Source organism: Sphingomonas sp. PSPC2-2, assembly GCF_049897725.1.
Classification (GTDB): domain Bacteria; phylum Pseudomonadota; class Alphaproteobacteria; order Sphingomonadales; family Sphingomonadaceae; genus Sphingomonas.
On the sequence record NZ_JAFCWU010000012.1, the window covers coordinates 1 to 115,343 of the forward strand.

The window sequence follows — 115,343 nt, forward strand, 5'->3', positions numbered from 1 at the left end:
ATCTGGAGTGAAATCATGGAAAACCGAAGGAAACCTGCGTCTCTCGCCGCCACGCTCGACATAAACTGCGACTGCAAAGAAGCCGTGTAATGTGGAGCTCCACATTACACATATTCGCGCGGCGTGATGTCCACGGATACGTCGTCCCATTCGTCGGTCGGGATCTCGGCCAGGCGGCGCTCCTGCAGCGCCTCGCCGGTCGAGACGATCTGGATGACGGCGGCGTGTCCGGCGGCGAGATCGCGTTCGATGCTCGCAACGACGCTGGGCGTCTGCATCGCGGTGATGAGGTGGTTGAAGAAGCGCTGCTTGGCCTGCTCGAACGCTGATCGCGCCGCCGCCTTGGCCTGCCGGTTCAGCGTGCCATGCGCCGCGCTGGTGATGCCCGACGCCTGCATGGCCGCATCGAGATTGTTGTGGATGATCTGGAACGCGCCGGCATAGGCGTCATAGATCCGGATCTGCTCGGGGGTCAGCCGATGCTCCAGCATCTCATATTCCACGCCGTCGAACGACAGCGAACGCGCGGCATAGAGGCCGAGGGCCTTCAAGTCGCGGGCGAGCACTTCCATCGCGGCGACCCCGCCATTCTCGATGGCGGCGACGAATTCGCCGCGCGTCGCGAAGGGGAAATCCTCGCCGCCCCACAGGCCGAGCCGTTGGGCATAGGCGAGGTTCGGGACGGCGGTGGCGCCGGTCGCCGAGACATAGACGATGCGGGCATTAGGCAGCGCCTGTTGGAGGCGAAGGCCAGCGCGTCCCTGCTGCGAAGGCGCGACGTCGCCGCGCGCGCCCTTGCCGCCCGCGGCATTGGCCATGGCGTGCGCCTCGTCGAACACGATCACGCCGTCGAAATCACGACCGAGCCATTCGACGATCTGCTCGACGCGGCTCGCCTTGCCGCCGCGTTCCTGCGAGCGCAGCGTTGCGTAGGTCGTGAACAGCACGCCTTCGTCGAGCCGGATCGGCGTGCCCTGCCGATAGCGCGACAGCGGCGTCACCAACAGGCGCTCCTGGCCCAGCGCCGTCCAGTCGCGCTGGGCGTCCTCCAGCAGGCGATCCGAGACGGACATCCAGACCGCGCGGCGACGGCCTTTCAGCCAATTGTCGAGGATGATGCCGGCGACCTGACGGCCTTTGCCCGCACCGGTGCCGTCACCAAGAAACCAGCCGCGCCGGAAGCGGAAGGCATTATCGTCGTCCTCGGCCGCCGCCTTCACGACTTCCCAGGTCTCATCGACGCCCCAGGCGCCGGAGAGAAATCCCGAATGGGCCTCGCCGGCGTAGATGATCGATTCGAGCTGTGCGTCGGACAGGATGCCGATCGACGCGAGGATGGTGGGCAGATGGGGACGATAGCTTGGCTTCGGCGGCGCGACAGAGGCCATCGCCGCCGACTGAACCAGAGGTGTCGGATGCGGCTTTGCGCCTGGGATGCGCAACGATTGGAGCGTGTAAGGCTCGTAGATGCTGTCGCCGAGCCGACCGGTGGGCGGCGTCCAGTCGGCCGTCTCATAAATGAGTTCGGGCGCATCGGCATCGAGAGCGGAATCCGGCGTGACGATGGGCCGAGCAATCGCCGTCCATCGCGCTGGCGCGCGCCCGGCCGCGATCGGCAAGGCGGTCGCCGGAGCGGGCGTGGTGGGGTGACGCGGCGGCACCTGGGTCTGGACCCAGCGGAGCAGCGTTGCCGTGTCCGGCGCAAGACCGGCGCTGGCCGGGAAGATCGCCGGATCGTCGGCGGGCAGCTTGTCGATGACCGTCAGTCGCGTTTCGATGCTGGTGCCGTGCTTCGCATAGACATTGCCGGCGATCGCGGCGGTGAAAACGATTCGGCCGGTCTCCTGTATTGCGACGAAGGCATCGCGCCACGCGGGGACATCTGGCGAGCAGTTCGCGCCGGTGATCGCGACCAGCCGGCCACCGAGCTCGAGCCGTGCCAGCGCTGAGGCGATGTGGCGCAGCGCCGCGTCTTTTATCTTCTGGTCGACATGGGCGACCGCCGAGAATGGCGGGTTCATCAAGACGACAGTTGGACGGACGGTCTCAGGAAGCCGATCGTCGATCGTAGCAGCGTCGTGGCGGCTGACCGCGATCTCGGGAAATAGAAGGCTGAGTAGCACCGCACGCACTTCGGCCAGCTCGTTGAGCGCGAGGTCTGCGCCTGACAGCGCGGCATGGACGGCCAGCATGCCGGTGCCGGCAGACGGCTCCAGCACGCGATCGCCGCTGTGCGCCGAGGCAGCCGTCGCGGCAACAAATGCAAGCCCGGGGGGCGTCGAGAATTGTTGCAAGGCCTGCGCGGATTCGGATCGGCGGGTGTGGGTGGGAAAGAGCGCGGCAATGCGTTCGATCATCGCGAGCGCACTCGGTGCTGCACGCGAGATGATCGCGGCCCCATATCGGCGCAGGAACAGGATTTCTGCCGCCTCGCAGACATCATAGGCGGTTTTCCAGTCCCAGATCCCTTCGGCGTCTGTGCCACCGAAGGAGGCCGTCATCGCCTCGCGCAGCGCTGCGGTCTCGACCGGACGGCCGGCTTCCAGCATCGGAAGGAGATACCGCGCGGTGGCCAAGATTGCGGCGGCCCGCGCGGCGAAGCCCGCCGCGGCCGGGGCTGACGCGGCGCCTTGCGCCGCGTCGGATAGGATGTGAGGCACTGGGAGGGTCTCCGGGAGAGCGGGAAAGAGCCGAGCCCGCCGGACGCTCTCTCTAACCGCCAGGCTCACCCGTTCCCGGCACGCCTCTCCCTCTCACGGGATGTCGAAATCCTCAGCGAGACCGAGTTCCTTCAGCCTCGCGAAATCATCCTCGCGCACGATCTCATAGTCGTTCGACCGATTGCCGTAGTGGCCGTTCCAGACCGCGCCGAGGCTCGCCCACCAGCCGTCCGGCCAGACTGCAATATCGTCGACACTGTAAGGGGGCGCGTTACTCGTCATGGTCCTTCTCCGGTTCTTGCGCGGGGCCATTCCCGCCGATGCCCAGAGGAGGGTGCCGAGCGAGGCCTTCACCGAGGAACTGAGGGGAACCCGTTCACGGGTTGAAGGCACGAGGACGCGCACCTTATTGGGCATCGATCGGACGGGATGGGTCGCGTGAAGATAGTGGGTAGGTGCCCTAACCGCGTCCGCGTCAACTGCGCGCTCGTGACAAGGCGCAAGCCGTCACAAATATTTGGCGAGTTCTCCCAGCTTCGCCAGTTCACCCCGCATCGCTTGCGGTAGCGGACCGATGACATCTTCGAGATGATGCTCGATATGATCGGTCACCAACAAGGTCTTGGTCTTGTCGATCGCCGCGATCACCGCCTGCATCTGCTGGGCGATCTGAAGGCCGTCTCGCCCTTCGGCGACCATCTCGATGATCTTGGCCAAATGCCCTTGCGCGCGCTTGAGCCGGTTGAGGAGATCGGGGTTGGCGGCATGACTCATGGGAACCTCCTTCAGCGCGGCAACGCCATCCAACCATGAACGGCAACGTAGAGCCCGACCAGCAGGATCACACCGCCTGACAAGAAGGGCGCTTTGCGCACAAGCTCGCCAAAACCCGACCAGCGCTTCGAGACCTGCCGCACGCTGATCGCAGCAATAACGCCCGACACCACCATGGTGATCGCAAGTCCGATGCTGAAACACAGCACCAGCACGGCGCCCAGGGTCAGTCTTTTCAATTGTAGGCAGAGCAGCAGGACGGTGATCGCACCAGGGCAAGGGATGAGTCCGCCGGTAAGGCCGAACACGATGATCTGCCCTGTAGTGACGTTGCTGTCGGCGAACCTGCGCCGGATATCGTCGGCATGGGCAAGCTCGTGGGCATCGGCATAGCCTCCGGTCGAGACTTCGAGCCCGTGCCCGCCCAAATTCTGATCAAGATCGCCATGGGCATGGCTATGATCATGGTGATGCCCGTCATGGTTATGATGATGCCCATGATCGTGGTGATGCTCGGCCGCTAATTGTTCGCGGCGTGTCCGCCATAACATCCAGCCCGCGATGGCGATGATCATGACACCGGAGGCGAGCTGGAAATAGGGCTCTGTCGTCTCGGCGTTGAGATTGCCGAACAGCCACATGCCGCCTAGCGCGACGATCCAGACCACCGCTGTGTGGGATGCTGTCGCGGCAAGGCCGAGAAGGACGGCCTGGCGCACCGTACCCCGGACGGCGATGATGAACGCCGCCATCATGGTCTTGGAATGCCCCGGCTCTAGCCCGTGCAAAGCGCCAAGCAGAATGGCGGTGGGAATGAACAGCCAGGCGTGCGCGGTGCTTTGCTGAAGAAGATCGGTGAGGGATGTCATGCCGAGCCGCTAGCAGATCAACAGGCTTTATCCTATCCCCCCAGAGAGGATATGGTCTGAACTGGTTCAAGTCGCACGTTTGGGCACCGAAGCCCTGTGGATCTGCCGGCCGCCAAATCAAGACTGATTGCCGAAGCGTCACGCGATCGGCGCAGGTCTCTGCCTCACATCCGTGCGAGAATGCGCTTCATCTGATTGATCTCTTCGCGCTGCGACTTGATGATCTGTCCGCAAAGCGCGACGACCTCGGGATCCTTGACTGGTGCTTTGGTACACATCAGCACCGCGCCCGAATGGTGCGGAATCATTGAGCGTAGGAATGCGCGGTCGCCGATCGTGGCCTGTGTGCGGATCAGCGCGAAGCAGCCGAGAAAAATCACGGCCGATGCGGTCAGCAGCGCGGCATTGACGGCTTTGGAAGGAAACATGTGCTTCATCGCGAGGATCATCAGCACCACCATCGGCGCGACCATCATCAGCGTCATGTATAACATATTGAGATTGTTGTAGAAGCTGCCAAGATTGTCGATCATCACGAACATCACCAAGTACATGATGATCCCGCTGACGATCGTTTGCAGCGCGAGACTGGCATAGGCGTTCTTCTTCATCGCTCTTTCTCCGTTCGGGTTCGCCCACCCCTGTCGCGGTGCTCATTTCATGCCGGGCATATCCTTCATCATCTCGTCATGGTCCTCGGGCGCGCTGGCGACGAGGCGCTTATATTCCTCGGGCGACATGCCCGGCAGGCGGCGCACGAACGCGACCATGTCCCAGATCAACGGATCGGGATGGGTTTTGCCCCAGGCCGGCATGGCGCTCAGCTTGACCCCGTGCTTGATGATCCAGAATTGCTCGCCTGCGCTCAGGTCCTGCGGCTTGGCCAGTTCGGGGGCTTGCGGATAGAGACCCTGGCTCAGTTCCGATCGCTCAACGCCGGGGCCGAGATGGCAACTCGAACACATCTCGGCATAGAGGCCCGCGCCCGCGGCGATGCGCTGCGGTGCGTTCAAGTCGGCCGGCGGCGTGATGCCGTGGGCATGAACCGCAATCGAGCGATCGCGCAGGCTTTCGAGAAGCGAATAGACCGCCGGTGTGTGGGGCGCGTCGGCTGCGATGTTGTAGATACCGAAATAGACGAATGCAGCGGTGGCGAGCAGCAGCAGCGCGATCGACGCGCCTGTAAAGGAGAGGCTCGGTAAGTGATGCCGCATCTTCTCTCTGTCCATCCCCTTGTTCCTCAATTCGCCCGGGCACCGGAATGCGGATTCAGAACCAGAACCGCACGCCGGCGACGAAGCTCGTGGTTGTCGGATCCTTGCCGTCGGCGCGCGCGAAGTCGGCGGTACGGCCTGTCTTCGCTTGATAAGAAACGCCGACATAGGGCGCGAACTGTCGGCTGACCTCATAGCGCAGGCGCAAACCCAGCTCGGCATCGGTGAGACCGGAGCCGAGCCTGATTTCGGGCACGTCCTGCGCCGACAGATTGAATTCGACGCGCGGCTGCAGGATCAGCCGCTGCGTGAGGCGCTGGTCGTAATAGCCTTCGAGCCGCCCGAGCACCTCGCCCTTGTTGCTGAGAAACAGCGCACCTTCGACCTCGAACATATAGGGCGCGAGACCTTCGAACCCGACCGTCGCATAGGTCCGTGTCGGGCTGGGCTGAAAGTCGTGACGCACGCCCGCTTGTACGTTGAAATAGGGTCCGATCGCGCGGCTGTAGAGCGCTTGAACCTCGGCGCTCTCAACGCTTTCGCGGAACGCGCCTTCGCCCTCGGACTTCAACCATAGCCGGTTTATATCGCCGCCGACCCAAGCTTCGCCGTCCCAGCGATAGCCGTCACGGCCGGCACGCGCCTGAACCTCGGCGAGGTTGAACATCACCTGATAGAGCGTCTGGCCGCCCTGCTCGCGCATCATCGCGGCGCGCGATCGGCTCATGTCAGACGCCGGAAAAAAGCGATCGGCGTAATGATCCATCGGCGGCGGGGGTGCTGGCGCGTCGCCGGCGGGGAGCCCGGTTCCGGTCTGGACCATGCCGGGCGTCGTCATTCCCGGCATGGACGACATGTCGTGAGCGCGGTGATCGCTCGACATGTCCATCCCGGGCATCGACTGCGGACCTTCCGGCGGCGTGGCCTTGGCCCCAGCGGCGGGCTTGTCCCCCATGCCCGGCATTGCGGACATGGAGGTTGTCGAATCCGGTTTGGCCGCCGGCATGGCCATGCTTCGCATAGCATCCGCGGCGGGGGCCGGCGCGCGGCGCGGTGCGGGTCTGCGCGTGGCCTTTTTGGCGGCCTTCTTCTCGACCGGCTTTTTAGCGGCCGGCCTGGCAGCCGCAGCCTTTTTGGCCGGCGCGGGCATCTTCATGCCAGGCATGCCCGGCATGTCCTGTGCCGATGCGGGCATGCCGAGCGCAAGCGCGGTGGTGGCTGCGAACGCGGCGAGCAGCCGGTTCATGCCGCGTCTCCGCGCGGGCGCACGCTGACGGTGCGCATCATGCCCGCGTGCATGTGATAAAGGAGGTGGCAGTGGAACGCCCAATCGCCGACCGCGTCCGCCGTGAAATCCCAGGTCACCTTGCCGCCCGGCTGGACGATGACGGTATGCTTGCGGGGGGCATGATCGCCATGCCCGGTGACCAGCTCGAAGAAATGGCCGTGGATATGGATCGGGTGCGCCATCATGCTGTCGTTGATAAGGTTGATCCGGACGCGCTCGCCCTCGATGAAGGGGATCGGCTCCATGTGATCCGACATCTTCACCCCGTCGAACGACCACATGAACCGCTCCATGTTACCGGTCAGGTGAATGTCGAGGCTACGCCCCGGCGCGCGGACGTCGGGATTGCGGGTCAGCGCCATCAGATCCTTGTAGACGAGTACCTTGTGGCCGACATCCTCGAGCCCCTGGCCAGGCTCCCCGGTCCGGTCGATAGGCATCGGCGCGATCGTCTGCACGCCCGGGCCCTTCTTCACCTGGGGCGCGTTTGCGAAATCGCGCATCTTCATGGACCCCATGTCCATGGTCCCCATCGATCCCATGTCCATGCCGCCCGTCTTGGAATGGTCCATCCCGGCCATGTCGCTCGACGCCATGCCGGGCATCGAAGATGGCGCAGCCGGCATTGCCGTGGCGCCGGGCGTCGCGAGCTTCGCCGAGGGGTTCTGCTCGGCTGAAGGGTCGATGCCACGCGGCGGCGTCATCCCCCCGGACATGTTCATGCCCTCCATTCCGGGCATGCTCGACATGTCCATCCCCATATCCTTCATCGTCGCCAGCGGCCGCTTGCGTAAAGGTGGCACCTCGGCCGCCATGCCGGCACGCGGCGCCAGCGTACCCCGCGCCATCCCTGAGCGATCGACCGCCTCGCCGACCAAAGCATAGGCGCGATCATCAGGTGGGATCACGATGGCATCATAGGTTTCGGCGACGCCGATCTGGAACTCGTCGACCTCGACCGGCATCACATTCTGCCCGTCGGCCTGGATGATGCTGAGCTTGAGTCCCGGAATGCGGACGTTGAACGTGGTCATCGAAGACGCATTGATGAAGCGCAGCCGCACGCGCTGGCCGGGCGTGAAAAGCGCGGTCCAATTGTCTCGCGGGCCGTGGCCATTGACGAGATAGGTGTAGGCGGCGCCGGTCGTATCGGAGATGTCGGTGGGGTCCATTCGCATGCGGCCCCAGTCCATCCGGTCCTTGAGCGTCTGGTCTCGGCCGGCGAGCAGGCCGGCAAGCGTCTGCTTCTGGAAATTGAGGTTGCCGGGATCGACCTTCATGCGGCGAAAGATGGCCTCCGGGGAGATTGGGCTGTGATCCGAAAGCACGATGACATGCTCGCGGTCTGACGCGATCGGGTCGGTCCCGGTGGGATCGATAACGATCGGCCCGTAATGGCCGAGCTGCTCCTGGAGCCCCGAATGGCTGTGATACCAATAGGTGCCCGACTGGCGGATCGGGAATTCATAGGTGAAGGTGGAGCGCGGCTTGATGCCGGGAAAAGACAAGCCGGGGACGCCGTCGAACTGGGTGGGCACGAGCAGCCCGTGCCAGTGGATCGAGCTGTCCTCGTCGAGATCGTTGACGACGTGGAGCCGGACGTTCTGGCCTTCGCGCAAGCGGATAAGCGGCGCCGGTACGGTGCCGTTGATGCCGATCGCCTTGGATGCGCGCCCGTCGATCATCATCGTCTGGCGCGCGATCTTGAGCGTGATGTCCTCGCCCGAGACCATCGGCAGCGGCGCGGTGAGCCCCGGCGACACGCTTTGCGCCCAAGCGGGCATCCAGGCCGCGAGCGCAAGGCCGCCTCCCGTCAGCGTCGCGCCGCGCAATAGCTGACGGCGGTTCATCGGTTCGCTCATGGTCATTCCCGGTTTTCGGATCTGCGACAGCACGTTCGAAAGGCACTACGCAGCGCAAGCAGCCAGCCCTCGCGTCGTTTCAAAAAAGTCAGATGGGGTTTGACACCGTGTCAGGGTCAAGAGCGGGGATTCATTGATCCTTGAGGCGCTCGGTGAGCCTGGCCCGTGCCCGGCGCACGCGGGTTTCGACGGCTTTCTCGCTGATCGAAAGCGTCGCGGCGGTCTCGGCCTGGCTCATATCCTGGAGCGTGCGCAGCACTAGGGGCTCACGCAACGCGGCGGGCAAGTCGGCGATCTCGCGCGCGACCCGCGCCATTTCCTGGCGGCCGGCGACTTCGGCATCGGGCAGACTGCGGTCGTCGGCGACGCGGCTGGCGCTCTCCTCCAGCGGAAGCGCGAAGGCGAACAGGCGCCGCACTGCGCGCCGCCGCCGCCAGTCGCGGCATTTGTTGAGCGCGATGGTGGCGAGCCAGCGTCGCATCGGCCGGTCGGTGTCGTAGCGCGCGAGCGCCCGATGCGCGGAGACGAAGCTTTCCTGGACGAGGTCGAGCGCCTCGTCGGCATCGCCAATATTGCCGGCGATGATGCGATAGACGGGCTCGCGATAGCGGCGCATGATCTCGGCAAAGGCGGTGTCGCGTCCGGCGATACTGAGCGCAGCCAGTTCGCCGTCGCTCAAACTGGTGAGATCGAGCGTCACCGTGCGTCGACGGTCAGCGCCTTCACCACCGCCTGATCGAATTTGGCCGCCTGATCGGGGCGGAGAATCTGCCGCATCGCAAAGATATGCGCGAGCGTCTCCTTCTGAAGTTCGCCCATCGCCATGTGCGACGCGTCCACCGCAGCGGCAACCTGCGGGCCATTGCCATGCTCGGCCTGGATCGCGCCGGCGAGCCGTGCATTGGCAGCGCGTAGCTCGAGTTCGAGCGCGCGGCGCCGGAGCGCGAAGCGCTGCTCGAGGGCGTCGAGCCGGGCTTCCTGGCCTGCGTCGAGCTTGAGCTGATGGTGGAGCACCTCATGAAGCTCGGTACCCTCACCCCGAGGTGCCGGGATCAGCGTGCGGCCCAGATACACCCCGGCGATGCCGGCGAGGAACGCCGCCAGCGCGATCACGATCGTCCAGCGCAGCGGCTTCACCGGCTCGCCATCAGCAGCGTCGAGGGGGCGAGCGGGCTCGATGGTCCGAACGGCGATAGAGTATTCGGCGCTGCCGACGCCCCGGGGCTGCCGGTGGCAACGCCCAGCATCAGGGCGGCAAGGGCGACAGCCGCGCCCATGCCGATGCCCTGAAGCGGCGTGGCCGCCACGCGTTCGTGCAGCCGCTCCAGCACCGCGCCTTCGATCGACGCGAGTCCCGGATGTGCCGGCATGGCCGAAAGCCGCCGCAGGGCTGCATCCAAATCCTGTTCCATGGTCTTCTCCGCTCGCCCCTTTCTCGCTCTTACGCGCGAGGCGGCGCAATCCCTCAAAAAAAGCAGCCGCAGGGCCGGAGATTTCGTGGGGCTGTCGATGAGGGTTGCGCGCGAAAGATGCGTATTCCTGATTGCCGGCGCCTTGCCGGCCTCGGAGAATTGCTCATGCGTTTTGCACCTATCGTCGCCGCGGCGCTGCTTGTCGCGCCCGTCGCCGCCTATGCTCACCCCAAGCTCGTATCCGCCACGCCCGCGCCCAATGCGGTGGCCGCGCCGACTGCGCGCCTCCAACTGGTCTTTTCCGAAGGACTCGTTGCCCAATTTTCGGGCGCGGACCTCGTCATGACCGAAATGCCCGGCATGAAGATGAACGCGCCGATGAAGATGCCGGCCACGGCAGCGCTCGGCGCCGACGGCAAGACGCTCGTCGTTACGCTTCCCAAGGCGCTGCCGGCCGGCAGCTACACGCTCAGCTATCATGTCGTGTCGACCGACACACACCGCGTCGAGGGCAGCTACAGCTTCAAGGTCAAGTAAATGTTCGACGCGAGCGCGGTGATCCTCAGACTCGGGCTGTATCTCGACCTGATGGCGCTCTTCGGCATCGCCGCGTTCGCACTCTATGCACTGCGCGGCGACGAACGGCGCTTCGACGGCGCGATCGCCCTGGGTCCATGGCTTTGGGTCAGCACTGTCCTGGGAACGCTCTTGTCGCTTGGCGGCCTGCTCATGCTCGCCGCCGGGATGGCGGGCGTCTCGCTCGCGTCGGTCGATCTCGCGTCGGTCGAGTTGATCGTCGGCGCGACCAGCGTCGGCGCGGCCTGGATCGTGCGCATGGCCATGCTCCTGCTCGCGTTCGTCGCCGTTCTCGCGCTCCGCCGCCGGCCGGCACCCGCCTTGTCGCTCGTGGCGGGGGCCGGAGCGATCGCACTGGCCAGTCTAGCCTGGGGCGGCCACGGCGCCATGGACGAAGGTGCTGTGGGCTGGGTCCATCTGACTGCGGATATCGGCCATCTGCTTGCGGCCGGCATCTGGGTCGGCGCGCTACTCGCGCTGTTACTACTGGTGTTCCGGCGGCAAGATCTGGTCGATCGCGACCACCTCATCCTGTCGCACCGCGCGCTGGCCGGATTCTCGCTGGTCGGCACGCTCACAGTCGCGGCGATCATCCTCTCGGGGCTGGTCAATAGCTGGCTGCTGATCGGGCCTGCCAACATCCTCAAGCTGCCGTCGAGCCTGTACGGCCAGTTGCTCATTGCCAAGCTGCTCCTGTTCGGTGCGATGGCGGCGCTCGCAGCGACCAATCGTTTCAGATTGGTCCCGCAATTCGAACGGTCGCTCCCGTCGGCCGACCATAGAGCGGCGCTCCGCGCGCTCCGGCGCAGCCTGGCCATCGAAACCGGTTGCGCGGTCGCCGTGCTGGCGCTGGTCGCGTGGCTGGGAACGCTCGAACCACCCATGTCCGCAATGTGAACGCGGTACCGGAAGGAAAGACGAAGATGCCCGAACGCGACGCAAGCGCAGGCGCACAAGACCCGCCGACGTTCACACCTCCGCTCGGGACGGGCGACACCGAAGACTATGACCGCGCGATCCGTATCTGGACGCGCGAGCTGCGCTGGCGTGGCGCCATGCTCGACTTGCTCGCGCCCTGCGCGGGCGAGACGATCGCCGATGTCGGATGCGGAACCGGCAGCTTTGCGATTCTGCTCAAGAAGCAGCACCCCGAAGTGGAGGTCATCGCAATCGATCCCGATGCACAGGCGCTGGACATCGCGCGCAACAAGGCAAGCCGCGCGGGCGTCGAGATCGACTGGCGCCAAGGCTTCGCCGACACGCTTCCCCCGCAAGATGCCGATGCGGTCACATCCAGCCTCGTGTTCCACCAGGTCCCGCTTGCCGGCAAGCGAAGCGGCTTGGTGGCGATGTACCACGCGCTGAAACCGGGTGGGCGCCTCGTCCTTGCCGATTACGGGCGCCAAGGGGGCCTGATGCGGCTCCTGTTCCGGCTCACCGTCCAACGACTCGACGGCGTCAAAGACACCCAGCCCAACGCCGATGGCGTCCTTCCCGGCCTGATCGCCGACGTCGGCTTCGCCGGAGTGACCGAGCGCCAGCGCATTCATACGATGACCGGCACGATCGAAATTCTCACCGCGGACAAGCGCTGAACGGCACGCGTCAGTCCGACAGGCTGCCGAATCAATTAGGGTCTTGACCCTGACATGATGTCAAGCTCCACACAGACTCGCATCGGAGGACCGTCAGATGAACCATGCCGACCACCATGCGCATCCCGGAAGCGATTGCTGCGCCGGCGACGCCAGAAACGAAGGCAAGGTGAAGGACCTGGTCTGCGGCATGACCGTGGACCCTGAGACCACGCCGCATCAGGCGTCGCATGACGACCAGGACTATCATTTCTGCAGCGCGGGCTGCCGGACCAAATTCGTCGCGAACCCGCAAGCTTATCTAGGTGATCGGCGCCCTGCGCCCGCCGTCAATCCGGGAGCGATCTGGACCTGTCCGATGCACCCGCAGATCCGCCGCGAAGGGCCGGGCACTTGCCCGATCTGCGGCATGGCGCTCGAACCCGAAGAGCCCTCGCTCAACGACGCGCCCAACCCCGAGCTCATCGACTTCACGCGACGATTCTGGGTGTCTGCGGTTCTGTGCGCGCCGCTGCTTGGCGTTTCGATGGGCGCCGAGATGCTTGGCATCCATCTCGTGGATCCGATGTGGTCGCCCTGGGTGCAACTGCTGCTGACGGCGCCGATCGTGTTGTGGGGCGGATTGCCCTTCTTTGAGCGCGGCTGGGCATCGCTCAGGACCCGACACTACAATATGTTCACGCTGATCGCGATCGGCGTCGGCGCGGCATTCCTCTACAGCCTGGTCGCAACGGTCGCGCCCGGCCTCTTGCCGCCGAGCTTCCGTGAACATGGCGCGATGGTGCCGGTCTATTATGAAGCGGCCGGCGTGGTCGTGACACTGGTCCTGCTCGGCCAGCTGCTCGAGCTCCGCGCCCGCGCGGCGACCGGACGCGCGATCCGCGCGCTGCTCGACCTTGCGCCCAAGACGGCGCGGCGGCTCGATGCCGACGGTATCGAGCGCGAGGTGGCGCTGGCCGAAATTGCCGTCGGCGACAAGCTGCGCGTCCGGCCCGGCGAAGCCATTCCGGTTGACGGCGTGGTGATCGAGGGCCGCTCCTCGGTCGACGAATCGATGCTGACCGGCGAGCCCGCACCAGTGCTCAAGGAAGCGCAGGCCCAGGTCACCGGCGGCACGGTCAACGGCACCGGGAGCCTGGTGATCGACGCGCAGGCGATCGGTTCCGACACCGTACTCGCCCGGATCGTCAAGATGGTGGCGCAGGCGCAGCGCAGTCGTGCGCCGATCCAGACGGTGGCGGATCGCGTCTCGGGCTGGTTCGTGCCGCTGGTCGTCGTAGTCGCGCTGGCCGCTTTTACGGTGTGGAACTTGGTTGGCCCCGAGCCGCGCTTCGGCCATGCGCTGCTGAACGCGATCGCGGTGCTGATCATCGCTTGTCCCTGCGCGCTCGGACTCGCGACACCGATGTCGATTATGGTCGGCACCGGGCGCGGCGCGCATGCCGGCGTGCTGGTCAAGAATGCCGAGGCGCTGCAGGCGCTGGAAAAGGTCGACACGCTGGTGATCGACAAGACCGGGACGCTGACCGAGGGCAAGCCCAGGCTGATCGCCGCCGAGGCGCTCGGCGACCTAGGCGAAGACGCACTGATCGCCGCTGCGGCGGCGGTCGAGAGCCGTTCGGAGCATCCGCTGGCGCGTGCGATCGTCGAGGCGGCCGAAGCCAGGAAGCTCACGTTGGAGCCGCTCGAAAATTTCGAATCGCAGACCGGCCTCGGCATTAGCGGCCGCGTCGGCGGTCGTGCGGTGGTCGTCGGCAATGCCGCGCAGATGCGGCGTGTCGGCGTCGACCCGGCCGCGCTCGACAAGGCGGCGGAGGCGCATCGGGCAGAGGGCGCCGGCGTCATGCTGGTGGCGATCGATGGGCGCCTCGCCGGCCTCATCGCGGTTGCCGATCCGCTCAAGGAATCCGCGCGCGCCGCGATCGCGGAGCTGCACCGTGACGGGCTCAGGATCGTAATGCTGACCGGCGACAGCCGGGGAACGGCGGAGGCAATCGCGCGCCAGATCGGCGGGATCGATGAAGTCCATGCCGATCTCAAGCCCGACGACAAGGCGCAGATCGTCGGTGAGCTCAAGGCGAAGGGCGCGACAGTGGCGATGGCCGGCGACGGCATCAACGATGCGCCCGCGCTCGCCGCGGCCGATGTTGGCGTGGCGATGGGCACCGGCACGGATGTCGCGATCGAGAGCGCAGGCATGACGCTGACCAAGGGCGACCTGGCGGCGATGGTGCGCGCGCGGCGGCTCGCACACGCGACGATGGGCAATATCCGCCAGAATTTGTTCTTCTCGTTTCTGTTCAATGGGATCGGCGTGCCGGTCGCGGCGGGCGTGCTCTATCCGGTCGCAGGCATATTGATGTCACCGATGTTTGCGGGCGCGGCGATGGCGCTGTCGAGCTTCACGGTGGTATTGAACGCGCTCCGGCTAAATAGGGTCAAGCTGTGAACATCGGCCAGGCCTCGGAGGCGAGCGGCGTGTCGCAGCGGATGATCCGTCACTATGAAAAGATCGGGCTGATCCCGCACGCACCGCGTCGTGACAGCGGCTATCGCGACTATTCGCCGGCCGATCTCCACCGGCTGCACTTCATCGCCAATGCACGCGACCTGGGCTTTCCGATCGAGGAAATCCGCGTGCTGCTCGACTTGTGGAACGACCGGGGCCGATCAAGCGCGGAAGTGAAGGCGCTGGCGACCGCGCGAGCCGAGGAACTCCAGCGCAAGGCAGAAACACTAGAGGCGATGCGCCATACTTTGGTCGATCTGGCCGAGCGCTGCCATGGCGATGCACGGCCTGACTGCCCTATCATCGAAAGGCTCGCGCGCGATGGCTGATTCCGGCACCCGTAACCTTCTTCGCAGCCGCAACGAATTGACTCCCGTGGAAGGGAGGAGCATTTTCATACTGTGCTGAAGTTGCTGCGCCATCTCCTGTGCATTGGCATCCTGTTCGGCCTCGCCGGAAACGGGATAGCGGTCGCGGCGCCGTGCCTGTTGATGACGCAGGACCAGATCGCTTCCAATGCCGCCATGCCGGACTGCAAGATGGCAACCGGCTGCATGGACTGCGCGTCCAAAGCCGGTAAGACCGACAAGGGTTCCAAACCCGGCTGCATGGCAATGGCCGCGTGCAGCGCTGTGCTCGGCGTCAAAGATTCGGCCGCGCCGTCGACGGCCCAACTGACACCGATTGCCGGAGCGTTCTGGCCGACATCGGTCATCCTTACCGGCCACGACACCGGGCCTGAACCGGAACCACCCACCTTCCTTGCCTGACCTTCGCGCGCGGGTTCGCGCTTCCTGAAGCCCTGAGCGGCTGACGGAGCGCGCCGTAACCCGCGCCAGAGTGAATTTCAGACCAAGGATAGTATCATGAAAACGATCAACCTGTCGGCCGCGACGATCGCGGTCGCGCTTTCAACTCTCGCAATCACAGCACCCGCGTTCGCGCAGGGCGCCGCATCCAGCCAGGCCCAGGGTCACTATGAGTGGCAGCGGGCTCCGCAATATGGGCCGCGTGCGCCGTTGCAGGCACCGCGGCGTGTCTGGGTGCCAGATGCCACGCAGGTCGCAAGCTGCAACTGCGACATGATGAAGATGAGCAGCACTGCCGCCGCTAACTGCATGAAGGGAATGCCTGGCATGGCATCGCCTTCGGCCCCTTCGGCCGGCTAGGCACAGGTTCTGGCCGCTTCAGGTCGCATAGACGGCTAGGCCAGCAGTGGCGGCGGGATGCCCCCCATTCCGCCGCCACTGATGTGCCCGTCACTTGCGCGATGCCGGCCTGATCTCGCGATCAGGAGATTTCCATGCGATTGTTTCTATGTCTGCCGCTGCTCGCGGCGATTCCCGGCATTGCGTCCGCCGGGCCGCTCACCTTCGACGCTGCGCTCCAGCGCGCCCGGCAGGAAGCGCCGTCGCTCAAGGCCAAGGCGCTCGGCGCCGATGCCGCGCGTTCGGCACGCGGTGCGGCCGGTGCGCTGCCCGATCCGACGCTGGGCGTGAGTGTCGAGAGTTTCCCGATCTCGGGACCGCTCGCGTTTGAGCCGCAGCGGGACAATTTCACCATGGCGCGGGTCGGGGTATCCCAGGACATTCCCAATCTCGCCAAGCGCCATGCGCAACAGGCGCGCGCCGATAGCGACATCAAGGCGGCGGAGGCCGATACGGCAGTTGAGGCTCGCACCGTCGAAGTTGGCACCGCGCTCGCCTGGATCAACCTGGCCTATGCCGAGCGCAGGTTGGCCGCGCTCGACGACCTACTGTCACGGCTCCAGCGCGTGGTAGGGACCACGACCAGCGCGGTCGCTTCCGGCAACGCCCGGCCGGCGCAGACACTTGCCGGACAGCAGGCGGTCGCGGCGCTGCAGGATCGCCGCAGCGAACTGGTCTCGAACGTCGCGCGTGCGCGTGCGACATTGACCCGCTGGACGGGCGATCCGGCGCCTGAGATTGCCGGGCCGATTCCTGATTTTGCAGTCGATCCAGTTGCGCTTCGAGCGGGCCTGGATCGGCAACCAACCATCCGGATGATCGATGCCCAATCCGGCCAGGCGGATGCTGATGTTCGAATGGCCGATGCCGGCCGGCGCTCCGACTTCGGTGTCAACCTGGCCTACCAGCGCCGCGATCCCCGCTTCGGCGATTATGTCTCGGCAGGCGTGACCGTCAGTCTGCCCTTCTTCACCCGCAATCGTCAGAACGCCCAGATCGCCGAGGCCCAGGCTAATGCCGGGCGAATACTGGCCCAGCGCGAGGCGGCCCGACGGGCGCTCGCTGCCGACCTCGAAGCCGATCTTGCCGACCATGTCATGCATCACGAGCAATGGATGCGGGCACACGGCACGTTGCAACCGCTCGCCGAGCAGCGCGTCAAACTGGAAACCGCCAGTTACGCGGCAGGGCGCGCCAGCCTCGTGGATATCGCAGACGCCTACGCCGCGTTGGCGGACGCGACCCTGACCACCCTCGACCGCGAAGCTTTGGTTGCCGCCGATGGCGCCCGGCTGACTCTCACCTACCGGAGCGAAGAGCGATGAGCCTCATGATATCACCGCGCGCCCGACTGGGTCTTGCCGCCGCAGCGCTCGCCCTCGTCGCCGGTGGCGCAGGCTATGGCATCGCCCATCTCGGCGGACATGAAGGCGCACCCGAGCAAACAGCCGATGCCGGCCGCAAACCGCTCTACTGGTATGACCCGATGGTGCCGTCGCAGCACTTCGACAAGCCAGGCAAATCGCCGTTCATGGATATGCAGCTCGTCCCCAAATATGCCGACGAGGGCGGGAGCGAGGCACCCGGCGTGCGGATCGATCCGGCCACGGCGCAGACGCTGGGGCTGCGCACGGTCGTCGTGCGGCGCGGCGAGCTGGCGAGCAGCCTGACCGCCACCGGCACGATCGATTTCAACCAGCGCGATGTCGCCATCGTCCAGACACGCGCAGGCGGATTCGTCCAACGGGTCTATGCCCGCGCGCCCGGCGACATCATCGGCGCCGGTGCCCCGCTTGCCGACCTGCTGGTGCCGGAATGGGGCGGCGCACAGGCCGAGTTTCTCGCGGTCCGCCGCGCCGGCAACGCGGCGCTGACCCAGGCGGCACGGCAACGGCTCATGCTGCTCGGCATGCCGGCAGGCACGATCGCTTCGGTCGAGCGGACGGGGCGGCCGCACAATGTCATCACGATCTCCACGCCGACCGGGGGCGTGATCAAGACACTGGATGTACGCGCTGGCATGACGATGACGGCAGGGCAGACACTCGCCGAGGTCAACGGCCTCGGCACGGTCTGGCTCAATGCCGCGGTGCCCGAGGCGATCGCCGGTCCGCTCAAACCCGGACAGACCGTGCAGGCCACGCTCGCGGCGTTCCCCGGCGAAACCATCTCCGGCCGCGTGGCCGCGATCCTGCCAGAGACCCAGGCCGACAGCCGCACGCTGACCGTCCGGATCGAGTTGCCCAATCGTGGCGGGCGCCTGCGTCCCGGCATGTTCGCGACCGTGTCGTTCGGCGGAGCCACGCAACCGGCGCTGCTGGTGCCGTCCGAAGCGCTGATCCGTACCGGCAAGCGGACATTGGTGATGCTCGCGCTCGACAAGGGGCGCTACCGGCCGGCCGAGGTGCAAACCGGAAGGGAGTCCGGTGACGACACCGAGATCCTCGCGGGCCTCAACGAAGGCGAAAAGATCGTCGCCTCGGGCCAATTCCTGATCGATTCCGAGGCCAGCCTGTCGGGTCTGCAGGCGCGCCCGATCGGCGGGACGACTCCGGCAGCGGCTGCCAAGCCCGCAGCTACCGCGGCGCTCTACGAGACCGTCGGCAAGATCGAGCAGATCACCGCTAATACGGTAACGCTGAGCCACGAACCAGTGCCGGCGATCGGCTGGCCGGCAATGACGATGACCTTCCAGCTTCCCGATCCGAAGATCGCGCGCGGCCTCAAGACCGGCGATCGAGTCCGTTTCGGGTTCGATCAACCTCCGGCCGGACCGACGGTGCGCCGCATGGCGAAAGTAGCAGGCCAGTGATCGCCCATCTCATCCGCTGGTCGGTCAGGAACCGCTTCTTCGTCTTGATCGGCGTACTGGCGCTCATTGGCGTGGGCGTCTGGGCGGTGCGATCGACCGCGATCGACGCGCTCCCCGATCTCTCCGACACGCAGGTCATCATCCGCACCAGCTACCCCGGCCAAGCGCCGCAGATCGTCGAGAACCAGGTCACGTATCCGCTGACCACGACCATGTTGTCGGTGCCCGGCGCCAAGACGGTGCGCGGCTACTCCTTCTTCGGCGACAGTTTCGTCTATGTGATCTTCGAGGACGGCACCGACCTCTATTGGGCACGCAGCCGCGTGCTCGAATATCTCAACCAGGTGCAGGGACGGCTGCCGGCAAGCGCCCGCAGCGCGCTCGGACCGGACGCCACCGGGGTCGGCTGGGTCTATGAATATGCGCTGGTCGACCGCACCGGCCGCCACGACCTGTCGCAGCTCCGCGGGATTCAGGACTGGTTCCTGCGCTACGAGCTGAAGACGGTGACCGGCGTCGCCGAGGTCGCCAGCATCGGCGGCATGGTCAAGCAGTATCAGGTGCTGCTCGATCCAGTGAAGCTGGCCGCTTATGGGATCACCCATCAGCAAGCGGTCCAGGCGATCAGCCAAGCCAACCAGGAAGCGGGCGGCTCGGTGCTGGAGATGGCCGAGGCCGAATATATGGTCCGCGCCTCGGGCTATCTGAAGACGCTCGACGACTTCCGGGCGATTCCGCTCAGGACCGCCGCCGGTGGCGTGCCCGTGCGTCTGGGTGATGTCGCCACGATCCAGATCGGTCCCGAGATGCGGCGCGGCATCGCCGAGCTGAACGGCGCGGGCGAGGTCGCCGGTGGCGTGGTGATCCTGCGTTCGGGCAAGAACGCGCGAGAAACGATCGCTGCGATCAAGGACAAGCTCACCGACCTGAAAAAGAGCTTGCCACCCGGCGTCGAGGTGGTGACGGTCTATGATCGTTCGCAGCTCATTGATCGCGCAGTCGACAATCTCACTCACAAACTGATCGAGGAGTTCATCGTCGTCGCGATCGTCTGCGGCCTGTTCCTCTGGCACGTCCGCTCGGCGCTGGTCGCGATCCTCACCCTTCCGCTTGGGGTGCTGGCGGCGTTCGTCGTCATGCGGTTCCAGGGGGTCAATGCCAACATCATGTCGTTGGGCGGCATCGCCATCGCGATCGGCGCGATGGTCGATGCCGCTGTCGTCATGATCGAGAATGCCCACAAGAAGATCGAGCGCTGGGAGCAGGATCACCCGGACAAGCATCTCGAGGGCGAGATGCGCTGGATCGTCATCACCGAAGCCGCCGCGGAGGTCGGCCCGGCGCTGTTCTTCAGCCTGCTGATCATCACGCTCTCCTTCATTCCCGTGTTTACACTCGAAGGACAGGAAGGGCGGCTGTTTGCGCCGCTCGCTTTCACCAAGACCTATGCGATGGCGTCGGCGGCGATCCTGTCGGTGACGCTGGTGCCGATCCTGATGGGTTTGCTGATCCGAGGGAGGATCCCGCCCGAGCAATCCAACCCGGTCAACCGCTGGCTCACCAATATCTACCGGCCCGCGATCGACTGGACGATGCGGCGACCGAAGACAGTGCTCCTGATCGCGGCGCTGGTCTTTGCGACCACGGCCTGGCCGCTCACCCGTCTCGGCGGCGAGTTCATGCCGAATATGGACGAAGGCGACCTGCTCTACATGCCGTCGGCACTGCCCGGGTTGTCGGCGGCGAAAGCCTCGCAACTGCTCCAGCAAACCGACCGGCTGATCAAGACCGTGCCCGAGGTTGAGAGCGTATTCGGCAAAGCCGGCCGTGCCGAGACCGCCACCGATCCGGCACCGCTGGAGATGTTCGAGACTACCATCCAGTTCAAGCCGCGCGATCAATGGCGGCCGGGGATGACGCCCGACAAGCTCGTTGAAGAACTGGACCGCACGGTGAAGCTCCCCGGCCTCGCCAATGTCTGGGTGCCGCCGATCCGCAACCGCATCGACATGCTCGCGACCGGCATCAAGAGCCCGATCGGGGTCAAGGTGTCGGGTGCCGATCTCGTCCAGCTCGACCGTATCGCCCATGACGTCGAGACGGTGGCGAAGACCGTGCCCGGCGTCAGTTCGGCGCTCGCGGAGAGACTGACCGGTGGGCGCTATGTCGATGTCGACATCGATCGCGCTGCCGCCGCCCGGTTCGGGCTCAACATCACCGATGTGCAGGCGATCGTCTCGGGTGCGATCGGTGGCGAGACGATCGGCGAAACGGTCGAAGGTTTAGCCCGCTATCCAATCAGCGTGCGCTATCCGCGCGAGCTGCGCGACAGCCTAGAGGGTTTGCGGGCACTGCCGGTCCTCACCCCTTCAGGCCAGCAAATAACGCTCGGTACGGTAGCGAACATATCGATCGCTGAAGGGCCGCCCATGCTCAAGACTGAGAATGCGCGGCCCTCGACCTGGGTCTATGTCGATGTGCGCGGACGCGACCTCGCCTCAGTCGTGGGCGATCTCCAGCGCGCGGTGGCGAAACAGGTAAAGCTCTCGCCGGGCGTCAGCATCGCCTATTCCGGCCAGTTCGAATATCTTGAGCGCGCCGTCGCTAAATTGAAGCTGGTCGTGCCCGCGACGCTGCTGATCATCTTCGTGCTGCTCTACATGATCTTCGGTCGGTTCGACGAGGCGGCCCTGATCATGGGTACGCTGCCGTTCGCGCTCACCGGCGGGATCTGGACGCTCTATTTGCTCGGCTTCAACCAGTCGGTCGCGACCGGGGTCGGGTTCATCGCACTCGCCGGCGTTTCGGCGGAGTTCGGCGTGGTGATGCTGATCTATCTGAAGAACGCGCTTGAGGAGCGGGACGCCAATCCGGATGCAGCCGAGGTAAAAGCCGCGGTGCGCGAAGGCGCGCTGCTTCGCGTCCGGCCCAAGGCAATGACCGTCGCGGTGATCCTGGCCGGCCTGCTGCCGATCCTGCTCGGATCGGGGGCTGGCTCCGAGGTGATGAGCCGGATCGCCGCGCCGATGATCGGCGGGATGCTGACCGCGCCGCTGCTGTCGATGTTCGTCCTGCCCGCAGCCTATCTGCTGCTCCGCAAGCCGAAGACCAAGCCGACCCATCAACCCGTTTAATCTGCAAGGAGAAGACCATGCACTATGTACGACTGACCATTGCCCTCGGCTTCGTCGCCCTGACCGCTGCGTGCGGCAAGAAGGCGGAGACGCCCGTTGCGGCCGAGACCAACCAGGCGGCGCCTGCCGCAGCCATGAGCGGCGATATGGGCAATATGGCGATGGCAACCTCCACAACCTCGGCCATCAAGGCCAAGGGTCATGGCACGGTCACCGCGATCGACGAGACCGCAGGCACCATCACGCTCAACCATGGTCCGATCCCCGAAGCAAAATGGCCGGCGATGACGATGACGTTCAAGGCAGCACCCGCGATCACCGGTGCGGCAAAGGTAGGCGAGAAGGTCGATTTCGACGTCACACTTACCGGAAGCTCGGGAGAGGTTACCGGCGTTCACCCGCAATGACCGCTTCGGAGCCGGGATGGCTGACGCCATTCCGGCTCCGTGCTTTCAGGCCAGCGCGCCCCGCGCGATCATCGTGAGCAGGAGGATGCCGAGGGCGCCGCGATAGATGACGAAGGGCCACGCGGAGAAGCGCTCAAGGATTCGCATCAACGCCCAGATTGCCGCGAAGGCGGAGATTGAGGCCGTGAGCAAGCCCAGCCCCAGCACCGACCAGCCATGCAGGTCGAGCCCTGCCCGGTGGAGTTCCCACAGCTCCTTAAGCCCGGCAAGCGCGATCGCCGGGATACCCAGCAGGAAGGAGAAGCGCGCCGCCTCCTCGCGCTTGAAGCCGAGCGCCAAGGCAGCGGTGAGGGTCGAGCCCGACCGCGACACACCAGGAATCAAGGCACCTACCTGAGCAAGCCCGACCACAAGCGCATCGACAAGCGAGGAGTTCTCGACGGTACGCCGATGCCGTGCCGTGATCTCGGTCAGTGCCATCAGCAGCGCCATGCCAATACAGGCCCAGCCGATCACTGTGAGGCTGCGAAGCGGCGAAGCGCATTGGTTGAGGATGGTGCTGAGCGCGCCGCCGGCGATCACGATCGGAAGGGTGGCGAGCCCAATCCGCAGCGTCAGACGCAGGTCGGCGTCGTCAAAACGCCGCTGGGTGATAGCTGAGACGGAGCCACCTGCGAGCCGGATCACGTCCCTCCGAAAATAGCTGACTACCGCCACCAGGGCGGCAAGCTGCATCGCCGCCGAGAAAGCCGCGCCGGGGTCGCGCCAGCCCAGCAGTGCGGGAACGACGCGCATATGAGCTGTCGAGGATATCGGGAGCAGCTCGGTTATTCCCTGGACCAATCCCAGCCACGCGACCTTGGCATAACCAAGCGACACGAAGCCGGTATCGACGCCAGGCGAGCATGCGGCGGTCATAGGCTATCTTTCTCTGTATAGAGCGGACTGCCTCAGGACGCCCGCCGCCGATTGAACGAGAAACCGACGAATATCGCGGCGGCCATCGCAAACTGAGTCAGGATCGACTGCCAAGTCGGGAAGATGCCGAGCATCGAAAGGCGCGGCGCTGCCGCCAACGGCGCGATGTCGATGATCCCCGCCTCCTGAAGCGCCGCGACGCCCTTCCCGGCCAGGACAACCGTCAGCCCCGCCATCAACCACGAGCTGTAGGAGAAGAATTGGGCGATCGGCAACTGGCGGCTGTAGCGCAGCATGGCCCAGGCGATCACGCCTAGCAGCAATACCGCCGCGCCGGCACCCGCGAGCAACGCACCGCCATTACCCTGCGCCCAGAGCGCCGCGTAGAACAGGATCGTCTCGAACACCTCCCGGTATACGACCACGAAGGCGAGTCCGCACAAGACCCAAGCCGACCGACCGGATAGGGCATGCGCCATCTTGTCCCGGATGTAGCGTTGCCATTGATCGGCTTGCGCCTTGCCGTGCATCCAGATTCCGACCGACAGCAGCACCACGGCAGCGAACAGCGAGCCGAACCCTTCGGTCAGCTCGCGGCTCGCACCACTGATGCCGATCGCATAGGTAGCGACGAACCAGGTGAGCAGCCCTGCCGCGAGTGCGCCGGCCCAACCGCCATGGACATAGGGAAGAACCTCGGTGCGCTCAGCCTTTCGGAGAAAGGCGATCATGGCGACAATGATGAGCAGGGCTTCCAGCCCCTCGCGCAGCAGGATCGTGAACGCTCCCACAAACGTCGAGGCATTGCTGGACGCGCTTGGCGCCAAAGCCGCTTCGGCGTCGTCAAACAAGCCGTTCAGGACGAGCACACGATTCGCGAGATCCTCCACCGAAACACCCTGATCGATGGCGGCGCGATATTCGCCCATCTCACCCTCGATCCGGCTCAGCAATGTAGCGTCGCGTGCGCCTAGGGTGGGCTCGACCGGTTCGAACCCGTCGAGATAAGCGGAGAGTGCAATCTCTTTGGCGGCGCGACGATCCCCTTTGCGGAAGGCGTCGAGGCTGGCGGCGAGCTTTCCCCGAACCAGCGCCAGCGAAGCCGGGGCCTGCGCGACCTCCGCTTCCGGGTGTCGGCGCAGATAGGCCATCACCGCCAGCGCCGGCCGTTCGCCGATGCTCGACGCAAGCGCCGCCGGGGTGAGCGACACCAAAGTCTTGAGGTCAGGTATGCGCTGCCGAAGCGCCGAATCCGTCTTCCACAGGCGTTCGCCTTCGCGTGCCTGCGCATCGGTAAAGGCAAAGCTCCCGGCCCGCAGCGCGAGCGCCCAGCGATCTTCGCTTGGGAGATCGGCGAAGCTCTGCATGGCGGTCCCGTCAATGCCCTGGCCGATGACCTGATACAGCGCGAATATGCTTCGCTGGCGGGCGCGGGTCAGATCGGTGAAGGCGATCGGCGGGGTGCTGAGCTTGGCGGCATTCGGGCCATGCCCATCACCGGTCGCGCCGTGGCACACGGCGCAGGTCGTCTGGAACAATCCCTCGCCCCGTGGGAAGCTCGGCGGCGTGGCGGGGGCGAGCGGGACGGGATAGGCCTGGAGAAGGTCTGCCGCCAGTCCGTGCGCCAGTGTCGCGACTTCTTCGGGCGATCCCTTGCGGCCGATAACGGCCTGGAGGCGCGCGGCCCCCGACATCAATGCCGCGCGCTGCGGCGTGGACGGCAAGGTCCTGAGCCGCGCCGTCACGGATGCCGCGAATTCCGTCATCTCGGCATATTCAGAAGCGCTTTTTATCCGGCCTTCATCGACAGCGCCGCCATAGTCCACGGCCATATAGTCGAGCAGCCGCCAGGCGGTTTGCACGTCGTTCGGGTCGGCGGCCGGTGCCGCGCTCAGCCCGGCCGGTGTCGTGACGAGCCAAAAAAGTGCGATAACCGAGGCGAGGACGCGCCGAGCCGTTGCCGCTGAGAATCGGCGAAAAGGGAGGTAGGACATCGTTACGCCCTACAACCTCTAGTAGCTGTAGAAGCAAGAACTTTGCGAGCACGACGCAATAGCAATTATCGGGACGGTGTGATGCGCGTCATGGACGAGGATCGGTCGGCCCGGATCAATAATAGTCGACGAGCTGGATCTCGCGGACGGCACCGCCGTCGACCGTGAGCTTCACGCGTCTTCCGGCAGCTCCGAAGCGCCAGCGCCAGAGCGCCCCTCGCGTATAGGTGACATCGACCGGACGGCCGTCGACCGCAACGATCCGATCGCCGATCACCCAACCGTCGCGCGCCGCAGGACTTCCCGCCGCGACATGGACCACAACGAGGGCGTTGGTGGAAGTCGCCAGGCCGAGGCCACTATGGTCCTCCAGCATGGCCGGTCGGCGGCTTGCCGCGAGCGCGTGAAGCCACAGCCGTCCGATCGTGAAGTCGAGCACCACGTCGAATTGGGCGAACAACGGCAGGCCGATATTGCCAACCGTGCTGCCGGAAAGCCAATCATCGACGGCGAGCGCGGGGATGACATCCACCCTGAGGCCTGCAACCTCCGTGCGATCCACCATGAACGAGGTTGCGAGACGCTTGCCGTCGACACCGCCGAGAATCGCGGTTGAACGTGGCTTACCGTCCAGCAAGCCGTGTCGATCAGTATAGTCGCGCGACAGTATCAGCGCTGTGCTGCTCCCGAGGTCGACCACGAGCGGTACGGGATCGAGCCCGCCGATCGACGCATAGTCCAGCAGCTCGCGATTGCTCCCGTGCCCCATCGGCGCGGAAGCCCAATCCGGTCCGCCTGCAAAGCGCTCGGCCAAGGCGTAGCGAGCATTCGCGAAATCCAGCGCCAGGCATCGACCGGCGAGCACGTCCTGACCCAGTATCAGATCGATCTGCCTCCCGAACGCGGCCGACGCCGTATCGAGATCGGCAGTATAGGCCAGCGCAAGGTAGCGCGCCTGCTTGCCGATCACGACATCGAGGTCGCGGACGATCCCCGCAGAGGCTCGTCCGCCCAATCCGCGAATCGTGCGCTTCTCGGCACCGTCCAGTCCCAGTCGCCTCGCGAGCGAAGCGCTGATGATCGAAGCGGCGCTGCCGCTGTCGAGAACAGCCGTGACCGAAATTCCGCCAACGTCCGCGCGCACCACCAGCGTATCGCCGGTTGCCATTTCGAAGCTGTCCCAATCGGCATCGGAAGGGAGCCCGCTCCACAATCCGCCCCGACGCGCCATCATGGCGAGCAAGCGGGACGGCGTGGCAGCCATCGCCAAGCCACTGCCGGACAGAAGGCCGGCGAGTATCGATCGTCGCTGCACCGTCGAGACGTCCGAATTGCGCTTCACCACATTACTCGGTTGGTCGCTGTCTATAATCGCAGCGCTCGGTCGGCGCCTACTTCCTCCAGCCGCTGGAGGATCAAGCCTTTTCGCGAGAGATGGCATGTTTGCTAGGCGGCCGGCCGGGCAATCGCCTGGATGACGCGGCAATCGGCGATCCGCTGGCGATCGCAATTCCGGCTCATCGCCGCCAGTTCGTCGCGAAGGGCTGCGAGCTGTCCCAATCGTTCCTCGACTGCGGCGAGGTGGCGAGAGGCGATTGCCATGGCTTCCCCGCAATCGCGCCCAGGCTCGCTCGCGAGCGCAATGAGCGAGCGGATCTCCTCGATCGAGAAGCCCAACCTGCGGCCGTTGCGAACGAAGTTGAGCCGATCGACATCGCGAAGCGCATAGGTGCGCCGATTGGACTCGGTCCGCACCGGCCGGTCGAGCAACCCGATCTCCTCATAGAAGCGGATCGTCGTCACCTTGGTGGCGGTCGCGCGCGACAGCTCTCCGATCTTCATGCCGTCCTCTTTCCTGACTATCGCGAACTGCTCGCATTTTGCTTGCTCCTACAGTGACTAGAGATTGTAGGGAAGGCCGATGACCGAATCCGCTTCCAGCTCCTGCGCCTGTCATGGCGACGAGAAACGCGCGCAGCACGACCCTGCCTATCGAAGCGCGCTCACCATCGTCGTCGTCCTCAACCTCGCCTTCGGCCTGTGCGAGCTGGTCGGCGGCTTCATCGCCGACAGCCAGGCCCTGAAGGCGGATTCGCTCGACTTCCTCGGAGATGGCTCGATCAGCCTGTTGGGTCTGATGGCGCTCGCATGGTCTGCCCGCGCCCGCGCCGGGGTCGCACTCACCCAGGGGCTTTTCCTGGGCGGCCTGGGCCTGGGCGTCATCGGCTTCGCAATCTGGCGGGCGCTGCATGCGACCGTGCCGGAAGCGGAGCTGATGGGCGGGATCGGTGTGGTGGCACTTGCCGTCAACGTCACCGCGGCTTTGGTTCTCGCCCGTTTCCGCGAAGGCGACGCCAATGTGAAAGCCATCTGGCTGTTCAGCCGCAACGACGCCGTTGCGAACATCGCCGTGATCGTCGCGGCCGGGCTTGTCGCCTGGACCGGCAGCGCATGGCCCGACCTTTTGGTCGCCGGCGTGATTGCCCTCCTGTTTCTCCATTCTGCCTATGAGATCGTCCGCAATGCGCGGGGCGAACTCAGTCCCACCCTCTAAGTCCCAGGTCCCATGCCATCACGCTCGAACCCCTTGGCTTGCGCGCTCGTCGCGGTCGTCCTCGCCGCCGCATTCGGCGCCCCGGCTGCCCGTGCCCAGACGGCCGCACCCGCGAACGCCCCCGTCCTGACGCTCGCGGACGCTCTCGACCTCGCTGGTTCGGCCTCGCCCAATATCGACGCTGCCGATGCCGGCGTGCGTGCCGCGGGCGCGGCCCGCCGTGTCGCCGGTCTTCGGCCAAACCCGTCGCTGAGCGCCGACATCGAGAATGTCGGTGGTTCGCGCGCCTATAACGACATCGAAGCGCCCAAGCAGACCGTCTCGCTCGGCGTACCGGTCGAATTGGGCGGCAAGCGATCGGCCCGGATCGCGGTTGCCGATGCCCAGGGCAATCGCGCGCAGATCGAGCGCGTCGCGGCCGGCGCGGACCTCCGGCTGGCCGTAACGCAAGCCTATGTGGAAGCCGTCGCCGCCGATCGGCGTCTGTCGACAGCACGGGACCAGGCGGCGATCGCGGCAGAGGCGCTTCGCGCGGCCCATGTTCGGGTTGTGGCTGGTCGCGCGTCGCCGCTTGAGGAGCAGCGCGCCGAAGTGCTGCGGATCAGCGCCGACGCGGCGGTGGACCGCGCTGTCCGTCTGGCTGACCTGGCACGGGTAAATCTCGGCCGCCGGATTGGCCGGCCCGTGACGGGCGCGCTCGACCAGTCCTGGTTCGACCGGGTCGACGGCTATGGGCCGGCCCGCCGCGATGCGAACAGCAATCTCACCGTTGCGACCGCGCGGGCCGACGAAAAAGCGGCAGAGGCGCAACTTCGCCTCGCACGCTCGCAACGCCTTCCCGATGTGACGTTGAGCGCCGGAATCCGGCGCCTGCCGATCAACAATGACGTGGCGGCGGTGTTTGGCGTGTCCGTACCGCTGCCGTTCTTCAACAGCGGTGCGTCTTCGGTCGCGCAGGCAAGCGCCGAACGCGACAGAGTTGCGGCGCTCCGCCGCGCTGCCGAACTCGAAAATGAACAGGCAATCGGGCAAGCGCAGGCCGATGTCGCCAACGCCGCAGCGGCCGCTAGAACCGCCGCCGGGCCTTCCCTCGCCGCAGCGCAGGAGGCGGCGCGCATTGCCCGGATCGGCTATCGCGAAGGCAAGTTCGGCCAGCTCGATCTGCTCGAGGCGGAACGCACGCTGGCCGAAACCCGATCGGGCGCGATCGACGCACTTGCCGCTTTCCACAACGCCCAGGCCCAGCTCGACCGCCTGACCGCTTCCGCACGCAAGGACTGATCCGATGACGTCATCCCGTTTCCGGGCGGTCCCGCCGCTCCTCCTCGCCGTGCTGCTCACCGGATGTGGCGGGCATGCCGCTAAGGAGGATAGCGGCGAAAAGACCGAGGCGGCCGGGGAAGCCAAGGGCGAGAGCGGCAAGAAGGCAGATACAGTCAAGCTGTCGGCCGACCAGATCAGAACGGCCGGAATCGAGATCGTGCATCCGACCGTCGGCGGGAATGGCGGCGCGATCGAGTTGCCGGCAACCGTCGAGGGCAGCCCGCAAGGTACGCAAATCGTGTCCGCCGCGATTGCCGGGCGGGTGGTGGCGCTCAACCGCAATCTTGGCGAGGCCGTCCGGCGCGGCGAGACGCTGGCGGTGATCGAGAGCCGCGAGGCAGCCTCGCTTAAGGGCGAGGTCGAGGCGGCGCGCGCACGTCTCGCGCTCGCGCAGTCGAATTATGCCCGCGAGCAGCGCCTCTATGCCGAGCGCGTGTCGCCCGAGCAGGATCTGATTGCGGCGCGCACCGCGGCGACGGAAGCGAGTATCGCGCTTCGCCTCGCGCGCCAGCAATTGGCCGCCACCGGCGGCGGCGGTGGATCACTCAACCGCGTCGGCATCGTCGCGCCGATCTCCGGCCAGGTCATTGGCCGGAACGCCATGCTCGGCCAGACCGTGGCGGCCGATGCCGAACTGTTCCGCGTCGCCAATCTGTCGACCGTTTCCCTCTCGCTGTCGCTGTCACCGACGGACGCAAGCCGGGTGCGACCGGGCGCGGCTATCGCGGTGACGGCACCGGGGCGGACGGCGCAGGCCCGCGTCACCTTCGTCTCGCCCGCGCTCGACCCGCAGACGCGGCTCGTTCCCGTCGTGGCGACCATCGACAATCGAGCCGGTGAGTGGCGGGTCGGCGAATCCGTGACCGCCGCGATCCAGCTCGCCGGCAACGGCGACACCAGCATCCGCGTGCCGCTGACGGCGATCCAGACGATTGACGGCAAATCCGTCGTGTTCGTCCGGACCGAGGACGGCTTCAGGGCAACGCCGGTGACGCTCGGCGCCCAGTCGGGCGACACGATCGTCGTGGTCTCGGCCCTGACCGGGCGCGAACAGGTTGCGTCGGCCAACAGCTTCACCCTCAAATCCGAACTCGGCAAGAGTGCGGGCGGGGACGAGGACTGAGCCGTGATCGAACGTATCGTCACCCTTGCGGTCGCGCGGCGCTGGCTTGTCCTGCTGCTCACCGTCGTTGCTGCCATCATCGGGATTGCGTCGCTCAGGCAACTTCCGATCGACGCGGTGCCGGACGTCACCAACAATCAGGTGCAGATCAATGTGCGGGCGCCGGCGCTTGCGCCCGAGCTGATCGAGAAGCAGGTCACATTTCCCGTCGAGACCGCGCTTGCCGGCATCAAGGGCCTGGAGAGCACGCGGTCGCTGAGCCGCAATGGCTTCGCTCAGGTCACGGCGGTCTTTTCCGATACGACCGACATCTTTTTCGCGCGGGCCCAGGTGGCCGAGCGGCTCAACGACCTGAAGGAGGCGCTGCCGGCCGGGGTCACGCCCGAAATGGGCGCGATCGCGACGGGTCTGGGCGACATCTACATGTGGACGCTCCACTATCAGGAGCGTGGCCATGAGCGGCACAAGCCCGGCGAACCCGGCATCCAGCCCGATGGCAGCTATATAACGCCCGAAGGGGACCGCCTCGTCAGCGAGGCCGACCGGGCGACCTACCTCCACAGCGTCCAGGAATGGATTGTCGCACCGCAGGTGAAGTCGGTCGCGGGTGTCGCCGGCGTCGACTTACTCGGCGGCTTCGACAAGGAATATCTTGTCGTGCCCGACGTCCAGAAACTCGCCGCGCTCAAGCTCAGCCTGGCCGAACTTGGCGAGGCGCTGGAAGCGAATAACAGCGCGATCGGGGCTGGCGTGGTCGATCGCAATGGCGAGGGGTTGGCGGTGCGTGCCGACGCCCGCATCCGCAGCATCCCCCAGCTTCGCAACACCGTGATCGCCACCCGCGACGGCGTGCCGATCCTGCTTGGGCAGGTCGCCGAGGTCCGTCTCGGCCAGGGCATTCGCCTCGGCTCGGCATCGGAAAATGGCCGCGAGGTGGTGACCGGCACCGCCGTGATGCGGATCGGCGAGAACAGCCGCACCGTTTCGACCGGCGTGGGCGAACGGCTGCGCAAGATCGGCCCGTCGCTGCCGCCTGATGTCGTGATCGAGCCCGTGCTGGATCGCACCGCACTGGTGAACTCGACCATCTCGACCGTCGCCCGCAACCTGGGCGAAGGCGCGGTGCTGGTCATTGTCGTCCTGTTCCTGCTGCTCGGCAATTTTCGCGCGGCGCTGATCGCGGCAGCGGTCATCCCGGTCACGATGTTGCTGACCAGCTTCGGCATGCTCCGCGTCGGCGTCTCCGCGAACCTAATGAGCCTCGGCGCATTGGACTTTGGTCTGATCGTCGACGGCGCCGTCATCATAGTCGAGAATGCACTTCGCCGCCTCGCCGAGCGACAGCACCGCCATGGTCGGCAACTCGACCTCGGCGAGCGCCTGTCCGTGATCGCCCAGGCCGCGCGCGAGATGATCCGTCCCTCGGTCTATGGGCAGGCGATCATCATCATCGTCTATGTGCCGCTGCTGACTCTCCAGGGCGTGGAGGGGAAGACGTTCGAGCCGATGGCGCTGACCGTCATCATGGCGCTGCTATTCGCCTTCATCCTCTCGTTGACCTTCGTGCCGGCGGCGATCGCCGTCTGGCTGAGCAAACCGGTGGAGGAGAAGGAAGGGCGGATCGTCGGATGGCTGCGCCGGCGCTACGAACCGGGCCTCGACCATGCGCTCAGCCGCCCCAAGCTCACGATTGGCGTCGCCGTGGCATCGCTCGCGCTTGCGGCCGGCGGCTATCTGACGCTGGGCCAGGAGTTCCTGCCCCAGCTCGACGAGGGCAATGTTCTCGTGTCCGCTTTTCGCGTGCCGGGCACGTCGGTCGAGCAGAGCCAGAAGATGCAGTTCCAGATCGAGAAGGCCCTCGCCGGAATGCCCGAGATCAAGACGGTGTTCTCGCGGACCGGAACGGCCGAGCTGGCGTCGGATCCGATGCCGCCGAATGCGACCGACACCTTCGTCATGCTCAAGCCCCGCGATCAATGGCCCGATCCGAGCGAGGCAAAGGCAGACGTGGTCGAGCGTATCGAGAAACGGCTCGCCGGCGTTCCGGGCCATTCCTACGAGGTGACGCAGCCGATCCAGATGCGCTTCAACGAGTTGATTGCCGGCGTCCGCAGCGATGTCGCGGTCAAGGTGTTCGGCGATGACTTCGGCCAGATGAACGATGTCGCCGACAAGGTCGCCGCCGTGCTGCGCCGGGCCAAAGGCGCCGAGGACGTGAAGGTCGAGCAGACCGAAGGCCTGCCGATGCTCGATATCGCCTTCAACCGCGATGCGGCCGCCCGCCTCGGCGTCACCGCGAAGGACGTTCAGGCGGCCATTGCCGCGACGGTCGGCGGTCGCGAGGCCGGCGTCATCTTCGAGGGCGATCGCCACTTCCCCGTGGTCATCCGCCTGTCCGACGTCGATCGCGCCAATTTCGAGAGACTGGGGCAGGTGCCCGTGCCGACGCCCTCCGGCGCATCGGTGCCGTTGGCAAGCGTCGCCGATATCCGCATCGACGACGGCCCCAATCAGATCAGCCGCGAAAACGGCAAGCGGCGGGTCGTCGTCCAGGCCAACGTGCGCGGTCGCGACGTCGCGAGCGTGGTGGCGGAAGCGCAGGCGGCGATTGCGCGTGACGTGCGGTTGCCGGCGGGCATCTATCTCGAATGGGGCGGCCAGTTCGAGAATCTCGCATCGGCGCGCGCGCGGCTCGCGCTGGTCGTGCCGGGCTGTTTCGCGTTGATCCTGCTGCTGCTCTACGGCGCGCTCGGCTCGGCGCGCGATGCCGCGATCGTGTTCACCGGCGTTCCGCTGGCGCTGGTCGGCGGCGTCCTGGCGCTCGTGCTGCGCGGCATGCCCTTCTCGATCTCGGCCGCCGTGGGCTTCATCGCCTTATCCGGCATCGCGGTCCTCAACGGGCTGGTCATGGTGACTTCGATCCAGGATTTGATGCGCAACGGCGTGGATCGAGTGACGGCGAGCCGTGACGGCGCCCTGGCCCGGCTCCGGCCCGTCGCGATGACGGCACTTGTAGCGTCGCTCGGCTTCGTGCCGATGGCGCTTGGCCATGGGGCCGGCGCCGAAGTTCAGAAGCCGCTGGCGACAGTGGTGATCGGCGGACTGATCTCGGCGACTCTGCTGACGCTGTTCGTGCTGCCAACGCTCTATGCGCGATATGGTCGGCGAGAATTGCCGCGGTCGCACGATGACCAGGGGGAAACGGGCGCAGCGCCGACTGCGCACCATCCCGTCGGTCCTGTGGCTCCAAGCATATGAATGCCGCCGGGCGACCGACGCGCATGTCCAAACCGCTTGCGGCCAAAGGGGTCGGCCCATGTCTCAAGTGTGGTCTTAACGCCCGGCCCATGCGGCTTCCGCCGCACAGGCGCTTATGCTTTGCGGGACCAGCATGACAACCCGCCGTCGTGATCGGCGGCATGCCTTCAGCCAAGATAGGTGTGGAAACCGATCAGGAATTCATTCCGGTCAGGACTTGCCGAGAGCAGCGCGGATGGTCTTGAGCGCGTCTTCCAACTCCTGGGATCGGTATCCGCCCTCGTCCGCTTCGCAATCGAACAATCGTCCGTCATCGTCGCGGGTGAGCAGAAGGTTCAGCGCATCGAGCAAGTCGTCGTCCATCTTGTCTTCCTGACGCGACGTTGTCGCAAAAGGTCTTTGAGTCCGGACCTGTTGAACGGCGACGTGACGATTTCATACAATTCGAAAGACGGAAAGCCCAGCACGGGGCCGGGCTTTCGAGTTTGAACTATGGGAGGTGAGATCAGGCGGCGATCGCAAAAGGATCGACCAGCTTGTGAATCGGCTGGGCACGGCCCATCCAGGGCTCGGGCCGGATGCACCGCACCCAGTCGGCGAAGCTCGGCACGACGCCAAGATCCTCGATCACATGCTGTTCGCCGATCAGACGGACCGGGACGATACGGCCGGTCGACACGGTGATCGTCGCGCCGAAGAAGCGTTCGAGCATGAAGACGCCCTCGGCGTGATGGCGAAGTGCCCGGTGCCGAAAGTCGGCGGTGATCAGCTTCGACGGCTCGTCGAACCACTGGTGGAGCGGCAGATAATCCTCGGGTTCGCCGCCCCATTTGCGCACCGAGGAAAGCGCGTGATGATAACAATGTCCCATCGCGTGCCTCCTCAAATGTCGTAGCTGTGGTTTTCACACGTCTCGATCCGATAGTTGAAATCGAAGACGATGGTGCCCGCAGACACGTCGTAGATGAATTCGCCATAAGCACCCTCATTATTCTCCCATCCGGCATGCTTCTCCTCGAGCAGGGCGAAGCAGAAGCTCTCGATGGCGTTGGCGAGCGGCTGACTCAGGCGCGTGATTTCCTCCGAGCCGAATTCGGTCGAAGCGACCTCGACGCATGTCGCCGGCAGTTCGGCATCGGCGTCGCCGGCTTTCACCTCGATATTGTCGATCTGGCCGCTATCGCCATAGCCATTGAAACTGACGGTGACGCAGCTGATGCCGGCGTCACCGAGCGCTGCGAGCAGCACGGCCTTGTTGGCAGGATGCAATTCAGCAGCGCGCTGCTCATAGGCTTGGTAGCGGGCCATGAAATCCTCCGGGTCGAACGCCGGAGCCGGGATTTCGTCGGTCATGATGGATCTCCTTGAAACGCGAAAGCCCGGCGCTGGGCCGGGCTCGATGGGGTTCGGGAAAAGAAGGCGGGACGGCCGCAACCGCCCCGCCCGGTGCCGTTATTCGGCGGCGACGGCGTAATCGGCCGTCTGGTCGACATCGTCGGCGAGGAAGGCCGGAAGGCTGCTGGCATCGTCCGCCGGATCGTCGATCACAGGCGTGCGGAGCGGTTCGGGCAGCCAGCCGGCATCGGCGAGGAGGCGTTCGGCCTCGCGCGCCATGTCGTCCTTCTTCAGATGCTCGATCAGGCCCGCCGTCTGCGGACCCTTGGCCTCGGCGACCGCTTCGAGAATGCGCGGCTTGGTGATCCCGCCGAAATAATTCTCGACAGTTGGTGCCCAGCCCGCCGCGACCATGTCGAGTCCCACCGTGCGGGCGAGGACATGGGCATGGTCGATCCGGCGTGCGATCGTGTGCGCTGAGGTGCGGCCATTGTCGTATTTCGGGGCCGGCTCCCAGCAAGCGTTGACCGCATAGGCCGCGCAATGCGCGAACAAAGCGGCCTGCTCCGAGCCGTCGAGCAACTGAAGCGCGTCCCAGATCTCCTTGTCGGATTTGGGCAGACGGTCACGCCAGCGCGCGTGCCGCTCGGCAATCGCCTTCGCCGCCGGGCTGTCCTTGAGACCAGGCGCCTGGGCGGCGAACACCGCGCGGTTGACCGAGATGCCAAGGCAGGACTCCCGGCTAGCGAGGAAGAAGGTCGACAGGACTATGGCGTGCAGCACCGCGGCGAAGGCGATCGACGGACTCTGCGCGAAGGCGTCCTGAAGCGCGACGGTGCGCGTCGCGGTCAGCTCGCAGATGATGCGGTCGGGAAGCGGCTTGACCAACTCCTCGTCGCTGTCGTCCGATGGCGCGGGGTGTGCCGGCCTGCTGCCTTCGCCCGGCTGGCTGGGCTCGATCGCCGCATCGTTCGCCGCGACCTCGCCGGTGACCGGGTCAGGCTCCTGCTCGACCTGCGGTTCGTCATCTGGCCGCACATAGCCGCGCTCAATCAACAGGGTGCCGCGCTGGTCGAAGGTGACGAACGCACCGGCACGGGCGAGCTCGTCGGCATCGTAGGTCAGTGGACGTTCGACCAGGCTCGCGAGTTCGGTGTCGAGCGCGTCGATCTTGGCCTCGATCTCCTCGGGGAGCTCCGGCATATCCTGCCATTCGTCCTCAAGCGCCCCAGCCTCCTCATGGATTGCGTCGACACGGGCCTGCTCGGCTTCGCTGAGTTCGGGACGGGTGCCGTCGATCTCCCGCAGGCCGCGCTGGAACCCGTAGGGCAGCTCGCGCGACACCGTGACCCATTTCCAACCTTCGGTGCCGACCCGTTCGCCTTCGGCATTCAGCTTCTCGTCGACGAGCCGTTCGAGCAGGGCGACATCGGTGAGCCAGCCGCCATCATCATCCTCGAACAAGTCGCGCATCACGCTGCCGCCGGCTGCGACATAGGCGTCGAGACCGACGAAGCGCGCGCGGCGATCGGCGGCGCGAACACTGGCTTCGGTCAGGCGATCGCGAATGAACCTGGGCGCCATGGTGTAGCCATGGTTGCCCAGATCCCAGACCTGCTCCTGGCGCTCATGGTCCTCGCTGACCGCAAAAGCCATGAGTTGGTCCAGCGTCATGCCGTCGGCGGCATAGACGTCGTGCAGCGTGGGCGAGACCGAAGCCAGCTTGAGCCGCTGGGTCACGACCGCGGCGGTGGTGCCGAACACCGCGGCGATGGTCTCGGCATCGTCGCCCTTGTCGTTGAGCGTCCGCATCGCCCGGAATTCGTCGAGCGGATGAAGCCGTTCGCGCATGGCGTTTTCAGCGTAGGAGTCCTCCTCGGCCGAGATCGGTCCATCCGCTGCCTTCACCACGCACGGCACCGGGGCGTCCTTGGCGAGCCGCTTACGCTTCACCAGGAGCTGCAGCGCCGCATAACGTCGACCGCCGGCCGGCGCCTCGAACCGATCGGTCGCGTGACCGTCGGCGTCGAGCGTGGGGCGGACGTTGAGCGACTGAAGCAGGCCGCGACGGTCGATGTCGTCCGCCAGCGCCTCGATCGAGACACCATTCTTGATGCGCCGGACATTGGCCTGGGACAGGTCGATCCGGTCGAGCGGGATCGCCTGGACCGGGTCGAGGACCAGCCTGGGTTGAGATTTAGCCATGACGTTTCTCCATGGCGGGTGGGCCGGAGACTCTCTCCAGACCTTCACCCGCCACCCGCAGGGCTGCCCTCCTCTCCCTCTTCCTGAGGCGGATGCGGTGCGGACAGGATGCGTCGGCACGTCCCGCCTCGTCGCGGCGCCGAAGGCGGCAGATAGAAGGGGCGCCCTTGGCGAAGCCGGCCGGCGCGGCGGCGTGCGCGCGGGCCTGGGGGCCAGCCGCCGCCGTGCCCTCCGGCCCGAGCCAAGAGCGCATGCGCGGTCCAGACAGGAAGCGCGACCTCTGGCGGCGGCTGCGGCCGCCAGTGTGCGCACCACTGAAATCCGCGCGCAGTTGGGGGCGTTGCGGGGCAGGCTGTGCTGAAACTCGCAGTGACCCCCGCCGAAGATCCGGACCGAGGGGCCGAACGGATCAGGCGACCCCGGTCATTTTCCAATGCCCGAAGGCATTCATGGCGTGGAGGAGGTTGAATGCCAGGATCGACAGGGCCGCTTCCGCTTTCACCGCTCTCAACTTCCGTGTTAGGAACCTGCCGCCACCCGACATTCGTTTGATTGTGCCAAACGGATGCTCAACGGTGCAGCGCCTGATCCTCATTAGATCTGGATCGGCTATATACGGGCTTCCATCCGATCGAGCGCCGCCTGATCGAACAGGCGGTGGATCGTGCGCGGTGCGCCTGGAGTGCATTGCGATTTTATAGCGCACGTCTTGCACGCCCCCGTTCTGTAACGGATCGCTCGATTACGCGTGTGCTTGCCCGATGGTCGGAGTGTTTCGCCTGCGGAACAACGGATTGTGTCGCTCCCTTCGTCATAAACGGACTGAGTGGGGCGGAAGTGTTCGCTGTTCATCGCGCCGCGCTTAATCCGCGCTGATACCGTGATGGCGTCGCGCTCGCATCGGGCAGCTTTCAAGCGTTCGGGAGTTGAGTCGAGCGGTTCGGCATCCCTTCGGTCGAGCGATCGCGTGCGTAGAGGGTCTGGATCAGCGGACAGCCAGGATCCTGTCCGGCCTCGCAGGCCCGCACCGACTCAGCCAAGACGCGCTCCATCCGTTTAAGATCGGCGATCCGCGTTCGGACGTCCTTCAGGTGAACAGCGGCCAAGTCGCGCACCTCTGCGCAGGTGGCGTTTCCGCCGGCCGCCAGGCCAAGCAACGCCCGCACCTCATCGAGCGTGAAGCCGAGTTCCCGGGCGCGGCGCACGAATCCGAGCCGGTCGACATCCCCGCCACCGTAACAGCGATAGCGGCCTCGCCGCGGTGGCGGAGGCATCAGGCCGATCCGCTCGTAGTAGCGGATCGTCTCGATGTTACAGCCCGTGCGTCGGGAGAGTTCACCTATCTGAATCGCGGTGTCCGCCATGCTGCTCTACGCCTTTCAATTCGGGGCTTGACTCTGTAGTCGCTACAGATCGTATTTAACGAGCCTCAGCCCTCTTGGGCAAGCTGCGGTCATGACCGCAGCATCGCTCAGAGGGTCCCATCGAAGTCGCCGAGGCCATCCAATGCCCATCCAGAATCCTCTCATACGCGCTGCCGACAAGGCGGGCGTCATCGGCTCGATCATCACCGCCATGGGGTGCGCGGCTTGCTTCCCCGCTCTCGCGAGTCTCGGCGCCGCGCTGGGTCTGGGTTTTCTGAGCCAGTACGAAGGCGTCTTCATCCATTACCTCCTGCCGCTGTTCGCTGTGATCGCCATCATCGCCAATACGGTCGGTGGGCTCCGCCATCGCCAGTGGGCGCGAATGGCGTTGAGCGTCATCGGGCCGGTCCTGGTGCTTGCGGCGGCTTTGCTCATGGCGACCCGCGGTTGGCCGACGGAGTGGCTCCTCTATCCGGGACTGACCTTGATGGTCGTCGTCGCGATCTGGGATCTTGCCGCGCCGCCGTGCAACGCGCCCGCTCCGCCCCGCCAAGCGGCTGTTCGCTAGCGTCATGGCGGGGTTGATTGGAAGGAGACTCCTTTTGTCGGAATCGAAAGACAGCCGCGGCGCGTTGGCGCTCGGAGGCCTGGCCGCCATCCTGGCCTCGACCTGTTGCCTCGGCCCGCTCATTCTGGTCGCCCTCGGCTTCAGCGGCGCCTGGATCGGCAATCTGACCGCGCTGGAACCGTACCGCCCGCTGTTCATCGGCGCCGCGCTGGTCGCCATGGTCTTCGCCTACCGCCACATCTTCCGCCCGGCCCGCGCCTGCGAGCCCGGCGAGGTCTGCGCCGTGGCCGAGGTCAGGACCACCTATAAGGTCATCTTCTGGGTCGTCGCGGCGCTCGTCTTTGTCGCGCTGGCGTTCCCCTATGTCCTGCCCATGTTCTACTGAAAGGAAATCCCCGTGAAGAAACTCATCTCTCTAATCGCCCTGCTGGGTGCGCTCAGCACGCCGGCCTGGGCCGCGAAAAAGGCGGTCACTTTAGTGGTGCCCGGCATGACCTGCGCGGCTTGTCCGATCACCGTCAAGACGGCGCTCGCCAAAGTCGCCGGCGTCGAGCGAATCGACGTGAGCTTCGAAAAGCGCCAGGCCGTCGTCACCTACGACGATACCAAGACCACGGTCGCCGCCCTGACCAATGCGACGGCCGGCGCGGGCTACCCGTCCACCGTCAAGCGCTGAGGAGCCTGTACCCGTGACCGCCGCGATCGCCCTGCGCATTGATGGAATGACCTGCGACTCGTGCGCCACGCACGTGAAGGAGGCGCTGGAGCGCGTTCCGGGCGTGCGCTCGGTCGCCGTCTCCTATCCGAAGGCCCGTGCGGACGTTGCTGCCGATGCGGGAGTGAGTTCCAAGGCCCTTGCGGCCACGGTCGCGACGCTTGGCTATCGCGCCTCGGTCGCCGACGGGGGCGCCCGGCCCGCAAGTGTCCTCGACAAGGCGCCGGGCTTCCTGGCGGGCGGCGCGCAACGCGGCGCCGGCGGCGTCCCACTGCACATCGCCGTCGTTGGCAGCGGCGGCGCGGCGATGGCGGCGGCACTAAAAGCCGTCGAGCAAGGCGCGCGGGTCACGCTTGTCGAGCGCGGCGTAATCGGCGGAACCTGCGTCAATTTCGGCTGCGTGCCCTCGAAGATCATGATCCGCGCCGCGCATGTCGCTCACCTGCGCCGCGAAAGTCCATTCGACGATGGAATCGAGGCGTCCTCCCCGACGGTCCGGCGCGACCGGTTGCTGGTCCAGCAGCAGGCCCGCGTAGATGAACTGCGGCATGCCAAGTATGGGAACATCCTGGCCGAAACGCCCGCCATCACGGTGTTGCGCGGCGAGGCCAGCTTCCGGGACGCCCAGAGCCTCCTCGTGCGCCAGGCCGACGGCGCAGAGCATCACGTGGCCTTCGACCGCTGCCTGATCGCCGCCGGCGCCAGCCCGGCGATACCGCCCATTCCCGGCTTGCAAGGCACGCCGTACTGGACCTCGCAGGAAGCCCTTGAGAGCGAGACGATCCCGCCGCGGCTGGCGGTGATCGGGTCGTCGGTCGTCGCGGTCGAACTGGCCCAGGCCTTCGCCCGGCTCGGCGGCAAGGTGACGATCCTGGCGCGCAGCACCCTGTTCTTCCGTGAGGATCCGGCTATCGGCGAGGCGGTCACAGCAGCCTTCCGCGCCGAAGGCATCGAGGTGCTGGAGCACACCGAGGCGAGCAAGGTCGCCTACGCCGATGGCGAGTTCGTGCTCGCCACCGGTCAGGGCGACCTGCGCGTTGACAAGCTGCTCATCGCGACGGGCCGCGCGCCCAACACCCAAGGGCTCGCCCTGGAGGCGGCCGGCGTCGCCGTCAACGCGCAGGGCGGCGTCGTGATCGACACGGCCATGCGCACCAGCGCGCCGAACATCTATGCCGCCGGCGACTGCACCGACCAGCCGCAGTTCGTGTATGTCGCGGCGGCGGCCGGAACCCGGGCAGCGGTCAACATGACCGGCGGCGAGGCCGTCCTCGACCTGGCCACGATGCCGGCGGTCGTGTTCAGCGACCCGCAGGTCGCCACGGTCGGGCTCAGCGAGGCAGAGGCCCACCACGTCGGGATCGAGACCGACAGCCGGCTCTTGACCTTGGACAACGTCCCGCGCGCGCTCGCCAACTTCGACATGCGCGGCTTCATCAAACTGGTAGCGGAAGCGGGTAGCGGCCGGCTCATTGGCGTCCAGGCAGTGACGCCGGAGGCGGGCGAGATCATTCAGACGGCGGCGCTCGCCATCCGGGCGCGCATGACCGTCGGCGAGCTGGGCGACCAGTTGTTCCCCTACCTGACTATGGTGGAAGGCTTGAAGCTCGCGGCACAGACCTTCTCCAAGGATGTGACGCAGCTCTCCTGCTGCGCCGGTTGAAGGCTCACTTTTGCGCGGTGAACGGAGCGCGCCTGATGATGACTCTTACCTCTCACGCCGAAGCGACCGAAAGGCCCGCCGTCGAGTTTCCAGGCGGCATGATCACCCCAGACTGGGGCACGGTCACGACGCCACAGGCCCAGAACGCCCTGAAGGCCATCGTCGAGGCCTTCATCGGCTCCAAGTGGGATGGGCTGGATGAGACAGAGAGCCGACTCCACGGCATCGTCCTGCACGGCTACGCCTCAAGTGGGCGCGCGCCAGCGATGGCGGATGTCGCCGCGGCAGCCGGGCTCACCATAGATGAGGCCGACGACGTGCTGCGGCGCCTGGCCGTGCGCGATCTGCTGATCCTCAACGCTGCCGGCCGGATCAACGGCGCCTATCCGTTCACCGATGGTCCGACCGAGCATCACGCGGAAGCGCGTGGGCTCACGATGGGCACCATGTGCGCCATCGATGCACTCGGCATCGGCGCGATGCTGGAGCGCGATGTCGTCGTCCGCTCAGCCTGCCGCCAGTGCGCGCGCTCGCTCGCCATCCGCACCCGGAGCGACGGTCACGAGCTGGATCAAGTCGAGCCGTCGGGGATCGTTGTCTGGTCCGGCCATCGCTATGCCGCCGGCTGTGCGGCGTCTTCGCTCTGCACCTTGCAGGCCTTCTTCTGCGACGACATTCACCTGGAGGCTTGGCGCGCGAACAGCCCGACTGACGGCCGGGAGGGTGTTCGCCTAAGCCTGGCCGAAGCGCTGGAGGTTGGCGTCGCGCTTTTTGCGCCGATGCGAATGGGGCTGCGGTCATGGATTCTTACGACCTGATCGTCATCGGTAGCGGCACGGCGGCCCAAGTCGCTGTTGCAAAGGTCCGCGCTGCCGGCTGGTCCATCGCCGTGATCGATAACCGCCCATGTGAGGCGCTCCATCTGCTCCGGCGACCCTCCTTCCGAACTTCCCAATGACCTGTCCAAAGGAATAGAGGGCGAAAAGGAGACCCCGAGGGCGGTCCAGCGCTTCAAGCGCTGGACCGCCCGGCTAAGCGGCCAGGGGCATGTCATCGCCATCGGACCCGGCAAGGAACCGTGCCAGAGCAGCCTTGCGCGATCCGCGATCGAGTGCGTAGCTGGTCCGCTTCAACGCCACGCCATCCAGCAGAGCGGCGATGTATCCCGCGATGCTGTCGGCGGCCATGACAAGCGCAGTATCGAGTGTATGCACATAACGCCCAGTTATAGTGCCGTGCGCGTGGCCAATCAGCGCCGCGATGGTGATCTCGGTGAAACCAAGATCATTGGCGAGGCTGGAGAAGCTATGCCGCAGGATATGCGCAGTGATGTCCTCCAACTCCGTGCCGGCGAAGATTTTCTTCCAGTGATGTGGGAAGCTGCCGAACGGCTTATCGTCATCCCGGCCCGGAAAGGCATACGGGCTGTTACGCGCCTGCTTGCGCCGCTGCTCGAAAAACTCGAGAACGGAGAGCCCGATGGCGCGGATGGATTCGCCTTCCTTGGAGTCCTCCAAGCGGAAGCAGCTACCCGGCTCGTCGATTTCCGTCCATTTGATACCGATCACCTCGCCGCGCCGGCACCCGGTCATCGCCAGCACCCGAATGAGCCCGGCAGTGTCGGCATAGCGTTCATCGTCGGCAGCATTGCGCAGGATCGCGCCGAGCAGGCGAAATTCGTCTTCGGAAAGGCGCCGGTCGCGCTTGCTGTCCTTAGGTTTCTTGATGCCATGGGCGGGGTTGACCTCGATGATACCAAGCTCGTCGCGGGCATAGGTGAGGATGCCGCCCAGAAGTCCGACCGTGCGGCTGCTTGCTCCGAGGCCGCCGCGGACGATGGCCTTGCCACGCAGTTTGTCGGTTTTGACCGAGACGTTGGTTTTACCGCTGATGATGTCCTTCATCATCGACGTGACATCGGCTTTGGTTAGCTGAACGACCTTCTTCTTACCGATGAGCGGAATGATGTGCCGCTTGATGCGGCCGATGTCGGTGGCGCGGGTGCTCGCCTTCTTCGGCCGGCCGCCCTTGCCCAAGATGCGGCCCTGCTCCAGCTCCGTCATGTAGAGCTGACAAAGCTCCTTCATGGTCATGGCCTTGCGCGCGCTGTTCCGGTCCGCGAGCGGATCATTGCCTTTGGCGACCTCGGCTAGCACCTGGATTGCCAAGGTGCGCGCCTGATCGGCGGTGATCGTGCCGTGGCGACCGAGTTTCATGCGCCGGCGGATGTTGTTGGCGTTGCGGTAATCGACGAAGTAGGTCCGCGTACCGGAGGGTAGGATGAAGGCGCCGAAGCCCTTCAACTCTCCGCACCACAAGGTATATTGCCGGTCTTGCGGCACCGCCTTGTCGATGAGCGTCTTAGTCAGTTTAGCCATGCTTGCCTCGCTAGAGGGGCTCCAAAAAACTCACCAAAATCTCACCAGCCAATCGGAAATGCTGGAGTTCCCGTGAGTAGCTTAGGAAAGCCAGAATGTCAAAAAACACTGTATATACAGTAGCTTATGCCGCTCTAGCGTTTGATAGCGTTCCATGTCGGAGTCGTTGAATCAGCCCTCCGAAGGCAGAGGCCACTGGTTCGAATCCAGTCGGGTGCACCATAAAATCAAAGATTTAGCTAATGTCGCAGTGGCCGTACGGAAAACGTACGGAAACATCATCGGACGGAATGCGACTAATGAACGCGCGCCGGGACGATTCTTCGTGCGCAGCCCAGTGCAACGCACGCGCGGCCTGCCCCTACCGATCGAATACGAATTCGCGAGGGAGCTTGGATTTCGCCTTATCTATACAGCTTCACGTCAGAATTTTGCCAATGGTTGCCCACGCCCCCCACATTCCTCCCCAAACTTTGGGCGATATTTAATGGAGCGTCACGACAGGATTTGCGATTGCTATGGCGCGAAACAACCGAACGAGCGGCGGGTTGCGAGACGGGGTGGGCGACCCGAACGGCCGATGTCGGGCCGATAGCGATCCCGCGGTTGACCTCGCTGAACGCAAGAGTGTGCGGTAGCACCGCACGCTCTCGGCACCGCGCCATGCTGGACTTCCGTGTATCGGCCCGGCCATGCGATGGCCGCAAACGCCCAGCCCAAAACGATACCCGGCATCACCGGTCTCGGCCCATTTCATCAGGGCAACGATGCCGCCTGATTGGAAGGCTTCCTGTGCGGCGTTTTCGCGCAGGCGAGCGATACGCTCGTGGCGGGCGCGATAATCGAGCGCCTCTTCCTCGATTTCGTCAGCCGACTCGTCGCCCCATGACTTGCTAAATCGCCACGCGCTTCATTGCACCAGCCCGCCCTCCAGACCGGGGAGGTCCTATGGCGCGAGGGGGAGATCCATAGTGAAGACGTTATGAGCGCCCTCCCGCTGATACGAGGCGGTCCCACCGTGCCGCAAGCTCGCGACGTGAACCAGCGCGAGGCCAAGCCCGATCCTGTCGCCCCGGCCGCCGAACCGCGCGAACGGATCGGCCCGGCGATCGTCAGGCAGTTCGGGCCCGGCACTGGTAACAAAGAAACGCACTTTTTCATCCAGCATGCGGACACCGTAATGAACCGTCGCTCCTTCAGGAGCAAATCGCACAGCGTTATCGAGCAGATTGTGGATCGCGCGCATCAGGAGGCCATGATCGCCATCAATCCAGATGCCGTTCTCCTGCAGATCGCTCTCATCGCGCAACGTCAGACGGCGCCGCTTCGCCCGTGCCCACGACATATCCGCCGCCTCTGCCGCCACGTCAGCAAGATCGACCGGTTCGCGCCGCAGCAACGCAGTGCGCGCCCGGGCAAGGCGCACGAAATCGTCCGCCATCGCCAGGCCGCGCTGCGCATGGCGGCGTAGCCAGTCCACCCGGAGGGTTTCACCGCGCGATTGATCAAGCAAGGTCAATATCTCCGCATAGGGAGACCGGATGTCATGGCCCAGTAAATGCAGCGTGTCCTCGCGCTCCCGCTCCATCGTACGCAGGGCCGTGACATCGGTGAGCCGGACGATCCTTTCACCCCCTCCAAGCTTGACCTCCGCCAAGACGAAAGCGCGGTCGGCCTGCGTAACCACCTGACCCGTATCAGCGTCCAATTGCCCAAGCGTACGGCGTAAATCGGCAAAGGACTGCCCGATGCACGCCATGCCGAAGATCTGGGTCGCCGCTGGATTGGCCGATCGAATGATGTCGTCGGGTGCCACGACGCATATCGCATCAGGAAGATGGTCGACCAGCCGCGCAACGAAACGTTCGAGCCGAATCAGTTCTGTTTGCAGCAAGGCTGCACGAAGCCCCATGAGCATCAGCCCGGCTCCTGCGGCCAGCGCTGCCGCTTGGGTCCCGATAGCGATAGCGACGAACATCGATGCAGCGCAGAACGCGGTCGGCATCAGCATGCCGATCAATCTGGAGTGTCGTATCCGGCATTGCCCCTCCCCAGCGGCCGCGTCGGCGAACAGAAACAGGAAAAACGGGATGGCAAACGTAACGTTGACGACATGACCGGGAGGTGGTGGATTCGGCCCCCTAAACACCCATCCGTTCATTAGGGCAGAGTCGAGCCAGTAGCTCGTCAGAAGCGCTGCCAATGCTATCGCGAACCTTCGATGCACAGGATCGGGTTGCGCCGCGATTGCGAAAATCGACAGCACCGCGGCGCCCATGTTGATAATCGCGTGGTATCGCGAGGTCAGCTTGTCCCACGCAGGATCGGCAGCATGCTGGTGCGGAAATATCGAGGGATAGAGGAGGTAAAAAAGCAGGCCTGCCAGCAGCAGGGCCTGTGCTCCATCGATCAAACGATAAGGCCGCGTCGCGTCGTGTTCCTGGCCGCGGGCGAGGATTAGCAAATACGGTATCAGCCGAAGCATAAAGAACAGTTCGTCGAAATAAACCCGAGCGCCATCAGGGTAATGCGCCTGCAACCACGTTATCGCCCAATAGGCCATGTCCCAGAGCACCAGCGCGAGACAGAGCATCACCCAATGCCAGCGAATTTCCGTGCCCGATCGGCACGCACGCGTGAGGCAAAATGCGACCATCACGCCAAGCACCAAGGTCACACCGAGCGCGGTGGTCCAGACATGGCCGACATAGCGGAGCGCCAGGAACGCATGACAGGTCGTCGCGCAAAGCAGCACAACGCACCACTTTCGATTGTCGCTATCCGGTGTCGAGGCGATCACAGCGCGTCCGCTACATCGTCCTGCGCGGCCGAGACATAGGTGTCGAGGCGATAGCCATAACCGAACACCGTCTGCAAACGGTAGCCGTTCTCCGATCGCAACTGAAGCTTCGCGCGCAACCGGGACACATGCATATCGAGCGTGCGCGTCGATAGCCCGGCTGCACTTTTCCAGACGCATTCCAACAAATAGGCGCGCGACAACGGACGGTCTCGCCGCTGGAAAAAATGGAGGGCGAGCGCATATTCCTTGGGCGTCAATTCAATCACGCGTCCGTCGAACAGAACTTGCTCGCCCTGCGAGTCAAAGCTGTAGCGGCCGAACACTTCAGGCTCGTTGTCACCATCGCGGCGCAACGTCCGCCGCAGGACCGCGTCGATCCGAGCCGCCACGACCTTTGCCGTCTCCGGCTTTACAATATAGTCGTCCGCCCCTGCCTCCAAAGCGGCGACGATATCGTCGCGATCATGCCGAGCCGTAAGCATCAACATGGCCGGCGGCACGGCAATGTTCGCGCGCGCCCAACGAACAATCTCCAGCCCCCCGATATCCGGCAGGTTCCAATCGATGACGAGCAAATCGAACGTGTCACGCGGCAGCGTGCCGATCAAATCTCGCCCTCTGCGGAAGGGAACGCAGACATGCCCCCTTTCGGTCAGCACGCTCCGGATGAACGCCAGAGCCGTCTCGTCATCATCGATTACACCGACCCGCATCATTATCCTGTCCGGTTAACGATCCCTAACACCCGATCGCGGCCGTAATCCACTATCCCCTGGCTTGGTTACATCTATTTACAACACCGGCGCTCGATCCCGACGGCGTTACATTCCGTTACACCATGTCAGCGGTTTCGCAGTGGACGGGTTCTACATCGCCTGATGCAGATGTCGGATCCCACAGGTAGACCGCTATGAAAATCAAAGTCCCCACCTCCGCTGTTGAGATCGGCATGTTCGTTGATTCCATGGAAGGATCGTGGTGGCTCAACCCGTTCTGGAAGAGCAGTTTCCTCATCGCCTCTCAAAAGGACTTGAAACGACTGACATCGAGCAACATCGCATGGGTCGTGATCGACGATAGTCGCGGTGTCGGTTTTAAAAAGGCACCGCGCACGGTTGCGGCGATCCCGCCGGAGCCCAGGCGGGCCCGAATGCCGGCCGTCCACGTTCCGCCGCCCCCTACTCCCACACCATCAGCGAGACGTCCTGACTTCGAGACACAGCGCGTTGCCGCGATCATCGACCGATCGAAGCGTGAGGTAATTCGTCTGTTTACCGACGCGCGGATGGGCAAGGCGCTCGAACGGCGGGCGATGACGGCAGTGGTCGACGATATCTGTGATTCGGTCGGCGACGATCCGACCGCTGTCCTGAAAGTGACGCGCCTCAAAAAGAAGAACGAATACACCTATCTGCACTGCGTAGCGGTTTCCGCGTTGATGATCGCGCTGGGTCGGCACTTGAAGCTCGGGGAAGACACCGTGCGCGAACTGGGCCTCGCCGGCTTGCTTCACGACATCGGAAAGATGACAATCCCAACCGACCTGCTCGAGAAACCCGGCCGACTGACTGCGGCCGAATTCGAGATTGTCCGCGCGCATCCGGAGAATGGATATGCGATGCTGATGGAGGACAATATGTCCTCCATCGTCCACGACGTCATTCTGCATCATCACGAAAAGCTCGACGGCAGCGGCTACCCGCACCGCCTGTCCGGTGACTCAATCACCTTGCATGCCCGGATCGGCGCGATCTGTGACGTCTATGACGCGGTGACCTCCAAGCGGTCCTATAAGCGCCAATGGACCCCGTCCGAGGCGCTGACCCAGATGCGGTCCTGGACGGGACATTTCGATCCCGAGATCCTCGACGCCTTCATGCGCTGCATCAGCATTTATCCGATAGGTCTTCTCGTTCGGCTGCGCAGCAATCGCCTCGCCGTCATTCTGACTGAGAATGTGACCCGCCCGACGGAAGCCATGGCGCGCGCCTTTTACCTGCCGCGTGAATTGCAATTCATCGAGCCAGCTGACGTTCGGCTTTCGTCGGGTCTGAAGGGGGATGCCGTCGTCGAGATCGAGGATCCGGAACGTTGGTTCCCCGGCGAGTGGGAGGGGGTCCGCGACGCTGTGCTGTCAGGACAGCAGCCGACCTTCGCCACCCTCGGCGACCTTTCCGCCGCCACGGTGGCATCATGACCACGCAGGCCGAACGGAATGCCGTGGCAACGGGCACGCTCCGCACGCGCCCTGCCCCGCCGTCGCGCCCGAAAATCCTCTCCCGGCTGCTGCGAGGATGGTCTAGCGAGGTCCCGGTCGCGGCGGACGCGCAACCCTCTCATAAACGCAAACTCTATGACGAGATCGGTCACTTCCTCTTCGCCCATAACCTAGATTTGACGCCGCTAAACTTTGGATGCGCGCATGATTACGTCGTTGGTGGCGATCGACGTTTGGTTAAGGACGTCGATACGGCGCTCGATCAGCAAAGCGTTTCCAACGGCTGGATCGAGGACTATGTCGCCGGGCGACAGCGCCATTCGCTTGCACCGGAGATGCTGGTCACCATGGCTGCCCAGGCAGAGGGTGAGCTCAATCGCTGCCTTGTGATCATGAAGGCGTCTGCGGACCGCGCCAACGACTATAGCGAATCGCTGAGCGCGCCGCAGCCGGCGGTGACGGCGGAGGACATGATCGAACGCCTTGCGGGTTTGACCCGCGAGATGATTGGCCAGACGCGTCTCGCCGAGGCCGAGATGCGCGCCAGCTATAGCAAGGTCAGCCAATTGCAAACGTCGCTCCGCGCAGCCCGCAAGGCATCGGAGACAGACCCCTTGACCGGCCTTCCCAACCGGCGCGGTCTGGAACGGCGCTTCGGCGAGTTGTGCGCGACCCATGCACAGCGTCCAATGGCGATTGCGCTGTGCGATGTCGATCATTTCAAAGCAGTCAATGACCGGTTTGGACATGAGACAGGCGACCGCGTCCTAAAAACGATCGCCGGTGAGCTCCGCTCGGTAAAAAATCGCGGGGGATATGTCGTACGGCTAGGCGGCGAAGAGTTCGCCGTATTGCTGCCCGATCATGCACTTGAACGCGCAGGGGCGGAAGTGGACCGTGTCCGCGAACGGCTGGGCGCACGCAATCTGATCGACAGCGTCACCGAGCGGCCGATCGGCTCCATCACCTTCTCAGCCGGCATCGCAATGGTCGATGGTCAGCAGGGACTGAGGCGCGCCTTGCGACTGGCGGACGCGGCGCTCTACGCGGCCAAGCATGCCGGCCGAAACCGCATCTATGCTGCGTTCGGTGACGGACAAATGGCACCGATGCACAACGATATGCAGTGATCGACCGCCCTGCGATCGGGATAGCACGGTAGAGGGGTTCTCTCGCAACGCCCGTTCCATCATTTATCGGCTCAGCACGCCGACCACATCATCCGCTGGTGAAAATCTAGCGGGGGGTCGATGTCGCGAAAACCGAGCTTGAGATAGAGTGCGCGTGCCCGAAGGTTGGTATGGGCCACGTGCAAATCGAATCCCTTGCTGCCCGCCGAAACAAGCGCGGCCTTGGTCCAGTTGATCAACGCCACGCCGAAACCGCGTCGGCCGGGCAGAAACCCCATATCCAGCGCGCGCCACATGCTGCCGTGCCGGTCGAGATAATAGCGCCCGATCGGCACCACCGTCTCGCCCTGCGCGCGCTCTACGATCCAATAATCGGCGCGAGGAAACTGTTTGAGGAAATGGCGGTGCTGCAGGTCGAACTGTTCGCGGATGATCCGCTCACGGGCCTCTGCGCCCCATGGTGCCAGCACGAAATCGGGCGCGGTGAGGGCGCGGTGCAGCGCACGGAGAAAACCGAGATCGTCTCGTCCCGCCGCCCGGAGCCGCACCCCGGCAGCCTGGAGCGTAGCCGAGAGTTGGGGCGGCGCGGCACGCGGAAGGGGAAAGCGCGGCAAAGGGCGATCGACCGGCGTCTGAGTGGTTGCGCCCATGCTGGCAGGCTTTACCATTGACCAATGAATCGCAACGCCGCCGAAGCGGTACATTGGGGGATGACTATGAAACTGCCGACGCCGGAAGATTTCGAACCGTGGGTGGGCAAAGTCGTGCGCGTGTTGACCGTGCCCGAGCCGGTCGAGGTCCGGCTGCTACGGCTCCATCGCAAGGCCCATTTGGTCAACGAATTTCGCGAACCTTTCACACTCATCTTCGAATCGCCCGAAACCGTCTATCTGCTCGATGAAACCTATGAATTCGATTGTGGCAATGGTGGCCCCTACCCCATCGCCATAAGCCAGCTACAGCCGAGGCCCGGTCAGCCCCGGCTGTATCAGGCGACCTTTTGTTAGGGGTGCGGCGGCCAGATGCCGACTGTCGCGATCATGGTGAAAACCGCGATTACCGGCTGGATATTGGGCACTGGGGTGGTCCCACCCGCCAAACCGATGGTGACTGATCCCTGCGGCGTGAAGGGACCCCCAGTAACCGTAAGGCCGCCGAGATTGACGGCAGTCGTGCCTGAGCCTGCTGGCGCATAGACTTTCACCGTGCTGGGCCCGCTGGCGGGGAAGCCGTTGGCAAGCTGGCTTCCGGTGCTCGCAGCGTTCGTGACTTGCGTCGTTGTAGCCGCAGTCAGCGCAGACAGGCTGCCCGAGGCGGACGTCATCCCTGGCAAACCCTGGAACGTCGCCTGGTGGTTGTGCAGCGGCATGTTGCTTTGGGTCAGCTGGTTGGCTTCGGTTCCGCTCTTTGCCCCCAGGGCATAGTTGGACAAGCCAGGCCCCTGGCCCGTGCCCACCAGCACACGACCGCGCGCATCGGGAATGCCAAACGTGCTTACGCCGTCACCACCGAAATTCGTACCGAGCAACGCAAACAGCGCCTGGTTTTGCGAAAGCGGTATAGTCTGCCCACTACACTGCAACCATCCGTCCGGAGCGTAGCTGAAGCCGACCTGGATGATCTGGCCGATAAAAGGGTCGGACATACTGATTCTCCTTGATTTGTTAAGAGTATACAGGACAAGAAACAAAGGTATGCGACGCTGTTTGAAGCCGCGCGATACACCGCGGCGCGCAATAATGCTGCCAATTAGCCTGCGGGGGCAAGAGCAATAGACCTTGATACGAAATTTTGTGCGCAATTTGCGTATTTTGTGCGGTGCACCATGAAATGATGTGCTCGCACGATTTTTAATATTAAAGAAATGTGGCACTTTAGCGAGCGCTGCCGCGTGCCCGACCCACGATTTTCCAACTTTTCTTAGAGTTAGCCGGGCTCATTTGGCAATGTTGCGAAAATTCTATCCGCGTCAGGCCAACAACGCTGCGCATCCGCCGCCGCAGCGCAACACAAGCCGCCGCGCGATCGTCAAAAATGCCGGCTTGCAGTCAGCCCGATAGAGCGGGGCTGGCCGATAGTGCCAAAATACGCACCATAAATTGTGGCCCCGCCCAACGGATAGCTTTCGAGATACCGGATATCGGCGAGATTTTTGATCCACAGTTGGAGAGAAGTGCCGGATCGATCGTCCGTAAAGCCAAGCTGCGCATTGGCGATCCCGACATTCCCCAATCGGGAATAGCGGCTGTTGTCGATATTCCCGTAATAATGGGAGCGATACCCATAGTCGAAGCCGACCGACACCGTCCCGCTGGCCGCGATCTGGCGGGTATAGCGCGCCGACCCGTTCAGGATCCACCGCGGCGCATCCGCCAGCGGGCCGCCGCTCAAATCACAGCTGGCAGACCCGAGCGTCTCGGGCGGGCAGGGCGCGGTAGGATAGCTGTCATAGTGCGCATCATCATAGGCGGCGGTCATGGCCATTTCGAACCGCGATGAGGCCCGCCACCGCGCCTCCATTTCCACGCCGCGCGTCGAAACGCGCCCGACATTCGCCAGGATCGCCCCGAACAAGCGGTTGAGCGTCGCCTGATAGGCACCAATCCGCGTATAGAAGAGGGCAAGGTCGAAATGGACATGCCCGCCCAACGCGCTCGATTTCAGGCCAAGCTCGAAGCTGTCGGCATGTTCCGGCCGCACGATTTGATCATCCGTCGCCGTCGCGACGATGGGATTGATTCCGCCGGCCTTGGCCCCGCGCGCATAGCTCGCGTAGAGATGAAGATCGCGGGATCGGGCATAGGTCAACGCGAGCGTTCCCGACGGGTCGACCTCCTCGACCGCGAGCGCCTGATGATAGCTCGACTGGGCGGCATTGGCCGGACGGTCGATCACGCCCGACTTGCGTTCATATGTACCACGCGCGCCGATCGTGAGCGCGAGCCTCGGGTGAAAATGCCAGGTGCCCTGCGCAAACACAGCTACACTTTGCGAATTCAAGTCGGCTTCGGTCGAACTCGTCACACCATTGAAGGCGACCAAGGATGGCGGCGGCACGGCCGTATTGCCCAGGAAATTCGCCGCTTTGGCACCAAAAGCGAGACGAAGCGCCGATTGTAGCGATTGCCGGAAGTAATAGAGCCCGGCCGTCGCATCGATCCTGCCGCCGCCGGGATTGGCGATGCGAACCTCCTGGCTGAATTGCCAGTCGTCGGTCGGCACGGACGCGTTCGTGTAGGCCTCGGCGCTCGACAGATCACCGTCGAAACCCGCCCGATAGCGCCATGCGCGATAGCCCGTCACCGACGTGATCTCCGCCGCCCCCAGGTCATAGACAAGATTGGCGGTGAGCCCGCCCTGGCGAACGCGCAGAAATGTTGGAGCGTTTGCCGTGGTGCGATAACCGGGGCCGCCCAGCACCGCATTACCGCCTGCAGCCGCAACCCGCGCACTGTAGGTCGCCGATGGAGGGCCCAAGGACCCTGCGACCAGCGTGCAGCAACTGTCGCGCTCATCGTGATATTCCGCAATCAACCGCAAGCGCAGGCGCGCGTCCGGCTCGATCAAAAACTGAAGACGGGCACCCGTGCGATCGGTGCCGTTCAGTCGGCCTCCGCCGTCGATCCGGTCGATCCACCCGCCCTGCCCGGTGTGATAGACCGACAGGCGCGCTGCCAGCACATCGTCGACCAGGCCCGTCGAGACGGACCCGCGGAACCGCACAAGGCCGTTGGTACCGATCGAGGTTTCGACGCTTCCCTCCGGCACAAAGGTCGGGGCCCTGGAAGTGATTACGATCGCGCCTGCCGTGGTGTTCTTTCCAAAGACCGTGCCCTGTGGGCCGCGCAGAATCTCGACCGCGTCGATGTCCGACAAATCATAGACCGCCATTCCGGGACGACCAAGATACACGCCATCGACGAAAATCCCGACGGCGGGTTCGAGCCCGTCGCTCGCCGGATTGCGACCGATACCGCGGATCGAAACGTAGTTTCCGCGCGGATTAAAATAGCTGATATTCAGGCTGGGCGCGAGTTGTTTGAGATCCTCGATCTGGTGAAGCCCGCGTCGATCGAGTGTCGCTCCGGTGACTTTCGTAACTGCGATCGGGACGTCATCGGCCTTCTCGTCGCGCTTTCGCGCCGTCACGACGATGTCGTCTTGCCGATCCATCGCCCCGGCCCCGGTTGCAGCCAAGATCGCAAGCAGGTGCCACGCCACCACCAGCAGCACCCTCTGCGTCTTTACGCTACCCGCCATTTGCCCTGAGTCCCGCCCCCGCGCCGAGCCTTATACGGGCTGTCCCGGGCGTACGAAAGGGACGCACAGCGCCGGTGTGGGCCACCACACACACCGCGGCCCGTTACAAATCGATTGACGGTCACCATCTTTATGTTAGTGTTACTAACATGGAGTTGGCATCACTGACCTGACGATTCGTTTGACGCGCCCTAGGTAGTGCGGCCGCACATGAGAGCGGAGGCTGAGACATGTTCGACGAGGTAAGCGCGCGCGACGATGCAGACACCCCCGCCGCCACCGGCGAGCAGTCGAACCAAGGCGACATCGACTCCCTCGGACTGTTGCTGCTTCGCATTCGTCACGGAGATCAGCGCGCCTTCAAACGGGTCTATGACACCACCGCGCCGCGCCTTTTGGCGAAGGCATTGTCGATCCTTTCGAACCGTGACGCGGCTGAAGACGTGCTGCAGGAGACCTATGTCCGTATCTGGCGCAACATCGCCCAGTTCGATCCCGCACGCGGCACCGCCGCGACGTGGATCATGCGTGTGCTCCGCAATGCAGCGATCGACCGGCTTCGGCACGATCGGACGATTGCACGCTACCAAACCACGACCGACACCATGCCCGACCTGCCCATCGCGCCGGAACCGGTCACCGACCGCATCGATCTTGACCGCGCGCTCGCCCGGATCTCGCCCGAACAGCGCCTGTCCATCTGCCGCGTCGTCGTCCATGGCTGGACGCACGATGAAGTCGGCAAGCTGGACGGCGTTCCTACGCCAACCGCCAAGGCCCGCGTACAACGCGGCCTACGCCGTCTGCACGCCGCTTTGGCCGATACTGACCCTGACGCAAGGGTGGCAAGACAGGCGGAAAAGGCATTAGCATGATCGAGCAGCGCCGTTGGATGATCGGTGCTTGCGTTGGTGACACTTGCAGGTTTGGTAGAGAATGACGAACGACGCCTCCAAGGCACCGTATCAGAGCCCGCTCCGCGCGCGCCTCAAAGAGCAGACATCGCTCATCATCCTCGATGCGGTCGAGTCTATCATCCGCAATGCCGATCTCGCCGCGGTCAGCATCGCGGAGGTCGCCCGCGTCGCCGAAGTTACCGAACAGACCGTCTACCGGCACTATCGCACCCGCGACGAACTGATCCGCGCGTTCATCAAATGGCATCTGGAACGTGCGGTCGGGGGGCCGGACATTCAGCTTCCGCGAACGATCGACGAACTGCTTATATGGTTGGAAAGTCGTTATCGGGCCTGGGAACGGGATGGACAGGTGGTCAGCGAGACCTACCTCTCGGCAATCGGACGGGAATTGCGCAAACCTTTGTATGAGCTGGGATATCAGAACCTGAACCGGATGCTTGGCAACGAACATCCCGAACTGAGCGACGCAATGCGCAATTATGTCGCATCGGCCATGCTCACGCTGATGAGCACCGAGAATTTCGTCTTCCTTCGCCACAACCTTGGATACGACGCGCGCGCCGTGCATGTCAGCGTGGTCAACGCGATCAATGCCATCCGGCGTGGCCTCCAACCCGATCTGTCGGCCGACTATATTTGAAAAAGGGTGTCGGTCACCCGTTTGCGGAGCTGGTGAGACGTGCCTGGATTGCGGTCCAAACGTCGGACGTCGGCATCTCGGATGCGCTCTCCTCCTGCCCCGCCCCGGGGGAGGAAACGAAGGAATCAAGCAATTCGCGGTAGCGATCGACAAGATCGCGAAACACACCGTCGTTGGTTACCCGATCTCTTGCCTGCTCCAGCAAAGGAGTGCGCAAAATTCCCAACACAAAATCCAACGCAAACGCCTGTTCAAATGACAGATTCTGGAAGTTATTTGTCGATATACGTGTAATTTGACGAGGCACTTTTTGCTTTTTCATCCGGCCACACGCCATCTATTTTAGTAGTTTTCAACAAAATTCAAGCTCATTTCCGAAAATGACTTCCGCGCAAGCGGTCGTATCATACGTTCGAGCGCGTGCCGAAAATACGGGGAGCACCGCTCCCCGTATTCCGGATGAACGCACACACCGCCGGAAGCGCCCGTATCGGGGGAAGCGATCGCTCCCGCCTGTGTGTGCCCCGATCACGAATGCCGATCCCTGGGGTTGGGCGGGTCGGCACCGTCATGCCGACGTGGCTGACGCTTTTCCTACGGAATCCGAAGGGGTTTTGGACGCATGCTCGCGAAAATTTCGTGACCGCCGCCGACATGTGCCCAAAAAAATCTGAGGCCTGTGCATCCGCGATCAATGCACGGCCGTAATGAGAGCATCGGCGGGCAGATTTCTAAGATCCTGCTTTCTCCGGTCGCACAGATGACTTGTGCGTTCATCTGTATCTTCAGAATTATTGCCCATCTATTTTACAATATTGCAACAATGAAGGACATATCCATGAAAAAGACCATCTTTGCTTCGATCCTGCTCGCCACCGCAAGCGTTGCCGGCGTCGCCACTGCTGCAATGGCAATGCCCGCGCCGGTCACCGTTGGCGGTGCGCCAATGTATGCCAACAAGAACATCATCCAGAATGCGGTGAATTCGAAGGATCACACCACGCTGGTCGCCGCAGTGAAGGCCGCCGGTCTGGTGGAGACGCTGTCGGGCCCCGGTCCGTTCACGGTGTTCGCGCCCACCAACGCCGCCTTCGCCAAGCTGCCCGCCGCCACCGTTCCGACGCTGCTGAAGCCCGAAAACAAGGGCCAGCTCACCTCGGTCCTCACCTATCACGTGCTGCCGGGCAAGCTGTCGGCCACCGCGCTGCGCGCAAAGATCAAGGCCGGCAATGGCCGCGCAACGTTCAAGACGGTCCAGGGTGAGGAACTGACCTTCACCATGGCGGGCCGCCGTCTCCAGATCACCGATTCCAAGGGTGGCAAATCGACGATCACGATCGCCGACGTCAACCAGAGCAATGGGGTGATCCACGTCGTCGACGCAGTGCTACTCCCGTAAGGCATTGCTCCGACCTGGGGGGAGGCCAACCTCCTGCGCTTCCCCCCAGTTTCTTTGTCCGATGGCGCAGGATCCCGACATGACAGCGCGCAGCCTCGCCAGACCACGCCGTGTGACGATCCACCCGCTGATCGTGCGACTGTGTCACTGGATCAACGCGGCCGCGATGATCGTGATGATCCTGAGCGGCTGGGCGATCCACAATGCGGACCCGATCGCGCCGTTCCTCTTCCCCGGTCGTATCACGCTCGGCGGCGGATTGATCGGCGGGTTGCAATGGCATTTTGCGGCGATGTGGGTGCTGTTCGTCAACGGCATCCTGTATCTGGTCTATGGCTTCGCCAGCGGCAGGTTCGCGCGCAAACTCCGCCCGATCAGCGTGCGCGATGCCGTCGTCGACGGTCTCGCCGCGCTGCGCGGTCGGCTCGGTCATGCCGATCTGTCGGTCTATAACGGCGTGCAGCGCCTGCTGTATGCCGGTGTGATTGCGCTTGCCGTGCTCGTCGTGGCGAGCGGCCTGTCGATCTGGAAACCGGTCCAGTTCGGCTGGCTGACCTGGCTGTTCGGCGATTTCGATGTCGCCCGCATCGTCCATTTCGCGGCGATGAGCGGCATCGTCCTCTTCTTGGTTGTCCACGTCGCGATGTCGCTGCTGGTGCCGCGCAGCCTGCTCGCGATGATCCGGGGAGCGTGAGCCATGAACGACGAAACCCGCTATATCCTGAGCGACGCCGCGCGCGGCCTCGACGTGCCGACGCGGCGGCTGTTCCTGCGCAACGCGCTGGGGCTTGGCACGCTTGCGATGCTGAGCGGCTGCGACGTGGTCGACGGCCTGAGCGCCGAGCGCGTGCTCGGATCGATGTCGGATTTCAACGACCGTGCACAGGCATGGTTGTTCAACCCCAACACGCTCGCGCGCGAATATCCGGCGCGGATGATCACCCGTCCGTTTCCGTTCAATTCCTTCTACACGCCCAATTCGCCCGATCTGGCCCCGCGGATCGACCCGCGCGAGTTCGTGCTCAACGTCACCGGGCTGGTCGAGCGCAAGGACGATTGGACGCTGCGCCAACTCTACGCGTTGCCGCGCTTCACCCAGATTACGCGCCACGTCTGCATCGAAGGCTGGAGCGCGATCGGCAAATGGACGGGCGTGCGCTTTTCCGATTTCCTGGCGCGGGTTGGGGCGGACCGGCACGCGAAATACGTCACTTTCCGCTGCGATGACAATTACACCACCTCGATCGACATGGCGACCGCGCTCCATCCACAAACCCAGCTGTGCTTCTGGATGAACGACGCGGTGTTGCCCCGCCAGCACGGCTTCCCGATGAAGTTGCGCGTGCCGACGAAGCTCGGGTTCAAGAACCCCAAGCACATTGGCGAGATCGCGATCGGCAATGACTATACTGGCGGCTATTGGGAAACGTACGGCTATAACTGGTTCAGCGGGCTCTGAGCCAAAGCCCGCGATCAGGCCGGGCGCACGACCAGAATGTGGAACGTGCCCGGCAGCATCGCCGGTCGCCCACCGCCCGCCGGGGCAGGTCCGAACTTCGCGCTGGGCAAATAGAGCGTGCCGGTTTTGGGATCGAGCGCGCCGGTGCGGGCCCCCACTTCGGTCTTGACCGTGCCGACATGCGTCACGGCGGCACCCGCCAGCGAGAGAATATCGAGAACGCCATCCTTGCCGCACGGAACGAACGCCAAATGCCGCGCTTCATCCAGGATGACGGCGTCTGGCCCCGCGCCGATCGCGATCAAGCTCGTCAGCGTGCGGGTCGCGACATCGACGACCGCCGCTTTGCCATTGGCGCACGCCGCGATGAGGCGGTTGTGGGGCTTGTCATAAGCGAGGCCGGTCGGCGCGTCGCAGCCGAGCAGCGGAATCGGTGAACCTGCTACCCCCCGTGCGACATCCACCGTCTCGATTTCGTTGGCGTCCTCATTATTGATGAACAGCGTCCCGTCTGCGGAGAATGCCGCATATTCCAGCGCCGGTTTGACGGCGATGGTCTTGGTCAGCTTGGCCGTGGCGAGATCGATCACCGACACGGTGCCGCTGGTCGCGTTCATCACATACGCGTGGGTCTTTGCGGGATCGAGGATTGCAGCGTCGGGCTTCTTGCCGACGGCGATGGTGGCGGTCTCGGAGCCGGAGACGGGGTCCAGCAAGCGCACGGTGCCATCGGTCCCGCTGGACACCAGCAGCGCGCCGCCCGGCAGCGGTAGGGCCGCATGGCCGCGCTGAACGTTTCCGATCGACGAAACCTTGCCCGTCGCGAGATCGACCACGGTAACGTTGTTGCCCCGCGCGATGTAGAGATGGGTGCCTTCATCGTCCGTCCGCGCATAATCCCAGGGACCATCTGGGCCGGCGATCGCGGTGGCGACCACGTAGCGCGGCGCGGCGGCCGCGCCTCCCGCCAGCGGCAAGGCAAGGGCAACGAACGCGGCAAGAAGCGATTGAGGACGCATGGCGGTCTCCACGATAAAGCGAGGCCGCCCTTCTGACGGCATCTCCTGCGCACGTCACGTTAGCGTTTCCTAATGCGGCATTTTGCAGCAAAACGGCGATGACCCGCGCGGCATTAGGCCAGATTGTGAAGAATCAATGTCCAATCCCGGCTATCTGCATCCATAGCGCGAGCATCGCTTTCCAACGCCATGCTCGGAATTTCATGAACGGCGACCCACGGCCTGCGTGGCGACTTGTTCCTCGCCCGACGACGATCCTGCTCGCGGCACTGCTGAGCGGCTGCGCCCACTATGCCGCGCTGCCGTTGGCTGCCGATCCACTGCTGGCACCCACGATCGCGGTGTTGGATCATCCGGGAGCTGCGCTGCCGACCGGCCCGTTGTCCGTGTCTGACGTTGTCGACCTCGCGCTTGCCAACAATCCCGAGCTCAAGGCGGCCCGACTGAAGCGTGCCATTGCCGCCGGGCAGACGAAACAGGCCTCGACCTTGCCCAACCCGTCGCTGACCGGCGCGTTTCTGCCGCTGCTGTCGGGCGTGGGCTCGGTGCCGGCCTGGAATGTCGGGCTCGGCCAGGATCTCAAGACGCTGCTCACCTATCGCACCCGCCGCCGCGCCGCGCAGGATAGCGAGCGGCAAGTCGTCGCCGATGTCGTGTGGCAGGAATGGCAAGTCGCGGGCCAGGCGCGCCAGATCGCGAGCGACCTGATCGTCGGGCGCACCAGCCGCGCGAGCTATCTCGCCGCTTATCAGTTGCTCGCCGCGCGCAATGCCAAGCTCGAACAGGCGCTGGCGGCGCGGAACGTAACGCTGGTGACCGTCGCGCCCGATCGCGTCGCGCTGCAGGCGGCGCGCAGCGCGCTCAATGCGCTCGACCAGAAACAGCTCGCTTTGGCGCATCAGCTCAATGCACTGCTCGGCCTTGCCCCCGATGTTGTCGTGCCGCTGGCGACGCAGGTCGAGTTGCCCCCGTTCGACCCGGCTGCGATCCGCGCCGGGCTCGCCACGCTGCCCGAACGGCGCCCGGATCTGATCGCGCTGCGCATGGGCTATGCCGCAGCGGACGAGCAAGTGCGCCAGGCGATCCAGTCGCAATTCCCCGATCTGGTGCTCGGCGGCAGCGTCAGCAGCGACAATTCCAGCGTCGTCAATGGCGGCCCCAATGCGACGCTCAGCCTGCCCGTGTTCGATCGCAACCAGGGCAATGTCGCGATCACGCAGGCAACGCGCGCACAACTCCACGCCGATTATGCCGCGCGGCTGGCATCGACGGTCGGGACGGTCGGCGCGATGCTGCGCGAGATGGAGCAACTCAGCGCCCAACTCGCCGAGGCGCGCCGCGACCTTCCCGCCGCGCGCCTCGCCGCCGAGCGCGCGCAAGCGGCGTTCGGTGCCTCCAATCTCGACGAACGCGGCTATGTCGATCTCGTCTCGAACCGCTTTGCCAAGGAACAGGACATCATGACGCTGGAACTGGCGCTGCTCGACCGGCAGATCGCGCTGCAAACGCTGGTCGGCGACGGCCTGCCGACGGTCGACACCGGGGCGACCGCGCAATGAGGGCGCTGATCACGTTGACCGCAGCGCTTGCGCTCGCTGGCTGCGGTGCCGCGTCCGAGGAGACCAAGGCCGAGCCGCAAAGCGTGCTGGTTTCTACGGCCCCGGCGAAGCAGGGCGCGCTGCCGCAAACGGTCACCGCTTACGGATCGGTCGCACCCGCGCTCAACGGAGCCCAAACCTTCAGCGAAGCGCAGCCGGGGCAAGTGACCCGGCTGCTCGTCACGCCGGGCGCGACGGTGCGGCGCGGGCAAGCGCTGGCGGTGTTTGTCCCTGCGCCCGCCAGCCGCAGCGGCTATCTTCAGGCGGTCGAGGCGCTCGATTCGGCGCGCAAGCAACGCGCCACCACCGCACAGCTGCTTGCGCAGCAACTGGCGACACAGGATCAGCTGGTTCAGGCCGACAAGGCCGTGGCCGATGCGCGGACTGCGTTGGCCGCACTGCAAGCCGAGGGTGCTGGCCGCGCCGTCCACACGCTGACCGCGCCGTTCGATGGCATCGTCACCGCCGTAAGCGTTGCGCAAGGCGACCGCACGCAAGCCGGAGCCACACTGCTGACCGTCGTACGCGCGGGGGGCATCGTCGTAACCGCCGGGATCGATCCGGCGGAGCATGGCACGGTCGCGGTCGGCCAGTCGGCCTCCTTGCTCCGTTTGTCGGGCGGCGCGGCGCTTACCGGCCATGTGCTGCGCGTCAGCCAGGCCCTCAACGCCAAAACCCGCATGGTCGATGTCGATATCGCCTTTCCCGCAGGGGCCTTGCTGCCCGGCGAAGGCATTCAGGTCGCAATCGCGACCGGGCAAGTTTCGGGCTGGATCGTGCCGCACCGCGCGGTGGTGACGGCGGGCGGGGTGCCGCATGTCTTTCAAATCTCGGGCAGCAAGGCCAAGGCGGTGCCGGTTACCGTCCTGCTCACCTCCAATGCGGGCGACGTCGTCAACGGCGCGATCGATCCGCAGCGCCGCCTGATCGTCGAGGGGGCGTATCAGGTCGGTGATGGCGATGCCGTGCGGTGGGCGCACTGATGCTCGAACGCTTGCTGCGCGAGCAATCGCGCGCCTTTGTTCTGATCGCGCTTGCGGTCGCGCTGGCGGGGATTGTCGCAGCGCTCGCGTTGCCGGTTGGGCTGTTCCCGCAAGTCTCCTTCCCGCGCGTGGTGGTCGATCTCGATTCGGGCAGCCGCCCCGCCGACCAGACCGCACTCACCGTCACGCGCCCGGTCGAAGAGGCGATCCGCGCCATTCCCGGCGTGCGCGATGTGCGCTCGGGCACCAGTCGCGGCACCGCGCAGATCTCGATCGATTTCGGCTGGGGCCGCGACATGACCGCCAGCACCTTGCTGGTCGATTCCGCTTTGGCGCGGACGCTGCCAACGCTGCCACCGGGCACGCAATATACCGTGCGCCGGATGGACCCGACGGTGTTCCCGATCATCTCCTACGCGCTCGTTTCCGAAACGGTCGATCCGGTGGCGTTGCAGGAGATCGCCAAATATCAGGTGACACCGCTGCTTTCCGCCATTCCCGGGCTGGCGCGCGTTGGCGTGCAGGGCGGCGGCACTGCCGAGGTGCAAGTGCTCGCCGATCCGCACCGGCTCGCCGACCACAATCTGTCGATGGCGGACCTCAGCGCGGCGATCAAGAACGGCAATGTGCTGAGCGCGGTCGGGCAAGTGCAGGATCGCGGGCGGCTGTCGCTGGTCATCGCCGATCGCAGCGTGGCGAGCGCGGCGGAAATCGGCGCGATCGTGATCAGCGCCGATCCACAAGGCGTGCTGCGCGTCCGCGATGTGGCGACGGTGCAGGAGGGCGCGGTGCCGGTGTGGCAGCGCATCGTCGAGGATGGCAAACCCGCCGTGCTGTTCAACATCTATGAACAGCCCGACGGCAATGCCGTGCAAATTGCCCAGGCGGTGCAGCAGAAACTGGCAAAGCTGGCGCTGCCGAGCGGCGTCAGGCTGGTGTGCTGGTACGATCAAAGCGCGCTGGTGACCGAAGCGGTGGCGAGCGTGCGCGATGCGGTGCTGATCGGTCTGGTGCTGGCGGCCCTGGTGTTGCTGGCGTTCCTGCGGAGCTGGCGCGTCACGCTGATCGCGGCGATCGTGGTGCCGACGACGCTCGCCGCCACGGTGCTGGTGCTGAGCGTGCTCGGGATGAGCTTCAACATCATGACGCTGGGCGGGATCGCCGCCGCCGTCGGCCTGCTGATCGACGATGTTATCGTGATGGTCGAACATATCGCGCGCCGCGCGGGCGCGAGTGGCGCGGACGGCACGCCGCGCGGCGCTGCCGCCGTCATCCCGGCGGCGCGCGAGTTTCTGGCACCGCTGACCGGATCGAGCCTCGCCACGCTGATCGTGTTCGTGCCCTTGTCCTTCCTGACCGGGGTGACCGGGGCCTTTTCCAAGGCGCTGTCGCTGACGATGGCGGCGGCGCTCGCGATTTCCTGGGCAATGACGGCGTTCGTCGTGCCGGTGCTGGTACGTTGGCTGGTCGATTTCGACACGTGGCATGATCCGGGCGAAGGCAAGGACGACCGCATCGCGCGGTTGCACAGCCGCGCACTCGACCGGCTTAATGCTCGGCCCTGGCTGCTCGCGGTCATTGCGGTGCCGCTGCTGCTGCTTGGCTATGTCAGCTACACCAATGTGCCGAGCGGCTTCATGCCCAAGGTCGATGAAGGCGGGTTCGTGATGGACTATTATACCCCGCCCGGCACCTCGCTCGACGAAACCGAGCGGGAGGTCGGCCAGATCGATGCGATGCTGCGCGCCAATCCCGATGTCCTCACTTTCTCGCGCCGCCTTGGCACCGGGCTCGGCGGCGATTTGGGGCAAAGCTATCATGGCGATTATTTCGTCCGGCTGAAGCCCGCCCACGCCCCGACCGAAGAGGTCGCCGCCGAAGTCGCGCGGCAAGTGACCGCCAAAGTGCGGGGCGTGCAGATTGAAGTGGCGCAATTGATCGAGGATTTGATCGGCGATCTCACCGCCGTGCCGCAGCCGATCGAGGTGAAGCTCTATGCGGATGATCCGGCGGTGCTGCCGGGCGAGGCCAGAAAGGTCGCCGCGCTGATCGGCAAGATCGATGGCGTGGTCGAAGTGAAGGACGGCGTGCAACTGGCCGGCGATGCGCTCGACGTGAAGATCGATCCGGTCCGCGCGGGGCTGGAAGGCGTTACCCCCGCCGATATCGAGACCCAGCTTAACGCGGCGCTGACCGGCAGCGTGGCGACCACGCTGGCGCAAGCCAGTAAAGCGGTCGATGTGCGCGTGCGCTTGCCCGAGGCGCTGACGATCAGCGAGACCGGGCTGGCGCAGCTCCCGATCCGCGCGATCGACGGGCATGTGTTCCCGCTGTCGCGCGTCGCGTCGCTCAAGTCGGTCACCGGCCAGCCGCAAATCAGCCGCGAAAATCTGGAGCCGATGATCGCGGTGACCGGTCGCATTCAGGGGCGCGGCATCGGGGCCGCCGTCGCCGATGTCACTGCGGCGCTCGACCGGCCGGGTGCGCTTGGCCCCGGCATCCGCTACGAACTAGGCGGACTGTACCAGCAGCAACAGATTGCCTTTGCCGGGTTGGTCAAGGTGTTCGGCGCGGCACTCGTCGCCGAATTCGCGCTGCTGTTGATCCTCTATCGGCGCTTCTGGCTGCCGGTCATCATCATCGGCTGCTCGCTGCTATCGACCACCGCCGTGTTCACCGCCTTATGGGCATCGGGGGTCGATCTCAACATCACCGCGCTGATGGGGATGACGATGATCATCGGCATCGGCACCGAAATGGCGATCTTCTACGTGTCCGAATTCGAAGACCTTGCCCGGCACATGCCACCGCCCGAGGCCGCGCGCGCGGCAAGCCGCAACCGCCTGCGCCCGATCACCATGACCACGCTGGCGGCGATCTTCACGCTGCTGCCGCTGGCGCTGGCGATCGGCCAGGGGGCCGGCATCCAGCAACCGCTCGCCATCGCGATTATCGCCGGGCTGCTGCTGCAATATCCGCTGGTGCTGCTCGCCATGCCCGTATTGGTGCGGCTAACGACGGGGCGGCGCGCCACCTAATTGCTCTCCATACCCTCTTTTTGCGAATGGTAACGCAATCGCGGCATCTTGGCGTTTCTGCGGGAGCGCGGTACGACCTCCGCCGAGAGAGGAATTTCGTCATGACATTTCGTGTTGCGGCTATGCCGTTGCTGCTGGTCGCTGCGGCGGCCTCCGCCCAGGTCGCAGCGCCGCCCCCGCCGTCTCAGACCGCTCCCGACGCCGGTATGCCCGTGCTGCCCGAATGGACGAAGCCAGCGCTGCGCGGTGCCTGGAACGATATCCGCCTGTCCCCCGATGCGCGCGCCAAGGCGCTGCTCGCGGCGATGACGCGCGACGAAAAGCAGACCCTGGTCTTCGGCTATTTCGGCACCGACTTTCCACGGCTGCAATACCGCGCACCCGCCGCAGCGCATAGCGGCTCGGCCGGCTATGTGCCGGCGATTGCCAGACTCGGCATCCCGGCGCAGCATCAGACCGATGCCGGGGTCGGCGTTGCCACCCAGGGCGGTGCCCCGGTCAAGCGCGAGCGTACCGCCTTGCCCTCCAACCTCGCCACCGCCGCAAGCTGGGATATCGCGATTGCGCGGGCGGGCGGCACCATGATCGGCGATGAAGCGCGCCGGTCGGGCTTCAACGTCATGCTGGCAGGTGGCGTCGATTTGCTGCGCGAGCCCCGCAACGGCCGCAATTTCGAATATGGCGGGGAGGATCCGCTGCTGGCCGGTACGATGGTTGCCGAACAGGTGATCGGCATTCAATCGAACCATATCGTCTCGACGATCAAGCATTACGCGATCAACGACCAGGAGACCGATCGTAACGCCGGCAATTCGGTGCTCGATCACAGCGCGGCGCGCGTGTCCGATCTGCTGGCGTTCCAATTGGCGATCGAACGCGCCGATCCGGGCTCGATCATGTGCTCGTACAACCGCGTCGATAGCGTTTACGCCTGCGAGAATAGCTGGCTGCTGACCGACGTGCTGCGCAGCGATTGGGGATTCAGGGGCTATGTAATGAGCGATTGGGGTGCGACGCACAGCACCGTCGCCGCCGCCAAGGCCGGGCTAGACCAGGATTCGGGATTTCCGTTCGACAAGGAACCCTATTTCGGGCGGCCGCTGCGGGACGCGCTCGATCATGGCACGGTCCCCGCGGCCCGGCTCGACCTGATGGCGCACCGCATCCTGCGCGCGCTGTTCGCGCAAGGCGTGTTCGAGCGTCCGGTGAGCGAGCAGCCGATCGACTATGCCGCCCATGCCGCGGTGACGCGCGCCGGAGCGGAAGCCGGGGCTGTGTTGCTGAAGAACGAACATGGTTTGCTACCACTTGCCGCCAGCGCGAAGCGGATCGCGGTGATCGGCGGCCATGCCGACAAGGGCGTGCTCGCCGGGGGCGGATCGTCGCTGGTCTATCCAGTCGGCGGCAATGCCGTGCCCGGCTTGCAACCGACAATTTGGCCCGGGCCGATCATGTATTACCCGTCCTCGCCGCTCGACGAGATCAAGCGGCAGGCCCCGGGTGCCACGGTGCGTTACGCCGATGGCAGCGACCCCGCCGCCGCTGCGGCGCTGGCCCGGGACAGCGATGTGGTGATCGTGTTCGCCACGCAATGGGCGGGCGAATCGTTCGACGTGGCGATGGCGCTCGACGGCAATCAGGACGCGCTGATCGGCGCGGTCGGCACCGCCAACCCTAACACCGTGGTGGTGCTCGAAACCGGCGGGCCAGTGGCGATGCCGTGGATCGATCAGGCCGGGGCGGTACTCGAGGCCTGGTATCCGGGCACGGCCGGGGGCAAGGCCATCGCCAACCTGCTGTTCGGCAAGGCCAATCCCTCGGGTCGCCTGCCCGTGACCTTCGCCCGCAATGTCGATCAACTGCCCGATCCAGCCCAACCGCATAGCGGCGACGTGGTGTATAAAGAGGGCGCGACGGTCGGGTATAAATGGTTCGATGCCAAGGGGATCGCGCCCTTATTCCCCTTCGGCCACGGCCTGTCCTACACGCGCTTCGTCAGCGAGGGCCTGCACGCAGCCACGCCGGGCGGCGTGCTCACCGCGACCTTCACCGTGCGCAACACCGGTGCGCGGGCTGGGGCAAGCGTTCCGCAGCTCTACGTCGCCCCGGTCGCGGGCGGGTGGGAGGCCCCGAAGCGTCTTGCCGCTTTCACCAAGGTCGCGCTGGCACCCGGCACGCGCAAGGCGGTGACGCTGACGGTCGATCCGCGTTTGCTCGCCACATGGGATGAAGCCCACCATCGCTGGCACATTGCCGGGGGTGCCTACAAGGTCATGCTGGCGGACTCGGCCCGCGACATCCGCCAAACGGTTACGGTGACCCTGCCCGAGCGCACGCTGCCCGCCACCTGGCGCGCCCGCTAAAGCGGGGCGCGTCAGGCGTTGCCGGTTTCCGGCACGCGCAGCATCGCAAGCGCCGCCAGCGCCATCACCGCCGCCGCAAACGCCATCGTCCAGATCGGCTCGGTCGGAAAGAATGCCTTGAGCACGGAGCCCATCACGGTCGCCACCAGCAATTGCGGCACGACGATGAACACGTTGAACAGGCCCATATAGATGCCGAGCTTGGCCTGCGGCAGGCTGGAGGCAAGGATCGCATAGGGCATGGCGAGGATTGAAGCCCAGGCGATCCCGACCCCGATTTCGCTCAAAACCAGCAAATTGGGGTCGCGGATGACAAGGAAGCTCGCATAACCAAGGGCACCGCAGAGCAGCCCGATACCATGCGTGCGTACCTTGCCGATCCGCGCTGCCAGCCGGGGCAACACCAAGAGCGCCACGATTGTCGCGACGCCATTATACACCGCGAACAGCACCCCGACCCAATCGCCACCGGCATTGTACGCGGCGCTCGTCGGGTCGCTCGAGCCGAAGGCATATTGGGCGACGACGGGGGTGGTGTAGATCCACATGATGAACAGCGCCGACCAACTGAAGAACTGCACCAGCGCGAGCCGCTTCATCACCGTCGGCATCCCCGAAAAGTCGCCGATGATCAGGCTGAGCGGATTGTCGGCCTTGCCGCCGCGCGCGAGCAGGATCGCGGCGATGCTGGCCAAACCATAAGCGATCAGCAACGCCCCCAGCAGATAGACCTCCTTCTGTAGGCCAAGCGTGGGCACCGTGACCACGACGCCTGCGCCCGCTGCGATCCAGCCGAGGCTCGCGCCCAGCCCGCGTGCCGCGAGCGCGTGGACGGGTTGCGTCGTGGGCTCGCCGAGCATCGGCTCGCCAAAGGCCTGCATCTCGGCCGGGCTATATTCGCGCGTCGTGCCGACGGTCCACAGCACCGCCAGCAGCAACGCCGCACCGCCGAACCAGAAACTGTAGCGAACCGTCGCAGGAATCCCGCCGAGCGCATCGCCCGACACGCCAAGATGAGTCAGCACGAACGGAAAAAGTGAACCGACCACCGCGCCTGCACCAATAAAGGCAGTCTGTAGCGCATAGCCCGCCGTATGCTGATCCTTGCGCAGCATATCGCCGACAAACGCGCGAAACGGCTCCATCGACACGTTGATCGACGCATCCAGCACCCACAGCGTCAACGCCGCGAACCACAGGATCCGGGCATCGGGCATGACGAACAAGGCCAGCGCCGCCAGCACCGCGCCTGCAAAGAAATACGGCCGCCGCCGCCCAAAACGCGTCCAGGTGCGGTCGCTGTAATGACCGATGATCGGCTGTACGAGCAGCCCGGTGAGCGGGGCTGCAATCCACAGATAGGACAGATCATCGAGCGATCCGCCAAGCGTCTGGAAAATCCGGCTCATATTAGCGTTTTGCAGCGCAAAGCCGATCTGGATGCCGAAGAAGCCGAAGCTGATATTCCACAACCCGCCGAAGCGCTGCACCGGTTTCTCGTTCAAGCCCACCTCCCCTGCTGCGGTTCCCCGCAGTCTGTCGTGCCTGACTGCCGACAAGCCCGGTAGCGCACAAGGGTGCATACGAATACGCAAACCACCACGCCGCTTGCGAGGATCGTCCGGAGCCGGGCATGACGGTGCGATGTCGATGACCGTAACCCTCCACCACCAAGGCCAGGAGCAGCGCCCGCTGCTCGTACTCGACTCATTCTGGAGCGATCCCGAATTGCTCCGTGAAGATGCCGCCGCGCTGCGGCTAACCCCGATCGGGCCGCATTATCCCGGTGTGCGTGCGCCCGTGCCGCCCCGGCTGGCCGAGGCGATGCGGGTGAAGGTGGCCCCACTGCTCGCCGCGCATTTCGGGCTCGAGCGCGCACCGGCAGTGTCGGAGGCCTATTATTCACTCGTCACCACGCCCCCGGACGCGCTGGCACCGATCCAGCGTTTGCCGCATTTCGATGGCGTCGAGCCGCGCCGGATCGCGCTGTTGCTGTTCCTCGGTCACGCCGCGCAGGGCGGCACCGCCTTCTACCGCCAACGCGCGACCGGCTATGAAAGCGTCGACGCCGAACGGCTCGAACGTTACTCCACCGAACTCGAGACAGGCGTAGGAAAGCACGGGCTGCCCGCGCCGTCCTATATCGCCGGGGACACGCCGCTGTTCGAGCAAATCGCGGCACAGCCGGGGGCGTTCAACCGCGCGCTCGTCTATGCGGGCAACACGCTGCATTGCGCGTGGCTGCCGCCGGAGGTGCCGCTCACCCCGGACCCGTTGGTCGGGCGGCTGACGCTCAACCTGTTCCTGTTCGACGATTGAGGCTCAGGCACCACTGCTGGCGCGCGCGATCAAACGGGTCGGAAGCGGCGGCGGTGTGATCGCCGTACCGCGTAACTGGCCGAGCAAGGTGCTGACGAGCAACGCACCCGCCTGCCGTGTGTCCTGCGCCACCGTCGACAGCGGCGGCGTGGTCAGCGAGGCCGAGGGAATATCGTCGAACCCGACCACCGCGACATCGCCCGGGATGCTCCGTCCCTCCGCCGCCAGCGCCCGCATCGCGCCGATGGCGATGCTATCGCTCGCCGCGAAAATTGCGTCATACGCCGCACCCCGCGCCTTGAGCGTGGCAACCGCCTCGACACCAGCCTCCTCGCTGGTGATCGCATCGACGCGAAGTGCCGGATCGGCGACCAGCCCCGCTTGCGCCAGCGCATCCCCATAGCCGCGATGCCGTTCCTCAAGCTCGGGATAGCGGCTGTCGGCCGAACCGAGGAACGCAATCCGTCGCCGCCCCTGCGCGATCAGATGCGCCGTCGCTTGCGCACCGCCCCCGCGATTGTCAGAACCGACGGTGATCCCTGCCGGGTCGGTGCCGACCGCCCCCCAGCGTACGACATGCGTGCCCTGTTCGGCCAGATGATCGAGCCGCGCCCGATACGCCTCGTAATCGCCATAGCCGAGCAGGATGATGCCGTCGGCCTTGTGGCTGTCCTGATAGTCGACGTGCCAGTCGCCCGAAAGCTGCTGGAACGAGATCAGCAGGTCGTACCCCGCTCTGGCGCTGGCACGCGTGATCGACCCGAGCATCGACAGAAAGAACGGATTGATCGTCGCGTCCTCGTCAGCCGTCTCTTCGAAGAACAGCAAAGCGAGCGTGTTCGACGCCTGGCTGCGAAGGCTCGATGCGTGTTTGTCGACCGCATAATGCAGGCTGTGGGCGATCGCTTCGATCCGCGCACGCGTCTGCGCATTGACCGATTTCACGCCGCGCAACGCACGCGACACCGTCGGCTGCGAGACACCGGCAAGTTGTGCGATATCGAACGAAGTCGGCCGCTTGGCCATCCCAGTCATACCTGTGTATTGTTTAAATAATACAGCAGAACCCCCGACCCGCCTGCCCTGTGAATACGTATGCCCGCCACTTTTGCAATGACCTCGTCCGAAATATAGCCTGCTCCTAGCCAATCGACGCGGATGACGACGTCGAGGAAACTGAATTTCGTGAGGATGTGCGGGTTCGTCCCGCCTGAGGGGAAGACCAAATGACCAAGTTCATGCCGGGCCGCGCCGATCGCGCGGTTGCGCCGACGCGCCACCTGTCCTTGTCCGCGCGGCTGGGCGAATGCGCCAGCACGACCGCGCTCGCCGCCGCACTGGCGATGCCGGGCGTCGCCTTCGCACAGGCCAGCACGCCCAACGCCAACCCGACCGCCAAGGCGCAGGTCGAGGCGACCACCAGCCAGGCCGATCCGACCCCGCAACCCGCGACCCCGGCGGTGGCTTCGCCTGCGGATGCCCCCGCTGCCGTGGATGACTCCATCGTCGTCACCGGCATCCGCGCCGGCCTTGAATCCTCGGCCAAGATCAAGCGTCAGTCGGTGTTGATCGTCGACTCGGTCTCCGCCGAAGACGTCGGCAAGCTGCCTGACGTATCGATCGCGGACTCGCTCGCACGCTTGCCCGGCGTGACCGCGCAGCGGCTTGAAGGCCGCGACCAGCGCCTGTCGATCCGCGGCCTCGGGCCCGATTTCTCGACGACGCTGCTCAACGGCCGCGAACAGGTCACCGTCGGCGACAATCGTGGCGTGGAATATGACCAGTATCCGTCGGAATTCTTCAAGACCGTCAACGTGTACAAGTCGGCCGACGCCTCGCTGGTCGCCGCCGGCATTTCGGGCACGGTCGACCTGCGCATGCTGCGCCCGCTCGATCAAGGCAAACGCGTCATCGCGGTCAGCGCGCGCGGGGAAATGAACGGGATCAACAAGCTCAATCCCGACGGCACGCGCTACGGCTATCGGGCCTCGGCGACCTATGTCGACAAATTCGCCAACGACACGCTTGGCATCGCGCTGGGTGCGTCGGCCACGCTGACCCCGTCGCAGGACGAGCGCTACAACGCCTGGGGCTATGCCGGCAGCGGCACCGCAGCCAGCCCATTCGTGCTCGGCGGTGCCAAGCCCTATGTCCAGTCGAACGAGCTGAAGCGCTATGGCGGCGTGGCGACGATCGAATGGCGGCCCTCGGACGTGTTCCACTCGACCTTCGACGCGCTCTATTCGCATTTCGAGGAAACGCAGCATCTGCGCGGCATCGAATTCCCGCTCGGCTTTTCCAGCCCCACGCAAAGCGGCGTGACGGTGAGCGATGGTTTCGCAACCACCACGACCTTCTCGGGCGTGCATGCGATCCAGCGCAACGACTATAACCAGCGCAAGGCGGAGAATTTCTCGTTCGGCTGGAACAACGACCTGAAGCTGAGCGAGAAAATCCACCTCAACGTCGATGCGAGCTGGAGCCATGCCACGCGCACCGACTTCCTGCTCGAGACCTATACCGGCGTCGGCTATGGCGGCACCGGCCCCAACGACACCGTCAAGGTCACGCAGCAGGCGAACGGCATCTACAAGATCGTGCCGACGCTCGATTATACCGACACCAGCGTGTTCAAGCTGACCGATCCGCAAGGCTGGGGCTATAACGGCACGCAGGCCGTGGTGCAGTCCGGCTTCCTCAACCGCCCAAGCTTCAAGGACGACCTCAAGTCGCTGCGCGCCAGCCTGAATGGCGAGTTCGACAACAGCATCGTCAAAAGCTGGGAGGCCGGTGCCAATTACAGCCGCCGCGAGAAAACCAGCGCCTACCAGTCCTACTTCCTCTGCCCCAAGGGCGCGGGCACGAATTGCACCGTCGCAAGCGGCACGCCCACTTCGGCACCGATCCCGAGCCAGGCGATCCTCGGCAAGATCCCGCTCGACTATCTCGGTGTGCCGGCGGTGCTCGCGCTCAATCCGCTGTATCTCTACAATAACAGCTTCAACACCTTCTACGACAACCGTCCGTCGTCGTTGGTGCGCGACAATGTCGTGACCGAAAACGTCTATACCGGCTATGCCAAGATCACCATCGACGGCGACGTGGGGGGCAAGGCGCTCAAGGGCTCGATCGGAACGCAAGTCGTGCATAGCGAGCAGCGCTCCGACGGCCAGATCGCCAGTGTCGTCAACGGCGTGGTGACGATCGCCCCGGCCTCGCAGAAGGTGAGCTACACCAACGTGCTGCCCTCGGCGACGATGGCGGTGGAGCTGATCCCGCTTGGGTACGTCAAGCTTGGTGCATCGCAGACGATGGTGCGCCCGCGCCTCGATCAGGAGCGCGTCACGCAGGATGTCGCCATCAACGTCGCCAACATCCAGACCAACAATACCAATGCCGGGCTCAATCCGGTGTTCACCTCGTCCGGCGGCAACGTCGCGCTGAAGCCCTATCAGTCGACCAATATCGACGTGTCGCTGGAAAAATATTTCCACGGCGGCGGCTATGTCGCGCTGTCGGGCTATTTCAAGCATCTCACCGACTTCGTCGATCCCAATAACAGCTATGCCTATGACTTCTCATCGCTGCTCGGCGCGTTGACCCCGGCCCAGCAAGCGATCGTCACCGCCAACAAGCTGACCATCGGCAATGTCAGCGCCCCCGCCAACACCGGGCGTGGCACGGTGCTGGGGCTGGAGGCGACGGTGTCGGTGCCGTTCAAGTCGCTGACCAAGGTGCTGGATGGTTTCGGGGTGTTTGTCTCGGGCAATTACACCGAATCCGAGATCAAGTTCGCGAGCAACCCGACCCAGCCGATTACGTTGCCCGGCCTGTCCAAATGGACCGGCAGCGGCACCGTCTATTACGAGAAGAACGGCTTCCAGGCGCGCGTGAACTATCGCTACCGCTCGTCGTTCCTGGCCGAGGTGGCCGGCCTTTCGGCCAACCCGACCTATCGCACCGCGCGATCGGAAGGCATCCTCGACGCGCAGATCGGTTATGAATTCCAGGAGGGCTTCCTCAAGGGCTTCGCGATCCTCGCTCAGGCGAAGAACCTCACCGACCGGCCGTTCGTGACCTATCAGAATGACGACCCGCGCCAGGTGATCGATTATCAGCGCTACGGACGGGACTATTATCTGGGCGTCACGTACAAGTTCTGAACGACGATGCCATCGGCGAGCGGTGGGGGCTCCTCACCGCTCGCCCTTCCGGTACCTGAAATTGAGTAAGCGGGGACGCGGACCATGGCCAATCCTGCGGAGCCGAATGGCTCCAGACCGATCCGGATCGTCATTGCCGGCGGCGGCACCGCCGGTTGGATGACGGCGGCCACGTTCGCGCGCTTTCTGGAGGTCGGCTTCGAAATCGACCTGATCGAATCCGAGGAGATCGGCACGGTCGGCGTGGGCGAGGCGACGATCCCCCAAATCCGGCTGTTCAACGACGCGCTCGGGCTGGACGAGGACGCGTTTCTGCGCGCGACACAGGGGACGTACAAACTCGGCATCGAATTTGTCGATTGGGGTGCACCCGGCCAGCGCTACATGCACGCCTTTGGCGACATCGGCCGCGATGTCGGGTTGCTGCCGTTCCATCATTATTGGCTGCGCGCGCGAAAACTGGGGCTGGCGGGCGATCTCGCGGCCTATTCGCTGAACAACCAGGCGGCGCTGGCGGAGCGGATGCAGCGCGGTCCGGCGCGTACCGCGCGCGTACTGCCGGACATGCCTTATGCCTTTCACTTCGACGCGGGTCTCTATGCGCGCCATTTGCGCCGCTACAGCGAGACGCGCGGCATCAACCGCATCGAGGGCAAGATCGTCCGCGTCACGCAGAATGATATAGGCGACGTGTCGGGGCTGGTGCTCGAAGATGGCAGCGTGGTCAGCGCGGACCTGTACATCGATTGCACCGGTTTCCGCGGCCTGCTGATCGAACAGACGCTCCACACCGGCTATGACGACTGGACGCACTGGCTCCCCGCCGATCGCGCGCTGGCGGTGCCGTCGGCGCGCAGTGCTGCCTTCACGCCTTATACCCGTTCGACGGCGAAGGCGGCCGGCTGGCAATGGCGGATTCCGCTGCAGCATCGCACCGGTAACGGCATCGTCTATGCCTCGGCGCATCTGAGCGACGACGAGGCGACCGCGACGCTGCTCGCGGGGCTCGATGGGGAGGCGCTCGCCGACCCGCGCCCGATCCACTTCCGCACCGGCAAGCGCCGCAAATTGTGGAACCGCAATGTCGTCGCGATCGGCCTCGCCGGGGGCTTCCTCGAACCGCTCGAATCTACCAGCATCCATTTGATCCAGTCGGCGATCGCGCGACTGATGAAGCTCCTGCCCGGCCACACCATCGCCGAGGCCGACCGCGTCGAGTTCAATCGCCAGAGCGACTTTGAATATGAGCGCATTCGCGACTTCATCATCCTGCACTACGCCGCCAACGCGCGCAGCGAGCCGTTCTGGCGGATGTGCCGCGACATGGAGCTGCCCGAAACGTTGTCGGCCAAGATCGACCTGTGGCGCGGCAACGGCCATATCACGCGCGAGCATGAGGAATTGTTCACCGAGGTCGGCTGGCTGCAGGTGTTCGCCGGGCAGGGCGTAATACCAACGGGGCACCATCCGCTCGCCGACGCGATCCCGGCAAGCGACCTCGCAGAATTCATGGACACGATCGCCAAACTCAATGCCCGCGAGGTCGCCCAGATGCCGAGCCATGCCGATTTCATCGCGCGCCACTGCGCCGCGCCGCAGCCGGTGACGGCATGAGCATCGCCGCCGCGCTGCTGCTGGCGCTCACTGGCCCGGCGATTGTCCCGATCGAGCAGGTGCGCGCGCGTGCGGCCGAAGACGAAATCATCTATTTCGTGCTGCCCGATCGCTTCGACAATGCCGATCCGACCAACGACACAGGCGGGCTGACTGGCGACCGGCTGGCAACCGGCTATGATCCGACGGCCAAGGGCTTCTATCATGGCGGCGATCTGAAGGGGCTGACACGGCGGCTTGACTATATCCAGGCGCTTGGCGTTACCGCGATCTGGATCGGGCCGATCTTCAAGAACAAGCCGGTCCAGGGCGCGGCGGGACAAGAGAGCGCGGGCTATCACGGCTATTGGATCACCGACTTCACCACGGTCGATCCGCATTTCGGCACCGATGCCGATTTCGCGACCTTCGTCGATGCGGCGCATGCGCGCGGGATCAAGGTCTATATGGACATCATCGCCAACCACACAGCCGATGTGATCCAGTATCGCGAATGCATCGGCAAACCCTGCGCGTATCGCAGCACGGCCGATTACCCGTATCAGCGGCGCGGCGGCGTAAGCGGCACGCCGATCAATCCGGGCTTTGCCGGCGATGCCGTGCAAACGCCCGAGAATTTCGCGCGGCTGACCGACCCGGCTTATGCCTATACGCCCTTCGTGCCCGCAGCGGAGCAGACCGTCAAAGTCCCGGCGTGGCTCAACGACCCGCGTTATTATCACAATCGCGGGGACTCGACCTTTGCGGGCGAATCCGCGCGCTATGGCGATTTCGCCGGGCTCGACGACCTGATGACCGAGGACCCACGTGTCGTCGCCGGATTCATCGCCATCTACGGAAGCTGGATCGATCGCTTCGGCATTGACGGCTTCCGTGTCGACACCGCACGGCACGTCAATCCCGAATTCTGGCAGGCGTTCGTCCCGGCAATGCAAACGCGCGCGGCGGCGCGCGGCATCCCCAACTTCCCGATCTTCGGCGAAGTCTATTCGGAGACCGTCGATCCCGGTTATACCGCGCAATATACCCGCCGCGACGGCTTCCCCGAAATCCTCGATTTCTCGTTCCAGGCGGCGGCGCGCGCGATGCTTTCGGGCAAGGCCGGGACCGACCTCTTCGCCAAGCTGATCGACGGCGACGTCCTCTACGGAGGCGGCGACGCCACCGCGCAACGCTTGCCGACCTTCCTTGGCAATCACGACATGGGGCGGATCGGGCATATGCTCGATCTGGCGTGGCCCAATGCGACCGAGGCCGAGCGGCTGCAGCGCCTCACGCTCGCGCATGTCCTGCTGCTGTCGGCGCGCGGCGTGCCGACAATTTATTCGGGCGACGAACAAGGCTTCACCGGCCATGGCGGCGACCAGGACGCGCGCGAGGACCTGTTCGCCAGCCACGTCGCCAGTTACAACGACAACCGCCTGATCGGCACGGCGACGACCACCGCGACCGCGCATTTCGGCACCGAAAACCCGATTTTCCAGACGATCGCCAAGCTCGCCCAAATCCGCCGCGACCATGCCCAATTGCGCCACGGCCGCACCGTGGTGCGCGCGGCGTCGGACAAGCCCGGCCTGCTCGCCTTCACCCGCGGTGCCGATGACGGGCATGAAATCTTGGTCGCGCTCAACACCTCGAACCGGCCGGTCAGCGCCAATGTCGAAATCGGTGCGCGTTCGGCGGGCTTCACCACGCTCGCGGGCGCGTGTCCCGCACGCGCCGCCGCGCCCGGTAGTATCTCGATCACCCTGCCCCCGCTCGGCTATGCCATCTGCGCCGCCCTCCCCAGCGAATGAGCCTCATGACCCCATCGATCGCCCCGCCGAAACCCGATGCCGCGCCCACGACGCCCTGGTGGAAGGGGGCCGCGATCTATCAGATCTATCCGCGCAGCTTCGCCGATTCGAATGGCGACGGTATCGGCGATTTGAATGGCATCACCGCGCATCTCGACCATGTCGCGACGCTCGGCGTCGATGCGGTGTGGCTGTCGCCCTTCTTCACCTCGCCGATGAAGGATTTCGGCTATGACGTCGCCGATTACCGCGATGTCGACCCGATCTTCGGCACGCTGGCCGATTTCGATGCGCTGATCGCGCGCGCGCATGCGCTCGGGCTGCGCGTGATTATCGACCAAGTGTATTCGCACACCTCGAACGAGCATCCGTGGTTTCAGCAAAGCCGCGCGAGCCGATCGGGCGACAAGGCCGACTGGTATGTCTGGGCCGATGCCAAGCCCGACGGCAGCCCGCCATCCAACTGGCAATCGGTGTTCGGCGGCCCGGCCTGGACGTGGGACGCGCGCCGCCAGCAATATTACATGCACAATTTCCTGAAGGAGCAGCCACAGCTCAACGGGCACAATCCGGCGGTACAACAGGCATTGCTCGATACCGCGCGCTTCTGGCTCGATCGCGGTGTGGACGGCTTCCGGCTCGATGCGATCAATTTCGCGATGCACGATCCCGCGCTGACCGATAACCCGCCCGCCCCCGCGACCAACCGCGCACGCACGCGGCCGTTCGATTTCCAGGTCAAGCTGCACAATCAGGGCCATGCCGATATCCCGCCCTTCCTCGAGCGGATCCGCGCCTTGCTCGACGAATATGGCGCAGGGTTCACCGTCGCCGAGGTTGGCGGCGAGGACAGCGATCGCGAAATGAAGCTGTTCACCGCCGGCGGCACGCGGCTGGACAGCGCGTATGGCTTCGACTTCCTGTATGCCGAGCGTCTGACTCCAGATCTCGTCGCCGATGCGGTGGCGCGCTGGCCCGATGCGCCGGGTATCGGCTGGCCAAGTTGGGCGTTCGAAAATCACGACGCCCCGCGCGCGCTTTCGCGCTGGACAACGCCCGCGCACGCGCCGGCCTTTGCGCGCATGAAGATGCTGCTGCTGGCGTGCCTGCGTGGCAACATCTTCCTGTACCAGGGCGAGGAATTGGGGCTGACGCAAGTCGACATTCCGTTCGATGCGTTGCTCGATCCCGAGGCGATCGCCAATTGGCCGATGACGCTGTCGCGCGATGGCGCGCGCACGCCAATGCCGTGGATCGGGAGCGCGCCCGATCTCGGCTTTGGCAGCGAGACGCCGTGGCTCCCGTTCGGGGGCGACCATAACGCGCTCGCCGCCGACCGGCAGCGCGCCGATCCGGACTCGCTGCTGCACTGGACCCGGCGGGTGCTCGCGGTGCGCAACGCCCATCCCGCGCTGCGCCAGGGCGACATCCGCATCCTGCACAGCGACGATGCGGTGCTCGCCTTCGAACGCCGCGATGCGGGCGAGCGCCTGCTGTGCGTGTTCAACCTGGGCGATGCAGCGCGCGACTGGCCGCCCCGCCTCGCACAGACAGGGACGGTGCTGCTCAGCGCGAACGACGCAAGCCCCAGCGCGCTTCCGCCCTTTTCGGGGCTGGTGCTGCGATCGTGACGCAAGCGGCGGCAGGCAAAGCGATCGTCATCCTCGGCGGCGGCACCGCCGGATGGATGGCCGCCTGTCTGATCGCGCAGCGGTGGCCGCATGCGCAGGTGACGCTGGTCGAAAGCCCCGAGATCGGCATTGTCGGAGTCGGCGAAGGCTCGACCCCGCAATTGAAACACTTCTTCGGCCGGCTTGGCATTGCCGAGGCCGAATGGATGCCGGCCTGCGACGCGACCTACAAGCTCGGCATCGGCTTTCACGGCTGGTCCGACCGGGCGGGCCATGGTGCCTATTTCCATCCCTTCCCGACCGCGCTCGACAGCCACACCGCACCGCATTTTTTCTACAATACGCGCGCGCGGCGCACCGGGCGCGATGTGGCGGCGCATCCTGATCGGTTCCTGCTCCCCGCCCGGCTGGCGGCGGCGGCTTGCGCGCCGCAGCCGGACGCGAATTTCCCGTTCGAGGTGAGCTACGGCTATCATTTCGATGCCCACAAGGTTGGCGCGTTCCTCGGGCACCATGCGACGACCAAGCTGGGCGTGGTTCAGCTCCAGCGCACCATCGCCACTGCCGAGCGCGACGCAAGCGGCGATATCGCGGCGCTGCTGTGCGACGATGGCGAGCGCATCCCGGGCGACGTCTTCCTCGATGCCAGCGGCTTTCGCAGCATCCTGTTCGAAAAGACGCTCGGCGTGCCGTTTCAGTCCTTTGCCGATACCCTGTTCAACGATCGCGCGGTCGTCCTGCCCACGCCGCGCGACGAAGCGGCACCCTTGCCCAGTCAGACTCGCGCCACTGCGCTCAGCGCCGGATGGGTGTGGGACATCCCGCTCACCACGCGCACCGGCAATGGCTATGTCTATTCCAGCCGCCATCTTTCGCCCGATCAGGCCGAGGCGGAATTGCGCGCGCATCTCGGGGTAGGCGACGTCGGCACCGCGCGGCATCTGACGATGCGCGTTGGCCGGGTCGCCAAAAGCTGGTCGCACAACGCGCTGGCGATCGGCCTGGCGCAGGGCTTTATCGAGCCGCTTGAGGCAACGGCGCTGCACATCGTGATGGCGACGGTCGAGGCGTTTCTGGACGCCGTCGATGCGAACGGCTTCACCCCCGCCGCCAGCGCGCCCTTCAACGAGGCGATCGCCGCGCGCTATGACGGCGTGCGCGATTACATCGTCGCGCATTACCGGCTCAACCAGCGCGGCACCGACCCGACCGGTTATTGGGCCGAGGCGCGCGCGCTGGCGCAACTGTCGGATCCGCTCAAAGCGCTGATGTCGGCATGGTTCACCGGGGCCGATATGGCCGCGCTGGTCGAACAAATGGGAATTGGCCGCTATTACAACGCGATCAGTTGGCATTGCCTGATGGCGGGCTATGGCACATTCCCTGACGAGCACCGCCTGGTGCCCGCCGGACCCGATATCGAACGGATCGACCTGCACAAGATCGACGACTTCCTCGATCGTTGTGCGCTGAACTTCCGCCCGCACCTGACCCACCTCCCCCGGCATTTGAAATCGAGAGACACGCGATGAAACACCTATGTCTTGCAGCCTTGCTGACCACCGCCGCGCTGCCGCTGGGCGCGACCGCCGCGCACGCCACTGCGCCAGCTGCGGCGCTGAGCGCCCAACGCGATGGCGTCGAGGTAACGGCAGGCGCGCTCAAGATGCGCCTGACAGCACTTGCCGACGGCCTGGTGCGTGTGCGTATCGCGCGCGACGGTGCGTATCCCGAAGACGCCAGTTGGGCGGTGCTGCCCGAGCAGCGCAAGGCGCGCGCCAAGGTGACGCCGACCGCGGACGGCTTCACCACCGCCAGCCTGCGCGTCCGCATCGGCGCGGGCGGCGCGATCACCTTCGAAACACTCGACGGTAAGATCATCTCGGCCGATGCCGCGCCCGTCGCGATCGACGGCAAGAGCTTCACGCTGCGCAAAAGCCTGCCGATCACTGAGCATTTCTATGGCCTTGGCGACAAGACCGGGGGTCTCGACCGGCGCGGCAAGGAATTCGTCGACTGGAATACCGACGCGTTCGGTTTCACCAGCGCCGACGATCCGATCTACAAATCGATTCCATTCTTCCTCTCGACCGGCGCGCCGGGCGGTAGCTACGGCATCTTGCTCGACAACACCTATCGCACCTGGTTCGATTTCGGCCACCGCGATGCCGATACGCTGACCTTTGGTGGCCCCGACGGGCCGATCGATTATTACTTCGTCGCCGGTCCCAGCCTCGCCGATGTCACGCGGCGCTATGCCGATCTTACCGGCCATGCCCCGCTCGCCCCGAAATGGGCGCTGGGCTATCAGCAGTCGCGCTACAGCTACATGTCCGCCGACGAGATCCGCGAAATCGCGCGCCACCTGCGCGCGGATCGCGTGCCGACCGACGTGATCTGGATGGACATAGATTATCAGGATCGCAACCGGCCCTTCACCACCAACCCGAAGACCTTCCCCGATCTGCCCAAGCTCGCCGCCGACATGAAGGCGCAGGGGATCAAGCTGGTCGCGATCACCGATCTGCATATCGCCAAGGTCGAGACTGGCTATGCGCCGTATACGAGCGGCAAACAGGGCGACGAATTCGTCAAAAACCCTGACGGAACCGATTATGTCGCGCCCGTGTGGCCCGGTGCCTCGGTCTTCCCCGACTTCACGCAAACCAAGTCGCGGGCGTGGTGGGGCACGCTCTACAAGGGGTTCCTCGAGGACGGCATTGCCGGGTTCTGGAACGACATGAACGAACCGGCGATCTTCAACACGCCCACCAAGACGATGCCGCTCGACACCGTCCACCGCATCGCCAGCGACGATTTCGCGCCCCGCACCGGCGACCACCGCGAGATCCACAACGTCTATGGCATGCAGAATACGCGCGCGACCTATGACGGGTTGCTGACGCTGCGCCCCGACGAGCGCCCGTTCGTGATGACGCGCGCCAGCTATGCCGGGGGGCAGCGCTATGCCGTCACCTGGACCGGCGATAACAGCGCGACCTGGGATCACCTCAAACTGTCGGTGCAACAGATCATCAACCTGGGGCTTTCGGGCTTTGCCTATAGCGCCGCCGACGTCAGCGGCTTTGCGGGCGGCCCCAGCCCCGATTTGCTGACGCGCTGGTTTGAGATCGGTGCCTTCACCCCGGTCTTCCGCGACCATAGCGCGACCGGCACGCCGCGTGTCGAACCATGGGTCGATGGCCCCGACCACCTCGCAATCCGTCGCCGCTTCGTCGAGGAACGCTATCGCCTGATGCCCTATTTCTACGCGCTGGCGGACCAGAACAGCCGCCTTGGCGACCCGATCATGCGCCCGGTCTTCTACGATTACCCCAGCGCCGCGAGCATGGGTTGCAACCAGTCCATGGCCTTCACGCTCGGCAAGGCGCTGCTGATCGCGCCGCCGCCCAGCCCGGAATCACCGCAGACCTACGATGTCTGCCTGCCCGCCGGTGGCTGGTACGATTATTGGACCGGCCTGCGTGCGGGAACGCCCGAAGCGGCCACCAGCGGTCCGATCCAGTCGGCGACGCAAGCCGTGCCGACCGAACACGCCAAAAGCGAGCGCGTGCTCGAGACGCCGCGGCTCGATCGCTTGCCGGTGTTCGTCCGCGCCGGGACGATCCTGCCGCGCCAGCCGCTGGTCCAGAGCACCGCGCAAACCCCGTCCGGGCCGCTGATGCTCGACATTTATCCCGGCGGCGACTGCAGTGGTACGCTGTACGAAGACGATGGCACCACGCTTGGCTATCAGCGCGGCGCGTTCTTCCGTCAGACCGTGCGCTGCGCCACCACTGCGACGGGCATCACCGTGACGTTCGACAGCAAAGAAGGATCGCTTGCGCCGTGGTGGAAGCAGATTGCGGTGACCGTGCACGGCTGGCAGGGGCCGGGCCGCGTGACGCAAAACGGAGCGTCGCTCAATGCGGAAAGCGACGTGTCGGCTCAGACGCTGCGCTTCACCATCCCGACGCCGGGCAAAGCGGCGCGAGTCACGATCGAGAAGAACTGAACGCAAAAGTCCCGGGCTAAGCCCAGTGCCGCATATAGCGGCCAGAGGCCGGGATCGTTACCGCAAAGCGCTCGGTGCCGAGCCGGATCTTCACCGTCGATCCGGCCGGTGCCGAAAGCGTCAGCGCTGTCGCACGGCCCTGCCGCCACGTCAGATCGACGCGGACCCCACCGCGTGCCCGGACACCCGCGATCGATCCGTCCGGCCATGCCGTTGGCAAGGCGGGCAGCAAATGCAGTTCCCCACCCCAGGACTGCACCAGCATTTCGAGAATACCCGCCGCCCCGCCGAAATTTCCGTCAATCTGGAAGGGCGGATGCGCGTCGAACATGTTGGGATAGGTGCGCTGCGGACCGAGCAGTCCTTTGAGCACCGTATAGGCGTGATCGCCCTCGCCCATGCGCGCCCACAGACACACGCGCCATGCGGTTGCCCAGCCGGTCGATAGATCGCCGCGTTGGCGCAAGCTGACCTTGGCCGCCTCGATCAGCGCCGGCGTGTCGCGGACGTTGATCTGCCCGCTCGGATACACCGCATAGAGGTGCGAAACGTGCCGATGGTGTTGATCGGGGGCTTGCGCATCCCAATCCTCGAGCCATTCCTGAAGCTGCCCCGCCGCGCCGATCCGATCGGGCGCAATCCGCGCACCGACCTGTTCGAGCATGGCGAGCCATTCGGTGTCCCGACCCAGCTTTCGGCCAGCGGCGATCGTATTGTTGAACAGGTCGCGGACGATCTGCCGGTCCATCGCCGGGCCGACGCACAGCGACGATCCGAACGGATGTTCGTTCTCGGGCGAGAGCGAGGGCGACGTCACCAGCCCGCGCCCCTTGGGGTCCTCGATCAGCGTGTCGACGAAGAAGTGCGCCGCTCCCTTCAGCAACGGGTACAACCGCGCCAACAGTGCCGGGTCGCGGGCAAAGTCCCAATGCGTGAACAGCGTGTTGCAGAGCCACGCGCCGCCGCACGGCCATAGGCCCCATAACGGTCCATCGATTGGAGCGGTCGCGCGCCAGAGATCGGTATTGTGATGCGCGACCCAGCCCCGCGCGCCGTACATCGTCCGCGCGGTCCGCGCGCCGGTAACGGACAAATCCTCGACCATCCGCACCAGCGGCTCGACGCAGAGGCCGAGCCCGCCTGGGTCAGCCGCCCAGTAATTCATCTCGGTGTTGATGTTGATGGTGTATTTGCTGCCCCAGGGCGGGGTGGTCCCCTCATTCCAGATGCCTTGCAGCGTCGACGGCTGGCTGCCCGGCCGCGACGAGGCGATGAGCAGATAGCGACCATATTGCAGATACAGCGCCGCCAGCGCCGGATCGACCGCGCTTGCGCCCGCCGCAATGCGTTCGTCGGTCGGCAACGCCGCCGCCGGGCTGGTGCCCAGATCGATCTTCACCCCGCCGAACAGCGCCGCATGATCCGTCACATGCGACCGTTGCAACGCGTGATACGCCTTGTGTTCGACCGCCTGCCCAGCGGCGCGCACCGCGCCAACGGGGTCGCCGCCCGTGTCATCATAGCGGCGGTAGCTGGTCGCGGCGGCGATCAGCAGGGTCACGCTGCGCGCGCCGGACACGGTTATGCCCTTTTGGTTCGCAACGATGACACCGTCCCCAACCGCCTGCACGCGCAGTGCGTAGCGCAACCCCGCAGGAGCACCGAGGGCGGCCTCGTTCGACCCGGTAACAAGCAGCGCATGCGCTCCGTCGGCGGCGATCGTCACGTCCGGTCCGGGCCGGTCCGCATCCTCGCGCTGCAGCCACTCGGTCGGGCGCGTGGTTTGGGGCTTTGCCCCCTCGGAGAATTGCGCGCGGGGGGTGCTGATCGCACGGGGCGCGCGATAAGCCAGATCGAAGTCGAGCGTGCCACCTTCCGCTTCCAGCCGCATCACGATCACCTGATCCGGGGCCGATGCGAACAGCTCGCGCCGGTAACGGCCGTCTGCAGTTTCGAACTCCGTCGTGGCAATGCCCGATGCGAGGTCGAGCTCGCGCCGATAGGCGGTCGGGACCTTCGCGGATGCGAAGGTCAACAGCAGATCGCCGAGCGTGCCATAGGGCATCTGGGCGGGCGGTTTGCCCATCATTTTTGCGGAAGCCAGATCCGTCGCGTCCCTATAGCGCCCGGCGGCCAGCAGCGCCCGGACCTCGGGCAACGCGGCCAAGGCCTCGAGATTGTCCGGATCATAGGGCGCACCCGCCCATAGCGTGTCCTCGTTGAGCTGAAGCCGCTCCTGTGCGACGCGACCGAACACCATTGCGCCCAGCCGTCCGTTGCCGACCGGGAGCGCCTCGGTCCAGGCTCCGGCAGGCTGCCGATACCAAAGCCGCAGGTCGCCGCTCGAATCGCTCGCCTTCGCCGCCAGCAGCGTCGGCGCAGCCGCAATCGCAAGCCCCGCCGCCAGCGTCTCGCGTCGATTGACGGCTGCGAACGCATCGCTTGATGGCATCATCGCTCTCCCCATGCGGCTTCGTCCAAGCTCCAAAACCCTGTGCGGTGCGGATGCCCGCATTGGCAAGGCGCTCGTAAATTATTTTGTCCGACTATTGACCGTCGAACCACCCTCCGTTTAGCAATGCCGCACGATCCGTAAGGTCGCACGCCCGCTGCACGATCGTCGAAAACAAAAAGCTCCGGCCAGCATAAGGCAGGGCGATCGGGAGAAGACCGGATGACCGGAGTGGGGCGATCCGTTGATCGACGTCGTGCTTGGTTCGCATCGCATGGCGCGGGGCGCGCCGCATTGTACGGAATGGCATTGCTGCTGGGCGCGCCCGCCATGGCACAGGACGCGCGGATGGTGCCGACTGTAGCCCCGGCCGAACCCAATGCGATCCGGCTCGAGACCGGCGACGCCGCGGGCGCGACCGCACCGGAGTCATGGTTCCGCCAATATGGCGTCGCGATGACGCGCAACGTCAGCAGCGCGACGCTGACGCCGTTCCTCCCCGATCCTGCCAAGGCGACCGGCGCGGCGGTGATCGTGGCACCCGGCGGCGGTTTCCTGATGCTGTCGATGGAGAATGAGGGGTGGCGCGTCGCGCGTGCGCTCGCCGATCGCGGGATCGCCGCGTTCGTTCTGAAATACCGCCTGAAGCCAACCCCCGCCGGCATGCCCGAGTTCGAACAGGCGGTAGCGGCGATGTTCGCGGGTGCCGGACGTCCCACATCGCGGCTGCGCCCCGAGGAGGCTGCCGCCGGGCTGGCCGAGCCGATCGCCGACGCGCGCGCCGCCTTCGCACTGATCCGTGCGCACGCCCGCGAATGGCGGGTCGATCCAGCCCGCGTTGGGATGATGGGCTTCTCGGCAGGGGCCATGACGACAATGGCCACCGCGCTCACCGCCCCCGAACTGCACCCGGCGTTCCTCGCGCCGATCTACGGCTCGATGGAGGCGGTCAGCGTACGCCCCGACGCGCCGCCGCTGTTCGCGGTGCTCGCCGCCGACGACCCGCTGTTCGCACGCAAAGGTCTGGGCCTGATCGATTCGTGGCAGCAGGCGGGACGGCCTGTCGAATTTCATTTGTATGGCCAGGGCGGCCACGGCTTCGGCCTTGGTAAAGCGAACACGACGAGCACCGAGTGGTTCGACGCCTTCGTCCGTTGGCTCGATATGAACGGCTTGCTGACACGCCAGCGGGACGGCGGCGCGGCAGGCGCAAGCGGCACGGGAGCGACAAAGCCATGAAACCGATCAAGATCGCAATCGTGCTGGCAGTGGGCGCTTTAGCGCCGCTGACCGCCGGTTTGGCGCAACAGGCACCCGCGCCTGCGCGCAGTTTCGAACCCTATTTTACCGCGCCGACAAACGCACCGCTGCCCCCTGACGCCGACGGTTTCCTGCAACGCTGGCTGCTGTTGGAACCGATCGTCAAGCCAAACCGCAGCAACATCGGTTTCACGCAAAGCTATGTGCGCGCCGCGCTGACCGATTTTCCCGGTGGCACTGTTGCCGTGCCGCGCGATGGTGCGCTGATCAAGACGCCGGAGCCGCTGCGCTGGCACGCGCTCGATGCGCGGTTGTTCGACGTCAAGCTGTTCAATTTCGCGCAAAGCCTCGGCAAGCCGGTCTATGGTGTGATCTTCCATGCGGTCACCGTCGTCGACAGCCCGCGCGAAATGCACAATGTGCGCCTCGCCGTCGGCTCGAACGCGGCATCGATGTGGTGGGTCAATGGCACCGAAGCCGTCGGCCTGTACGGCGACCGCCGGATGGTGATGGACGATGGCGTATCGCAACCGCTGACGCTGCACAAAGGGCGCAACATCATCCGTGGTGCGGTCATCAACGGTCCGGGCCTCAGCGACTTTTGCGTCCGCTTTGTCGACGCCGAGGGGCGACCGGTCCGCGACCTCACGATCGACCTCAAATAGCTCCGTCCGGGCTTAAACCCGCGCGATCCCGTTGGAGATACCATGAAGTACGCTGCGATTGCCGTCCTGTCGGCCCTGCTCGCACTGCCGGGCACCGCCGCTGCCCAATTGGAGGGCGAGCCCTTTATCCATGATCCCTCGACGATCGCGCTGTCGGACGGGAAATATTATACGTTCGGCACAGGGCGCGGTGGCCTGGTGTCCGAAGACGGCTGGAGCTGGCATAGCGGTGGCGTTCGTCCCGGCGGCGGGGTCGCGCCCGACATCATCCACATCGGCGATCGCTACTATGTCGCCTATGCGGTCGGCGGCGGCGGCATGAACGGCGGCCATGCCAGCCAGATCAAGGTGATGTGGACGCACTCGCTTGACCCCGGCTCGCCCGCTTTCGGATATCATGATGTCGGCGTCGTTGCCGAGAGCAACGGCGTCGAAGACGCCGATGCGATCGATCCCGCCTTCCTCCTCGCCGACGGGCGGCTGTGGCTGAGCTACGGCACCTATTTCGGCTATATCCGCATGGTCGAGCTCGATCCCACAACGGGTGCCCGGCGCGCAGGCAACCAACCGGTCGATATCGCGATCGACATGGAAGCCACCGCACTGCTCTACCGCGATGGCTATTACTATCTGCTGGGAACGCACGGCACGTGCTGCGACGGGCCCAATTCTTCGTACAACATTCGCGTCGGGCGCTCGCGCTCGCCGACCGGCCCGTTCGTCGACCATATGGGCGTACCGCTGCTGAAAGGCGGTGGGAAACTGGTGGTCGCCGGGCGCGGGCGTCGCTACGGCCCCGGCCATTTCGGCCTGGTCGACCTTGGCGACGGACTCCAGAAGTTCTCGATGCACTATGAAGCCGATATGGATCGCAGCGGGCGTAGCGTGCTCGCGATCGAGCCCTTGTTGTGGAAGGATGGCTGGCCGGTCGGCGGCGAAAATCTTGCGGCCGGAACGTATGAGATCGAATCGCAGCGCAGCGGCGGCGCGCTGCAGCTTGCCGTTGACGACACCCGCATCGCGTTCGATGCGCGCCGCAGCTTCTTTGCTGCGCCGAATACGCCGGTCACCCCCATCGCGAACCAGACGCTTGGCGAAGATCAGGCGAACTGGCCAAGCGGGCCGATCAACGTCGACCTTGGCGATTATATGATCAGGCCGCACCAGCAATGGACAATCGCCCCAGTCGCCGGGGCAGGCGGCTATTTCGGTGCCCCGTATTACAGCATCCTCATCGCGGGTACCGGCCGCGCGCTGGCCGTGTCGGGCGAGACCGTCGCAACCGTGCCAACCTTTACCGGCGCACCCGAGCAATTGTGGCGGATCGACCAACTCACCGACGGCACCTACCGGATAACGCCGAAGGTGACGGGACAAGGCCCGTCGCGCGCGCTGGTTGCCGTGGGGGCCAGCACCCCCGCCCTTGCCCCGTTCGATCCCGCAAGCGCCGTCGGACGGTGGACCTTCAAGCGACCGTAGCGGAGACTCCCCATCTTCACGGAAGGACGTCCTACGATAGTCGCAGTTTCCGTCACGACCGGCTGCTGCTAGAGTTCGGCGCTGTGACGATCGAACATTCCCTCTCCCCGGCTGAAGATGCCGGAACCGCAACCGACAGCGAACTGCCAACGCGCTCTCCGCGCGGCAAAGGGCGGCGGCTGCGCGGCGCCATTGCCCACAAACTCGGCGTGGCCATCCTGTCTGGCAAATATGCCCCGGGCGAGACGCTTTCCAGCGAGACCGTCTTTGCCGAATCGCTCGACGTATCGCGCAGTGCTTATCGCGAAGGCATCCAGGCGCTGATTGCCAAGGGGCTGGTCGAAAGCCGACCAAAAGCGGGAACGCGCGTGCTCCCGCGCGACCGGTGGAATCTGCTCGACCCCGACGTGCTCGGCTGGGCCTTTGCCGGCGAACCCGATCCGCAATTGGTGCGCAGCCTGTTCGAACTGCGCTTGATCATCGAACCTGCCGCCGCCGGGATGGCCGCGACCAAGCGCGACCGCAGCGAACTCAAACGCATGAAGGAGGCACTTGCCGCGATGCGGCGGCATTCGCTCGCGACCGATCTGGGCCGTGCGGCCGACCGGCAGTTTCACGATACGATCCTGCGCGCCACCCGCAACGATGCGTTGGTGGTGCTCAGCGCCTCGATCGGCGCAGCGGTCAGTTGGACAACGCAGTTCAAGCAACGCCTGCGCGCGCTGCCGCGCAACCCGATCCCCGATCACGTGCTCGTTTATGACGCGATTGCCGCCGCCGACCCCGACGCCGCCAGCGCGGCGATGCGGCGGCTGGTCGAACTCGCGCTGGAAGATACCCAAAGCGCGATGGCGAGCTGATCGCGCCGGAGTCAGCGCGTCAGCGCCGCCTCGGACCAGCTCACCGGATCGGGAAAGCGCAGCGGCGTCGCGGTGCGCGCAACGAGTTCGATCAGCGTGACGCCACGCACGTCGACCGACAGCGGCGCGACTGCGTCGCCGAAGCGCATCGGTGCCGACTGGCCGAGCAGCTTGCCGTCGCCATAGACCGCGAAGCGCACCGGCTGGCTGCGATCGCGCGCCGAATCGTCGACCCCGACCAACGCCGAGAAGCGGGCGAACCCCGAATTGCGCACTTCGATCCGCGAATTGGCAAGCACACCGATCCCGGTGGTGAAGCGACGCCCGGCCACCTGCAGCGTCTCGCCATAAGGCGTGCCGTCAGCCTGCGCGCCACCCCAGCCGCCATAACGCGGGTGGTCGCCGTCGCCCCGAGTCCCGCGCCACGGCAAGATGCCACGGTGGATCAGCGGCTCATGCTCGGGGACGACGACGCCATCGACCGCAGGATTCACCCGGCCCGGCTGCTCCGAGAGATAGAGACCGCCGGGCAATTGCCGCGTGCCGTGCGCAGTGAAGACAAGCGTCTGATGCGGCGCGAGCGCGAGCTTGGTCTCGCCGCGGAAGTGCGTCGTGCCGCCATCCCACAGATCGTCGAGCGTAACGTCGCCATCGGCGGTGAATTTGAGATGGTCGGCAGTCAGCACCGCTTGCGCTGGCGACGCGGTGCGGTTGAAGATCGCCACCGCTTTGTCGCCGCTCGCCAGCGTTTTGACGAGGATCTGCACATCGTCGGTATCGAACGCCAGCACCGCCTGGTTGCCGGCGGGATCCTGGTCGAGCGCGATGATCCGCGAATTGCCCAGGATCGCCAGCATCGTCGGCGGTGCCTTGCGCAAGTCATAGCCGATGAACAGCGGCGCATTCACCATTGCCCAAAGTGTGAAATGCGTCCGCGCCTCGGCCGCATGCGCCGCATCGAAATCGCCGGTGCCGATGAACAGCATGTCGGGGTCGTTCCACGATCCCGGATGCGCATAGAGCGCGCGGCGCGACACGCTGTCGAAATTGTGCAGCATCCGCGACCAGCTTGGCGAAATGTCCTCGCTGGTGCGCGAGATGCTGCCGACATCCTTGCCCCAGGCGCGGACATCGGCCGAGCCCCACAGGCAGATCGAATAGAGGAAGTCGTTGTCGGGGTTATAGCGCTTTAGCGCGCGCCCGACCTCCTCATACAGCCCGCGCACCGCCGCAATGTCGCTGCGCCCGACCGATTCGACGTCGACCAGCGGCGCGAGCGCGCGATACTGGCCCGACTTCACGCGCGGATCGGTGGCGGGGAAAGCGCGGATGCCGCAGCCGTCGACCTTGATCAGGTCGAAGCCCCAGTCCTTGAAATAGAGCGCGATATCCTGGTCGACATGCCCGTACAGGGCGACCTCGCGCTCGGCGACGGTACCTTCGGGCATATTGGCCATGGTCGAGGTGAACGCCTGCCCGCAGGTATTGCGCCCGATGTCGGAATAAATGCCGGCCTTGAGCCCCATCGCATGGAGCCGGTCGGTAAAGGGCCGGAAGCTGGTGTCGCCGCCCGGCCCCGCCCCCTTGGCCGAGGGAAAGGTGGTGGTGCGGATGACCATCCGCCCGTCACTTTCCCGTCGCTTGAGCCACCAGCCGTCATCGATGTCGATATAGCGATAGCCCTTCGCCGCCAGCCCCGAATCGACGATGATCTGCGCCGAGGCGAGCACCTTGTCCTCGCTGACATCTTCGTAAAAGGCGTTCCAGCTGTTCCACCCCATTGGCGGCAATTGCCCCGCGCCCGCAGTATAAGCGCTCCACCGCCCGGCTGGGGCGAGATCGTCGGCCTGCGCCATCGCGGGCAAGCTGCAAGCCGTGGCCGCGAGCAGCGCCGCACAGACGCGCAATCGGCTGCGTCCGCCGCGCATCAGCGCGCCGCCTTGGTCACGAGGTTCTTGCCGAAGAAGGGCATCACATTTTCCTGAAAGCGCACCGCCACGTCGCTGACGTGCGTCCCGTGGTACAGTTCGAAGCTGTTGGCGATACCATAGCGGTCCAATGTCGCGTGAAGCTTGGCGGCGTCGTCCTTGAGGCCGTCCTGATCGCCGACATCGATCGCGATGGCGCGATACTGGCGCAAATTGCCGATATATTGGTCGACAAAGGCGAGCGGCGCGTTCGCCGCCCATTTTGCCAGCACCTCGGGCTGCACGACGCCGTTCTTGGTCGGCAAGTCGAGGTAAAAAGGCGGGTTTTTCGGATTGGGCGACCAGGCGGCGGCGGTCGCAAATTGCGCGCGCCCGAAGAAGGGCAGCGCGGTGGCTTCCTCGCGCGTATGAATGGCCTCCAGCGCGGCGGCCGCCTTGGGGTCGATCTGGCCGGGATCGCGCGCCGACAGGCAGCACGGGCTCATCATATAGATCGCGCCGAACATGTCGGGATGCCGCATCCCGATCCGCGCGGTGCCGTATCCCCCCATCGAATGCCCGGCGAGCCCGCGGCTGCGCCGGTCGGCGATCGTGCGATAATGCGCATCGACATAATGGATCAGGTCGCGCGCGATGAAGGTCTCGAAATCGCCGGTGGTGACCGAGCTGGAATACATCGATCCGTTATGCAGCGTCTTCGAATCGGGCAGCACCACGATCATCTCGGGCACGCCCTTGGCGAACGCGCCCTCGATCGTCTGCGGCACGTGAATTTCGTGGGTCCATTGCTCGGCACCGATCGAATAGCCGTGGAGCGCATACAGCACCGGGTAACGCCGCTTCGGGTTGGCGGCGTAGCTTGGCGGCAGCATCACCAGCACGTCGCGGTCCGCCGAATCGCCCTCGAGATTGCCGACGATGGTCGGCGCATGCACCTTGATCCGCTCGATCGTAACGGCCGGAGCACCGGCAACCGGCGGTGGGACGTGCGTCGGCACTTGTCCGATTGCCGGCATCCCCCCCATCAGCAAAGCGGCGGTTCCGATGCAGGCAACGCGTGAGGCACGCCATGCCGCCCGCAGCCGATGACGATTGCGCATATCACTCTCCCAAGCACTTATTGGATCGGTATCGCGTCTTCGCGACGTGTCGTCTTGTCCGTCTAAAGCAAGTCCGCGTCAATTCCTTGCAGCGCCTCCTCTAGGCCGGGGCCTACCCGCCGCGAAGCAAGCGCATCACCAACGCCCGGATCCGCCCATAATTGCCGCCACGCAGCGGCCCCAGGATACCATGCTGCTGTTCCGACAGGTGCCTGAGCGGATGGCCATCGGGGCGAAAAACATAGTGTTCAAAAAACGCTCGCCACGCCGCGCGTTCGGGCGCGGGGCGCTCGGCGATTGCGATCATCGCGAGCAACATCGCGGTATGCGGAGCATCGGGACCGCTGGCGAAGCCATCCCACCAATAATTGACCAGAACATTGAAGGGTGCAGTCGCTTCGACCGAATGCCACCACAGCTTCGGCAGATACAGCGCGTCGCCGGGTTCCAGATCGACGGGAATCGCCCGTCCCCGGGCGTTGGCGAACGCCGGGTAGCGTGCGTCTTCCGGCGGCGCACTGGCGGCCAGGCTGACCGGTTGCCCGGCCAGCGTGTGATCGATCGGCCCGACATACAGATCGGCAATCGCATCGGGCGGATAAAGCGTGAAACGCCGTCGCCCCGCCACGACACAGGCGAGGTTGTCGAACGTATCATAGTGGCAAGCGACCGACGACGCGGTCCCAAGCCAGATCCGCGGCCCGACGTCGGGCGACAGGATCGAGAGCGTATTTTCGGCAGAAAAGCCCGGAAGATAGTCATCTGTGGGCAGCGAACCGACATAGATTGACGGTTGCGAGGGAGACTGTGCTGCGTCCGCGATCCGCCCAAGCGCCTCACCGAACCGCACGCTTTCGCGCGAGAAGGTAAACCCGGCCAGTCCGTCGGCATAATCGTATCGTCCACCCGTTCCCGGATCGCCGACAAACATCTCCGCCGCCCGGTCGACCGCGAATCGTGCCAGATAGGCGACGAGCGCCGCCTGCGATTGCGCTTGCGCGGCATAAGCCGGCCACTGGCGACATACGCCGCGCAAGACGACCGGTTCGCACGGCTCGGCAATGTCGCGGAGGAACCGGTCGCGATCCAATGTCGTGCCGTCGACGGTTCGCAAGCAGGGCGAGTCGAGCGATGTCATCCGGCAACAAGACGATCGTTGCGCAGGCGGGCGAGGCGCGAAAGATGCTGCTGTGATCCAAGGACGCTTTGCGCGAGCGCCAGGTCGCCTTGCCGGAACAGTCCGATCACCGCAACGTCGTCGAGCTCGGCCAGGGCATCGCGACTGATCGTGTAGAGGCCTTCCAGCACGAGTCGTTCGCCATCGTCGAAGCTGAATGACAGGTCGATCGGCTCGACCAGTTTGAGCGCGAGCAAACGCTTGAGGAACTGCTCGGTCCGCGGCAACCCCGCGTGCAACTGACTCAAGGCGCTCTGGACACGGCGCAGCGCCGCGGCGGGCAGGCCCTCTTCTTCAAACACCCTTTGCCCACCCGTTCCCGCAAAGCGGGGTTGCGCCGGATCGATCGCGATATGATCGCCGGAAATATAGAAACCCTGCCGCACCAGATCGAGGAGCCCTTCGACCGCCGCGCCATCACCCGTTCCGGAAAAAATGTTTTCGCCCGGCTTCAGGCCCAGCAGTGCTCCTGCATAAAATGCCCCGGTTTCAGGATGTTTGGTAAAAAGGATCGGAAATCGGGCAGCGACCGACTCGAACTCTTCGACCACGATCTGCACGAAGTGCCGGTCGGCGGACAGCGGCGGACCAAGCCGCAGCGCCGCGTGATTATCGGTATTTAAGACCTCCAGCGTCGCCATCGGCGTCCTCTCCTAAGCTATCGCGCCGCTGCTCACGGTCGTCCTGCTGGCATAAGCGGCGCACCACGCTCCGGCCAAGAGCCTTGATCGTTTTTTCGCATTACACCGACAAATACCATTGCGCAGCGTCTCTGGTAGCGATAACAATGCTCCCAGCGCAATAGGTCGGACGATACCGACTGGGGCGCGAGAAGCTTGTCCCAGGGCCCACGGCCTGGGGCAGACGTCTGAATAATAATGATAGTTTAAGAGGGAGGGGATTGTGACGTACTTCACCGCACGCCGGAATAGCGCAGCATCGGGCTCACGCAGGCGCAAATTTATTCTGATTGGCGCTCCGAGCTTGCTCGCGCTTGCTTTGGCAGATCCGGCCGCCGCACAAACCAGCGACGCGCAGACTATCCATACCGCGCAGGCCGTAACGCCGCAGGATGGGGCTGCTACCGCCGACACCGGCAAACCTTCTACCCCCGACGACATCGGGCAGGACATCATCGTCACGGGTCTGCGCGGATCGCTCCAGCGCAACCTGGACATCAAGCGTTCGGCGACAGGCGTTGTCGACGCCATCTCGTCCGAAGACATCGGCAAATTTCCCGACTCGAACGTCGCAGCCTCGCTCCAGCGCTTGCCCGGCGTGTCGATCCAGCGCTCCGGTGCCCGCGGCGAAGCAACCGGCATCACGGTTCGCGGCTTTGGCGGCGACTTCAACACCACGCTGTACGACGGTCGCCGCATCTCGACCGCGACCGGTGGCCGCCAGATCGATTTCTCCACCGTCGGTTCCGATTTCATCGGTCGCCTGAGCGTCCTCAAGACGCCCGACGTGGCGCTGACCTCAAGCTCGATCGGCGCGACCGTCAATGTCGAATTCCCCAAGCCGTTCGATCATCCGGGCCTCCGCCTGGCGACCAGCATTGCAGGCTCGGTGCAGGATCGCTCGGGCAAGATCGTTCCGACCGGCGGCGTGCTGCTTAGCGACACCTTCGCCAATGGCACGCTCGGCGTGCTCGCCGACTTCATCTACACGCGCCGCGATACCAACACCAACCGCGTCGGCGTCAATGGCTGGGAGGGCGGCTATTACGCGCCGTGCCAGCTGAAGGGCACCACTGCGACCAGTTGCTCGCCAACCAGCGACTCCAAGAGCGCCGCCTATGCCGACGCACGCAACCGCCAGACGGTGGTCGGCTGGTTCCCCCAGCAATATGTTTACGAGCAGGATCGTACCAAGGACGAACGCTATGACGGGCGCATCGCGCTGCAATGGCATCCGTCGGACGATGTGATGGTCACGATCGACGACAATTTCTCGCGGCAGAAGGTCGTCACCGACATTTACGGTTTCGGCGTGTGGTTCAACCAGGGCGCGCTGCGCAACGTCGAGCTCGACAAGAACGGGCAGGCCATCAATTTCACGCAGACCGGCTCGCCGACCGACTTCACCTCGGCAATCAACACCGAAGTGCTGCAGACCAATGCGATCGGCGGCAACGTCAAATGGGACGCGAACGAGCACCTCACGCTCGAGGGCGATCTCAACTACGCGCAGAGCTGGCGTAATCCGGACGGCAATATCGGCAGCCAGAACGGCGATATCGGCTATGGCGGTGCGCTCGGCACGACGACCGGGCTGCAAATTCTCGGCAACAGCAGCAACGCCATTCCGGTGCTGACGGCTTTTGGGCCCAACGGTACCGCTGCGGATTTCGCCAATCCCGCGCTGATCGGTTCGCATGTCACCGTGAACCAAACCCAGCGCAACACCGATACCCTGAAGCAGGCGCGCTTTAATGCGACCTGGCATCAGGACAATCTGACCATCAAGGCTGGCGGACAGTATATCGAGGACCGCTTCCAGCTCAGCAACCAGAGCACCTTCACCAACAACTTCTGGCAGGCCTATGCCGGCTACGGCACGCCTTCCGCGCAGGGTGGTGGCATCGCGCCGCTGCCAAGCAGCCTGTATCAGGGCACGATCTCGACCAACAACTTCATCCCCGGCTTCAAGGGCTCGTTGCCGCCGTCGTTGATCATGTTCAACCCGATCGCCTATCAGAATTATCTGACCAGCCTCGGCAATCCTCAGACGAAAAACATCCCCGGCTATAACTATTCGGGCGTTACCGGCTTTACCGGAACCTTTGACGAGGCGGTCGATCCCGGCAGCATCCAGGATATTCGGGAAAAGACCTGGTCGCTCTACATGAGCGTCAATTTCACCACCGACATCGGCAATATGCCGTTCCACTTCAACGCGGGCGTGCGGAACGAGAACACCCATCTGACATCGGTCGGCCAGGGCCGCCTGCCGTTGGTGCTCAGCACCAGCAGCGCCGATCCGACGCTGCTGACAGTGTCGAGCTATACCCCGGTTCAGGCGGTTTCGAGCAAGAGCAGCTATTCGTTCCTCCTGCCGACGCTCGACGCCCGGCTCGAAGTCACCGACCGGCTGCAATTGCGCTTCGATGCGTCGCGCACGCTGACGCGCCCGGCGCTCAACCTGCTGTCGCCGGTGCTCAACGTCGGCAGCGGCCAGCGCGTCAACGCGCTGACGGCAAGCGGCGGCAACCCCAACCTCAAGCCGTATCTGTCGGACAATTTCGACGTCGCGGCCGAATGGTATTACAAGCGCAACTCCTACGTTTCGGTCGATTTCTTCGTGAAGAACGTCAGCAACTTCATCGTTGGCGGTGTGACGCGGCAGGCCATTAACGGCGTGATCGATCCGACCACCGGGCAGCCCGCCAACTTTGCGGTCACGCAACAGGTCAACGGGCCTGACGCGACGGTGCGCGGGGTCGAGGTTGCATGGCAACAGGTGTTCGGCGAATCTGGCTTCGGCTTCACCGCCAACGCCACCTTTGTCGATACCAACAAGCCGTATGACCCAACCAACATCTCGCAGACCGGTTTTGCCGTGACCGGCCTGGCCAACTCGGCGAACTTCGTCGGCTTCTACGACAAGCACGGCTTCCAGTTCCGGGCGGCGCTCAACTGGCGCGACAAATATCTGCTCCAGTTTGGCCAGAACCAGAATACCGGACAATTCGGGGCCGAGCCGACCTTCGTCAATTCGAGCCTCCAGCTCGATCTGTCGTCGAGCTATGACATCAACAAACACTTCAGCGTGTTTGGCGAAGTGCAGAACGTCAACAACAACCAGCAAAGCACCCACGGCCGCTTCGACAACCAGTTGCTCGATGTGTTCGATTATGGTCGGCGCTATCTGGCTGGCGCGCGCTTCCGCTTCTAGTCTCTGCCACCTCGGGGGTGCCGTATCGGCACCCCCTCATTTTTGGTAGTCGGGAGCGATGCAGAGCGTCAAAAACATCGTCATCGTCGGCGGCGGGACGGCTGGGTGGCTGACGGCCGGCATCATCGCCGCGCGGCATCGCGGCCGGATGTCGGAAGGCTTTTCGGTAACGCTGATCGAATCCCCCGGAACGCCGATCATCGGGGTTGGCGAGGGCACCTGGCCGACGCTGCGCACGACGCTTTCCAAAATCGGTGTGTCGGAAAGCGATTTCTTCCGCGAATGCAACGCATCGTTCAAACAAGGCGCGCGCTTCGCCCGCTGGACAACCGGCGAGCCCGATGAAGGCTATTATCATCCGCTGATGCTGCCGCAGAGTTTCTCGCGGGTTAATCTTGCGACGCATTGGCTGGCCGACGGCCATGGCCAAAGCTTCTGCGACATGGTCTCGCCGCAAGGGCGGCTGTGCGATGACGGGCTTGCCCCCAAGACGATCGCCACCCCCGAATATGAGGCGCTCGCCAACTACGCCTATCATCTCGATGCCGGGAAATTCGCGGGCTTCCTCCAGCGGCACTGCTGCGAAACGCTCGGCGTTCGCCACATACTCGCCGACGTCCAGCATGCGACGCAGGCCGAAAATGGCGACATCCTCACCGTCGTCACCGAACAGGCAGGCGAGATCGCGGGCGATCTGTTCATCGACTGCACTGGCTTTGCGGCGCTGCTGATCGGCAAGACGCTCGGCGTGCCGTTCAAGAGTTGCAGCGACACCTTGTTTTGCGACACGGCGCTGGCGGTGCAAATCCCGCATGAGGATCCGGACGGACCAATCGCCTCGCACACGATTTCGACCGCGCAATCGTCAGGCTGGATCTGGGACATCGGCCTGCCGACGCGGCGCGGCGTCGGACATGTCTATTCGAGCAGCCACATTTCCGACGATGCCGCCGAGCAGGAATTGCGAGCCTATCTCGGCCCGCGCGGCCGCGATCTGGCGGTGCGCAAACTGGCGATCCGGGCCGGGCACCGCGAAACCTTCTGGAAGAACAATTGCGTGGCGATCGGCCTGGCCGCCGGTTTCCTCGAACCGCTCGAAGCATCGGCGATCGTGCTGATCGAACTCTCCGCCAAGCTGGTGGCCGAACAGATGCCGGTGTGCCGCGAAGTGATGGACATCCTCGCCGCGCGCTTCAACGCGACGACGCTGTACCGCTGGGGCCGGATCATCGATTTCCTGAAGCTGCATTATGTGCTGACCAAGCGCACCGACAGCGATTTCTGGCGCGACAATGTCCGGCCCGAAACGGTCCCGGACCGGCTACGCGATCTGCTGACCCTGTGGAAATACCAGCCGCCATGGTTCCACGACGAATTTGACCGTGTCGAGGAAGTCTTCCCCGCGGCAAGCTATCAATATGTGCTCTATGGCATGAACTTCCACACCGAAGTGTCGCGCGACGCGATCGCGGGCGAAACCCGGCTCGCGGCGCAGGCACGGCGCGAAGCCGCGACCCAGACCGAGCGTCTGCGCGCGGGCTTGCCGCGGCACCGCGATCTGATCCGCAAGATCGTCGAGCATGGGTTACCGACGATCTGATCCTCCGACGACTCCTTCCCTCCCCCGGATTTGAGGTACATTATGGCATCGACCCTTTCTTTCGCATCGCGCGCGCTCCTGCTGGTGAGCGCCAGCGTCGCAACCATTGCGTCGCAAGCGCAGGACGTGCCCGCATCGCCAACCCGCTTGCCGCCGCAGCCCGGCGTGGCGCGCGCCGAGGCGGACCGCCTTGCGGCAACACTGGTTGCGCAAATGACGACCGAGGAGAAGCTGCCGCAGCTGCTCAACGTCGCACCCGCCATCCCACGGCTGAAGATTCCGGCGTATAACTGGTGGACGGAATCGCTCCACGGCGCGCTCGGGCCGATTCCGACCACCAACTTCCCCGAGCCGATCGGCCTAGCGGCGAGCTTCGATGCCCCACTGGTGCATCAGGTCGCGGGCGCGATCAGCACCGAGGTGCGCGCGCTCCACACCCAAGGGCGGCAGACCGGCAAGCTGGGCCGGATCGGCACCGGGCTCGATACGTGGTCGCCCAACATCAACATCTTCCGCGATCCGCGCTGGGGCCGGGGCCAGGAGACCTATGGCGAGGATCCCTATCTCGCCGCACGCATGGGCGTTGCCTTCGTAACAGGCATGCAGGGGCCCAACCCGGATCTGCCGCAGGTCATCTCCACGCCCAAGCATTTCGCGGTCCATAGTGGCCCCGAATCGACCCGCCACGCCGCCAACGTCTATGTCTCGCCGCACGATCTGGAGGATACCTATCTCCCCGCGTTCCGCGCGGCGATCGTCGAGGGGCGCGCCGGTTCGATCATGTGCGCCTACAACCGCATCGACGGCCAGCCCGCTTGCGCGAACGATCTGCTGCTTAAGGATCACCTGCGCGGTGCCTGGGGCTTTACCGGCTATGTCGTGTCGGATTGTGACGCGGTGAAAGACATTGCCGACAATCACAAATATGCCCCCGACCAGGCGACCGCCGTCGCTGCAGCGATGAAGGCGGGCGTCGACAATGAATGCAACACCCAGACGATCGGCGATATCGGCGGCCTGCCCGACCGGTTCGGCGAGGCGTTGAAGCGCAATCTGATTTCGCAAGGCGATATCGATCGCACCTTGGTCCGGCTGTTCTCCGCGCGCCTCCGCAATGGCGATTTGCCAGGCGTCGCGGGCGCACCGGCGGTGGTTCCGGTAAGCGCCATCCTCACCCCCGATCATATTGCGCTCGCGCTGGAAGCGGCCGAAAAGAGCCTGGTGCTGCTCAAGAATGACGGCGTGCTGCCGCTGCGTCCCGGCGCGCGGATCGCCGTGCTTGGGCCCCTCGGCGATGCGACGCGCGTGCTGCGCGGCAATTATTCCTCTACGCAATCCGCGCCGCCCGTATCGGTGGTCGACGGTCTGCGCCAAGCCGCCGGAGCAAGCGCGGTGACGCTGGTGCCGTTCGGGGAATCGATCACCGATGGCGATCGCGTGCCGCCGTCGGCGCTGATTGGGCCAGACGGCAAGCCCGGGCTGCTCGCACGCTATTTCAACCCGGTCACCCCGCCCAGCCTCCCCTTCAAGCCAGGGACCGACCACACCATCCTTGCCGCGCTCACCTATCAGGACCGCCCGATCGTGACGCGGCGCGAGGTCGATGTTGCCGCGCGCGCCTTCGATCTGCCCAGGGTGAACGATTATCACCGCACCGAATGGACCGGGTTTCTGGTCGCGCCCGAGACAGGCAGCTACCGCCTTGGCCTTGGCGGCAGCGGGCTGCTGGAAATTGACGGGCACACCTTCCTTGATGTCGGCGGCGAGCATCACAGCCCGCTGCCGACGCTCAAGACGGTGACGCTGCAAAAGGGCCAGCGCTATCGCTTGCGGCTGGTCTCGACCGCGCGCGGCTTCGGAAATACCGATCTGGTGTGGAAGCGGATCTCGCCCCAGCCCGAGCCCGATCTCGCCGCCGCCGCTGCCAAGGCCGACGTGCTCGTCGCGGTGGTCGGGCTGACGTCCGACATGGAGGCCGAGGAAACCGGCACCGACATTCCGGGCTTCAAGGGCGGCGACAAGACCTCGCTCGACCTGCCCGCCGAGCAGCAAGCGATGCTGGAACGCGCGAAGGCGACCGGCAAGCCGCTGATCGTGGTCGCGATGAACGGCAGCCCGATCAACCTTGCCTGGGCCAAGGACAATGCCGCCGCGATCGTCGAGGCCTGGTATCCCGGCCAGTCGGGCGGGCTTGCCGTCGCCAACGTGCTGACCGGCAAGACCAATCCCGCCGGTCGCCTGCCGCTGACCTTCTACCGCAGCGTTGCCGACCTGCCGCCGTTCGACGATTATGCGATGGCGGGGCGCACCTATCGCTATTTCACCGGCACGCCCGTTTACCCGTTTGGCTACGGCCTGAGCTTCACGCGCTTCGCCTACACGCCGCTGACGGTGACACCCGCCAGCGGCGGTGCCGAGAGCGGGCTGCGCGTGACGACCGAGGTCAGCAACGCCGGTGAGCGCGCGGGCGACGAGGTGGTGCAGCTCTACCTCAACTTCCCCGATCAACCCGGCACCCCGCGCGTGGCACTGCGCGGCTATCAGCGTGTCACGCTCAAGCCGGGCGAGCATCGCGTCATCAGCTTCGACCTGTCGCCCCGCGACTTGAGCGCAGTGGCGATCGACGGAACGCGCCAAGTGATGGCCGGCCAATACCGCGTCAGCGTGGGATCGGGCCAGCCCGACACCGGCGTGCCGACCAGCACCGCCAGCTTCACCACCAGCCGCGCGGTCCGGCTGCCGCTCTGACGAATAGGCGACTTCTCCCTCCCTGAAAGGGAGGGGAGGAAGCCGGGCTATTTTCAAAGAAACCCCGAGCTCCAAAGGCGGTCCGCACCCGCAGCGCAGGACCGCCCTCGCGGCCTCACTGCAAATCGAGCACCACGACCGACATAGGCGGCAGCGTCGTGCTGAGCGTGCCACCGCTCACATGCGCGCCGGTGAAGGCGACCGGCTTCACCACATCGGGCTGCTCAAAGCTGTTATGCGCGTCCATCGTCGCGCCGGTGACGATCCGCCCCGAAACGCTGCCAGCCGTGACCCCGGCCAGCGCAATCGACAGCGGGATCGCGCGGTTGGGATCGAGATTGACCAACGCGACATGCACTTGCCCGGCTGTGTCACGCACCGCCGACGCACTGATCGCGGGAAGTGCCGTCGCATCCTTGTGATACCAGGGCGACTTCACGTCGATCGGCAACACGGTCGCATCCTGCCAGGGCTTGTACAGATCGAATACCCAATAGGTCGGCGTCTTGACCATCTTCGCGCCGTCGGTGAGCAGCATCGCCTGCAGCACGTTCACCATCTGCGCGATCGCCGCCATCTTCACGCGGTCGGCATGATGCGCGAAGATGTTGAGGTTGAGCCCCGCGACGACCGCGTCGCGCACACTGTTCTGCTGCACGAGGAAGCCCGGGTTGCTGCCGGGAGCGGGATCGTACCAGGTGCCCCATTCGTCGACCACCAGCCACACCTTCTTGGCCGGATCGTATTTGTCCATGATCGCCGAATGCTTGGTGACGAACTCGTCCATCTGCAGCGAGTGCGCCATCGTGCTGGCCCATTCGCTTTCGGGAAAGCCGAGGGCCGCGCCCTTGTCCTTCCATTCCTGATCGCGCGGGCGCGTATAGTAATGCAGCGAAAGACCATCGATGTTCTTGCCCGACAGCCGCATCAGCGTGTCGGTCCACTCATAATTCGCGTCGCTTGGACCGCTGGCGATCTTGAGCATCTTGCCGGTGCCCGACTTGGCAAAAAGGGCGTAGCGATTGGTCAGGTCCGCAGCATATTCGGCGCGCATATTGCCACCGCAGCCCCACAGCTCATTGCCGATGCCGATATAGGGGACCTTGAACGGTGCCGCATGACCGTCCGCCGCGCGTTCCTTGGCCAGCGTCGATCCGTTCGGCGAGGTCATATACTCGACCCATTGCGCGGTTTCGCTCGGTGGCGCGCTGCCGACATTGGCGGAGACATAGGCCTCCGCCCCCAACCGCTCGACAAAGCCCATATATTCGATCGTGCCGAAGGCATTGTCTTCGTTGACGCCCCCCCAGTTGGTGTTGATCTTGACCGGACGCTTGCCGCGCGGACCAACCCCGTCACGCCAGTGATATTCGTCGGCAAAGCAGCCGCCGGGCCAGCGTACCACCGGCACCTTGATCGCGCGCAGCGCCTCCAGCACGTCGCGGCGATAACCGTGATCGTTGGGAATCGACGACCTCTCACCGACCCAGATCCCGCCATAGATGCCGTGGCCGAGATGCTCGGCGAACTGGCCGAACACTTGCCGGTTCATCACCGGTCCCGGTTGATCGCCGTGAAGCGTGGCGGTCGCGGTATTGGCGGGGTCGACATTTTCCTGGGCAAAGCCCGCGCCAGGCACCGTGGCGACAAGGGCAAGGCCGAGCAAAAGATGGGCGCGACGGATCATGGCAATAGTCCTTTGACGCAGAGCGTGGGGGAAGTCGGTCGGAGCACGACGCGGATCCGGAAAGGCGAGAGTTTCGGCGCGGCCCGATGCCGCGCGGGACATGCAGATCATATGCAACATTCCCCCCTCACACCCGCAAAGAGCGCTACCGAGCCCTTGCGCTTTCCGTTATATTGTCTGAGTATAAGCAGAGAGCCAGTGCGTCAACGGCGCGGAACGCGCAATCGTCAGGCGGTTCGAAGGAGAGGGTATTTCATGCTTCGCACCTTTGCTGTGGGGACGAGCGCGTTCGCGCTGGCCTTGGGGACCCTCGTCGGTCCCGCCTGTGCCGCGCCTACCGTGGGCGGACTGCTGTCCGACCATAGCGTCGTCCAGCGTAACCAGCCGATCGTGGTGACCGGCGAAGCGATCGCGGGAGAGCCCGTTACCGTCGTGCTGGCCGGACAATCGGCCCAAGCCCGCGCGGCCCGCGACGGTCGTTTTCGCGTCACGCTGCCGCCCTTGCCCGCCGGCGGCCCGTATGACGTGCTCGTAATGGCACCAAGCGGCACGACGGCGCTGCACGATGTGCTGATCGGCGATGTCTATCTGTGTTCGGGCCAAAGCAACATGGAGCTCCCCGTCGAGCGCGCACAGAATGCGATGGGCGCGATCATGGGGGGTGCCGACGATCAGCTCCGCCTCGTGACCGTGGCCAAGCGAACATCGACGACCGCGCGTGACCGTTTTGCGCAACAGCCCAGCTGGAGCGCCGCCGACGCAAAGACGACCGGCAGCTTTTCGGCGGCTTGCTTCTACATGGTGCAGGCATTGCGCAAGGTCGCCAAGGTGCCGATCGGCGCGATCCATTCGAGTTGGGGTGGATCGCAAATCGCCGCATGGATGGGCGAAGACGCACAGCGCGCCGCGGGCCGTGGCGCGCAAGCCGACCTGCTCGCACTCTACGCCCGGGATCCTGCCGCCGCCGAGCGCACGGCGAGCGCCGCCTGGGAAAGTTGGTGGCGCGACAAGACCGGCGACACGCGTGGTCACGAACCGTGGCAGCCCGACGCGGCGCTCGACTGGCAGCCCGTACCAAAGATCGCCTTTTACGAAGACTGGGGCGTGCCAGCACTGCAGACCTATCTCGGCATGCTGTGGTATCAGAAGACCATAACGCTGACGCCCGAACAGGCACGCCAGATGGCCACCATCGCCATCGGCGCGATCGACGATGCCGACCGCACCTGGATCAACGGAAAACCTGTCGGCGGGCGCGGCGGCTGGGACGCGCGTATGTATTCCGTCCCCGCCGGTACGTTCGTCGCCGGCCGCAACGTTATCACCGTCAACGTGGAAAACGCCTATGCGACGGGGGGCATGCCCGGCCCGGCGGACGCCATGAAACTGACCTTCGCCGACGGCAGCATTGTGCCGATTGCCGATGGCTGGCGTTATGCGATCGCCAAACGCGTCCTCGGCACCTCGCCGCGCGTGCCATGGGACGAGATCACCGGTGCCGGAACGATCTACAATGCGATGATTGCGCCGCTCGGCCAAACCGCGCTGGCGGGCGTGGCCTGGTATCAAGGCGAATCCGACACGGACATTCCCGGCTATGCCGACCGGCTGAAGGCGATGATGTCCGAATGGCGGCGTCAAGTGGCGCAACCGCACTTGCCGTTCGCAATCGTTTCGCTCGCCGGTTTCGGCACGCCGTCGATCGCGCCTGGCGAAAGCGGCTGGGCGCGAGTCCGCGACGACCAGCGCAAAGTGGCCCAAGACGACGGTCATGCGGCGGTCGCGGTAACGCTCGACCTTGGCGATCCCCTCGACATCCATCCGGGCGAGAAGCACGAAGTCGGGCAAAGATTGGCTCGAGCGATGGGCGCACTCGTCTATGGACAGACGATGTCGGCATCGGGGCCGCAGCCCTTAGAAGCCACACAGGACACGGCTGGCAACGTGACCGTGACGTTCGCAGGCGTGACCGGTGCGTTGCACACGCGCAGCACGAACCAGGCCATCGGATTCGAGCTGTGCGGGCCCGAGGTCGGCTCCTGTCGCTACGCCCGCGCGACCGTTACGGGGAACCATGCCACGCTCTTCGCGGACAATCGCCCGGTTACGCGCGTGCGCTATGCCTGGGCGGATTTTCCGGTCGTCAATGTGGTCGACGACGCCCAACTCCCGGCCGGGCCGTTCGAGCTGCGCATTCCTTGATCGGGCGTTGACCGGGTACGGTAGCCCGAACGATCGTCGCATCGCGGGGAGATCGCAGCCCCCCGCCGACAATGAGCAAGCCGTACCGCCCCTTTTTCAAGGCGAGCAGGTGTCGCGCCACGCTGCCGCCATCCCGAGCTACAGCCGCACGGCATTCAATCGCAGCGCGTTGGTCACGACGGTGAAGGACGACAGTGCCATCGCCGCGCCAGCCAGCATCGGCGACAACAGGATGCCCGCGACCGGGTAGAGCACGCCCGCCGCGACCGGTACGCCGATGCCGTTGAACAGGAACGAGAACAGCAAGTTTTGCCGAATGTTGCGCATCGTCGCCTTTGCCAGCCGCCGCGCCCGGACCATCGCGGCCAGATCGCCCTTGGTCAGCGTCATACCGGCGCTCTCGATCGCTACGTCGGTGCCGGTGCCCATCGCCACGCCGACATCGGCCGCAGCCAGGGCGGGGGCGTCGTTGATGCCGTCGCCCGCCATCGCCACGATCGCGCCCTTTGCCCTCAGCTCGCCGACGATGCGCGCTTTGTCCGCGGGTTTCAGCCCGGCATGAACCTCATCGATTCCGCCGATCGCGACGGCCACTGCGTTCGCGGTAGCAGCGACATCGCCCGTGAGCATCACGATCCTCAACCCCTCGGCGCGTAGCGCGGCGACCGCAGCGCGCGCGGATCGCTTGATCGGATCCGCGACCACCAGCAGCCCCGCAAGTTGCCCGTCAATCGCAACGAACATGACCCCGGCCCCTTCGCTGCGATAGCGATCCGCCGCATCGGCGAGTGGGGCGGTGTCGGCACCCGCCAGGGTCATTTGTTCCGCGTTGCCGACGAGCACACTACGGCTGGCCACGCTGCCGCTCACGCCGCGCCCGGTCTGAGAATCGAACGCGTCGACGGGTTCGATCGAGAGTCTCTCGTGCTTGGCGGCGGACACCACGGCCCGCGCCAGCGGATGCTCGGACCGGGCCTCGACCGCCGCCGCCGCCGAGAGCACCGTCGTGCGCTCGAAACCCCCGGCGGTCTCCACCGCGGTCAGGATTGGACGCCCCTCGGTCAACGTGCCGGTCTTGTCGATTACCAGCGTGTCGACGCGTTCCATGCGTTGCAGCGCCTCGGCATCCTTGATCAGCACGCCAGCGGCCGCCCCGCGCCCGGTGCCGACCATGATCGACATCGGCGTCGCCAGCCCCAGCGCGCAAGGACAGGCGATGATCAGCACCGCGATCGCGTTGAGCAGCGCTTGGCCGAAGCGCGGCTCCGGCCCGGTCAGGTTCCATACCACGAAGGTCGCGACCGCGATCGCCACCACCAGCGGAACGAACCAGCCAGATACGCGATCCGCGACCGCCTGGATCGGCGCACGGCTGCGCTGCGCCTCGGCCACCATCTTCACGATCCGCGCGAGGACCGTGTCCGATCCCACCGCCCGCGTTTCGATGACGAGCGATCCGGTGCCGTTGACGGTGCCGCCGGTTACAACCGCCCCATCGGCTTTCAGCACGGAAGCAGGCTCACCGGTCAGCATCGATTCATCGACGGAGGACCGTCCATCGACCACCACCCCGTCCACCGGCACCGCTTCTCCCGGTCGAACGCGCAATCGATCGCCGGCTTTGACCAGCGCGAGGTCGACGTCCTCTTCCGTTCCGTCGGCGGCGATCCGCCGCGCCGTCTTGGGGGCCAGATTGAGCAGCGCGCGGATTGCCCGCCCCGTCGCCGCGCGCGCGCGCAATTCGAGCACCTGCCCCAGCAACACGAGCGTGACGACGACGCCCGCCGCTTCATAATAGACCGGCACCGCCCCGTGCATGCGAGAGGTCGCAGGGACGATGCCCGGCGCGACGGTCACCACCAAGCTGTAGAAGAACGCCGCCCCCACCCCGAGCGCGACGAGGGTGAACATGTTGAGATGACGCGTTACCACCGACGTCCAGGCCCGCACAAAGAACGGCCAGCCCGCCCACAACACGATCGGTGCGGTCAGCCCGAGCTGGATCCAGGGCGACCAGGCCGGCGGCACGAAGTGCAGGCCCAGCATCTCGGCGAGCATCGATATCGCCAGCAACGGCACGCTGAGGACACCTGCCACCCATGTGCGCCGTGTGAAATCTATAAGCTCGGGGTTCGCTACGTCGTCCAGCGAAGGCTGTTCGGGCTCGAGCGCCATGCCGCAGATCGGGCAGGTGCCTGGCCCATCCCGATGGATTTGCGGGTGCATCGGGCACGTCCACATTGAGACAAGCGATGGCGATACCGCCGGGGGGGCATCGGACGAGAGATATTTCCCCGGGTCATCCACGAATTTCGTGCGACAGCCCGCCGAACAGAACGCATACCGCCGCCCTGCATGATCGGCGTGATGCGGCACCGTATCCGGATCGACGGACATCCCGCAGACCGGATCTTTGGCGCTTCGTGTATCGGAGGCGTGGACCATGTGGTCCGGGTGATCCGCCATATTGCTCCTTCCCGCGAGCGCTAACGGCGCGCTCCGTTCGGCGACCGCACCGTAGAAAGTAGGGTCGCAGAATATCGCCGCAAGGACGTTCTTAGGCGGCCCGAACGTGCCTGCGCGCACGCGCCTGTTCGTTGATTATCTCGCAGATCATTATGGCGAGCAGAAATCAGCCGTCTTGGCTGCAGGCATACGTCGCGTCGAGAAGGCCGTTCGATGCCTTCGGTTACGGCTTCGCACCGGGAGCCTGCAATGCGTCGGCCGATTTCTTTTCAAGGCTCGCCAAGGTGTCCGGAACGAGCCGTTCGGAGAAGCCCGCCAAAAACGACCAGACCAGAAGTTTGGCAAACTCCACCGTTGGCGACAGTTCGGACGCCGCACGAAGATCTTCGGGCTTAACCTTGGCGAGGCCCTTGGTAACGGGGCCGGCCAAGTGCAACGTCCAGATCGTCTGCTCTGTCACCATGCCGGAGCTCAGAGCCGGGAAGAGGTTTCCGCCGACAAATTTTCCGCAGATGAAGAAGTAGAAGAAAATCGCCCCGGTCATTCCGCAGAGCAGGCGGAGACAAAGCATGCGGGAAACGTAAGTCTGAATGACCGTGTCGAAGGTCAGCGCGGCGCTGTCTGTCTGAAATTTCATGGCACGGCTAAAGAATGCGCCAAGCGCGCCGGCGCACGCGACCGCCAGCAGCACGAAGATGGTCTCGTTGATCACCGCGCCTCCTTCCAAAAGAGCTTTCTTCGGTAGGCTGAGCCACGTGAAGAAGAGCCATAGAAAGGGAACCAGAATCGTGATCGCGGCAATGATAATGCCGTAGCGCAGCAAGGTGGATGCGGCCTCGGCTCGCAGTCGGCGGATGAAACGCCCGCCGATGAAGCCGGACTGCAGCTCGTACAGAAGCGCACCGTAGATATCCCGCTTGTCATCCAGACCGAGCAATCCGAATGCGGACCGGTTTGGATAGGTACTGAGCGAGGGAAGCGCTCGCGTGGCCGCCAATGTCAGCAGGATCGAGTATTGCGATCTCAGTTGGACATCGGTGAGGACAGCGCCGAGCAGACTTTCCGCCTCGTTGATCCGGGACCAGTCGGCCTCGTTGAGATTCCCGCTGCTATCGTAGAAGATCTTGTCCAGCTCTGCTGCGATGATGGGGTCCGCCGGCGAAGCCGTGTCCGCCTTGCGGATTCGCCAGAGGATCTCGGCCTGCTTCCATTCATGAACCCTCACCTCGGTGGGCGGTTGTACTGGCGGCACCGGTTTCGCCGCAGCAAACCATGTCGATGGATCCAAAAGCCTCATGCGCCCCGTCCCCCTTTCCTTGCTCTGCCCGTGCCAGTCCGCCTCTCGCCTATCGTGACAGCGTCCAGAAGCCGGACTCGTGCTTTGTGTCGCCGACCCTGTCTATTGGCTGCGCTGGCAGGTCAGCGGTATTCTCCGACGACCAAGAACCGAGATCATCGCATCTTGGCTGGCACCGGCCATGTCGCCATGCAGGTCCTCGATCGACGTGATGTGGACCATTCCCGACAAACGCGGCATGATACCAATCCTTCCAGTCCTGCGTCACTGGCGTGCGCGACAAATGCCCCCAAGGGTTTTACGATTTTTACAGCGATCTATTCTTTTCCGCGAGAGTATTTTTGTCAACAGCATCAATAAACTCTTAAAGTCGATCCGATCTTGCTCTGGGCGTAATTGTCGCAAAGCCTTTCATTGATGCTACCAGCCTCGAGACCGCTCCTGGAGAACATCCCCAACGCCGCGCGCCACCGACGGGCGGGAGGTCACATCCCCGAACGCAGGGCCAGGTCTGCGGGTCGGCAAGCGCCTCCTCACAAATGCTTCCGGAACGTTACTTGCACGGTTCGGCCAAGCGGGTTGAGTTGGTAGCGATCGTAACCGGCTGGCACGGTTCCGTCGGCGAGCGTTACGCGTTGGAACCGATCGAACATGTTTTGGACGTTGATCGAAAGCCGTGTGTTTGCTGCCCAACCCCGGTCGAAACGCGCGCCGAAAAGCGTCGCTGGCTCGAGAAACAGATCCAGATCGAGCTGGGCCAGCGCAGCATACGCATTGTCGCCCCTCCCAGCGGCAATGGCCAAATTGCGGATACGGACGCCGCTTTGCCAGCGACCGTTTAGCGTCACTCCCATACCACGCTTACCCGCCACCGCCTGCGCCGACAGCAAATGGCGCGGCTGTCCGCCATCCCCCCCAAGCCGATCCAGGGCGGGAAGGTCCGCACGGATCGTCAACCGACTTTCCAATTGCCAATGATGGATGAGTGCCACCGAAAACCGCCAGTTTCCTGCGCGTATTTGCCGCTCCTGGGCGGGGGCGACCGCGCGCCCGAGGTTCCAGAGCAGCGTAAATCCTGCGGTCAATTGTGCCTTATCGTCCTGCTCGATCGCGATCGGGCGCGCATCGATCTCGATCAGCTGCCCGGCTCCGTTTCGCATGACCCTATCCGGGAACGCCGCCTCGACAGCCGGCGTCAACTGCGGAAAGCCCGTCGCGCCGCCACGCGCGATTTGCCGTTGATAGCCTAGATTGATCGTCAGTCCCTGCCCGCCCAGGGGTCGCCACGCCCCTTTCAGGACAAAATTCGTCCTCGACCCGCGGCGCAAATTTGGATTGCCGCCGCTGAGCCAGATCGGCGCGGCGACCTCCTGCCGAACAGGGTCATAGAGGCGAACCACCGTCCGAGTTTGCGGAGCATTTAGCTGGGCTACGTCTGGCGCGTCCTCTGCGATACTATAGTCGCCAAACACCTGGACCGTGGCGGCGGGCGACCAGCTGAGCGCGTTGTCGAGCTGGCGTTGCACCGTACTGCCGAGGATGCCAGCCATCCCAGCCGTGACCGTGGCCGACAGCTCACCCAATACGGCACCGGGACCTTCGCGCCGCCGGGTCAGCGGCACGGTGAAACCGGCCTGGGCGTTAATTTCCGTACGACGCAGGCCGGGCAGCGACGCATTCGCGGTGTCGCGGGCATCGCTGCCCACCGCAACGTGGCTGCCCCCGGTCGCGAGGTTCACCGTCAGCGGTCCGGCCGGGAGCGTCGCCACCGCTTTGTCCACGATCACTTTTACGTCAAGACCGCGCGTTTGCGACTGCACCCGGTCCGTGGTGATAAGCGTCGCGCGCGGCAGCGCGACATAGGGATTGAAGGTTGAATCATGTGCATCGATGCGCGCTTGCACAGCGGTAAGATCTCCGCTTCGATCGAAGCGGCTGTCGCTCCAGCTTTGGGTGTAGTTTGCGACCAGGTTCACATTCCAGCCCGCGACAGAGCCTGCAAGCGTGCTCGATACGCCGAACGTGGCGGTATCCTGGCGCGCGGTAGATATGACGCCCGACAAAGCCGGTATCAGCAGGACATCGCGCGCGAACGGCGACCACGGGCTGCCCGCTGGCAGGTGAAGCGCCTGGGCGGGATATCCAAGCTGCTGAATACTGCCGATGACCGCGAAATTTGTGTTCAAGGATAAGGAAAACCCGCCGAGCGGACGGGTAACCCCCAGATTGATCCCCAGTGTCCGACCGCCGGGAAGCAACGCATCAACATCGTCGGGATTGTCATACCGCACATTGGAAGCGGCGGCGGCCGCAAGCGCTGCCAGGTTGGGCGAGTGCCCCGACGCCATCGCGGGAATGTCGACGACGGCAACAGTGCGGCCGACGATCCGACTTAACGCCGGATCGATTTCTCCTCCATCCGGCGCGGCGAAATGCGCCGCCAGATCAACCAAAGCCGCAGGCGAGGTTAAAGGTCGGGCACTCTTGCGAAGGGCGCTGTCGCGGGACAGCTGAAGCTGCGCGTTCCAGTAGGTCGCCCCGTCGATCACGACGCGGCTCACCGAACCGTTTTCGCTGTCGCGCCCACCCGCCGTTGCAAGCGTCACGCCGGTGGAGCCGTCCCAGCTGGCGAATTTCGGCTTCAAGACCAGATTGACCACGCGCTGATCGGCCGGATAGCCATATCGTGACGCCGCCCCCGGCGGCAAAATCGCCAGCCGCGCGAGCGCCTCGGGCGGGAATCCGGTGACGCCCGCTGCCGCGCCGATCCGTTTTCCATTGACCAGCAGCACAGGTGCCCTGCCGCTTCCATCGATCAATGGGGCAATGACGCCTAGCAACTCCGCGATCGTATCCGCGCCATATGCTGCGATGTCGTCCGCGCCCAGCTCGGTTTCCGGTGGTACAACCGCGTCACCGCGCCGCGCCGTAACGATGATGTCGTCTCTATCGTCCGTCCGAGGAGCCCGGTCCGCCGCGTTCACCGGGGCCGGCAGTGGCCCCGCTACAGGGCTGGCAGTCGGCGTTGAGACTTGCGCCGCCGCTGCCGCAGAGCATCCGCCTAAGATCGCGCCGACTGCCCAAAGCGCGCAACCGGAGGAACCGGCCAGACCTTTTCGCGGAGTGGCTGGGTGGGTTACCTTCAAATCCGACACGCACACATCATCCTGGGGCAATCCCCGCCGGTTGATCCGCCCCCCTCATTTTACACCGGAATGCGGTACCACCCCCGTGTCGATCCCGATGCACCGGCACACCGGGATCGACGAGGAACGGGATCACACTTCGACGGAACCGGGAGGACGAACGATCCCCCCGATCGTCGTCGGTCAGATGATCGTGATGCCCGACACGGTCAGGTGCGCGGTGACCGTGCAGCCGCCAGGGCTGATCGTGGCCGTCGGAATATCGAAGTGCGACGGCGTTCCATTGGCCCAGGTCGCGCTGACATTGGCGGGACCGCACGATACCGGCGCGGTCACTTCGAGGCCATTGACGTTGACCGAAGTCGTCGACGTTGGAACGAGCGTGAACGGCGTGGTCAACCGCACTAGCGCACAAGCACCGAGCGGCCCGCCGACAAAGCTGGCGCTGGTGATCGTCGCCGTTCCGTCGCTATTGACGGTACCGCGAAAGGTCGCTGCACAATTGAGGGTCGGGAAACCAGGCGCGGTCAAGCTGGTCGCGCCCGTCGCCGTGACGGTAGCACCCGATGGGGAAAACGACTGCGCGAACGCCGGTCCGGCCAACGTCATTGCGGCGGCAGCGCAAAGTACTGCAAGCTTTTTCATGGTTCATCCTCTCTCGAATAGATGGTTTACACATCTTTTTTCGGGGAATTCCTCCCCATTTCGATTGACGCTCGTTGAGCTGCTGCCGGTCCCATGGACACCAAGTTAGGCTACATGAGCCTGCTTCTCGAAGTCCATGGGGCTGAGATAGCCCAAGGTCGAGTGCCTGCGCGTGGGATTGTAGAAGCGTTCGATGTAATCGAACACGTCCTGCCTTGCCTGATTGCGCGTGCGGTAGGTTTTGCGCGCGATCCGTTCGGTCTTCAGCGAGGAGAAGAAGCTCTCCATCGCCGCGTTGTCCCAGACGTTGCCGGACCGGCTCATCGAGCAGGTGACGCCATTGTCGGCCATCAGTCGCTGGAACTGCTCGCTGGTATATTGGCTGCCCTGGTCGGAGTGATGCAGCAGCGCATCGGGCTTGCCGCGCCGCCAGATCGCCATGACCAGCGCATCGGTGACGAGCTGCGCCGTCATCGTGTCGCTCATCGACCAGCCGACCACCCGCCGCGAGAACAGATCGATCACTGCGGCCGCGTACAGCCATCCTTCGGCGGTCCAGAGTGGAGTAGGAAGCGCATCAGCGCTTCCCCTCCCCGAACCGTACGTGCACCTTTCAGCGCATACGGCTCTCCATTCAGCCTTGGCCCATGGCCATGGCGACATCATGATAATGGGAGGTGACAGTGTTTCGGAGTTCGTCCCGGAAGATGTAGGGATTTCGCTCCGGGTTCCGCCACCGGAACTGCAACTTCTGGCTTGTGACCAGTCGCCGCAGCGCCTTACCCACGGCATTGCCCTGATTGCTTCGCCCGTACAGCAGCCAAGTTTTCGATTGGCCGATGCCCGGGGCGCGGTACCATTTGCGCATCAACGGTTTGATGCGAGAGCGGTACTTTTGCGCCAACCAGTGCGCCATTTTCCAGAATACGACGGTGTCGATGCGCCGGAATGTGCGCGCCGTGAAGTCGGTGAACTTGTAGAACGCAGCCCATCCCGCCAGTTGGCGGTTCAGGCTGTCGATCATGTCCACCGTGGCAACATCATGATTGCCGGAGAGCGCCTCGATCAAGCGGTGAGCGAAGGTCTTGGCTTTCTCCTTGGGTATCGTTGAGACCACGGACATGCGTCCGCTTGATCCCCGCCTGCGAATGATCCGGTGCCCGAGGAACACGAACCCGTCGTCAACGTGGGTGATATGGCTCTTGTCCATATTCAACGTCAGCTTCAGGCCGTCCTCCAGAAAGGTCCGGCATTCCTCGCGGATGGCCTCGGCATGTGCCTTGGTGCCCTTGACGATGACGACAAAATCATCGGCATATCGGCAGTAGGCGACAGCAGGTTTCCATTGCCGGTTCTCACGAACCGTAATGGGGCGCTCCTGCTGGATACCGAAGTTCCATGCCCAGCGGTCCTTCCGGGCCTTGTCGCTCAGATATTTCGCCTCCAGCCACGCATCAAACTCATGGAGCATGATGTTGGACAGGAGTGGCGACAGAACGCCGCCTTGCGGAACACCTTCGCTTGAGGCCACGAACAGGCCACGATCAATGTGGCCTGCCTTCAGGAACCGCCAGAGCAGATCAACAAACCGGTCGTCCCGGATACGCCGCCGGACGCAACGAAGCAGAAGCCGGTGGTGGACCGTGTC

At 64.8% G+C, this 115,343-nt stretch carries 91 protein-coding genes (1 of these 91 running past the window's edge); 47 read left to right on the plus strand and 44 right to left on the minus strand.

Annotated elements, in window-relative coordinates:
• Window positions 1-104: 104 nt before the first annotated feature.
• From ACP7BY_RS18035 to ACP7BY_RS18085, 11 genes are all read right to left on the minus strand, one after another.
• Entirely contained in the window at window positions 105-2,660 is a 2,556-nt protein-coding gene (locus ACP7BY_RS18035; protein WP_426288245.1) for a strawberry notch-like NTP hydrolase domain-containing protein, read from the minus strand.
• 93 nt (window positions 2,661-2,753) lie between these two features.
• Complete coding sequence (locus ACP7BY_RS18040; protein ID WP_137903075.1) at window positions 2,754-2,942, minus strand: hypothetical protein; 189 nt, start codon at window positions 2,940-2,942, stop codon at window positions 2,754-2,756.
• A gap of 225 nt (window positions 2,943-3,167) precedes the next feature.
• Window positions 3,168-3,434 carry a metal-sensing transcriptional repressor gene (locus ACP7BY_RS18045; protein WP_033966329.1) on the minus strand — a complete coding sequence of 89 codons (267 nt, stop codon included), beginning with the start codon at window positions 3,432-3,434 and terminating at the stop codon, window positions 3,168-3,170.
• Window positions 3,435-3,445: 11 nt separating this feature from the next.
• The gene (locus tag ACP7BY_RS18050) at window positions 3,446-4,303 is read right to left on the minus strand and encodes a nickel/cobalt efflux transporter (protein WP_033966303.1); all 858 of its coding nucleotides are present in this window, start codon (window positions 4,301-4,303) and stop codon (window positions 3,446-3,448) included.
• A 164-nt stretch (window positions 4,304-4,467) separates the two neighbouring features.
• Window positions 4,468-4,914, minus strand: coding sequence for a DUF305 domain-containing protein (locus tag ACP7BY_RS18055; RefSeq protein ID WP_033966305.1), 447 nt, complete (start codon window positions 4,912-4,914; stop codon window positions 4,468-4,470).
• Between the two features lie 42 nt (window positions 4,915-4,956).
• A complete protein-coding gene (locus tag ACP7BY_RS18060; protein ID WP_249340879.1) occupies window positions 4,957-5,517 on the minus strand; it encodes a c-type cytochrome in 561 nt (186 codons plus the stop codon).
• A 55-nt stretch (window positions 5,518-5,572) separates the two neighbouring features.
• A complete protein-coding gene (locus tag ACP7BY_RS18065; protein ID WP_033966308.1) occupies window positions 5,573-6,763 on the minus strand; it encodes a copper resistance protein B in 1,191 nt (396 codons plus the stop codon).
• On the minus strand, window positions 6,760-8,667 hold the full coding sequence (locus tag ACP7BY_RS18070) for a copper resistance system multicopper oxidase (protein WP_137903074.1): 1,908 nt from the start codon (window positions 8,665-8,667) through the stop codon (window positions 6,760-6,762). The genes ACP7BY_RS18065 and ACP7BY_RS18070 overlap by 4 nt, the downstream gene beginning before the upstream one ends.
• A 130-nt stretch (window positions 8,668-8,797) precedes the next feature.
• The gene (locus ACP7BY_RS18075) at window positions 8,798-9,367 is read right to left on the minus strand and encodes an RNA polymerase sigma factor (protein ID WP_033966309.1); all 570 of its coding nucleotides are present in this window, start codon (window positions 9,365-9,367) and stop codon (window positions 8,798-8,800) included.
• Window positions 9,364-9,804: a periplasmic heavy metal sensor gene (locus tag ACP7BY_RS18080; protein WP_137903073.1), complete on the minus strand. Its 441-nt coding sequence runs from the start codon at window positions 9,802-9,804 to the stop codon at window positions 9,364-9,366. The genes ACP7BY_RS18075 and ACP7BY_RS18080 overlap by 4 nt, the downstream gene beginning before the upstream one ends.
• Complete coding sequence (locus ACP7BY_RS18085; protein WP_033966311.1) at window positions 9,801-10,079, minus strand: hypothetical protein; 279 nt, start codon at window positions 10,077-10,079, stop codon at window positions 9,801-9,803. The genes ACP7BY_RS18080 and ACP7BY_RS18085 overlap by 4 nt, the downstream gene beginning before the upstream one ends.
• A 165-nt stretch (window positions 10,080-10,244) precedes the next feature.
• Here ACP7BY_RS18085 and copC point away from each other — a divergent pair, with 165 nt between their 5' ends.
• From copC to ACP7BY_RS18140, 11 genes are all read left to right on the plus strand, one after another.
• Window positions 10,245-10,616 (plus strand): copper homeostasis periplasmic binding protein CopC, encoded by a 372-nt coding sequence (copC, locus tag ACP7BY_RS18090; protein ID WP_033966312.1) that lies wholly within the window; start codon window positions 10,245-10,247, stop codon window positions 10,614-10,616.
• A complete protein-coding gene (gene copD, locus ACP7BY_RS18095; protein ID WP_033966313.1) occupies window positions 10,617-11,552 on the plus strand; it encodes a copper homeostasis membrane protein CopD in 936 nt (311 codons plus the stop codon).
• Between the two features lie 26 nt (window positions 11,553-11,578).
• Complete coding sequence (locus tag ACP7BY_RS18100) at window positions 11,579-12,250, plus strand: class I SAM-dependent methyltransferase (protein WP_137903071.1); 672 nt, start codon at window positions 11,579-11,581, stop codon at window positions 12,248-12,250.
• A gap of 97 nt (window positions 12,251-12,347) precedes the next feature.
• The gene (locus tag ACP7BY_RS18105) at window positions 12,348-14,699 is read left to right on the plus strand and encodes a heavy metal translocating P-type ATPase (protein ID WP_137903070.1); all 2,352 of its coding nucleotides are present in this window, start codon (window positions 12,348-12,350) and stop codon (window positions 14,697-14,699) included.
• A complete protein-coding gene (cueR, locus tag ACP7BY_RS18110; protein ID WP_033966314.1) occupies window positions 14,696-15,088 on the plus strand; it encodes a Cu(I)-responsive transcriptional regulator in 393 nt (130 codons plus the stop codon). Before ACP7BY_RS18105 ends, cueR begins: the two co-directional genes overlap by 4 nt.
• A gap of 72 nt (window positions 15,089-15,160) precedes the next feature.
• Window positions 15,161-15,529, plus strand: coding sequence for a hypothetical protein (locus ACP7BY_RS18115; RefSeq protein ID WP_033966315.1), 369 nt, complete (start codon window positions 15,161-15,163; stop codon window positions 15,527-15,529).
• A 96-nt stretch (window positions 15,530-15,625) separates the two neighbouring features.
• On the plus strand, window positions 15,626-15,928 hold the full coding sequence (locus ACP7BY_RS18120) for a hypothetical protein (protein WP_033966316.1): 303 nt from the start codon (window positions 15,626-15,628) through the stop codon (window positions 15,926-15,928).
• A gap of 134 nt (window positions 15,929-16,062) precedes the next feature.
• Window positions 16,063-17,292, plus strand: coding sequence for a TolC family protein (locus ACP7BY_RS18125; RefSeq protein ID WP_033966317.1), 1,230 nt, complete (start codon window positions 16,063-16,065; stop codon window positions 17,290-17,292).
• Window positions 17,289-18,779: an efflux RND transporter periplasmic adaptor subunit gene (locus ACP7BY_RS18130; protein ID WP_137903069.1), complete on the plus strand. Its 1,491-nt coding sequence runs from the start codon at window positions 17,289-17,291 to the stop codon at window positions 18,777-18,779. Before ACP7BY_RS18125 ends, ACP7BY_RS18130 begins: the two co-directional genes overlap by 4 nt.
• The gene (locus ACP7BY_RS18135; protein ID WP_033966320.1) at window positions 18,776-21,913 is read left to right on the plus strand and encodes an efflux RND transporter permease subunit; all 3,138 of its coding nucleotides are present in this window, start codon (window positions 18,776-18,778) and stop codon (window positions 21,911-21,913) included. The genes ACP7BY_RS18130 and ACP7BY_RS18135 overlap by 4 nt, the downstream gene beginning before the upstream one ends.
• Window positions 21,914-21,930: 17 nt before the next feature.
• Window positions 21,931-22,320, plus strand: a complete 390-nt coding sequence (locus ACP7BY_RS18140; protein ID WP_033966321.1) for a copper-binding protein — start codon at window positions 21,931-21,933, stop codon at window positions 22,318-22,320.
• Window positions 22,321-22,365: 45 nt separating this feature from the next.
• Here the strand turns inward: ACP7BY_RS18140 and ACP7BY_RS18145 are convergent, their stop codons facing one another.
• From ACP7BY_RS18145 to ACP7BY_RS18160, 4 genes are all read right to left on the minus strand, one after another.
• Window positions 22,366-23,238, minus strand: a complete 873-nt coding sequence (locus ACP7BY_RS18145) for an undecaprenyl-diphosphate phosphatase (RefSeq protein WP_033966323.1) — start codon at window positions 23,236-23,238, stop codon at window positions 22,366-22,368.
• Between the two features lie 32 nt (window positions 23,239-23,270).
• Window positions 23,271-25,232, minus strand: coding sequence for an FTR1 family protein (locus tag ACP7BY_RS18150; protein WP_033966324.1), 1,962 nt, complete (start codon window positions 25,230-25,232; stop codon window positions 23,271-23,273).
• 115 nt (window positions 25,233-25,347) lie between these two features.
• Complete coding sequence (locus tag ACP7BY_RS18155; RefSeq protein WP_231565270.1) at window positions 25,348-26,574, minus strand: aspartyl protease family protein; 1,227 nt, start codon at window positions 26,572-26,574, stop codon at window positions 25,348-25,350.
• A gap of 104 nt (window positions 26,575-26,678) precedes the next feature.
• Window positions 26,679-27,074 (minus strand): MerR family transcriptional regulator, encoded by a 396-nt coding sequence (locus ACP7BY_RS18160; protein ID WP_033966325.1) that lies wholly within the window; start codon window positions 27,072-27,074, stop codon window positions 26,679-26,681.
• A gap of 79 nt (window positions 27,075-27,153) precedes the next feature.
• Between ACP7BY_RS18160 and ACP7BY_RS18165 the strand changes: the two genes are divergently transcribed.
• The 4 genes from ACP7BY_RS18165 to ACP7BY_RS18180 are packed head-to-tail and all read left to right on the plus strand — an operon-like array spanning window position 27,154 to window position 33,490.
• Entirely contained in the window at window positions 27,154-27,786 is a 633-nt protein-coding gene (locus tag ACP7BY_RS18165) for a cation transporter (protein ID WP_033966326.1), read from the plus strand.
• Between the two features lie 12 nt (window positions 27,787-27,798).
• Entirely contained in the window at window positions 27,799-29,067 is a 1,269-nt protein-coding gene (locus ACP7BY_RS18170; protein ID WP_137903068.1) for a TolC family protein, read from the plus strand.
• Window positions 29,068-29,071: 4 nt separating this feature from the next.
• Window positions 29,072-30,232, plus strand: coding sequence for an efflux RND transporter periplasmic adaptor subunit (locus ACP7BY_RS18175; RefSeq protein WP_033966327.1), 1,161 nt, complete (start codon window positions 29,072-29,074; stop codon window positions 30,230-30,232).
• Window positions 30,233-30,235: 3 nt separating this feature from the next.
• Window positions 30,236-33,490, plus strand: a complete 3,255-nt coding sequence (locus ACP7BY_RS18180) for an efflux RND transporter permease subunit (RefSeq protein ID WP_137903067.1) — start codon at window positions 30,236-30,238, stop codon at window positions 33,488-33,490.
• A gap of 210 nt (window positions 33,491-33,700) precedes the next feature.
• On the opposite strand, the gene ACP7BY_RS18185 is transcribed toward ACP7BY_RS18180, so the two are convergent.
• From ACP7BY_RS18185 to ACP7BY_RS18210, 6 genes are all read right to left on the minus strand, one after another.
• Window positions 33,701-33,853 (minus strand): hypothetical protein, encoded by a 153-nt coding sequence (locus tag ACP7BY_RS18185; RefSeq protein ID WP_156143061.1) that lies wholly within the window; start codon window positions 33,851-33,853, stop codon window positions 33,701-33,703.
• 142 nt (window positions 33,854-33,995) lie between these two features.
• Window positions 33,996-34,361: a DUF6915 family protein gene (locus ACP7BY_RS18190; protein ID WP_033966328.1), complete on the minus strand. Its 366-nt coding sequence runs from the start codon at window positions 34,359-34,361 to the stop codon at window positions 33,996-33,998.
• Window positions 34,362-34,372: 11 nt separating this feature from the next.
• A complete protein-coding gene (locus ACP7BY_RS18195) occupies window positions 34,373-34,843 on the minus strand; it encodes a DUF6878 family protein (protein ID WP_052192471.1) in 471 nt (156 codons plus the stop codon).
• 99 nt (window positions 34,844-34,942) lie between these two features.
• Entirely contained in the window at window positions 34,943-37,030 is a 2,088-nt protein-coding gene (locus ACP7BY_RS18200) for a ParB/RepB/Spo0J family partition protein (RefSeq protein WP_137903066.1), read from the minus strand.
• A gap of 409 nt (window positions 37,031-37,439) precedes the next feature.
• Window positions 37,440-37,718 (minus strand): transposase, encoded by a 279-nt coding sequence (locus ACP7BY_RS18205; protein WP_426288258.1) that lies wholly within the window; start codon window positions 37,716-37,718, stop codon window positions 37,440-37,442.
• Between the two features lie 223 nt (window positions 37,719-37,941).
• Window positions 37,942-38,394, minus strand: a complete 453-nt coding sequence (locus ACP7BY_RS18210; protein WP_052192570.1) for a MerR family transcriptional regulator — start codon at window positions 38,392-38,394, stop codon at window positions 37,942-37,944.
• A gap of 142 nt (window positions 38,395-38,536) precedes the next feature.
• Between ACP7BY_RS18210 and merC the strand changes: the two genes are divergently transcribed.
• The 5 genes from merC to ACP7BY_RS18235 are packed head-to-tail and all read left to right on the plus strand — an operon-like array spanning window position 38,537 to window position 42,158.
• Window positions 38,537-38,962 (plus strand): organomercurial transporter MerC, encoded by a 426-nt coding sequence (merC, locus tag ACP7BY_RS18215; RefSeq protein WP_033967414.1) that lies wholly within the window; start codon window positions 38,537-38,539, stop codon window positions 38,960-38,962.
• A 34-nt stretch (window positions 38,963-38,996) separates the two neighbouring features.
• Window positions 38,997-39,347: a mercuric ion transporter MerT gene (gene merT, locus ACP7BY_RS18220; protein WP_033967415.1), complete on the plus strand. Its 351-nt coding sequence runs from the start codon at window positions 38,997-38,999 to the stop codon at window positions 39,345-39,347.
• Between the two features lie 12 nt (window positions 39,348-39,359).
• Window positions 39,360-39,638, plus strand: coding sequence for a mercury resistance system periplasmic binding protein MerP (merP, locus tag ACP7BY_RS18225; RefSeq protein WP_033967416.1), 279 nt, complete (start codon window positions 39,360-39,362; stop codon window positions 39,636-39,638).
• 13 nt (window positions 39,639-39,651) lie between these two features.
• Window positions 39,652-41,340, plus strand: coding sequence for a mercury(II) reductase (gene merA, locus ACP7BY_RS18230; RefSeq protein WP_283214668.1), 1,689 nt, complete (start codon window positions 39,652-39,654; stop codon window positions 41,338-41,340).
• A gap of 35 nt (window positions 41,341-41,375) precedes the next feature.
• Window positions 41,376-42,158: an alkylmercury lyase family protein gene (locus ACP7BY_RS18235; protein WP_231565302.1), complete on the plus strand. Its 783-nt coding sequence runs from the start codon at window positions 41,376-41,378 to the stop codon at window positions 42,156-42,158.
• 213 nt (window positions 42,159-42,371) lie between these two features.
• Here ACP7BY_RS18235 and ACP7BY_RS18240 read toward each other — a convergent pair whose 3' ends face one another.
• The 3 genes from ACP7BY_RS18240 to ACP7BY_RS18250 form a co-directional block, all read right to left on the minus strand.
• Window positions 42,372-43,718: a tyrosine-type recombinase/integrase gene (locus tag ACP7BY_RS18240; RefSeq protein WP_033966611.1), complete on the minus strand. Its 1,347-nt coding sequence runs from the start codon at window positions 43,716-43,718 to the stop codon at window positions 42,372-42,374.
• A 946-nt stretch (window positions 43,719-44,664) separates the two neighbouring features.
• The gene (locus tag ACP7BY_RS18245; protein WP_033966610.1) at window positions 44,665-46,518 is read right to left on the minus strand and encodes a sensor histidine kinase; all 1,854 of its coding nucleotides are present in this window, start codon (window positions 46,516-46,518) and stop codon (window positions 44,665-44,667) included.
• Entirely contained in the window at window positions 46,515-47,237 is a 723-nt protein-coding gene (locus tag ACP7BY_RS18250) for a response regulator transcription factor (protein WP_310065762.1), read from the minus strand. The genes ACP7BY_RS18245 and ACP7BY_RS18250 overlap by 4 nt, the downstream gene beginning before the upstream one ends.
• Window positions 47,238-47,431: 194 nt before the next feature.
• Between ACP7BY_RS18250 and ACP7BY_RS18255 the strand changes: the two genes are divergently transcribed.
• Window positions 47,432-48,718 (plus strand): HD-GYP domain-containing protein, encoded by a 1,287-nt coding sequence (locus ACP7BY_RS18255; RefSeq protein ID WP_137903064.1) that lies wholly within the window; start codon window positions 47,432-47,434, stop codon window positions 48,716-48,718.
• Window positions 48,719-48,972: 254 nt separating this feature from the next.
• Complete coding sequence (locus ACP7BY_RS18260) at window positions 48,973-49,869, plus strand: GGDEF domain-containing protein (RefSeq protein WP_171010574.1); 897 nt, start codon at window positions 48,973-48,975, stop codon at window positions 49,867-49,869.
• Window positions 49,870-49,940: 71 nt separating this feature from the next.
• Here ACP7BY_RS18260 and ACP7BY_RS18265 read toward each other — a convergent pair whose 3' ends face one another.
• Window positions 49,941-50,519: a GNAT family N-acetyltransferase gene (locus ACP7BY_RS18265; RefSeq protein ID WP_137903063.1), complete on the minus strand. Its 579-nt coding sequence runs from the start codon at window positions 50,517-50,519 to the stop codon at window positions 49,941-49,943.
• 66 nt (window positions 50,520-50,585) lie between these two features.
• Here ACP7BY_RS18265 and ACP7BY_RS18270 point away from each other — a divergent pair, with 66 nt between their 5' ends.
• Window positions 50,586-50,876, plus strand: coding sequence for a DUF6916 family protein (locus ACP7BY_RS18270; protein WP_033966619.1), 291 nt, complete (start codon window positions 50,586-50,588; stop codon window positions 50,874-50,876).
• On the opposite strand, the gene ACP7BY_RS18275 is transcribed toward ACP7BY_RS18270, so the two are convergent.
• Both ACP7BY_RS18275 and ACP7BY_RS18280 read right to left on the minus strand, forming a co-directional pair.
• Window positions 50,873-51,514, minus strand: coding sequence for a phage tail protein (locus tag ACP7BY_RS18275; RefSeq protein ID WP_033966608.1), 642 nt, complete (start codon window positions 51,512-51,514; stop codon window positions 50,873-50,875). The genes ACP7BY_RS18270 and ACP7BY_RS18275 overlap by 4 nt on opposite strands.
• Before the next feature lie 383 nt (window positions 51,515-51,897).
• The gene (locus ACP7BY_RS18280; protein WP_137903062.1) at window positions 51,898-54,129 is read right to left on the minus strand and encodes a TonB-dependent receptor; all 2,232 of its coding nucleotides are present in this window, start codon (window positions 54,127-54,129) and stop codon (window positions 51,898-51,900) included.
• A gap of 230 nt (window positions 54,130-54,359) precedes the next feature.
• On the opposite strand from ACP7BY_RS18280, the gene ACP7BY_RS18285 reads away from it, so the two are divergent.
• Window positions 54,360-55,004, plus strand: a complete 645-nt coding sequence (locus ACP7BY_RS18285) for an RNA polymerase sigma factor (protein ID WP_126845116.1) — start codon at window positions 54,360-54,362, stop codon at window positions 55,002-55,004.
• A 61-nt stretch (window positions 55,005-55,065) separates the two neighbouring features.
• Complete coding sequence (locus ACP7BY_RS18290) at window positions 55,066-55,689, plus strand: TetR/AcrR family transcriptional regulator (protein WP_033966606.1); 624 nt, start codon at window positions 55,066-55,068, stop codon at window positions 55,687-55,689.
• A gap of 13 nt (window positions 55,690-55,702) precedes the next feature.
• Here ACP7BY_RS18290 and ACP7BY_RS18295 read toward each other — a convergent pair whose 3' ends face one another.
• Complete coding sequence (locus ACP7BY_RS18295) at window positions 55,703-56,011, minus strand: hypothetical protein (protein ID WP_126845117.1); 309 nt, start codon at window positions 56,009-56,011, stop codon at window positions 55,703-55,705.
• A gap of 516 nt (window positions 56,012-56,527) precedes the next feature.
• On the opposite strand from ACP7BY_RS18295, the gene ACP7BY_RS18300 reads away from it, so the two are divergent.
• The 3 genes from ACP7BY_RS18300 to ACP7BY_RS18310 all read left to right on the plus strand — a co-directional run bounded on the left by ACP7BY_RS18300 (window position 56,528) and on the right by ACP7BY_RS18310 (window position 58,547).
• A complete protein-coding gene (locus ACP7BY_RS18300) occupies window positions 56,528-57,088 on the plus strand; it encodes a fasciclin domain-containing protein (protein ID WP_137903061.1) in 561 nt (186 codons plus the stop codon).
• Between the two features lie 79 nt (window positions 57,089-57,167).
• Window positions 57,168-57,782 (plus strand): cytochrome b/b6 domain-containing protein, encoded by a 615-nt coding sequence (locus ACP7BY_RS18305; protein WP_033966617.1) that lies wholly within the window; start codon window positions 57,168-57,170, stop codon window positions 57,780-57,782.
• A 3-nt stretch (window positions 57,783-57,785) separates the two neighbouring features.
• On the plus strand, window positions 57,786-58,547 hold the full coding sequence (locus tag ACP7BY_RS18310; protein ID WP_033966604.1) for a molybdopterin-dependent oxidoreductase: 762 nt from the start codon (window positions 57,786-57,788) through the stop codon (window positions 58,545-58,547).
• A gap of 14 nt (window positions 58,548-58,561) precedes the next feature.
• Here the strand turns inward: ACP7BY_RS18310 and ACP7BY_RS18315 are convergent, their stop codons facing one another.
• Window positions 58,562-59,566, minus strand: a complete 1,005-nt coding sequence (locus tag ACP7BY_RS18315; RefSeq protein ID WP_137903060.1) for a YncE family protein — start codon at window positions 59,564-59,566, stop codon at window positions 58,562-58,564.
• A gap of 203 nt (window positions 59,567-59,769) precedes the next feature.
• Between ACP7BY_RS18315 and ACP7BY_RS18320 the strand changes: the two genes are divergently transcribed.
• The 4 genes from ACP7BY_RS18320 to ACP7BY_RS18335 all read left to right on the plus strand — a co-directional run bounded on the left by ACP7BY_RS18320 (window position 59,770) and on the right by ACP7BY_RS18335 (window position 67,548).
• On the plus strand, window positions 59,770-61,125 hold the full coding sequence (locus ACP7BY_RS18320; protein ID WP_052192495.1) for a TolC family protein: 1,356 nt from the start codon (window positions 59,770-59,772) through the stop codon (window positions 61,123-61,125).
• The gene (locus tag ACP7BY_RS18325; RefSeq protein WP_033966603.1) at window positions 61,122-62,147 is read left to right on the plus strand and encodes an efflux RND transporter periplasmic adaptor subunit; all 1,026 of its coding nucleotides are present in this window, start codon (window positions 61,122-61,124) and stop codon (window positions 62,145-62,147) included. The genes ACP7BY_RS18320 and ACP7BY_RS18325 overlap by 4 nt, the downstream gene beginning before the upstream one ends.
• Window positions 62,147-65,185: an efflux RND transporter permease subunit gene (locus ACP7BY_RS18330; RefSeq protein WP_137903079.1), complete on the plus strand. Its 3,039-nt coding sequence runs from the start codon at window positions 62,147-62,149 to the stop codon at window positions 65,183-65,185. The genes ACP7BY_RS18325 and ACP7BY_RS18330 overlap by 1 nt, the downstream gene beginning before the upstream one ends.
• Before the next feature lie 101 nt (window positions 65,186-65,286).
• Complete coding sequence (locus ACP7BY_RS18335) at window positions 65,287-67,548, plus strand: glycoside hydrolase family 3 C-terminal domain-containing protein (protein WP_033966901.1); 2,262 nt, start codon at window positions 65,287-65,289, stop codon at window positions 67,546-67,548.
• Window positions 67,549-67,559: 11 nt separating this feature from the next.
• Here the strand turns inward: ACP7BY_RS18335 and ACP7BY_RS18340 are convergent, their stop codons facing one another.
• A complete protein-coding gene (locus tag ACP7BY_RS18340) occupies window positions 67,560-69,059 on the minus strand; it encodes an MFS transporter (protein WP_137903059.1) in 1,500 nt (499 codons plus the stop codon).
• Between the two features lie 139 nt (window positions 69,060-69,198).
• Between ACP7BY_RS18340 and ACP7BY_RS18345 the strand changes: the two genes are divergently transcribed.
• Window positions 69,199-69,867, plus strand: a complete 669-nt coding sequence (locus tag ACP7BY_RS18345) for a DUF6445 family protein (protein ID WP_231565326.1) — start codon at window positions 69,199-69,201, stop codon at window positions 69,865-69,867.
• A 3-nt stretch (window positions 69,868-69,870) separates the two neighbouring features.
• On the opposite strand, the gene ACP7BY_RS18350 is transcribed toward ACP7BY_RS18345, so the two are convergent.
• The gene (locus ACP7BY_RS18350) at window positions 69,871-70,893 is read right to left on the minus strand and encodes a LacI family DNA-binding transcriptional regulator (RefSeq protein WP_171010572.1); all 1,023 of its coding nucleotides are present in this window, start codon (window positions 70,891-70,893) and stop codon (window positions 69,871-69,873) included.
• Window positions 70,894-71,093: 200 nt separating this feature from the next.
• On the opposite strand from ACP7BY_RS18350, the gene ACP7BY_RS18355 reads away from it, so the two are divergent.
• The 6 genes from ACP7BY_RS18355 (at window position 71,094) to ACP7BY_RS18380 (ending at window position 83,086) form a co-directional block, all read left to right on the plus strand.
• Window positions 71,094-74,030: a TonB-dependent receptor gene (locus ACP7BY_RS18355; protein ID WP_171010571.1), complete on the plus strand. Its 2,937-nt coding sequence runs from the start codon at window positions 71,094-71,096 to the stop codon at window positions 74,028-74,030.
• 84 nt (window positions 74,031-74,114) lie between these two features.
• Window positions 74,115-75,644, plus strand: a complete 1,530-nt coding sequence (locus ACP7BY_RS18360; protein ID WP_137903058.1) for a tryptophan halogenase family protein — start codon at window positions 74,115-74,117, stop codon at window positions 75,642-75,644.
• Window positions 75,641-77,440 carry an alpha-amylase family glycosyl hydrolase gene (locus ACP7BY_RS18365; protein ID WP_033964498.1) on the plus strand — a complete coding sequence of 600 codons (1,800 nt, stop codon included), beginning with the start codon at window positions 75,641-75,643 and terminating at the stop codon, window positions 77,438-77,440. The genes ACP7BY_RS18360 and ACP7BY_RS18365 overlap by 4 nt, the downstream gene beginning before the upstream one ends.
• Before the next feature lie 5 nt (window positions 77,441-77,445).
• Window positions 77,446-79,071, plus strand: coding sequence for an alpha-glucosidase family protein (locus ACP7BY_RS18370; RefSeq protein ID WP_033964560.1), 1,626 nt, complete (start codon window positions 77,446-77,448; stop codon window positions 79,069-79,071).
• Window positions 79,068-80,603, plus strand: a complete 1,536-nt coding sequence (locus ACP7BY_RS18375) for a tryptophan halogenase family protein (RefSeq protein WP_137903057.1) — start codon at window positions 79,068-79,070, stop codon at window positions 80,601-80,603. Before ACP7BY_RS18370 ends, ACP7BY_RS18375 begins: the two co-directional genes overlap by 4 nt.
• Window positions 80,600-83,086: a TIM-barrel domain-containing protein gene (locus tag ACP7BY_RS18380; RefSeq protein WP_033964499.1), complete on the plus strand. Its 2,487-nt coding sequence runs from the start codon at window positions 80,600-80,602 to the stop codon at window positions 83,084-83,086. Before ACP7BY_RS18375 ends, ACP7BY_RS18380 begins: the two co-directional genes overlap by 4 nt.
• A gap of 16 nt (window positions 83,087-83,102) precedes the next feature.
• On the opposite strand, the gene ACP7BY_RS18385 is transcribed toward ACP7BY_RS18380, so the two are convergent.
• Window positions 83,103-85,541 (minus strand): glycoside hydrolase family 95 protein, encoded by a 2,439-nt coding sequence (locus tag ACP7BY_RS18385; protein WP_249340878.1) that lies wholly within the window; start codon window positions 85,539-85,541, stop codon window positions 83,103-83,105.
• Window positions 85,542-85,841: 300 nt separating this feature from the next.
• Between ACP7BY_RS18385 and ACP7BY_RS18390 the strand changes: the two genes are divergently transcribed.
• The 4 genes from ACP7BY_RS18390 (at window position 85,842) to ACP7BY_RS18405 (ending at window position 89,802) form a co-directional block, all read left to right on the plus strand.
• The gene (locus tag ACP7BY_RS18390) at window positions 85,842-86,777 is read left to right on the plus strand and encodes an alpha/beta hydrolase (protein WP_310065771.1); all 936 of its coding nucleotides are present in this window, start codon (window positions 85,842-85,844) and stop codon (window positions 86,775-86,777) included.
• Window positions 86,774-87,463 (plus strand): hypothetical protein, encoded by a 690-nt coding sequence (locus tag ACP7BY_RS18395; RefSeq protein ID WP_033964500.1) that lies wholly within the window; start codon window positions 86,774-86,776, stop codon window positions 87,461-87,463. The genes ACP7BY_RS18390 and ACP7BY_RS18395 overlap by 4 nt, the downstream gene beginning before the upstream one ends.
• A 42-nt stretch (window positions 87,464-87,505) precedes the next feature.
• Entirely contained in the window at window positions 87,506-88,942 is a 1,437-nt protein-coding gene (locus ACP7BY_RS18400) for a family 43 glycosylhydrolase (RefSeq protein WP_033964501.1), read from the plus strand.
• Window positions 88,943-89,085: 143 nt separating this feature from the next.
• The gene (locus ACP7BY_RS18405; RefSeq protein ID WP_052192290.1) at window positions 89,086-89,802 is read left to right on the plus strand and encodes a FadR/GntR family transcriptional regulator; all 717 of its coding nucleotides are present in this window, start codon (window positions 89,086-89,088) and stop codon (window positions 89,800-89,802) included.
• Window positions 89,803-89,813: 11 nt separating this feature from the next.
• On the opposite strand, the gene ACP7BY_RS18410 is transcribed toward ACP7BY_RS18405, so the two are convergent.
• The 4 genes from ACP7BY_RS18410 to ACP7BY_RS18425 all read right to left on the minus strand — a co-directional run bounded on the left by ACP7BY_RS18410 (window position 89,814) and on the right by ACP7BY_RS18425 (window position 94,648).
• The gene (locus ACP7BY_RS18410; RefSeq protein ID WP_052192284.1) at window positions 89,814-91,730 is read right to left on the minus strand and encodes an NPCBM/NEW2 domain-containing protein; all 1,917 of its coding nucleotides are present in this window, start codon (window positions 91,728-91,730) and stop codon (window positions 89,814-89,816) included.
• Complete coding sequence (locus tag ACP7BY_RS18415; RefSeq protein ID WP_033964503.1) at window positions 91,730-92,830, minus strand: alpha/beta hydrolase; 1,101 nt, start codon at window positions 92,828-92,830, stop codon at window positions 91,730-91,732. Before ACP7BY_RS18415 ends, ACP7BY_RS18410 begins: the two co-directional genes overlap by 1 nt.
• 112 nt (window positions 92,831-92,942) lie before the next feature.
• The gene (locus ACP7BY_RS18420; RefSeq protein ID WP_137903055.1) at window positions 92,943-93,968 is read right to left on the minus strand and encodes a cupin-like domain-containing protein; all 1,026 of its coding nucleotides are present in this window, start codon (window positions 93,966-93,968) and stop codon (window positions 92,943-92,945) included.
• Window positions 93,965-94,648 carry a SapC family protein gene (locus ACP7BY_RS18425; protein WP_033964504.1) on the minus strand — a complete coding sequence of 228 codons (684 nt, stop codon included), beginning with the start codon at window positions 94,646-94,648 and terminating at the stop codon, window positions 93,965-93,967. The genes ACP7BY_RS18420 and ACP7BY_RS18425 overlap by 4 nt, the downstream gene beginning before the upstream one ends.
• Window positions 94,649-94,907: 259 nt before the next feature.
• Here ACP7BY_RS18425 and ACP7BY_RS18430 point away from each other — a divergent pair, with 259 nt between their 5' ends.
• Genes ACP7BY_RS18430 through ACP7BY_RS18440 form a run of 3 tightly spaced genes read left to right on the plus strand, consistent with a single transcriptional unit; the run spans window position 94,908 to window position 102,252 of the window.
• Window positions 94,908-97,904 (plus strand): TonB-dependent receptor, encoded by a 2,997-nt coding sequence (locus ACP7BY_RS18430; RefSeq protein WP_405053019.1) that lies wholly within the window; start codon window positions 94,908-94,910, stop codon window positions 97,902-97,904.
• Window positions 97,905-97,962: 58 nt separating this feature from the next.
• Entirely contained in the window at window positions 97,963-99,504 is a 1,542-nt protein-coding gene (locus tag ACP7BY_RS18435) for a tryptophan halogenase family protein (RefSeq protein ID WP_033964506.1), read from the plus strand.
• A gap of 42 nt (window positions 99,505-99,546) precedes the next feature.
• A complete protein-coding gene (locus tag ACP7BY_RS18440) occupies window positions 99,547-102,252 on the plus strand; it encodes a glycoside hydrolase family 3 C-terminal domain-containing protein (RefSeq protein WP_033964507.1) in 2,706 nt (901 codons plus the stop codon).
• Between the two features lie 115 nt (window positions 102,253-102,367).
• Here ACP7BY_RS18440 and ACP7BY_RS18445 read toward each other — a convergent pair whose 3' ends face one another.
• Complete coding sequence (locus tag ACP7BY_RS18445; RefSeq protein WP_137903054.1) at window positions 102,368-103,939, minus strand: alpha-N-arabinofuranosidase; 1,572 nt, start codon at window positions 103,937-103,939, stop codon at window positions 102,368-102,370.
• A gap of 255 nt (window positions 103,940-104,194) precedes the next feature.
• Between ACP7BY_RS18445 and ACP7BY_RS18450 the strand changes: the two genes are divergently transcribed.
• The gene (locus ACP7BY_RS18450; protein WP_137903053.1) at window positions 104,195-106,141 is read left to right on the plus strand and encodes a sialate O-acetylesterase; all 1,947 of its coding nucleotides are present in this window, start codon (window positions 104,195-104,197) and stop codon (window positions 106,139-106,141) included.
• Between the two features lie 138 nt (window positions 106,142-106,279).
• Here ACP7BY_RS18450 and ACP7BY_RS18455 read toward each other — a convergent pair whose 3' ends face one another.
• The 7 genes from ACP7BY_RS18455 to ltrA all read right to left on the minus strand — a co-directional run.
• On the minus strand, window positions 106,280-108,538 hold the full coding sequence (locus ACP7BY_RS18455) for a heavy metal translocating P-type ATPase (protein ID WP_249340877.1): 2,259 nt from the start codon (window positions 108,536-108,538) through the stop codon (window positions 106,280-106,282).
• 292 nt (window positions 108,539-108,830) lie between these two features.
• Window positions 108,831-109,904 carry a hypothetical protein gene (locus tag ACP7BY_RS18460; RefSeq protein WP_137903052.1) on the minus strand — a complete coding sequence of 358 codons (1,074 nt, stop codon included), beginning with the start codon at window positions 109,902-109,904 and terminating at the stop codon, window positions 108,831-108,833.
• A 102-nt stretch (window positions 109,905-110,006) separates the two neighbouring features.
• On the minus strand, window positions 110,007-110,144 hold the full coding sequence (locus ACP7BY_RS18465) for a hypothetical protein (RefSeq protein ID WP_156142989.1): 138 nt from the start codon (window positions 110,142-110,144) through the stop codon (window positions 110,007-110,009).
• A 293-nt stretch (window positions 110,145-110,437) separates the two neighbouring features.
• Window positions 110,438-112,888, minus strand: coding sequence for a TonB-dependent receptor (locus ACP7BY_RS18470; RefSeq protein ID WP_137903051.1), 2,451 nt, complete (start codon window positions 112,886-112,888; stop codon window positions 110,438-110,440).
• 345 nt (window positions 112,889-113,233) lie between these two features.
• Window positions 113,234-113,695, minus strand: coding sequence for a hypothetical protein (locus ACP7BY_RS18475; RefSeq protein WP_126845143.1), 462 nt, complete (start codon window positions 113,693-113,695; stop codon window positions 113,234-113,236).
• A 105-nt stretch (window positions 113,696-113,800) separates the two neighbouring features.
• A complete protein-coding gene (locus ACP7BY_RS18480) occupies window positions 113,801-114,361 on the minus strand; it encodes an IS3 family transposase (protein ID WP_426288257.1) in 561 nt (186 codons plus the stop codon).
• Window positions 114,330-115,343: the 3' portion of a group II intron reverse transcriptase/maturase gene (ltrA, locus tag ACP7BY_RS18485; RefSeq protein ID WP_033964512.1), read on the minus strand. 501 nt of this gene lie beyond the right edge of the window; 1,014 of the gene's 1,515 nt are visible here — the last part of the coding sequence; its start codon lies beyond the right edge, outside the window; its stop codon occupies window positions 114,330-114,332. Before ltrA ends, ACP7BY_RS18480 begins: the two co-directional genes overlap by 32 nt.

Bases quoted from the DNA above. Each gene is read 5' to 3' on its own strand.
- ACP7BY_RS18040 (WP_137903075.1), bottom strand. From the start codon at position 2,942: ATGACGAGTAACGCGCCCCCTTACAGTGTCGACGATATTGCAGTCTGG.
- ACP7BY_RS18045 (WP_033966329.1), bottom strand. From the start codon at position 3,434: ATGAGTCATGCCGCCAACCCCGATCTCCTCAACCGGCTCAAGCGCGCG.
- ACP7BY_RS18050 (WP_033966303.1), bottom strand. From the start codon at position 4,303: ATGACATCCCTCACCGATCTTCTTCAGCAAAGCACCGCGCACGCCTGG.
- ACP7BY_RS18055 (WP_033966305.1), bottom strand. From the start codon at position 4,914: ATGAAGAAGAACGCCTATGCCAGTCTCGCGCTGCAAACGATCGTCAGC.
- ACP7BY_RS18060 (WP_249340879.1), bottom strand. From the start codon at position 5,517: ATGCGGCATCACTTACCGAGCCTCTCCTTTACAGGCGCGTCGATCGCG.
- ACP7BY_RS18065 (WP_033966308.1), bottom strand. From the start codon at position 6,763: ATGAACCGGCTGCTCGCCGCGTTCGCAGCCACCACCGCGCTTGCGCTC.
- ACP7BY_RS18070 (WP_137903074.1), bottom strand. From the start codon at position 8,667: ATGAGCGAACCGATGAACCGCCGTCAGCTATTGCGCGGCGCGACGCTG.
- ACP7BY_RS18085 (WP_033966311.1), bottom strand. From the start codon at position 10,079: ATGGAACAGGATTTGGATGCAGCCCTGCGGCGGCTTTCGGCCATGCCG.
- copC (WP_033966312.1), top strand. From the start codon at position 10,245: ATGCGTTTTGCACCTATCGTCGCCGCGGCGCTGCTTGTCGCGCCCGTC.
- copD (WP_033966313.1), top strand. From the start codon at position 10,617: ATGTTCGACGCGAGCGCGGTGATCCTCAGACTCGGGCTGTATCTCGAC.
- ACP7BY_RS18100 (WP_137903071.1), top strand. From the start codon at position 11,579: ATGCCCGAACGCGACGCAAGCGCAGGCGCACAAGACCCGCCGACGTTC.
- ACP7BY_RS18105 (WP_137903070.1), top strand. From the start codon at position 12,348: ATGAACCATGCCGACCACCATGCGCATCCCGGAAGCGATTGCTGCGCC.
- ACP7BY_RS18120 (WP_033966316.1), top strand. From the start codon at position 15,626: ATGAAAACGATCAACCTGTCGGCCGCGACGATCGCGGTCGCGCTTTCA.
- ACP7BY_RS18125 (WP_033966317.1), top strand. From the start codon at position 16,063: ATGCGATTGTTTCTATGTCTGCCGCTGCTCGCGGCGATTCCCGGCATT.
- ACP7BY_RS18130 (WP_137903069.1), top strand. From the start codon at position 17,289: ATGAGCCTCATGATATCACCGCGCGCCCGACTGGGTCTTGCCGCCGCA.
- ACP7BY_RS18140 (WP_033966321.1), top strand. From the start codon at position 21,931: ATGCACTATGTACGACTGACCATTGCCCTCGGCTTCGTCGCCCTGACC.
- ACP7BY_RS18145 (WP_033966323.1), bottom strand. From the start codon at position 23,238: ATGACCGCCGCATGCTCGCCTGGCGTCGATACCGGCTTCGTGTCGCTT.
- ACP7BY_RS18150 (WP_033966324.1), bottom strand. From the start codon at position 25,232: ATGTCCTACCTCCCTTTTCGCCGATTCTCAGCGGCAACGGCTCGGCGC.
- ACP7BY_RS18160 (WP_033966325.1), bottom strand. From the start codon at position 27,074: ATGAAGATCGGAGAGCTGTCGCGCGCGACCGCCACCAAGGTGACGACG.
- ACP7BY_RS18165 (WP_033966326.1), top strand. From the start codon at position 27,154: ATGACCGAATCCGCTTCCAGCTCCTGCGCCTGTCATGGCGACGAGAAA.
- ACP7BY_RS18170 (WP_137903068.1), top strand. From the start codon at position 27,799: ATGCCATCACGCTCGAACCCCTTGGCTTGCGCGCTCGTCGCGGTCGTC.
- ACP7BY_RS18175 (WP_033966327.1), top strand. From the start codon at position 29,072: ATGACGTCATCCCGTTTCCGGGCGGTCCCGCCGCTCCTCCTCGCCGTG.
- ACP7BY_RS18185 (WP_156143061.1), bottom strand. From the start codon at position 33,853: ATGGACGACGACTTGCTCGATGCGCTGAACCTTCTGCTCACCCGCGAC.
- ACP7BY_RS18190 (WP_033966328.1), bottom strand. From the start codon at position 34,361: ATGGGACATTGTTATCATCACGCGCTTTCCTCGGTGCGCAAATGGGGC.
- ACP7BY_RS18195 (WP_052192471.1), bottom strand. From the start codon at position 34,843: ATGACCGACGAAATCCCGGCTCCGGCGTTCGACCCGGAGGATTTCATG.
- ACP7BY_RS18200 (WP_137903066.1), bottom strand. From the start codon at position 37,030: ATGGCTAAATCTCAACCCAGGCTGGTCCTCGACCCGGTCCAGGCGATC.
- ACP7BY_RS18205 (WP_426288258.1), bottom strand. From the start codon at position 37,718: ATGCACTCCAGGCGCACCGCGCACGATCCACCGCCTGTTCGATCAGGC.
- ACP7BY_RS18210 (WP_052192570.1), bottom strand. From the start codon at position 38,394: ATGGCGGACACCGCGATTCAGATAGGTGAACTCTCCCGACGCACGGGC.
- merC (WP_033967414.1), top strand. From the start codon at position 38,537: ATGCCCATCCAGAATCCTCTCATACGCGCTGCCGACAAGGCGGGCGTC.
- ACP7BY_RS18235 (WP_231565302.1), top strand. From the start codon at position 41,376: ATGATGACTCTTACCTCTCACGCCGAAGCGACCGAAAGGCCCGCCGTC.
- ACP7BY_RS18240 (WP_033966611.1), bottom strand. From the start codon at position 43,718: ATGGCTAAACTGACTAAGACGCTCATCGACAAGGCGGTGCCGCAAGAC.
- ACP7BY_RS18250 (WP_310065762.1), bottom strand. From the start codon at position 47,237: ATGATGCGGGTCGGTGTAATCGATGATGACGAGACGGCTCTGGCGTTC.
- ACP7BY_RS18255 (WP_137903064.1), top strand. From the start codon at position 47,432: ATGAAAATCAAAGTCCCCACCTCCGCTGTTGAGATCGGCATGTTCGTT.
- ACP7BY_RS18265 (WP_137903063.1), bottom strand. From the start codon at position 50,519: ATGGGCGCAACCACTCAGACGCCGGTCGATCGCCCTTTGCCGCGCTTT.
- ACP7BY_RS18270 (WP_033966619.1), top strand. From the start codon at position 50,586: ATGAAACTGCCGACGCCGGAAGATTTCGAACCGTGGGTGGGCAAAGTC.
- ACP7BY_RS18275 (WP_033966608.1), bottom strand. From the start codon at position 51,514: ATGTCCGACCCTTTTATCGGCCAGATCATCCAGGTCGGCTTCAGCTAC.
- ACP7BY_RS18280 (WP_137903062.1), bottom strand. From the start codon at position 54,129: ATGGCGGGTAGCGTAAAGACGCAGAGGGTGCTGCTGGTGGTGGCGTGG.
- ACP7BY_RS18285 (WP_126845116.1), top strand. From the start codon at position 54,360: ATGTTCGACGAGGTAAGCGCGCGCGACGATGCAGACACCCCCGCCGCC.
- ACP7BY_RS18290 (WP_033966606.1), top strand. From the start codon at position 55,066: ATGACGAACGACGCCTCCAAGGCACCGTATCAGAGCCCGCTCCGCGCG.
- ACP7BY_RS18295 (WP_126845117.1), bottom strand. From the start codon at position 56,011: ATGAAAAAGCAAAAAGTGCCTCGTCAAATTACACGTATATCGACAAAT.
- ACP7BY_RS18300 (WP_137903061.1), top strand. From the start codon at position 56,528: ATGAAAAAGACCATCTTTGCTTCGATCCTGCTCGCCACCGCAAGCGTT.
- ACP7BY_RS18305 (WP_033966617.1), top strand. From the start codon at position 57,168: ATGACAGCGCGCAGCCTCGCCAGACCACGCCGTGTGACGATCCACCCG.
- ACP7BY_RS18310 (WP_033966604.1), top strand. From the start codon at position 57,786: ATGAACGACGAAACCCGCTATATCCTGAGCGACGCCGCGCGCGGCCTC.
- ACP7BY_RS18315 (WP_137903060.1), bottom strand. From the start codon at position 59,566: ATGCGTCCTCAATCGCTTCTTGCCGCGTTCGTTGCCCTTGCCTTGCCG.
- ACP7BY_RS18320 (WP_052192495.1), top strand. From the start codon at position 59,770: ATGAACGGCGACCCACGGCCTGCGTGGCGACTTGTTCCTCGCCCGACG.
- ACP7BY_RS18325 (WP_033966603.1), top strand. From the start codon at position 61,122: ATGAGGGCGCTGATCACGTTGACCGCAGCGCTTGCGCTCGCTGGCTGC.
- ACP7BY_RS18330 (WP_137903079.1), top strand. From the start codon at position 62,147: ATGCTCGAACGCTTGCTGCGCGAGCAATCGCGCGCCTTTGTTCTGATC.
- ACP7BY_RS18335 (WP_033966901.1), top strand. From the start codon at position 65,287: ATGACATTTCGTGTTGCGGCTATGCCGTTGCTGCTGGTCGCTGCGGCG.
- ACP7BY_RS18345 (WP_231565326.1), top strand. From the start codon at position 69,199: ATGACCGTAACCCTCCACCACCAAGGCCAGGAGCAGCGCCCGCTGCTC.
- ACP7BY_RS18350 (WP_171010572.1), bottom strand. From the start codon at position 70,893: ATGGCCAAGCGGCCGACTTCGTTCGATATCGCACAACTTGCCGGTGTC.
- ACP7BY_RS18355 (WP_171010571.1), top strand. From the start codon at position 71,094: ATGACCAAGTTCATGCCGGGCCGCGCCGATCGCGCGGTTGCGCCGACG.
- ACP7BY_RS18360 (WP_137903058.1), top strand. From the start codon at position 74,115: ATGGCCAATCCTGCGGAGCCGAATGGCTCCAGACCGATCCGGATCGTC.
- ACP7BY_RS18365 (WP_033964498.1), top strand. From the start codon at position 75,641: ATGAGCATCGCCGCCGCGCTGCTGCTGGCGCTCACTGGCCCGGCGATT.
- ACP7BY_RS18370 (WP_033964560.1), top strand. From the start codon at position 77,446: ATGACCCCATCGATCGCCCCGCCGAAACCCGATGCCGCGCCCACGACG.
- ACP7BY_RS18380 (WP_033964499.1), top strand. From the start codon at position 80,600: ATGAAACACCTATGTCTTGCAGCCTTGCTGACCACCGCCGCGCTGCCG.
- ACP7BY_RS18385 (WP_249340878.1), bottom strand. From the start codon at position 85,541: ATGATGCCATCAAGCGATGCGTTCGCAGCCGTCAATCGACGCGAGACG.
- ACP7BY_RS18390 (WP_310065771.1), top strand. From the start codon at position 85,842: ATGGCATTGCTGCTGGGCGCGCCCGCCATGGCACAGGACGCGCGGATG.
- ACP7BY_RS18395 (WP_033964500.1), top strand. From the start codon at position 86,774: ATGAAACCGATCAAGATCGCAATCGTGCTGGCAGTGGGCGCTTTAGCG.
- ACP7BY_RS18400 (WP_033964501.1), top strand. From the start codon at position 87,506: ATGAAGTACGCTGCGATTGCCGTCCTGTCGGCCCTGCTCGCACTGCCG.
- ACP7BY_RS18410 (WP_052192284.1), bottom strand. From the start codon at position 91,730: ATGCGCGGCGGACGCAGCCGATTGCGCGTCTGTGCGGCGCTGCTCGCG.
- ACP7BY_RS18415 (WP_033964503.1), bottom strand. From the start codon at position 92,830: ATGCGCAATCGTCATCGGCTGCGGGCGGCATGGCGTGCCTCACGCGTT.
- ACP7BY_RS18420 (WP_137903055.1), bottom strand. From the start codon at position 93,968: ATGACATCGCTCGACTCGCCCTGCTTGCGAACCGTCGACGGCACGACA.
- ACP7BY_RS18425 (WP_033964504.1), bottom strand. From the start codon at position 94,648: ATGGCGACGCTGGAGGTCTTAAATACCGATAATCACGCGGCGCTGCGG.
- ACP7BY_RS18435 (WP_033964506.1), top strand. From the start codon at position 97,963: ATGCAGAGCGTCAAAAACATCGTCATCGTCGGCGGCGGGACGGCTGGG.
- ACP7BY_RS18440 (WP_033964507.1), top strand. From the start codon at position 99,547: ATGGCATCGACCCTTTCTTTCGCATCGCGCGCGCTCCTGCTGGTGAGC.
- ACP7BY_RS18445 (WP_137903054.1), bottom strand. From the start codon at position 103,939: ATGATCCGTCGCGCCCATCTTTTGCTCGGCCTTGCCCTTGTCGCCACG.
- ACP7BY_RS18450 (WP_137903053.1), top strand. From the start codon at position 104,195: ATGCTTCGCACCTTTGCTGTGGGGACGAGCGCGTTCGCGCTGGCCTTG.
- ACP7BY_RS18455 (WP_249340877.1), bottom strand. From the start codon at position 108,538: ATGTCCGTCGATCCGGATACGGTGCCGCATCACGCCGATCATGCAGGG.
- ACP7BY_RS18460 (WP_137903052.1), bottom strand. From the start codon at position 109,904: ATGAGGCTTTTGGATCCATCGACATGGTTTGCTGCGGCGAAACCGGTG.
- ACP7BY_RS18465 (WP_156142989.1), bottom strand. From the start codon at position 110,144: ATGCCGCGTTTGTCGGGAATGGTCCACATCACGTCGATCGAGGACCTG.
- ACP7BY_RS18475 (WP_126845143.1), bottom strand. From the start codon at position 113,695: ATGAAAAAGCTTGCAGTACTTTGCGCTGCCGCCGCAATGACGTTGGCC.
- ACP7BY_RS18480 (WP_426288257.1), bottom strand. From the start codon at position 114,361: ATGATGTCGCCATGGCCATGGGCCAAGGCTGAATGGAGAGCCGTATGC.